Below are 107,451 nucleotides of genomic sequence, written 5' to 3' on the forward strand. Positions count from 1 at the left end.
GGCCGCGCCTCGCCGACGCCCCCATCGCCGGCAGGCGGCGCGCCGCCGCGCGGATCTGGCCCTGGCGGAGGGGGCGGCGCCGGACCCGTCCAAGGCGGGCCGGGATCGACGCCGCCGCGGGCCAGCCCGCGCGCCGGCGCCGAGGGCGGCGGCGGGCAGAGCGGCGACGCGCCCGCCGACCCGCCGTCCGCAGCTGCGCCCCTCGGACACGCCGCACGCTCCGCCGAGACCATCGCCCGGGAAAGCGAGGACGCCCGTCGTGACTTCCATCGCGCGGCGCAGGGCAGCGCAGCAACGGCGCGCACGCCGGCGCGCGGCGGACGCGGCGCGGCCCTGCAGGCCTTCTTCGTGGCCAACGCCGGCCGGGCGCTGCTGCCGGGCAACGAGACGTCGGGCGCGATCTCGCCGCAGCTCCGGGACGAGGAGACGTAAGTCATGCATCCGTTCTTCCGATCGAAGCGGGCGCTCTCGGCGACGCCGGTCGCTACGCCCTACCAGAAGGCGGGACAGGTCTGGGACGAGCGCATGGGCCTCAGCCTGGCGCATGCCCGAAACTGGCGGCGGATGGCCTTCGCCAACCTCGCTGTCGCGGGCTTCCTGGGCGCCGGCTGGTGGATGCAGTCGCAGCAGGCGGTCGTGCGGCCCTTCGTGGTCGAGGTGAGCCAATGGGGCCAGACCCAGCGCATCACCGCGCTCGACGGCCGCTACGAACCCACGCAGGCCCAGGTCGGCCATGCGCTGGCGTCCTGGATCCGCGCGGTCCGCGCCAAGTCGGTCGACCCGGTGGTGATCCGGCAGAACTGGCTCTCGGCCTACGATCTCGTCACCCCACGGGCCGCGGGCTTCCTGAACGCCTGGGCGCAGACCCACGACCCCTTTGCCGAGATCGGCCGCGAAGCCGTCAACGTGGAGATCCTCAACGTCGTGCGCCGAAGCCCGCGGACCTACGACCTGCAGTGGCGCGAGACCCGCTTCGTCAACGGCCAGCAGGCCGCCCAGACCCGCTGGCGGGCGCTGATCACCTTCAAGCTCGATCCGCCGAAGACGGAAGCCGAGCTGCTCAAGAACCCGCTCGGACTTCGCATCGAGGACGTGTCATGGACCCCCGACGCCTCCTAGCGATCGGCGCGATCGCCGTCGCCCTCGCCGGTTGCTCGCACCTTCAACGGCTGGGCCTGTCCAGACCGCCCGACGCCCTCGCGACCGCCGCGGCGCCGGCCCCGGCGCTGACGTCTCCCGTGTCCGCCGTCGGGACCCAGGCGCCCGACCGCGCGCCCGAGACGGACGCATCGGACGGCCGCGCCGCAGCGGCCCCCACGCGAACCTTCGCGACCATGGCCCCGATCCCCAATCCGGGCCGCCGGGCCCGGCCGGAAGGCCCGCGCAGGGCCTCGGCGGCGCCGGACGATCTGGCCGCCCCCGCCCCGCCGGCCCGCGGGCGGATGGCGATCGCGGCGGCGAACCTCTCGGCCCGCGAGATGTCCCGGCCACGCAGCTTCGTGGGCGGCGTCCAGGTGTTCGCCTACGACCCGGGCCGGATCTACGAGGTCTGGACCGCGCCGCTCCGGGTCACGACGCTCACCCTGTCCCGCGGCGAGTCGGTGGTCTCGAAGGCCGCGGGCGACACCGTGCGCTGGCAGATCGGCGAGACCCAGTCGGGCGAAGGCCCCGAGCAGCGGGCCCACGTCATGATCAAGCCGTTGGTCCGGGGGCTGGAGACCAACCTCGTGCTCGCCACCAATCGCCGCGTCTATCTCATCCAGCTCCGCAGCGGCGGCCCGGAGGCCTTCAACGCCGCGGTGACCTGGGACCTGCGCGGGCTCCTGGACGCCGCCGCGCCGCAGCCCGAGACGGCCCCGGCCGGCCCGCCGCCGATGGTGACGCCCCAGGGTCCGCTGGACGCCGGCTTCCGCATCAGGGCCAAGGGCCGCCGCCCGCCTTGGACGCCGTCGGCGGTGGCGACGGACGGGGTGCGCACCTTCCTGAGCTTTCCGCCCGGCGTGACGGTGGGCGAGGCGCCGGCGCTGTTCGCGCTGGGCGCCGACGGCGAGGTCCAGCTCGTCAACTACCGCCAGCAGGGCGGCCTCTGGGTCGTCGACCGCGTGCTGGGCGCCGCCGAGCTGCGGATGGGTGGCCGCCGCCCGCAGGTCGTGCGCATCCAGCGCATCGGAGCGGCGTCATGACCGAGACCGTGACCGGCGGGCCCCAGGCGCCGCCACCCAAGCAGCCCATGCCGCCCCTCGACGGCCGGGCGCCGCGGCCGTCCATCGTGCGACTGCGGCGCGGGGTGGTGGTGGGCGCGGTGATGGCCGGCGCCGGCCTCGTCGGCGGATCCCTGGCCTGGGCCTTCGTCGTCCAGCCGGAGCTGCGGACCCGCGCCCAGGAGGCCCGGCTGGAGGCGCGGCCGGCCGAGACGCGCGGCGCCGTGCGGCCGAGCGACCGGGTCACCGGCGGCCCCGCCACCTATGCCGACCTGGACCGGCTGCCGGAGCCCCGGGGCCTGGGCAAGGCGACGTCGACAGAGGCCGCCGCGCCGCCCCGGCGGGCGGCGGCGCAACCGGCGCCTCGCCCCGCGGGCCGCAGCCTGGCCGGCGAGGCGCGGGGGTCGGGTCTGTTCTTCGGCGGGGCGGCCTCCCGGACGTCGGCCGCGCCGGCCGGCGACCAGGCCGATCCCGACCGCGCCGACCTGGCGGCGGTCTACAATACCCACGCCCTGCTGGCCCCCATCAGCCCCTACGAGGTCAAGGCGGGCACGGTCATCGCCGCGGCGCTGCTGACCGGCATCGACACCACACGGGCCGGGCCGGTCACCGCGACGGTCACCGAGAACGTCTACGACACGGTGAGCGGCCGCTTCCTGCTCGTGCCCCAGGGCGCGCGCCTGATCGGCCGCCACGAGGGCGAGAGCCGTCACGGCGACAGGCGCGCCTTCGTGGTGTGGGACCGGCTCATCCTGCCCAACGGCAAGAGCCTGATCCTGCCGAAGGAGCCCGGCGTCGATGCGGCGGGCGCGATCGGCGTCCGCGGCCACGTCGACCGCCGCCTGGGCTCGCTGGCGATCGCCACCCTGTTCGCGGGCGCCATCACCACCCTGGGCCAGGCGGCGCGCGACCGCGACGACAGCTCCGGCGGCCTGTTCGGCGACGCGGGCGACGCCGCCGCCATCGAGGCGGCGCAGGTGGGCGGCAAGCTGATCGACCGCGAGCTGGAGGTCCGGCCGACGATCCGGCTTTCGACCGGGTCCCGGGTGCGGGTCTTCGTCACCCGCGACCTGGTGCTGGAGCCCTACCGCCCATGACGGTCCGGCGCCTCTCCCCCCCGCTCTTCGCGGCGGCTCTCGTCGCCGGCGCCAGCGGGGCATGTTCGCAGGCGCAGCCCGCGCCCTGGCTCGTCAACGAGACGCCCAGCGTCCCACGGGGGCTCTACCGCCTGACGCCGGCGCGCGCCGGGCCCGGCGACATCGTGGCCGTGCGGCCGCCCGCGGCCGCCCGCGCCTATCTTGCCGCCCTGGGCGCGCCCCCGGACGCGCGGCTGCTCAAGCGGGTGTCGGCGCAGGCTGGCGAGACGGTCTGCCGGCGCGGGCAGAGGCTGAGCTGGCCTGGAGGCGCCGCCATCGCACTGGCGAAGGACCGCGCCGGCCGCGTCCTCCCCCGCTGGAGCGGCTGCCGTCGGCTTGGACCCGACGGGCTGCTGGTGGTCGGCGACACCCCGCTGAGCTTCGACAGCCGCTACTTCGGGCCGGTCACGACCGCCCAAATCGACGGCGTCTACGCGGAGGTCTGGCGATGGTGAACTCCTGGATGGCGGCCACGGCGGCCATAGCCCTCTTGATGGGCGGCCCGGCGCAGGCCCAGCCGGACTGGCGCGCGGCGGGGGGCGCCATCTTCGCGACTGCCAAGCCCGAACCGGCCGAGGTCGACGCGGCCGGGCCGACGCTGCCGGCCGGTGTCCAACCCCTGGACGCCGCGGTCACCGAGGCCGCCCGTCGGCGCAACATCGACCCCAAGCTGCTTCACGCCTTGATCGCCGTGGAAAGCGCCTATCAGGCCCGGGCCGTCTCGCCGGCGGGCGCGGGCGGCCTCACCCAGCTGATGCCGGCGACCGCCAAGGCGCTCGGCGTCGCGGACCGCTTCGAGCCCTCGGCGAACCTGGCGGGCGGCGCCGACTATCTCGCCCGCCAGCTCCTGCGCTTCGGCGACGTCAGGCTCGCACTGGCGGCCTACAATTCTGGCCCTGACCGGGTAGCCCGCCTCGGCCGCGTTCCGAACATCCCAGAAACTCAGGCCTACGTTTCCGCCGTCGTCGAGTGCTACCTGGCGCTCACCGCCGGGCGCGAGATCCGCCATCGCGGCGATTGCCGGAGGGCCGGACCGTGAGCGGGTCCGGACCGGAGCCGATGGCCGTCGCCGAGCTGGACGAGGACCTGCTCACGCGCGCCGAGGCCTCCGACTACCTGGCCCGCTACAATGTCCGCATGAAGCCGGCCACCCTGGCCCGCATCTGGTCGGTCGGGCAGGACGGCCCGCCCTGCCGTCACATCAGGCGCAAGCCGTTCTATCCCCGCGGCGAGCTTCGCGCCTGGGCGCTGCGGCAGCGCACGGGCCTGCGGGCCTCGCGCGCGCCGTCCGTCCACGAAAGCGACCGGTGAGCGATGTCGCATTGGAAGGACTTCGTCGATCCTGACGCCCGCGCCAGCCGCTACCTCCCCTGGCGCGAGGTCGCCCGCACCACCGGTCTCAGCCGCACGACGGCGTGGCGGCTGCAGAAGCGCGACGACTTCCCCGCCCCCTACGCCATTTCGCCCGGCCGCGTCGGCTACCGCGAGGACGAGGTGGACGCCTGGTGCGTTTCGCGAGGCCACAGCCCGGCTCGGATCAAACCTGCGCGCGTCGCCGTCGCCGAGGCCGGCCCGGCGAGGACGGAGACGGACACCCTGACGCCGAGCCCACACCCGGCCGCGCGCGGCGCGGCGGCGATGACAGACCCGCCGGCCCGCTGCGAACCCGCGACGCCGCGGCCTCGGATCGCGCCACCGGCGTGCATCGAGACACCCTCGAAGCGGGCGAAACCTGGGCGCCGGAGGTCGGAGCACGCCCGGGCGATCGCCCAGCAGATGCTCTTCGACTTCTGACCCGCGGAAAGCCGCGAAACCCCAGCCGGCGGCCACGGGTCGGGCTCTCCGCGGCTTGGGGGCCGGCCGGAGCATGAAGAGGTCTGTCGTCTCCCGACAAGGCCCAGACGGGGCTAGGCGTGATATCCCACAGCGGGCGGCGCCACGTCCGCCACGCCGATCCCCTCGACGAGGGCGGCGACCTGGTCGCGCGCGGCCCGGAAGTTGCGCACCATGGCGTCGGCCGAGAGCGCGATGGCGTTGGGGTCGTCGATCCGCCACTCGATGCGGCGGATCCCATGGAAACGCGGCGGCGCCTTCAGGCCCGGTTCGACGAAGATGAGCTTGTCGACGTTCGACGCCACGATGGTCTCCAGCGCTGTCGCCTGGGCGCCAACGATGTCGATGCCCACCTCGTCCATGACCAGCACCGCCCAGGGGCTGAGGCGGGTAGGCGAGATGCCCGCGCTCCGGAAGATGAACTGAGTTGGATCGAGACGCCGCCGGGCGAGCCCCTCGGCCATCTGGCTGCGGGCGTCGTTACGGCGACCCACAAACACGATCCTCTGCGGACGGGTGCGTCGGATCATGGCCGTCGGTCCGCGCCAAGGCCGTGTCGGGTGACGGTTTCGGCGGGGGCCGCGAAGGCCGCCAGGAACAGGTCGACGCAGGCCGAGGCGCGATCACGAATCTCCTCGCGCTCCAGGCCGTCCGCGTGGCCGAGGATGGCGTGCAGCTGGTGGGGCGCCGTCAGGGCGTCGACGAAGAGCTCCGCCGCCCCCGCGGGATCGGCGATGCGGACGCGGCCTTGCCGGCGGGCCTCGACGAAGAAGCGGGCCACGCTCCGCTTCGCAGCGGGCATGGAGAGAATTTCGGTCAGCTGCCGCGGGTCGGTCTCGCGGTCCGCGCTGAGCGCCAGCAGTCGGGAAAGCTTGGCGCGTTCCGACCCGAGCACATGGGCCAGCAGCGCAAGGGCGTAGCTGGTCAGCGCCGCCTTGGTGGCGCCGTCGCTCAGATCGATCTCCGGTGGGGTGTCGGTCGCGCAGGACCGCGCCAGGAGCGCGGCGATCAGCTCGGACTTGCTGCGGTATTGGTTGTAGAGCGTCTGGCGCGAGACCCCGGCGCTCTGTGCGACCGCGCTGAGCGATGTCGTCGATCCGGATCGCGAGAAGAGGTCCAGCGCGGCGTTGAGGACCGCCTCTCGCTTCGCCACATTGACCCCGCCTCTTTGCCTTGCCACGTCCATCTCCAAAAGGCGGTCGCCCATACGGCCCTCAGGCCGCGTAGCCGCCGACGCGCTTGACGTTGCAGCGGGCCCAGAGCGCGTCGAGCGCCTCGACCAGTTCGTCCATCATCCCGTCGGTGTGACCGGGAGACGGCGTGAAGCGCAGACGCTCCGTGCCGCGTGGCACGGTGGGGTAGTTGATCGGCTGGACGTAGATCCCGTGCTCTTCGAGCAGGATGTCCGAGATCAGCTTGCAGTGGATGGCGTCGCCCACCAGCACCGGCACGATGTGGCTGACCGAAGGCATGACCGGCAGGCCCGCCTTCTTCATCCGCAGCTTCAGGGCGGCGGCGCGCTCCTGATGGGCCAGGCGCACTTCGTTGTGCTCTTTGAGATAGCGGATCGAGGCCACCGCCCCGGCCGCCAGGGCCGGCGGCAGCGAGGTGGTGAAGATGAAGCCGTCGGCATAGCTGCGGATCGCATCGCAGATCACCGCGTCGGCGGCGATGTAGCCGCCCATGACCCCGAAAGCCTTGCCCAGGGTGCCCTCGACGATGTCGATCTCGGCCATCACCCCGTCGCGCTCGGCCACGCCCGCGCCCCGGGGGCCGTACATGCCCACCGCATGCACCTCGTCGAGGTAGGTCAGGGCGCCGTACCGCTTGGCCAGCGCCACCGTGCCGCGAAGGTCGGCGATGTCGCCGTCCATGGAATAGACGCTCTCGAAGGCGATCAGCTTCGGCGCCGAAGGATCGGCTTCCTGCAGCAGCTGCTCCAGGTGCTCCAGGTCGTTGTGCCGGAACACCCGCCGCTGCTCGCGCTTGCCGGCCCGGATCCCCGAGATCATCGAGTTGTGGTTCAGCTCGTCCGAAAAGACGATCAGCCCCGGAAGGATCTTGTAGAGCGTCGACAGCGACGCCTCGTTCGAGACGTAGCCGGACGTGAACAGCAGCGCCGCTTCCTTCCGGTGAAGGTCCGCCAGCTCGTGCTCCAGCTCCACGTGATAGTGCGTCGTGCCCGAGATGTTGCGCGTGCCGCCCGATCCGGCCCCGGCCTCCTCGATGGCCTGATGCATCGCATCCAGCACCACCGGGTTCTGACCCTGCCCCAGATAGTCGTTGGAGCACCACACCGTCACCTCCGACACCGAGCCATCGCCCCGCGTCCAGGTCGCCCGCGGAAACTCACCCCGATGCCGCTTCAGATCCGCAAAGACCCGGTACCGTCCCTCGGCCTGGAGCCGATCGAGGGCGCTTCGCAGCATCAGGGTGTAGGGCATCGCGGACTCGCTTAGGCATCGTCGGAGGGCTTCGCCGCACGGGGAGAAGTCTCACGGAATGATGCATATAACATCAATGCGGATCATTGACATATCTATATGTAGTTCCTACATGTGATGCACCAGGTCGAGGGCATAGCCCCGCCGCTTCGGGGAGGAAGCGCCCCTGGTCAGGCCCGCTGCGATCTCAGCGCAGCGGGCCACCCCCGCTCACGCGCCACCTCAACGGCTCAGCAGGACGCCGGCGATCGCCGCCGCGACCGCGAAGAGCATCCCCACCACCCACCATCCCTGCGGCGTGAGCGGAACCGGCCGGAACCGGCGCCTTGAGCGCCGGCGAAACAGGCGCAGGCTCACGCCTCGGCCTTCGTCCCAGGGCGCGCAGCCCCGGCGTCAACCGCCGCCGCATCGATGAGCTGCGCCTCGAACGCGGCGAGGGTCGCCATGGTGACGATCCGCGAGACCGACTCCCCCAGCCGGCAGATCTGAACGGGGCGGGAGAGCCCGAGCAGGATCGGCCCGATCACGGCGACTTCGCCCAGGGCCTGCACGAGCTTGGTGGCGATCGCCGCGGAGTGGATCGCCGGCATGATCAGGACATTGGCCGGCTCGCTCAGCCGCTGGAACGGGTAGCTCTCCCAAAGCGCGGGGTCGAGCGCCACGTCGGGCGGCATCTCCCCCTCGTACTCGAAGTCCGTCTCCCGCTGGTCCATCAGCGCCACGGCGTCGCGCACCCGCTGGGGCTGTTCGCCCCTGGGATGGCCGAAGCTCGAATAGGACAGGAAGGCCAGGCGGGGCGTGTGCCCCAGCCGCCGGACGGCGGCGGCGGCTTCGCAGGCGATCTCCACCAGTTCGGTGGCGGTCGGGACCTCACTCACCGAGGTGTCGGCCACGAAGATCGTCCGGCCTCGCGCCAGGAGCACCGACAGGCCGAGAACCCGCCCCCCGGGGGTGGCCTCGACGACCCGGGCCACCTCGTCCAGGCACTGGTCGAACTTGCGGGTCACCCCCGTCACCATCGCGTCGGCGTCGCCGAGCGCGACCATGGCGGCGGCGAAGGTGTTGCGGTCGAGGTTGATCAGGCGCTGGACGTCGCGCCGGAGAAACCCCTCGCGCTGCAGCCGCGCGTAGAGGTGATCGACATAGGCGCCATTGCGCTGCGAGAGCCGTGCATTGACGACCTCGATGTCGAACTCGGTCAGGTCGAGGCCGGCCTCCGCCGCGTTGGCGAAGACCTGCTGTTCGCGGCCCACGAGCACGGGCGTCGCAAGGCCCTGGCTGGCCAGCGCGTGGGCCGCGCGGATCACGGCGGGCTCCTCGCCCTCGGCGAAGACGACCCGCCGTTTCGGACCCGAGCGGACGGCGTCGGTGATGTTCTGCAGGAAGCCGGCCGACCGGTCGAGGCGCCGCCGGAGCGAGGCCCGGTAGGCGTCCATGTCGGCGATGGGACGCCGGGCGACGCCGGTGCGCATCGCCGCCTCGGCCACGAACGGCGGCACGTACCAGATCAGCCGGGGGTCGAACGGAGAGGGGATGATGTAGTCGCGCCCGAACTTCAGCTGGCGGCCCTGGTTGGCCATCGCCACCTCGTCCGGCACGTCCTCGCGCGCCAGCATCGCCAGCGCCCGCGCGGCCGCGACCTTCATCTCGTGGTTGATCGAGCGGGCCTGGACGTCCAGCGCGCCGCGGAAGATGTAGGGGAAGCCCAGGATGTTGTTGACCTGGTTGGGATAGTCCGAGCGTCCGGTGGCGATGATGGCGTCCTGGCGCACAGCTAGGACCTCCTCGGGGGTGATCTCCGGATCGGGGTTCGCCATGGCGAAGATGATCGGATTCGGAGCCATCGAGGCGACCATGGCCTGGGTCAGGACGCCTTTCGCGGAGACGCCGATGAAGGCGTCGGCGCCGGCCAGCGCCTCGGCGAGGGTGCGGTGCGGGGTGTCGCTGGCGTGCGCGGCCTTCCACTGGTCCATGCCCACAGGGCGGCCGCGATAGACCACGCCGTCGATGTCGACGAGGGTGGTGTTCTCCGGCCGGACCCCGAGGGCCTTGATCAGGGTGATGGTGCCGAGGCCCGCGGCCCCGGCGCCGCAAAGCACCAGGCGGACGTCCTCGAGCCGGCGGCCGGTGACCTCGCAGGCGTTGATCAGGCCGGCCGAGCAGATGATCGCCGTGCCATGCTGGTCGTCGTGGAACACCGGCACGTCGAGCAGGTCCTGCAGTTCCGCTTCGATCCGGAAGCAGTCGGGACTGGAGATGTCCTCGAGATTGACCCCGCCGAAGGTCGCGCCGATGTGGCGGACGACCTGGATGAAGGCGTCGGCGTCGGCGGTGGCGACCTCGATGTCGAACGAATCCAGGTCCGCGAAGCGCTTGAACAGGATCGACTTGCCCTCCATGACCGGCTTGGAGGCGAGCGAGCCGAGGTTGCCCAGGCCGAGGATCGCGGTCCCGTTGGAGATGACCCCGACGAGGTTCCCCTTCGAGGTGTAGTCGTAGGCCGCGTCCGGATCGTCCGCGATCCTGAGCACCGGCGCCGCGACGCCAGGCGAATAGGCAAGGCTCAGGTCCCGCTGCGTCGCCATCGGCTTCGTCGCCGAGATCGCGATCTTTCCCGGGTGCGGCAATCGGTGGAAGTCCAGGGCTTCCTGGTCGGCGCGCGCGCGCCGGTCTTGAGCGGTCATGGCGGAAACCTCAGGCGGCAGGCGGCTTGCCGACCGCCCAGAGCACGCCGACCACCGAACCCTTGACGATCGGCAGGAGCACGAGGGTGGCGGCGCTCAGCATCGGCATCAGCAGGCTGAGGAGCAGCCAGGGCGGCCAGGATCGGATGATCGGGAACGCGAGCAGGGGCCCCACGAACAGGTGGCCCACGATCAGGATGGTGAAGTAGGGCGGAGCGTCGTCGCAGGGGTATTGCGCAAGGTCGTGGGCGCAGACCTCGCAGTGGGGACGGATCTTGAGGTAGGCCCGGAAGAGTCCGCCCTGGCCGCAGTTCGGGCAGCGTCCCCTCGCGCCCCGCCGCAGCCCGGTCGCGACGGTGCGGGTCGGCGCGGCAGCGCGCATCACGCGAACAACATCGGCGGGCGGTCCCCCGCAGTCGCGGTGGCGGTCACGAGCAGCCGATTGCCGCTGGCGAACCGATCGCTGAGAGCGACGGAATCGAGGCCCGCCATGTTGAGCGCGATCCGAACCTGCGGCCAGTCCGGCTCGAGATGGAGCCAGTCGGTCACGTTGACGAGCACCAGGCTCCCCGGCCGCAGCACACGCACCAGCTGCGCCCAGAACCCCGGCGACAGATAGGCGGGAGGCGTGATCGGCGAGTCCTGGAAGTCCACCAGCACGCCATCGAAGCTCGCGGGCCGCGCCTCGGCCACATAGGCCTCCGCCTCGCGGATCAACACCTTGAGGCACGGCGGGGCGCGGAAGAACAGGCGGGCGAGACCCACCGTGCGCGGATCGCGATCGACGGTGGTGACCTCAAGGCCCGCCCGGTGGAGCATGGACGAGGCGGCCCCGCCGCCATGCCCGAGGACCAGCACCTCGCGCACGTCGTCGCGGGACAGCACCTCGACCGCCGCGTCCAGGTGCGGCGCGAGGTTGCGGCCCTGCGCATCCATCAGGGTCTGCAACGTCCCGTCCTTGAAGTAGCCGACCGCGCCGTTCTCCTTGTGCAAGGCGATAGCGATCTCGCCGCTCTCGGTGCGGTTTGTGTGCAGGGTGATCACGAAGGCCTCCGATCGTCGCGGGGTCGCCCGCCTGATGTCTCCAGGATGCGCGCCAGGGCCTTGCGACCTCATCACCGCCCTCACGCCTGTCTCGCAGGGTGCGCAGGCGAAGGCTTAGCCCGAGGCCGCCCGACCCCGGTCTGTCCAGGGACGGTCGCCGACCTGAGACCGGACTTGTTCCTGCCCTAGGCTTCCGGCGAGCGCCGTCTTCAGCCGCCTTGCGATCAGCCGGACCCCGCGGCCCGCGCCCGCACTGGGGGCGCCGTCGGGGATCATCTCCACGCCCGCGACAGCGAGCGCCTCCAGCACCTTCTCCAGGCTGTCGACCACGGCGCGCACGGATCCCTCCGAGGTTTCCATTCGCTGGATGGTCGGTAGCGAAAGGCCCGAAAGCCTCGCCAGTTCGCGTTGATCCAGGCCGAGCAGGGCCCGCGCCGCCCGCATCTGCGCGCCCGCGATCATCGGGGCGACACCGCGGCAGGGCAGCCGATGGCGCCGGCGTTCGTGTGCGGGTCAGGTTCGCGGGTCATTGCGCGCCTCGGATGCCCGGTTGTGGAACTGCAGGGCGATCATCGTCGCCTTGAATGGACGCAGGGCGCCGAGGGTCATGATCGTGATCAACGGCAGCCAGATCGCCATTTCCAGCCAGACCGGCGGATGGAAAACCAGTTCGGTGAACAGCAGTCCGCCGCACCCGATCGCGCCGACGATCAGGAGGATGAAGACGACGGGGCCATCTCCGGAATCCGCGTTCGAAAGATCCTCGCCACAAGCGTCACAGGGGGAATGGACCTTCAGGTAGCCCGAAAACAGCGGCGCCTCGCCGCAGTTCGGACACCGGCAGCGCAGGCCGGCGAGAAACGGGTTCACCCTTGCCACGGGGCTGCGGGCCGGCCCGGAACCGATCACAACGCCACCACGACCGTGGAATCGACCGAACGGGCGGCGCGGTATCGGCTCTGCAGCGCACCGCGCAGCGCCGGCTTCGCGGCGACCAGCCGGATGAATCGCGAAAGCTTGAATGGATCGAGGGGCTTGGCCAGCCGGTAAGCGCCCGCCGGGAGCGAGGCCTCCGCCGCGTCCGCTTTCGGCGTGAAGATGATCTCCAGCCGCGGCGCCGCCGCTCGGGCCTGCTCTAAGAGTTCCCGGTCCGTCAGTCGCCCGACCGCCGGCTCGGTCACCAGCACCGCCGCCCGCGCGCCCTTGCGGAGGGACTCCAGCGCCGTCTCGGCCGCCTCGAACTCCACCACGGTCATCCCGTCGCGCCGCAAGCCGTCCGCCAACTGGGTCCGCAACCGCGCGTCGCGCTGGACGAGCCAGATGGCTGGTGAGGCGGTCTCGCGGGTCACAAGGAGTCCTCCAGGCGGGGGTGATCGGGGTTGAGTTGCCTTGTGACACCGCTAGGATGATGTGTCAACCATCAATATCACTGTACAAAAGATCATCAACGTGGTCTGAGGCTCCTTGCGAGATCGAGCGACGCCGGCCCGCGATCGCAATGGTCGCGCCCAAGCCCGGACCATCCAGAGGGCGCCAGGCCCATGAACCAGGGGAGGGACCGCTGCAGCCCACTTGCGATCTTCACGCGCTACGCGCCGCGGTGGCGCTCCTCCCAAGCGAAGTCGTATTCGAGACTTGGCCAGCCGAGCAGATGTTCGTCGCCGGGCGCTTGCCGGGACTGCTGGTGGCGACAAACTGGCGGGTCATCTTCATCCAGCCGGGCGGCAAGTTCGCCGCCTTTCCGACACCCAAGATCGAAGTTGCGCGCACAGTCGAATGCGCCGAGCTGATCCTGTCGGTCTGGTACGGTCGGCTCGTGCTTGCGTTCCACGACGGCGCCACGGCCAGCGGCGTCGAGACTCGTCTCCGGCAGGGGCTGATCCGCACGGATGCGTTGAGGACGCCGAAGCGCGCCTGCCCAGACCTGGGACGGTGTGCGGGCCCGCTCCCGAGCGGGGACGAGGGAAGGGCGCACGGGCCAGCAGAACATCGCTTGCTGATGCTCGAGGCATCATTATAGATAGGCGAATGATCACCGGTGCGCAGATGAAGGCGGCTCGAGCCCTTCTTGGAATCGACCAGAAGGAATTGGCGCGCCTGTCCGGCGTCTCCCTGCCGACCATCCAGCGGATGGAAGCCAGCGACGGGATCGTGCGTGCGGTTGTAGACAGCCTGGAAAAGGTGGTCAACGCGGTCAATGAAGCCGGGGTCGAGCTCATCGCCGCGGGCGCCCGCAGCGAGGGCGCCGGACGCGGAGTCCGCCTGATAGAGCGCAACCAATAGGCGGGCGCGTGACGTATTATCCATCATGCAAGCGATCTGTGATATCGACACTGACGCTCTGACGTGGTAGCGTCTGGGCATGACCCAGCTTGACGCCCGCGATCGCACGACCCCCGCTCGGCGTCTGCCCCTACGGCTTGGCGCGTGTGACCGCAGCGGGGTTCGCGACGCTTCCGAGCTCAGGCCCACGGCAGGACGCGGCCCCTTCAGCGATCAAGGCGCGGCGCTCATCCCATTCCCTATCGGCGGAAGACGCCCCAGGCCCAGTCAAGGTTCAGCGCCCCCGCCCGCGCCGACGTCGCTGCTCTTCGTTTGCCGCACGCATGCGGTCCTGAGCCCGATGGCCGAGGGCCTGGCCCGTTGCGCGTACGATCGCCTCAGCATCAGGGTGCAGAGCGCAGGACTGACGGTTGGACCGATCGACTTTCGCGCCGTCGCGGTCATGGCCGAAGTCGGGGTCGACATCGGCGAGACGCCCGTGACGTCGGTCCGTGACCTGGATCTCGCCGCGTTCGACATCGTGGTGTCCCTGGGGATCCACAAGCTGGGTCTCGATCGCCATCAGATGGCGATCGCCTGGGACGTTCCGGAATTCACCCGCGTGACGGAAGGGACCGCCGCGCCGAGATTGCGGGAGGTTCGCGACGCGCTGTCCGCGCGGGTTCGTGCGCTTGGGGCCATCCTGACGGCGGCCAACCGGGCCTGACTCGACCGCGGTGACAGCCGTTGACGGCCGCTCCGCGCCGGCTGAGCTGGGCGCGAGCGTACGGCCCGCGGCGACCAACAGGCGCACGCCTTCGTGCCCTCGGGGGTATCCCTTCCGACTCCTGCAGATCGGAACGTGCTCTAGCGTTTTCCGTCCACTCTTGCGCCCCGCCGCCCCGCAATCATCGAAAGCACCCGCCACTCCAGCTCATCGCGCACCCGTCTGAACCCACGCAGGGCGCTCTTGGGGGAGAGGCCGCTGCGGCAGGGATCGTCGACAGTCCAGGTGATCTGACGCACGGCGGCGAAGCGTGGGGGGAGGCGAATTCCAGTTTCCACCAGAACGAAGGTGTCAAGCGGCGCCACCACGGCTGCGTCCAAGGCCGAGGTGTGTTGGCCGCTGATGTCGACGCCGATCTCCGCCATGACGCGAACAGCCAGGGGGCATATGCGGGTGGGGGCGGTGCCTGCGCTCCCGACCCGCACGTTCAGCGGACCGAGAAGGACCTTGGCGAGCCCTTCGGCCATCTGGGATCGCGCGTTGTTCTGCACCCCAACAAATAAGAATCCTTGGGTTCGCCCAGCTGGCATTCGGCGGTCTCCAACACTTCAGATGACATCGACGTCCAGCGATGTCGTTCGATAGCTCCAGGCGGGAGACGGCCCTCGAGGGCGGACCCGTTGTTTAGCTGTTGCGCGCCCATAGGTTGCGCTCGATCGTCCCGCGTTCTCGGAGGGAAGCGCCCAGCCGGCGCGCCGACCTAGTCTCGGCCCGGTGTCGGCGCCAGGGTGTAGAGGTCCAATTCCGCGCGCCGTCGCTCGTAGACGGCAGGATCTTGCAGGGCCGAGGTCCTGGTATTGCGGCAGACGACGAGGGTGTTGCCGACGTCGCATTCCAGCACGGAGATCAGGGCTGGATTCAGACCCGCGAGCCGCAGGGCTTTCGCGATCCATCGCACCGCCCACGACTGCGGGTTGTCGGCGACATTCCACACGATCAACCCGCCGGGCCTGACGACCTTGGCCAGGAGCGATCCGATGTCACTCGTCAGGAAGGCGTCGGGGATCTCCAAACCATGAAAGACGTCAATTGCGACGGCAGACCATTCCCTCGGCGTGCTGCAAAGGAAGGCAAGGGCGTCGGCGTGGATGCACTCGACCTCGGCCGGAAGGTGAAACCAGCGTCGCGCGATCTCGAACGCCGTCGGCCAATTGTCCACCGCGGTCACGGCGACGCCCCGGCGGCTCAACTGGGTGGCCAAGGCGCCGCCCGCCGTGCCCAGCATCAATACGCTATCGGCGCCGCGCAGCACGCGCTCCATGGCGGTGATGTATTCAAGGAGGTTGTTACCTTCGGCATCGACATGAGTGTAGAGGGCGCCGCTGTCGAAATATTGTCGCGACCCGTCGTAGCGCTGTTCAACGACGCGAATTCGCCGCTCATCGTCGTCCCGCTCCACCAGAACCTTCATCCGAAAGGGCCTCCAGGCGGGCGGGGATCTTTTCGCGCCCCAAAGGCACGCCTCACGCCACATCGCACTCGCGCCCAACCCTAAGAGTTGGCAGGCCATGCATCAAGGATGATCACAGATGATCGATGATGTTCAGCCTATCACCACACAAGTGATGAACATCATGGATGGGCCCGAGCGGCAGGCGCCCGGCGCCGCCGACGCGAGTCTGGCGCCGCCGTTGCGACGGCGCGCTTGAGATGCAGACGGCGGTGAGAAAGGTGGCGGAATGTCCGTGCTGACCCGGTCGCTCAGCCTCTGTGTGGAGGAGTCGAAGTGACGTGAAAAACATCAATTGTGGTAGTTGAAACTCTGATTATGAGTTCCTAGATGCATGGCGCGAGCGACGTGATGATCCGCGCCGTTCCGTGGAAGCCGGGCGCGCGCCGAGTGGCTGAACGCGCGACGGCTCCCGCCCAGCATTGCGCGGCCGCAGGGTCGCGGCGGTGCGTTTAAGAGGGTTCGCGCACGCCCGCACTCGGCGACAGGCGACGCGCGGCCCGGTCCGGGAGACTGGCATGACCGGTCAATCTGCGTTCCTCGTGATGGTCGTCGTCGGCATGGTCTCGCTGCCGCTCACCTTGGCATGGGCTGTGTTCTACACCCGGTCGCGTGACGAGGGGGCGCGCAAGGCCACTGTCGCCGCGCGCGATGCCCACCACATGGATCCGCGGCGGCATCGAGGCTGATCGCCGCGCCGCGCGGGCGCTGACCGCCGGGCGCAGGGCGACATCGGCGGGGCCACCGATCGCATGCCTACCCTTCCGCAGGCCGACGAGCCTTGATGTCAGGGCCGTCAGGATACAGGCTCTGAGCGTCAACACCGAGGCTCGAGGGCCTCGTGGACAAAGGAGGCGCGGCGATGGCCCCGATGGTCCGCCGCCATAGCTCGCAGGACCCGTGGTCGTGGTCGATCCGCGCGGGCGACCTGGTGCTGATCGGCGGCGTCGTCAACCTCACCTACGCCGCCCTGGTCATCCACGCTCTGGCCCACGCCGACAGCCGCCTGACGTCTTGGGTGGACGGCTGGGTGCGGATGTCGCGCACGGCGCTCAGTCCGGCCTATCTGCTGGCCGGTCGCCCCGATTGCGGCGGGGCCGTGGCCTCTGCCTTCGTCGACCGGGCATGGACGTTCGACGTCCATCTCGTGACGATCAACCTTTTGGTGGTGGCTGCGCTGTTCGCGCTTTCGCGCGCCGCGTGGCCGGCCTGGGCGCGGCAGGTGCGAGCGGCCTCTCAGCCTGGCGATCCGCCGGACGGATCTCAGGCCGCCGACATCGAGGAGGGTTTCGGGACGGTCTTCTGGGGCGCCCTCGCGGCCGTTTGGTGGATGCTCCTGCAGAACGACCTGTTCTACACGGCCCCGCACTGCGCGGGCCTGCGACCCTGGCTGCTGTTCCGCGAGCCGCTCCTGGCGACCTGCGTCCACGGCCTGGCGAGCCTTGCCGCCGCCCTCAACCGGGCGCGCACGGTCTAACCAGGCCACCGGGCGACGCGACATCCTGTCCCTGACGCCGCCGCGAGCCCTCGAAAGTCTCCCATCAAGCGGTTTCGAGGCACATGGCGATCCCCATGCCGCCCCCGATGCAGAGCGTTGCGAGGCCTTTCCCGCCGCCTCGGCGCTGCAACTCATAGAGCAGTGTCGTCAGGATCCGGGCGCCCGACGCGCCCAAGGGGTGGCCGATGGCGATCGCGCCGCCGTTGACGTTGACCTTGGCGGAATCGAGTTCGAGTTCCTGGATGACGCAGAGCGCCTGCGCGGCGAAGGCCTCATTGGCTTCGACGACGTCGAGGTCGCCGACCGACCAGCCAGCGTTCTGCAGCGCCCTGCGGGTGGCCGGAATCGGTCCCGTGCCCATGAGTTCCGGTTCCACCCCGGCGTTGGCCCAGGCGGCGATGCGCGCCAGCGGTTGCAATCCCAGGCGGCGCGCCTCGGTCGCGTTCATCAAGACGACGGCCGCCGCGCCGTCGTTGATTCCCGAGGCGTTCCCCGCCGTGACCGAGCCGTCCCGCCGAAACGCTGCGCGCAGGCGGGCGAGGCCCTCGATCGTCGTGCCGGGCCGGATGTACTCGTCGGTCCGGATGACCTCCTCGGCCTTCCTGTGCTTGACGGATACCGGTGCGATCTCCGCGTCGAACTTGCAGGCGCGTTGCGCGGCCTCCGCCTTCCTCTGCGAGGCGAGGGCGAACGCGTCCTGGGCCTCGCGGGAAATCCCGTATCGGGTGGCGATGTTCTCGGCCGTGCTGCCCATGTGGTAGCCATGGAAGGCGTCCCAAAGCCCGTCCTTGATCACGGTGTCCACGAGCGGCAGGTCGCCCAGCTTCAGGCCGCGCCTGAGATGGGCCACGTGCGGCGCCGCGGTCATGCTCTCCTGCCCACCGGCGACCACGATCCGCGCGTCCCCCGACGCGATCTGCTGAAGCCCGAGCGCGACCGAGCGCAGACCCGACCCGCAGAGCTGGTTGACGGACCAGGCGGGGCTCTCGCAGGGAATCCCGGCCTTCATCGCCGCCTGCCGGGCCGGTCCCATCCCCGCGCCAGCCTGCAGCACCTGGCCCATGATCACCTCATCGATCTGACCCGGCTCGAGGCCAGCGCGCTCGACCGCGGCCTTGATGGCCACGCTTCCGAGCTCGTGGGCGGCCAGGCTTGCAAACGCGCCGTTGAAGGCGGCGACCGGGGTTCGGGCGGCCGAGACGATGACGATATCGGACATGAAGGATCGAGCTCCGGGCGCCCACTTGGGTGTGGTGGCGGAGGCTTTATCAGTGGAATGTGGAATATCACAAGCCATGTGTCCAACATCAGGACATCGCGACATCGCTTCGAGACGGCGGTGGCCGCGATGATCGGCGCAGGCCGCGCCGTCGGACCGCCGCCTCCGCATCGGGGCGAGAAATTCACGAAAATTGCCTTGATGCACTAGACATCATGATCGATGTAAATATGATCAAGGGTACACGCTCTGACGTCCGCCCCGCTTAGGCCCCTTAACCAGCGCTCCGTCGGCGGCGTCGGGTCGGCCTGCGCCGCGCGACCACGACAAAACCATGAGAGGAAGGGCCGCTCGGATGGGCGTCAGGAATTGCCAGCCAGGCGACGACAGACCGACCCGGCGCCGGTCTCCGGAGCCTTCGGCCGGAGCTGACATCCTATGAGCCTCAGCGCCCTCTCCGCGGCCATCTGGGCGATCGCCGCCCTGCTCGCGCTCGGGGGCGTTGCGGCGGCCGGCGCGCGGACCCGCGCGCCGGCGCTGATCGTGTACCCCCTTTGCGCGATGCTTGGCGCGGCCCTGGGCGGCCTGGCGCTTTGGAGCCTGCTGCACGGCCGGGTCGAAACCCTCGTCCTTCCCCTGGGGGTGCCGTGGATCGGATCGCATTTTCGCCTGGACGCCCTGGCCGCGCTCTTCCTGGCCATCGTGGGCTTTGGCGGCTGCGCCGCGAGCGTCTACGCCATCGGATATGGCCGCCATGAGGCGGCGCCGGAGCGCGTCTTGCCGTTCTATCCCGCGTTCCTGGCGGGCATGAGCCTCGTCGTGCTGGCCGGCGACGCCTTCACCTTCCTGGTCTCCTGGGAGTTCATGTCGGTGATGTCCTGGGCGCTGGTCATGGCGCACCACAAGGAGCCCGGGAACACCCACGCCGGCTACGTCTATCTCGTCATGGCGAGTTTCGGCACGCTGGCGCTGCTGCTCGCCTTCGGCCTGCTGGCGGGGCCGCAGGGCCACTATGACTTCGCCACGATGCGTGCGGCGGTCGGCGGCCACCCCCTGGCCGGCCTGGTCCTGATCCTCGCGCTCGTGGGGACCGGATCCAAGGCGGGCCTGGCGCCGCTGCACGTGTGGCTTCCGCTCGCCCACCCCGCGGCGCCCAGCCACGTCTCGGCGTTGATGAGCGGGGTCATGACCAAGGTCGCGATCTACGGCTTCATCCGCATCGCCTTCGACCTGCTGGGCCCGCCGCAATGGTGGTGGAGCGTCCCGCTGATCTCGGCGGGCGTGATCACCGCGGTCCTCGGGCTGCTCTACGCGATCCTGCAGGACGACCTGAAGCGTCTCCTGGCCTACAGCACGGTGGAGAACATCGGCATCGTCTTCCTGGGCCTCGGCCTGGCGCTGGCGTTCAAGTCGAATGGCCTCTCCGAGGCCGCAGCCCTGGCGATGACGGCGACCCTGCTGCACGCGGTCAACCATGCCGCGTTCAAGAGCCTGCTGTTCTTCGGCGCGGGGGCCGTCCTCACCGCCACCGGCCAGCGCGATCTCGGCGCCCTGGGCGGGCTGATCCACCGGATGCCGCTGACCGCCGCGCTGTTCCTGGTCGGGGCCGCGGCGATCTCGGCCTTGCCGCCGCTGAACGGGTTCGTCTCCGAGTGGCTGCTGTTCCAGGCCGTCCTGATCAGCCCGACACTGCCGCAGTGGGCCCTGAAATTCCTGGTCCCGGCCACGGGCGCGATGCTGGCCCTGGCCGCGGCCCTGGCGGCGGCCTGTTTCGTCCGAGCCTATGGCATCGCGTTCCTCGGGCGCCCGCGCTCGCCCGCCGCCGCCGAGGCCCGGGAGGTCGACGGCTTCCAGATTGGCGCGATGCTGGCGCTGGCGCTGGCGTGCCTGCTTGTCGGTATCCTGCCGGGGTACGTCATCGACGCCATCGGTCCAACGGTCGGCCTCGCCGTGGGCGACGGCGCCTTGCGGCCCCAGGCCACTCAGGACTGGCTCAGCCTCGTTCCGCTGTCGGCCGCCCGCAGTTCCTACAATGGCCTGATGGTCTTCCTGTTCGTCGGCTTCGCCGCCCTGGCCTCGGCGGGGCTCGTGCGCTTGTTCGCCTCCAGGGCCGTGCGCCGCGCCCCAGCCTGGGACTGCGGCTATCCGGACCCGCGCCCGGTCACCCAATACTCCCCGAGCAGCTTCGCCCAGCCCCTGCGGCGGGTGTTCGGCACGCTGGTGTTCCGCGCCCGCGAAACGGTCGAGATGCCGCCTCCGGGCAGCCTGGCGCCGGCCCGCTTCGCCCTCCAGGTTCGGGACCTCATCTGGGACGGGATCTACGCCCCCTTGGCCTGGGCCGTCGGCCGGACGGCGGATCGGCTCAACCGACTGCAGTTCCTGACCATCCGCCAGTACCTCTCCCTGGTGTTCGGGGCCCTGGTGCTGCTTCTGACCCTGCTGACGGTGTGGCGATGATCGGCGACGTCATCGTCCAGGCCGCGCAGATGCTTCTGGTGCTCGCGCTGGCGCCGCTGCTGACGGGGGTGGTTCGGAAGGTGAAGGCGCGGCTGCTGCGCCGGCGGGGCGCGTCGGTCCTGCAGCCGTACCGGGACCTGCTGCGCCTGATCCGCAAGGAGGCGGTGATCGCGGAGAACGCCTCGTGGCTGTTCCGCGCCGCGCCCTATCTGATCTTCGCCGCCACCTGGGTCGCCGCCGCGCTGGTCCCGACCTTCGCCTCGGGATTGCTGTTCAGTTGGTCCGCCGACCTGATCGCGATCGTGGCGCTCCTGGGCAGCGCGCGCTTCTTCCAGACCCTGGCGGGGATGGACGTCGGGACCAGCTTCGGCGGCATCGGCTCGAGCCGTGAGGTGATGATCGCGTCCCTCGCCGAGCCGGCCTTGCTCATGGTGGCCTTCACCTTGTCGCTCCTCGCCCACTCGACGCAGCTGTCGACGATCACCGAGGTCCTGCGCTTCCATGAGGTGGGGCTGCGCATATCGCTGGCCATGGTGCTGATCGCCCTGGTCCTCGTCGCCCTGGCGGAGAACGCCCGCATCCCGGTCGACAATCCCGCGACCCACCTCGAGCTCACCATGGTCCACGAGGCCATGATCCTGGAGTATTCCGGCCGTCACCTGGCGATGATCGAGTTCGGCTCGGCCCTGAAGCTGCTGCTCTACTTTTCCATCATCGGCGGCGTCTTCCTGCCGTTCGGCATGGCCCGGGCCGGCGACGGCCTGGCCGCCTATGGCGTCGGACTGGCGGCCTATCTGGCCAAGCTGGCCGTCGGCGCCGTCCTGTTGGCGGGGTTCGAGACCGCCATCGCCAAGATGCGGGTGTTCCGGGTCCCGGAGTTCCTGGGCTCGGCCTTGATGCTGGGCTTCCTCGCCACCCTGCTGCTGTTCGTGTCGCGGGGCCTCTGATGACCGCTCTGGATTTCGACGTCGCCCACCTGCTCTCCGGCCTGATGGTGCTGGTCTGCTTCCTGATGCTCTATCAGGATCGGCTCTACAGCCTGCTCAACACCTTCGCCCTGCACGCGGTGGTGCTGGCGATGGCCGTCGCCTGGCAGGCCTACATCCAGGGCGCGCCGCACCTCTATGTCACGGCGGCCATCGCGCTGATCTTCAAGGGCGGGGTCATTCCCGTCGCCCTGCACCGGCTGATCCGGCGCATGGGCATCCACCGGGAGGTCGAGACCGTCGGCGGGGTCGGCCTGACGATGCTGCTGGGGCTTGGCCTCGTAGCGTTGTCGATCTCGGTCATGCTGCCGGTGACCGCCGCGTCCGGCACGCTGGCGCGCGAGGACCTGGCCTTCGCGCTCTCCGTGGTGCTCCTCGGCCTGCTGATGATGATCACCCGGCGCAACGCGGTGAGCCAGGTGGTGGGGTTCATGTCGCTGGAGAACGGCCTGGTTCTCGCCGCCACCGGCGCCAAGGGGATGCCGCTGGTCGTGGAGATCAGCGTCGCGTTCTCCATCCTGATCGCCTTCATCGTGATCGGCATCTTCCTGTTCCGCATCCGGGAGCGCTTCGACACCGTCGACGTGGGCGCCCTCGACGAATTCCGTGGGGATCGCCGATGATTGCGCCCGGCGTCGCCGCCCTGGCGGGCGTTCTGTTGATCCCCCTGGTCTTCGCCGCGGTTCTGGCCCTGATCCCCGGCTACCGCCTAAGCGCGCGTCTCAATGTGCTGGCGTGCGGGGCCTCGTTTCTGTCCGCCCTGGTCCTGATCGCGAACCGGCCGGCGGTGAACGACTTCCTGTTCATCGACGATCTGAACATCGTCTTCCTGGTGCTGAACACCTTCATCGGCTTCACGACCAGCGTGTTCAGCGCCAGCTACATCCGCCACGAGCTGGAGACCGGACGCCTGACGCCGGTGTACCTGCGGTTCTACCACGCCATGTACCAGATCATGCTGTTCGGCATGAGCCTGGCGCTGGCCGCGCAGAACGTCGGGGTGATGTGGGTCGCCGTGGAGCTGGCCACCCTGACGACGGTCGTGATGGTCGGCATCTATCGAACCCACGCGGCGATCGAGGCGGCCTGGAAATACTTCATCCTGGGCAGCGTCGGCATCGCCTTGGCGCTCTTCGGCACCATCCTGATCTACCTCGCCGCACAGCCGGTCATCGGCGAAGGGCTGGACGCCATGTCGTGGCTGCTGCTGGTGGCGAATGCGCCCAGGTTCGATCCGGCCCTCCTGAACCTGGCCTTCGTGTTCCTGCTGCTGGGCTACGGGACGAAGGTGGGGCTGGCGCCCCTGCACGCCTGGCTGCCGGACGCCCACGCCGAAGGTCCCACGCCGATTTCGGCGGTGCTCTCCGGCCTGCTGCTGAACGTGGCGCTCTACGCCGTCCTGCGGTTCAAGGTGATCATGGCGGCCAACGCGGGGGCGATCGCGCCGGGGCCGCTCCTGATCACCATGGGCCTGACCTCGGTGGTGTTCGCGGCGTTCATGCTCTACCGCCGCCGCGACATCAAAAGGATGTTCGCCTACTCCTCGATCGAGCACATGGGCATCATCGCCTTCGCCTTCGGGATGGGCGGGCCGCTCGCCAACTTCGCGGGCCTGCTGCACATGACCATGCACAGCCTCACCAAGTCGGCGATCTTTTTCGCCGTGGGCCATATCGCCCAGGCCAAGGGCACCCAGAAGCTGGAGGACATGGGCGGGCTCACCGTGACCCACCCCGGGCTCGGCTGGGGGCTGGTCCTCGGCGTCGTCGCCATCCTCGGCGTGCCGCCGATGGGCGTCTTCATGAGCGAATTCCTCGTGGTGAGCTCCACGTTCGCCCGCCAGCCGCTGCTGGCGATCCCGCTGGTGTTCGGCCTGCTGGTCGCCTTCGGGGCGCTGATCCTGCGGATGCAGCAGGTCGTCTTCGGAGAACCGAAGGGCGAGAGCCACCCGGTCCAAGCCTCCTTCGTGCCCTTGGTGATCCATCTGGCCATCGTCTTCACGGCGGGGATCTATCTGCCGCCGGCGATCGTCGCCTGGTTCCAGAACGTGGCCAAGACACTGGGATGACGCCGTGACCGACCCCGTCTCCGTCCTCACCCAACTGGCCCGCACCGGCCAGTCCGTCGCGCACGGCGGGCGGTGGCCGCGGACCCGGCTCGGCCACCGGGCCTGGCTGCGGCTGTACGAGGCCATCCGCCTCGGAGAGTTGGATCTGGTCGCCCTGTGGGGCGAGCCGGACAGCGTCCATGTGGCCGTTCGCCAGGGCGCGGACGCCGCCATCTTCACGCACCCGTGCCCCGATGGAACCTATCCCTCGCTCGGCCAGCGGCACGCCCCGGCGATCCGGCTCGAGCGCGCGCTCAGCGACCTCGTGGGCCTGCGCCCCGAAGGCCTGCCGGACGCGCGGCCCTGGCTCGACCACGGCCGCTGGGACATCCGACACCCGATGGGCGGCGCGGCGCCCGCCGAGGTGGCCGCTCCTTACGCGTTCCTGCCCGTGGAAGGCGAGGGACTGCACGAGATCCCGGTGGGCCCGGTCCACGCCGGGATCATCGAGCCGGGCCATTTCCGGTTCACCGTGAACGGCGAGACGGTCGTGCGCCTGGAGCAGCGGTTCGGCTATGCGCACAAGGGCACGGCGGCGCTGATCGCCGGTGCGCCGCTCGACCACGCGGCGCGCCTCTGCGGACGGATCTCCGGCGACAGCACGGTGGCCTACGCCTACGCCTTCGCGCTCGCGGTGGAATCGGCGACCGGCGCCGAGGCGCCGATGCGGGCGCAATGGCTTCGCGGCCTGATGGCCGAACTCGAACGCCTGGCCAACCACCTGGGCGACATCGGCGCGATCTGCAACGACGCGGCCTTCGCCATCTTGCACGCGCACACCGGCGTGCTCCGCGAGCAGGTCCTGCGGGCGAGCGAGGCCGCCTTCGGCCATCGGCTGATGATGGATCGCATCGTCCCGGGGGGAGTCAGCTGCGACATCGCCCGCGGCGGTCGCGAGGCGATCGCGAGTGCGGTGGCGCACATCCGCAAGGTGTTCCCTGGCCTCGTCGAGGTCTATGACGAGACCAACTCCCTGCAGGACCGCGTCGTGGGCACGGGGACCGTGCGCGCCGAATGGGTCGACCGCTTCGCGACGGGGGGCTTCGTGGGGCGCGCGGCGGGGCGCGGGTTCGACGCGCGCCGCTGGGCGGGCTACGCGCCATATGACCGCCTGGCCTTCGACGTGCCGGTCCTTACCGAGGGTGACGTCAACGCGCGCGTCTGGGTGCGTATCCGCGAGGTCGAACAGAGCTTGGCCCTGATCGACCAACTGCTTGACGAGGCCCCGGGGAGCGCCTGGCGCAACGCGCCTGTCTCAAACGTTCCGTCCGCCGGCGCGGAGGGGGCGGCCCTGGTCGAGAGTTTCCGGGGCGACATCTTCCTCTGGGTCCGCCTCGATGCGGCGGGCGAGGTCGCGGCCTGTCATTTCCGCGACCCGTCCTGGTTCCAATGGCCGCTCCTGGAGGCGGCGGTGGAAGGCAACATCGTGGCCGACTTCCCGCTCTGCAATAAGTCCTTCAACTGCGCCTATTCCGGCCACGACGGGTAGCGACGATGGCGAACCTCCTGCTGCAGGGTCTCTTGCGCCCGCTCACAGAACCCGGCCCGGGGGCGGATCCCGAGGCCAGCGCGGCGCTGGCGCGGCTGGCCGCCGAGCTTGGCCAGGCCGCGCGCCGGCGCCTGGGCCGGAGCCTCTCCATCCGGGAGATCGACGCCGGCTCCTGCAACGCCTGCGAACTCGAGATCAACGCGCTCGGCAACAGCTACTATGACCTTGAGCGGTTCGGTCTGCGGTTCGTGGCCTCGCCCCGGCACGCCGACATTCTGCTGGTCACCGGCCCGGTGACGAAGAACATGCGCGAGGCGCTGGAGCGCACGTACGCGGCGACGCCCAACCCCAAATGGGTGGTGGCGGCCGGCGACTGCGCCGGCGGCTGCGGCGTTTTCGCGAAGAGCTACGCCTGTGTGGGCTCGGTCGCGCAGGTGATCCCGGTGGACCTCCACATCCCCGGCTGCCCGCCCAACCCGACGGCGCTGCTGCGGGGACTGCTGAGCCTTATCGACCAGGGTCGCCGCGGATAGGCGCCCGCGCGCCGGAAGGCCGCGGCGGGCTTCCTTCGCGGTCGGCCACGGCCCTCGGCGAACGCCATGCTGCGGAAGACCCCTCCAACGCCGAGACGCCTACGGTGGGGGCGTCAGACCTTCCTCCTGCTGTTCGCCTTCCTTGGCGAGTTCGGGATGCAGCGCGATCAGGCGCACACGATAGGTCGCCATCTCCTCCCAGTCCGCCGCCATCCGCAGCAAGGTCTCGCGCTGCGTGTCGGTCTTCATCCGGCGGGCCAGCACGCGGCAGTCTTCGGCGTGAGCGCGATATTCCGAGGCCTTCCTCAAAACCCTCGCCTCCTCTGCTCGCCCGACGGGCGGGTGGGGCACGCCTCGCACGCCCGCCCCAACTTTGTGACCGACGCCGCCTGGCGCGCAACCCTCTCCACGCCAGGGTGCGACTCAACCGAGGGCGGGCTGTTCATCCGGAGCCTGCCTGAAAGAGGTCCCCTTGCTGGAAGACCGCGGGCAGCCGCTTGGGCGCGACGATCCGCAGTTGCTTGTTCACGTTCATCTGTCCGAACACCACGGTGATGGCCGCCGGGGAGACCTCGAACTCCTTCGCGAGGAACCGCACCATGTGATCGGTGGCCCGTCCCAGGTGCGGAGCCGCCGTCACGCTGACCTTCAACTGGCTCCCCTTGGGCTTGCCGATGGCGTCGCGGCTGGCGCTGGGCTTGCCAAGGATGTTGACCACCAAGGTGTCCGCCTCCCACCAGAAGAAGGTCGCGTTGTCCTGGGCGCGAGGGCTCGCGCCGCCGCTGCGTTTCATCGAACCCACTCGCCGACCTCCTGCTACCGCCGCCTGGCGGTTCCCGAAGGCCGGGATCCGAGACCATCGTGCGGCCAGACCGCTGCCCGATGGAGGGTGGCCGGCTTGCTCGTGGGAAAGACGCGGTCTCGCAATCGGTCCAAGGCCATGGAACCGCCGGCGGCGTCGCTGGCCCGGAACCTCACGGTGAGGGCGACGCCGGACAGGGTCGCCTCATATCCAACCGCGGTCCATGTCACGCGATGGGAGCCCGCCTTCGGGGCTCTCACGGTCGCCCACCAGCGCGCCGCGCCCGCGACGGCGGGAAGTCGGCTCCCTATGATCCCTTCGATTTCGCGAAGCGAGAGCTGAACTTCCGAGGGAAAACGATCCTTCAAGTAGCGGTGAAGCGGGGCAAGCGTGTGCTCCAATTCTCGGCTCCAGGTTATCAAGCTGCCGGGCGCGAGCGTCCGAGGGCGGTTGATCGCCGCGAGGACGATGACGTCACACCGCCGGATTCTTCTACAGATATCTATGGTGACACATAATATATCATCAAAGATATCAAGGAATTGATTCAGGCGCGAGACAGTCTCGTTCAGCCCGACGAAGGCGCCCGCCAGTCGCGCCCGCCCAAGGGACGGGCGCGAATCGCGAGACTTGCCCCCGGCAGGCGCCTACAGCCGCTCGACGATCGTCACGTTCGCCAGGCCGCCGCCTTCGCACATGGTCTGCAGGCCATAACGCATGCCGCGCTGCTTCAGGGCGTGGATCAAGGTCGTCATCAGCTTCGCGCCGGAACAGCCCAGCGGGTGCCCCAGGGCGATCGCGCCGCCGTTGACATTGAGCCGCGCCGGATTGGCGCCGAGGGCCTGCAGCCAGGCCACCGGCACGGACGCGAAGGCCTCGTTCACCTCGTAGAGGTCGATGTCGTCCATCTGCATGCCGGCCCGCTTGAGGGCGCGTTCAGTGGCGGGGAGGGGCGCTTCGAGCATGATCACCGGGTCTCCACCGCCCACCGTCATCTGATGGATGCGCGCCAGCGGCTCGACCCCCAGCGCCTTCAATCCCCGCTCGTTGACCACCAGCAGGCCCGCGGCGCCGTCGCAGATCTGGCTCGACGTGGCCGCCGTGATCGCTCCGCCCTCCTGTAGCGCCTTCACGGCCTTCATCGCGTCCAAGGTCCCCTCGAAGCGGATGCCCTCGTCCGCCTCATGCGTCTCCGCTGCGCCGTCGGCCGTCGTGATCTCCAGCTTGACGATCTCGTCCCGGAACAGGCCGCCGCGGGTCGCGGCGATCGCCTTCTGGTGGCTGTTGAAGCCGAACTCGTCGAGCTGATCGCGCGTGAGCCCGTATTTCTTCGCCATCATCTCGGCGCCGAGAAACTGGCTGAACTGGATTCCAGGGTAGCGCGCTTCCATCCGCGGACTCTTCGGCACGCCGAAGCCGTTCTTGGCGGGCAGCACCGAGGACATGCCCATGGGCACGCGGGTCATGCTCTCCACGCCCGCGGCGATCACCACGTCCATGGCCCCTGACATCACCGCCTGGGCGGCGAAATGCAGGGCCTGCTGCGAGGACCCGCACTGGCGGTCGACGCTCGTGGCCGGAACAGACTCTGGCAGCTTGGACGCGAGCACGGCGTTCCTGGCGATGTTGCCCGCTTGCTCGCCGACCTGGCTCACGCAGCCCAGGATGACATCCTCAACCAGGGCGGGATCCGCGCCGGTTCGTTCGATGAGCGCATCGAGGATCTTGCTGGCGAGGTCGGCGGGGTGCCAGCCGGCGAGGCGTCCGGCCTTTCGGGCGCCGGCCGTGCGCGCCGCGGCGACGATATAGGCTTGGCTCATGGGTGGCTCCGGGAATGATGAAGGGCGGGTGGTGTCCGCCTCGGGTTCAGCCCGGGCGGATCGACCGCAGCATCAACCAGAGTGCCCCTGCGGCAATCAAGCACAATTCATAGATTGAGACACATCAATGATGTTGAAACAATCATCTATGATAACTGAAACTCAGGCGCGCAATCGCGGGTCCAGCTAGCCGCTCGCGCCAGGCGCGGTACCATTCGGCCGAACGCCCAGGCTCCGACCCTGCCTGGGTCGCGTGCCTCGGCGGCGCCTCTTGGAAGGGGAGTTCGATGGCCAAGTCGACGCGGGCGTCGCGCCACGACAGCAAGTCCGGTCAGGCGCCGCCCGCCGCGCTTGCGCGCCCGTCGAGCGCAGGGCGTCACGCGCGTTCGAGCTGCGGCGACGCCTCGGTGGATGCCGAAAGGCCTGACGACAAGACCTCCCCCGCCGACGCCGCAGCATGGCTCGCTGCGATCGTTCAGGGCTCGAATGACGCCATCATCGGAAAGGACATCGGCGGGCGCATCAGGACCTGGAACCCGGCGGCCGAGCGGATTTTCGGCTATCGCAGCGAGGAGGTCTTCGGCCACCTGGTCGCCTGCCTGGCGCCGATGGATCGTCATCACGAGGTCGCCGAGATCCTGTCACGGGCCGCGCACGGTGAGCGTGTCGAGCAGTACGAGACGCTCCGCCAGAGCCGGGATGGGGCCTTGATCCCGGTCTCTCTAACCGTCTCCCCGGTTCGAGATGCGACGGGGGAGATTGTGGGCGTCTCGAAGGTCGTTCGCGACATTTCCGAGCTTCGGCGTGGGCGTGAGACCCAGGCCTTGCTCGTCGCCGAGCTGAACCACCGGGTGAGGAACACCCTGGCCACGGTGCAGTCGATCGCGCGGCAGACGCTCCGAACCAGCGGCCGCCCCGATCTGTTCGGGCCGCTCTTCGAGGACCGGGTCCTGGCCCTTGCGCGGGCCCATTCGGCGCTCAGCGATCGTGCGTGGGAAAGCGTCTCCATCCGGGTCCTGATGGACGCGATGCTGGAACCCTTCCGAGGGAACGGCGCCGACGCCATCCGACAGCAGGGCGAGGATTTCCGACTGCCGGCGAACACGTTCCTCATGCTCGCGCTGACCGTGCACGAACTGGCGACCAACGCGGCGAAGCATGGCGCTCTGTCGCGGCCGGGCGGCGTCGTCGACATCGATTGGACAGCTGCGCCTTTGGGCGCGAACAAGGAGGTTCGCCTCCGGTGGCGCGAGCGAGGCGGTCCGCCGGCGCCGGAATCGCCCGCCCGCCGTGGGTTTGGCGTTCGCTTGCTTGAACGCGCGCTCGTTCGTGAGATCGACGGGGTTTCGCGCCTGACCTTTGAGCCGGAGGGTGTCTGCTGGGCGGCCAGGTTCGTGCTGGCGCCGGAGGCGAGTTCGTCGAGGGGCAATGAGGGGCGTTCCGCCCCGGGCCCGCTGGACCTGTCCGCTGGGTGATGCGGCTCCATCAAGGCGATCCAATCTCTACGGTTCGCGTAACGCCGATACCTCCGGGTGCAGCGACCTTCAGCCACTCATCGCCGCGACGACGCGAGACGCAGCGCGGTTGGCGACCTGTTTGATGGGGTCATCGCTCAGGTGGGCGTAGATCTCAGTGGTGCGCGACTGCTTGTGACCCAGCACCTTGCCGACCATGAACAGCGACGCGCCGTCGGCGATGGCGAAGCTCGCGAAACTGTGCCGCAGGTCGTGCAGCCGCACATTCGTCAGCGGCGGCACATCATCGGGATGATCGCCGGCTTCCAGGGCGCGCTTGCGCGAGACCTGGTTGGCCCGGACGCGGACCATTTCCCAGTGGTGGCCCAGGCCGACATAGCAGCCCTCGCCCTTCATCGCGGGCAGCACGAAGGGTGACCGACGCTTGGGCTCCGGCCGCTCGCCGGAGTTGTGACCGCGCATGTCGGGTTCGGAGCGGTTCGCCGCCCAGCGACGCTTCAGGATCGTGACGGCGGCGTCGGCGAGCGGAACCACCTTCGCGCCGGTCTTCGAATCCGGCAGGCGCAGGCAGCTCTTGGTCCAGTCGACCCAGGCCCATTCCAGGGTGAGGATCTCGCTCTTGCGGCAGCCGGTGAGCATCAGGAGCCGCACCGCGTCCGCCATCACCTCCATGCGCGGCTGTTCGCGCTCTATCTCGGCGATGGCTTCGCTGAAGCAGGCGACCTCCCTTTCCGAGAGATAGCGCTCGCGGCGCGTCGTCTTGAAGCCTTTGACGCCACGCGCCGGATTGTGGGCCACCCGGCCGGTCTCGATGCCCCACTGGTAGCAGGCGGCGAGCACCACGACGGCCATGGAGGCAATGCGCTTGCCGCCCTTCACGTTGGAGCGGCGTCGGTGGCCGGTCTTCTCGGACCTGGCGGTCTTCCCCTTCGAGATGTCGAGCTGCATCATCGCCACGTCGTTCTTCGTGACTTCGCGAGCCAGGATCCGGCCGATCAGCGGCTTGACGTGGTTCTTGAAGATGCCGCGATCGGTGTCCCAGCTGCTCTGCTTCTTCTCGGGCTTCAGCGCCGGCCCGTCCTCCAGGTAGGCGTCGGCGAGTTCGCAGACGCTGATCGCCCCGCGTTCCTCGGCCTTGGCGTCCTGGGGGTCGACGCCGCTGCGCAGGCCGTGCAGCAAGTCGCCGGCGCGGTCGCGGGCTTCCTTCACGCCGTAGTCCGCCCTCAACGGACCCATGGTGTGCTTCCGCTTCTTGCCGCCCCGCCGATAGACCAGGATGAAGCTCTTCGATCCCGTGGGCCGGACCCGCACGCCCAGGCCCGTGACGTCTGTGTCCCAAACGACGTACTCGGCGGCCTCGGAGGGCAGCGCGGCGACCAGTTTTTCAGTCAGTTTCGGCATCGCAGGAGGCCCTTTTCTGGGTACCGCATGGGTACCAGCAGGCAAAATTGGTACCCAGGTTTCACCCGTTCCCAGTTTTGCCCAAAACCTCCCTTTCTTCAACTCCCACAATGGTTTAGAAACGAAATGAGATCGCCTGAAACAGGCCGAAAATGGCCTCCGGGGCCCATGGCATTCAAGAGGTCAGGAGTTCGACTCTCCTTAGCTCCACCATGAAGGCCCGCCGGTAACCCCGGCGGGCCTTCTCCGTTTCGGGTTGCTTCTCGACGACGGGGGGTTGTGGCAATCAACGCCTTCTTCCTCGGAGGTCCCCGTGAAAGCCGCCCTGCCGCTCGCCGCGATCCCGCTGATAGCGCTCAGCGCTTGCGACAATCCGAAACCCCGGCCGGGCGCGGTGGCCGCAGCGGCTGCGGCCCATGCCAGCGCGCCGACCCTCGCGGCGCCGGCGTCGGGGGGCCTGCCCGCGCGTCCCGAGGCGGCCATGTTCTCGCTGGACCTGATCAATGAGGCCGCCGACCCGCGCAGCAAGGCGGGCGTGATCCGGGGCGGCGTCCCGGTGACCTTCGCGGGATGGGCCTACGATCCCGTCGGCAAGACCGCCGCCAAGGCCGTCGACATCGTGATCGACGGCGTCGCCCACGGCGCCAAGTATGGGCAGCCGCGGGGCGACGTCGCGAGCTACTTCAAGAACGAGAAGCTGGGCCAGACGGGCTTCGCGGCCACCCTGCCTAGCTCCGCCGTCGCGCGCGGAGCCCACACGGTGGTGATCCGCGTCGTGGCCGCGGACGGCGCAGGCTATTTCGATGGCGCGCCCATTGAGTTCCGCGTTCGCTGAGCGCAGGGCCCGCCCACCTCCGGACATTGATCGTGGCCGTATCGATCCCCACATAGGGAAGGTCCGGTCGACCGAGCCGATGCCGGGCGGTTCGACCGGAGAGTCGCTTCAAGCGAGGACTCTGAAGGATGAACCGTAGTCTGATCTTCGACAGCCCGTTCCTGCTGGGCTTCGAGCACACGCGAAGCCTGATCGAGCGGGCGGCAAAAGCCGCCGCCGAGAGCTATCCCCCCTACAACGTGGAGGATCGCGGCGAAGGCGCCTTGCGGATCACCCTGGCCGTCGCGGGCTTCTCGCCCGACCAGCTCCAGGTGACCGTCGAGGATCGCCAGCTGGTGGTCGCCGGAAAACGCGAAGGACAGGCCCCGGGCAAGTCCGAGGAGGCCTATATTCACCGTGGCATCGCGGCCCGAGGCTTCATCCGCAGCTTCGTGCTCGCCGACGGCATGGTGGTCGAGGGCGCGACCCTGGAGCATGGCCTGCTCCACATCGACCTGGCGCGGCCCGTACCGGAAAAAAGGGTGCAGTCGATCCCCATCCGTGCGGCCGGGTGAGCTTCGCCAAGACTAATCAAGGGGACCGCCGGATGAGCTGGGGTCCTGTTAAAAGAAAGGTGCGCTGAACCCGCGGCCTTTCGGAGCGTTGAGTTTCATGGAGGTGGTCATGATGACACCTGTTCTTACGATGGAAGCGTTCGCGGCGCTGGGCGCCCCGAATCTGGTCTATGTCCGCCCGATCAAGGCGGCGGAGATCATCGCCAGCACGCCCGCGGCGCAGATCCAGAGCTTCGAGCTCGATCCCGACCAGACCCTTTATGCGGTTCACCGCGCCGATGGTGAGCGCCTCGCCGTGCTGACCGACAAGGACTCGGCGATGGCCGCGGCCCTGGCGCACGAGCTCGCTCCGGTGTCGGTCCACTAGGTCCGACCGCCTCGCGATTTTCGGAAAGGCCGGCGACATCCGCCGGCCTTTTTCGTGGCGGCTAGGCCGCGGGCCGGGCCGAAGCGTCCTGAACCAGCAAGGCGTGGACCGCATCCGCCGAGCGCGCCTTACGGAGCTGCTCTCGCAGCTCGCCTTGGCGCAGCAGGCGCGAGACGCGGGCCAGCGCGCGCAGATGTTCGGCGCCGGCGTTCTTGGGCGCGAACAGCGCGAACAGCAGGTCAACCGGCTGGTCGTCCACCGATTCGAATTCCACCGGCTGATCCAGGCGCACGAAGATGCCGCGAATCCGCTGCAGGCCTTCCAGTCGCGCGTGCGGAACGGCCACGCCGTGACCCACCCCGGTCGAGCCGGCCGCCTCGCGTTCCACGAGAGCCTCCAGCACCTCGCCGGGTTCCAGGCCGAAATTGCGGGCCGCGATCTCGGCGATCACTGCCAGGGCCTTCTTCTTGTTGGCCGCGCTCACACGCGCGGAGATCGCGGTGCGATCCAGCAATTCACCGATGTTCATGGTCTTGAAGAACTAACCCCAATCCGCGCGGGCCGGCCGGGGAAGGCCGCCCGCGTGGTCGCCAGCAATTAGTGGGCCGAAGCGGCCTGATCCCCCTCCGCCCCGTTTCGGCCTTTCGTCCGCTCGGGATCGATCCAGCCGATATTCCCGTCGGGGCGGCGATATACCACCGAAAGTCCGCCGTGCGCGGCGTTTCGGAACACGATTGTTTGAGCTTCGGTCAGGTCCAATTCCATGACCGCCATAGAAACCGTCATCGAGCGGACCGGGCGTTCGGTCTCGGCGATAATCATGGGTTCCGCGAAAGCCTGCGGGCCGCCGTCGTCGACGTCCTCCTCCTCGTCGAGATCGGGCGAGGCGATGACGAAATAGGCTGCGCTCTCGGCCTGCTTCGCGAGGGCCTGGCCGTGGTGGCTCTTCAGGCGGTTCTTGTAGCGGCGAATGCGCTTGGACATCTTTTCGAGCGCCGCATCGAAGGCGAGGTGCGCGTCGCCGCCAATCCCCTGGGTGGTCAGTTGCTGGCCTGAGGCCAGGGTGACGGCGCAGTCGACCTTGAAGGCGCTTCCTTCCCTGCTGACGACCACGTCGGCGCCGCCGCCGTCGCGATCGAAATATTTCAAGATGCTGCTGGTGAGTTCGTCAGAGACTCGCGATCGCAGAGCCTCGCCGACATCGACATGTTTGCCGGTCACTTGGACTTGCATGTGATGATGAACGCGCCTCGGCGCGGATGGTGTCAAGCGGGTGCGACGACGGTCCAGACGTGGTGGAACATCCTGACGATAATGTGAGCCGCCAAAACGAGCACCGAGGCGCTGGTGACCGCCAGCGCATAACCGACGAGCGCGATCAGTCCGTCGCGCTGGATGAGGGCGAAGGACAGCGCCGACACCGCCATCGCGGGCAGGATGTTGCCGCCGGGAATGGGCAGGATCAGCACCAGGGCCAGCGCCGTGCAGACTACGCCCAGCACCCGCTCGCCCACCGAGCCGAACAGGATCACCATCCGTGGCTTGGAGATCGCCTCGACCTTCTGCAGCGTCGGGATCAGCTTCGGCAGGCCCTTGCGCAGGTCGGCGGTGGACAGCGTGCGGCGCTTGACCTGCTCGGGCAGCCAGGGCGCGCCAGCGCCGATCACCAGTTGGGGCGCCAGGAGCAGCAGCGGGAAGCCGAAGATGGTGGTCGCGCCCGGAGGCAGGGGCAGCATGCAGGCCAGGCCGAAGACGAACAGCAGGGCGCCGATCGCCCGGCCGCCGAACTTCTGCATCATCGCCTCGACCGAGATCCGCGGTTCGGCGTGATCGACGATCTCGAGCAGCACCCCCGACAGCGGAAGTCCCTCAGGTGGGTTGGCCGTCTCGGTGGCGTCAGACATGCAGGTTCCATCTGGCGCGTGCGGGTGACGGCGCCAAGTGGCCTAACGCGGAATTCGGCTAGGCCGGTTCCTTCAGCATCCTTCGACGGTCGACAGAGGAGGGGATCCGCATCGCCTCGCGATACTTGGCGACCGTGCGCCGGGCGATGTCGACGCCGGCGTCCTTGAGGATCTCGACGATCCGGTCGTCGGAGTGCACGTCGGCCTCCCTGGCCTCGGCGTCGATGAGCTGCTTGATCTTGTGGCGCACGCTCTCGGCCGAGTGGGCCTCGCCGCCCTCGGTCGAGGCGATGGCCGAGGTGAAGAAGAACTTCATCTCGAACAGGCCGCGCGGGGTGGCCATGTACTTGTTCGACGTCACCCGACTGACGGTGGACTCGTGCATGCCGATGGCGTCGGCGATGGTCTTCAGGTTCAGCGGGCGCAGGTGCTCGACGCCGTAGGCCAGGAAGGCGTCCTGCTGGCGCACGATCTCGGAGCTGACCTTCAGGATGGTCCGGGCGCGCTGGTCCAGGCTCTTCATCAGCCAGCTGGCCTGGGCCAGGCAGTCCGAGACGAAGGTCTTCTCCTGGTCGGTCTTGGACTGGCCCGACACGCGGGCGTGGTAGCGCTGGTCGACCAGCAGGCGCGGCAGGGTGTCGGTGTTCAGCTCCACGTGCCAGAGGCCGCCGGGGCCCTCGCGCACGAGCACGTCAGGCGCCACGGCCGAGGCCGCCTCGCCGCCGGGGAAGGCCGCGCCGGGCCGTGGCGTCAGGCCGCGGATCTCCGCGATCATGTCGCGCAGGTCCTCGTCGTCGACGCCGCAGACCTTCTTGAGCGCCGCCAGGTCGCGCCTGGCGAGCAGGGGCAGGTTGTCCAGCAGGGCGCCGATGGCCGGATCGTACCGGTTCTGGTCCTTGAGCTGGATCATCAGGCATTCGCGCACGTCGCGAGCGGCCACGCCGACGGGGTCGAAGCCCTGGACCACGCCCAGCACCTTCTCCACCAGCGACGGCGCGCAACCCAGGCGCTCGGCCACGTCCAGCACCTCGGCGCGCAGGTAGCCGCCCTCGTCAACCGCGTCGATCAGGACGCCGGCGACGACCGTCTCGGTGGGCGAGAGGCCCGAGGCCGAGAGCTGGTCCTGCAGGTGTTCCGTCAGGGTCTTCTCACGGGCGAGCACGCCCTCGAAGTCGCCTTCGTCGCGATCGAAGCTGCCGCCGGAGCCGGCCTTGGACCAGTCGATGGCGCCGCCCGCGTCGGCCACTTCCGGCGCGTCGCCCGTGGCGCGCTCGCCGGGCGAGGCCTCGTCGTGAGAGGTGTCCAGGTCGGCGCGAGCCTCGGCGTCGGCGGCGTGCTCGGCGACCCCCATGGCCTCGTCCTGCGGGCCGTCCGACGACTCGTTTTCGCTCTCGTCGCGCTGGAGCAGCGGATTGCGTTCGAGCTCGGCCTCGACGAAGGCTTCGAGCTCGAGATTCGACATCTGCAGCAGCTTGATCGCCTGCTGCAGCTGGGGCGTGATGACCAGCCCCTGCCCCTGCCGAATCTCAAGTCGTGCGCTGAGCGCCAACGAACCGCCCCCTGGCCTGTTTCTTGCTTCACAAGCTAGGGGGCGATCCCCACTGACTGGTTAACGCCGCCGCGATTAAGCGGCGATGGGCGCGTGGACGCTCGATTCCAGGTCCCATTCGAACTCGGGATAGAACCGCGCCATCAGCCGGTCGACATAGGCCACGAGGTTGCCGAAACCCTCGGCGCGACGGCGGATTTCCCCCGTGAAGTAAGGGGTCAGGATCCCCGCCAGCACCGCGAAGACGGTGGCGTCGGCGCCGCACGGACGAGCGCCGAACAGGTAGGGCTTGTCGCCCAGCAGGGCCGAGAGCGCGGCCAGGGACCGCACCGCCAGGGCGACCACTTCCAGGTCGGTGTGGCGTCCGATGCCGACCGCCCGGACATTTCTGCGCACCTCCTCCAGCACCATCTCGCGCACGCCCTCGGGCGCGCCGTCGAAGAAGTGGGCCGGGCCCTTGGCGAAATTCTCGGCGTCCAGCCAGCGCTCGGTCACCAGGGTCCAGCACAGGTGGTTCTCGACCATCCGCTCGATGGCCCAGGCCTGGGCGCGCTGCACGGGGTCCAGCCCCTCGTCGAAGTCGACGCCGCAGGTGCGCTCGACGTAGCCGCGGATGAAGGTGGAGTCGGCGATGCGGACGCCGTTCGCGTCGATGAACGGCACCTGGCCCTTCGGCGACTCGTCCGGCCGCGCGCGGACCTTCTCATAGGCCACGCCGGCCATCTTGAGCTGGACCTCGGTCTTGGTGACGTAGGGGCTGATCTCGGGAAGTCCGAAGCCCTCGCCGACGCCGTAAAGCGTGATCATCTGCTCTCTCCCTTATTGACAGGGACACTATGACGCGGCCTTGCTGACAGCATTCTGTCAGCAGAACGGTGGGTGAACATGCGCAGGGCCGATCGCCTGTTCCAGATCATCCAGATCCTGCGCCGAACCCAGCGCCCGATCACCGCCGACGCCATCGCCGAGGAGCTCGAGACCTCCAAGCGCACGGTCTATCGCGACATCGCCGACCTGATCGGCCAGCGCGCGCCGATCCGCGGCGAGGCGGGGGTGGGCTACGTCCTGGAGGACGGCTTCGACCTGCCGCCCCTGATGCTGACGCCCGAGGAGGTGGAGGCTGCGGTGCTGGGCGCCCAGATGGTGGCCGCCCGCGGCGACCCGGCCCTGCGCCGGGCCGCCGAGGACCTGATCGCCAAGATCGGCGCGGTGATCCCCGAGAACCTTCGCCCCCTGGTGGTCGAGCCCGCCACCCGCGCGGCGCCCAGCTGGAAGGCCATGCCCGACAACATCGACATGGCCGGCGTGCGACAGGCGATCCGGGCGGGCCGCAAGATCGTGCTCACCTATCGCGACGAGCAGGAGCGCGAGACGGGCCGCACGGTGTGGCCCTTCGCCGTCGGCTACTACGAGACCAGCCGGTTGATCGTGGCCTGGTGCGAGGTGCGCGCCGACTTCCGCAGCTTCCGCACCGACCGGGTGGTGGCCGCCGTCTTCACCGAGGACCGTTACCCCGACCGACCCGCCTCGCTGCGCGCCCGCTGGCGCCGCCGTCAGCAGGAGCAGTGGGCGGCAATGCACGCCCGCGAGGCGCAGGCGGCGGAATAGGCCCTTCCTCCCGTCCCCTGAGGCGCATGCGGCGCGAGTCGTTGCGGACGGCCGGCATGCGCGCGCCGACGCCACTTCCGCGCGCCCCTGGAACGCCTATGTTCGCGGCGATGCCGCCTCTCAATGTCCTCGCCTCCTCCCGCCTGCGTCACGCGGTCGTGCAGCAGGTCCGCAACCTCGTCGGGGGGACCGGTGACGACACCATCGAGCGGAGCCGAAGAGACACGGGTTTCTTCGGGCCCGAAAGCGCCTGCTGGAAGGTGCACGGCGATTTCACCAGCATGATGGTCGGCGGCATTGCGGCGCTCTACCTGCAGATGCTCCATCCCGGCGCCCTGGCCGGCGTCTGGGACCATTCCGACTTTCGGAAGGACATGCTGGGGCGGCTGCGTCGCACAGCCCGCTTCATCGCCGGCACGACCTACGGCGATCGCGCGGAGGCCCAGGCGCTGATCGACCATGTCCGCAGGATCCACGACCAGGTTTCCGGCGAGCTCCCTGAGGGCGTCCCCTACTCGGCGAATGACGCCGACCTCCTCACCTGGGTTCATGTCGCGGAGGTCAGTTGCTTTCTCGCCGCCTACCTTCGCTATGTAGACCCCGGCTTCCCGCCGGCGGAACAGGATCGCTACTATCGGGAGTACGCTGAGGTCGCACGCAGGCTGGGGGCGCCTCGCGTGCCCACCTCCCGCGCGGAAGTCGCCGCGTACCTCCGAGACATCCGTCCGAGGCTCCGGTACGACCACCGCACGCAGGCCGTCGCCGACGCTCTCGCCGCGCAGCCCGCGCCCAGCGCAGCCGCCGCCCCGGCCATGGCGGCTGCCTTCGACGCGGCGAAGGACCTCCTGCCGGACTGGGCGGCGACGCTGCACGGGTTCCGGCTCTCGCCGCCCCGGCGCGCGGCTTCACGCGGGGCGATCAGGGCGCTCGGCTACGCCATGCGCTGGGCCCTCACCAACAGCGCCGAAGCGCGGGCCCGCCGACGTGCGGCGGAACTCGCGTTGACGTCGCCCGCGCCTCTCTGACGGCCCGAGGTCCGCCCGCCCACGGCCCTGCCGTCGCCGTGCGTCGCAGGGACCGGCTAGGCCAGGGGGGCGAGGCGGGCGCGGCGACGGAGCATCGCCCCGGCGCCGCCGAAGCCGGCGATCATCAGGGCCCAGGTGGTCGGTTCCGGCACGGCGGCGTTGACGATGCGCTCCGTCACGAAAGTGGAGGCGTTGGCCTGGCCGGGAACTGCGCGCAGGAAGCCTTCCGAGCGCGTGCCGTCGCTGAAGTCGAAGAACACCTTCGCGCCGATCAGGCGCTGGCCGCTGATCGAGCCGCCGGCGTTGATGTCGACGTCGATGCGGTAGGAAAAGAACTCGCCCGGGTCGAAGTCGGAGAAGGCGATCGAGAACGCCTTGGCGTTGTCGGGGATGTAGGGCAGGGCGACGAGGCCGGTGGTGGTCGCCGTGGTCCCGACAGGCGTGAACGGCGTTGAGCCGCCGCCCTCGGTGTCGAACAGGAAGTTCGCGTCGGTCAGGGTGCTGAGGTCGAAGCCGAAGCCGACGATCTTCTCGCCGTCGTCGGAGGTGTTGGAGAAGGTGAACGGCGAGGTCAGGGTGTCGCCCACGATGAGGAATGTGACGCCAGTCTTCGCCTGGGCGATGGCCGGGGGGGACAATACGGCGGCCGTCGCCGCCAGAAGGCCGAAAATTCTCATGACGCTCATCTCGTACGTGGGAAAGCCCCTGGCTAAGCGCGGCGCGCTCGCCGGGGCAACGCGGGCGCGACCAAACCCGCCGAGTCCGAGATGAGGGTGTTCCGCCAGGCGTCGCCGACTGCGGCGTTGGCGGGCGGCGCTGAGGCTAGCTGAAGCGGTCGCCGAGGTAGACGCGGCGGACTTCGGGATCGTCGACGATCTCGTCGGGGCTGCCCTCGAACAGCACTTCGCCCGCGTGGATGATCGAGGCGCGATCGATGATGTCGAGCGTCTCGCGGACGTTGTGGTCGGTGATCAGAATGCCGATGCCGCGCTGCTTCAGGTAGGTGATCACCTGGCGGATGTCGGCGATGGCCAGGGGGTCGATGCCGGCGAAGGGCTCGTCCAGCAGCATGAAGGACGGGTCGGAGGCCAGGGCGCGGGCGATCTCGACGCGGCGGCGCTCACCGCCGGACAGCGAGACGGCCGGCGCGTTGCGCAGGTGCTCGATGTGCAGCTCCTCCAGGAGCTGGGTGACGGTCGCCTTCGCCTGGCGCGCATCGCGCTGGCGCAGTTCGACCACGGCCATGACGTTTTCCCAGACGCTCATGCCGCGGAAGATCGACGTCTCCTGCGGCAGGTAGCCCACGCCCATGCGGGCGCGCTGGTACATCGGCTGGGCAGTGATGTTCTCGCCGTCCAGGTAGATGGCGCCGTAGTCGGCCGGGATCAGGCCGGTGATCATGTAGAAGGTGGTGGTCTTGCCGGCGCCGTTGGGGCCGAGCAGACCGGCCACCTCGCCGCGGCAGAGGCGGAGGGAGACGCCCTTCACGACGGCGCGGCCGCGGAACGACTTGCCGATGTTGTCGACGACCAGGCCCTCGGTGGGGATGGCGCCCTTGGCCTGGATCCGCGTCTTGACCGCTTGCGGCGCGTTCACTTGGACGCGCTCTCTTGCTTCTTCGAGGGATAGAAGACGCCGCGCGGGCGCGACTTGGCGTTGGCGCCGGTGGCGTTGCCGACCATGCGGCCCTCGCCGGTGTTGGTGTTGAACACCATGCGGCTGCCGCGCAGCACGTTCTGGCCCTGCACGGCCACCACGTCGCCGGTCAGGGTGACCGTCTCGTTGGCGGCGTCGTACACGCCGTTGTCGCCGCGCACCCGCTGGTCCTTGCTGGTGACGTAGTAGACCGAGCCCTCGGCCTCGATGCGGATCAGGTCGCCGCAGGCGCCGGTGCTCGTACCCGAGCTCGTGCCCGGCTTGGTCTGGAAGAAGGCGCGGATAATGTCGGCGCGCAGGCGGGCCTGGCCCTGCAGGGCCTCGGCCTTGCCCTTCCACACCGAGACGCAGGCCTTGTTCTGCACCTCGAGCTCGTCGGCGGTGATGTCCATCGGGCCGTCCGAGCCGGGGCCCAGGCTCTGGGCGTGCGCGGCGTGGCCGAGCAGCAGGGCCGCGGCGAAGACGGAGCTTTTGACGAGAGACTTCATGTTGCCCTTGCGCTTCGTCCGCTACTTCTTCTTGGTTTCCAGGCGGGTGCGGACGCCGCCCTTGAAGACCATGCGCTCGCCTTTGCCGTAAACGCCATAGGACTCTGCGCGGATTTCTCCAAGGCCCCCCGCGCCCTGAATGGGGCCTGAACCGATCACCTCGCCGGTCTTGGTGTCGAACAGCGAGGCCGCCGTGTCGAAGGCGTTCTTGGCGTCGGCCATGTGGACGCCGTTGCTGAGTTCCAGCTTGCCGCTCTGCTCGTGGAAGATCCCGTCAGCGCCGTTGATGCGCATCTCGTCGGGGCCGTTCTCGTCCAGCACCAGGGCCGGCCGCTTGAGGATCACGCGCTGATAGTCGAGCCGGTCGCGGATCGCCGAGTCGGCGGTGAGCACGAACGAGCGGCCCTTGTCGTCGCGGCCGATGAAACGCGGGTTCATCAGGCGGATCGGCTCGTCGCCCACCTTGGCCGCGCGCGGCTGGGCGTTGAAGGTGGACCAGGCGACGCTGCCGATCAGGCCCGCGAAGATCAGGGCGATGAGCGACGGCAGCACGACCCGAAGGGCGCGGATCAGGCGCGAACGGCGGCGCCAACGCTCGAAGTCGGCGCGGCGGGGCTCGGCCAGGGTCTCGGGATGGGGCGCGTGGGCGGCCGTCATGGCGCTTATCTAGGTATGAGCGAAGATGTCGGCATCCTCCCAGCCGGCCACGTCCAGCAGGGCGCGGTGCGGGAGGAATTCGAAACAGGCGCGGGCGTGATGGTCGCGGCCCTCGCGGACCAGCATCTCGTCGAGGCGGGCGCGGAGTGCGTGCAGGTGCAGGACGTCGGAGGCTGCGTAGGCCACCTGGTCGTCGGACAGCTTGCCCGCGCCCCAGTCCGAGCTCTGCTGGGCCTTGGACATGTCAACGCCCAGCAGTTCGCGCGACACGTCCTTGAGGCCGTGGCGGTCGGTGTAGGTGCGGGCGAGCTTCGAGGCGATCTTGGTGCAGTAGACGGGCTTGGTCACCACCCCGAGGTGGAGCCAGAACATGGCGATATCGAAGCGGCCGAAGTGGAAGATCTTGGTCACCGCCGGATCGGTCAGCAGCCGCTTGAGGTTGGGCGCGTCGTAGGTGGAGCGGTCCAGCCGGACCACGTGGGCGTCGCCGTTGCCGTCAGAGAGCTGCACCACGCAGAGCGGGTCGCGACCCAGGCGCAGGCCCATGGTCTCCGAATCGACGGCCACGGCGGAGGCATTCGCCAGCGCGTCGGCCGGCAGGTCGCCTTCATGCACGAAAGTCGTCACTTCGCTCGAACTCCGACGTGGGACCCACGGTTTAACGTAGGGGTGGCGCCCAGGGAAGGACTACCCCCGTATGGGGGCCTGGGGCCGGTAGCGCCCCATCCACCGGATGGATCAATCCGGTGGTGCCCAGGAGAGGACTCGAACCTCCACGGCCGTTAAGCCACTGGCACCTGAAGCCAGCGCGTCTACCAATTCCGCCACCTGGGCCCCGTCCGTCGGATCGGGAGGCGGCTACATATGGCGCCGGCCCCACCGGGTCAACGGCCTTCGCAGCGGCGCATTGCGAGCCGCCGCCGCATCGCCTAAACCGCACCTCTTCCAAGGCTTCCAGGACCGACCACGGCGCCATGCAGAACCTCGTCACCGTCTTCGGCGGATCCGGCTTCGTCGGGACCCAGGCCGTCCGCTACCTGGCCAAGGCCGGTTGGCGCGTGCGGGTCGCGGTTCGCAACCCGAACCTGGCCTACAAGATGCGCCTGCTGGGCGACGTGGGGCAGATCGACGTTGTGCAGGCCAACCTGCGCAACATGCCGTCGCTGGAGCGCGCGCTGGACGGGGCGGCGGCCTCGCTGAACCTGGTGGGCGTTCTGCGCGAGACCGGCCGCCAGGGCTTCCAGGCGGTGCACGTGATGGGCGCCAAGAACGTGGCCGACGCCGCGCGCAGCCAAGGCGTGAGCCGGGTGGTGCAGGTCTCGGCTCTGGCCGCCGACGCCAATTCGACCTCGAAGTACCTGCGGACCAAAGCCGAGGGCGAGGCCGCGGTGCGGTCGGTCTATCCCGACGCGGTGGTCGTGCGGCCCTCGATCGTGTTCGGCAACGGGGACGGCTTCTTCAACCGGTTCGCCAAGATGGCGGCGATCAGCCCGGTCCTGCCGCTGATCGGAGGCGGCCATACCCGGTTCCAGCCGGTGTTCGTAGGCGACGTGGGCCAGGCGCTGGCCGCGGCCGTGACGCGGGACGAGGCGGCGGGCCAGACCTACGAGCTGGGCGGCCCGGCCACCTACAGCTTCAAGGAGCTGATGGAGATCCTGCTGGCCGAGATCGACCAGCGCCGCATCCTGTTGCCGCTGCCCTTCCCGGCGGCCGCGGCGCTGGGCAGCGTGTTCGACCTGGGCGCGGCGCTGATTCCGCCGCCGGTGACCGCCGACCAGGTGGAGGCCTTGCGCACCGACAACGTCGTCAGCGGTTCTTACCCGGGCCTAGCCGAACTGGGCCTGACGCCGGCTACGCTCGAGGCGGTGCTGCCGACCTACCTCTACACCTATCGCAAGGGCGGCCAGTACGCCGACCAGGACGCTCGCGAGCTGGAAGCCGGGCGCATCTAGCGTCGCGCGGCGAGATCGCCTTACCCGCCGAACCGATCGATGTGTCCGGTGCCCCAGGTCTTCACGGTCTGGACGACGGGCAGGAGCGAGCGACCGTAGTCGGTGAGAGCGTAGATCACCGGCGCCGGGACCGGCCCCGTCTCTTCGCGAACGACGATATCGTCGGCGATCAGCTCGCGGAGCTGCTCGGTGAGCACCTTCTGCGAGATCGAAGGCATCAGCTGGCGCAGGCCCGCGAAGTGCCGGGGCTCCTCAGCCAGCCAGTAGATGATGATCAGCTTCCACTTCGAACCCATGGCCGCCAGGGCCGCGGTGAGGGGACAGTCGCTGACGGGGTTGCGGCGACGGGGCGTGGGCATAGGTACCTGAAGGTGCCTTCTCGTGGCGGGGCCGGGGCGAAGCTAGCGTCGCCGCCGAACCATGGGGAGCCCGCATGATAGCCCACCTCCGTTGCCGGAAGATCAAGTCCGCCGTCGTGGCTCTCGTGGTGATGTTCGCGCCCGCCGCCGGGTTCGCGCAGCCCGGGGTGGCGCACGACGGGCGACACGACTTCGACTTCGAGTTCGGGACCTGGGACATGCATGTGAAGCGGCTGTTGAAGCCGCTCAGCGGTTCGAGCGAGTGGGCCGAATACGACGGGCCGTCGGTGGTCCACCCGATCTGGGGCGGCGCGGCCAATGTGGGCGAGATCGACATCACAGGCCCGGCCGGGCGCATCCAGGGCATGAGCGTGCGGGTCTACAGTCCGCAGTCGAACCAGTGGAGCGTGAGCTTCGCCAGCGCGCGCGGCGGCGCCCTGGGCACGGCGATGGTGGGCGGGTTCGCGGACGGGCGCGGCGAGTTCTACAATCAGGAGCTCTTCGACGGCCGCGCGGTCTTCGTGCGGTTCATCTTCTCGGACATCACCCCGAAGACGTTCCGGCTGGAGCAGGCGTTCTCGGCGGACGGCGGCAGGACCTGGGAGGCCAATTGGATCGCGACCTTCAGGAAGAAGCCGGGCTGACCATCTTCGGCCGGTTCCAGGCAAGGGCGGGATGCGAGGACGCCGTCGCCGCCGCGATCGCCGAGGTCGTCCCCGCGACGCGGGCCGAGCCGCTGTGCTTGGGGATCGACGGCTTCCGCGACCTGCGCGAGCCACGGCTGTTCTTCATTCACTCGCGCTGGCCGGACGAGGCGGCATTCGAGCTCCATGCCGCCCTGCCGCACACGGTGAGGTTCCTGGAGACCGTGCAGCCGCTGATCGACCATCCGCTGGATGTGCGGCGGGCGACGCGGCTCTAGCGGACGCTACTTGCCGCTGACGGCTGCGGTGTCGACGGCCGCCTTCAGGCCGGGCGAGAACTCGGCGCCGTAGATCACCTGCATGGACGAGCCCTTCAGCGCGTCGCCGAAGGCCTCGGCGCGGCCGCCCAGGCAGCGTTCGAGGAAATGCTCGGTGGCGGCGTTGAAGGCCAGGTTGTTCTCCGGTCGCGCGAAACCGTGGCCCTCATCGGGGAACAGGACGTAGGTGACGGGGATGCCCTTGGCCTTCATGGCCTCGACGATCTGCTCGCTTTCGGCCTTGTTGACGCGCGGGTCGTTGGCGCCCTGGCCGATCAGCAGCGGGCGCTTGATCTGGTCGGCCTTGGTGAGCGGCGAGCGCTCCTTCAGCAGGGCCTGGCCCTCGGCGGTATCGGGATCGCCCATGCTGCGCACGAACTGGACGCGGACCGCCTGCCAGTAGGGCGGAATGGTCTTGAGCAGCGTGTTGAGGTTCGACGGCCCGACGATATCGACGCCGCAGGCGAAGACCTCGGGCGTGAAGGCCAGGCCGGCCAGGGTGGCGTAGCCGCCGTAGGAGCCGCCCATGATGGCGACCTTGTCCTTGGTCGTGACGCCGCCCTTCACCGCCCAGTCGACGGCGTCGAGCAGGTCGTCGTGCATCTTGCGGCCCCACTCCTTGTCGCCGGCGTTGATCCACGCCTTGCCGAAGCCGGTGGAGGCCCGGAAGTTGGGCGACAGCACCGCATAGCCGCGGTTGGCCAGCCATTGGTGGTAGCTGTTGTAGCCGTAAACGTCGCGGCCCCACGGCCCCCCGTGGACGAACAGGACCAGGGGGACCGGCTTGTCGGGCTTGCCGTCGCCGTTGGCGTCCGAGCCCGGGGGCAGGGTCAGGTACGAGACTTCGGTGTGGCCGTCGCGGGTGTTGATCTCGACCGGGTGCATCGGCTGCAGCGGCGCGCCCTCGAGCTCCGGCCGTGAGGTGTAGAGCTTGGTGAGCGTCTTGGCCTTCCGGTCGTAGAGCCAGGCGGTGGTGGGCTCGGTCACCCGGTCTTCACCGACGACCCACAGGTTGTCGTCGTCGCTGCGCGAGGTGACACCGAACTGGCCCTTGAGCTTGCTCTTCAGGAAGTCGAGGTCGGCCTTGGTCTCGGGGGCCAGCGCCCGCCACTCGGTCTTCAGGTAGTTGACCGCATAGGCCTGGACCTTGCCGGTTTTCGGGTCGCCGAGCGCGCCCTGGACGTCGGCGCGCGGGTCTTCGCCCAGCACCGTGGTCTTGCCGGTCTTCACGTCCTGGGCGACCAGGACGGCGGTGTTCCGCCCGCGGCTGTCCAGCCAGTAGAGGGTCGATCCGTCGTAGGTGTAGGACGCCGGCGCCGTGGTCAGCGCGTCCTCGGGACCGATGACCTGCACCGGCTTCTCCGAGACGGTCTGGCCGTCGATGGCGTAGATTTCCTGGCCGCCGTCCGGCCGGGGCTTCACGCCCAGGCGGACCTTGAGCTGGTTGTCGGTGACGAAGCTGCCGAAGCCCTCGTTCTTGAACACCAAGGTGAGCTGGCCGGTCTTGAGGTCGAGGCTGTGCACGTCGTGCCAGCGCGGGTCGCGATTGTTGAGCCCGACCAGGATGCGGTCCTTGACCGTCCGGCTGACGCCGAGGATCTGGGCGCGGGTCTTGTCGAACGGCGTCAGCGCCTTTTGCTCGCCGGTCGTGACGTTGACGCCATAGACCTTGAAGTTCTCGTCACCGCCGTTGTCGTTGATAAACAGGATGGCGCTGGAGTCCGGCGCCCAGAAGTAGCCCTGGACGGGACGCTTCTTCTCGGCAGTCATCGGCCGCGCCTTGGCGGGGTCGCCGATCGGGGCCACCCAGACGTTGCGCACGCCGTCGCGCGGCGCGACCCAGGACAGCCACCTCCCGTCGGGGCTGATCTGGCCGGCCGCCTTGCTGGCGTTTCCGAACAGCTTGGTCCGCTCGATCAGCGGCGCGGCGGTCTGGCTGGCGGCGGGCGGCGCGGAAACGGCGGCCAGGGCGACGGCGACGGAGGCAAGCAGGTAGCGGCGCATGGCGATCTCCCCCTGAGGTTGCGAGGGAGCGTAGACCTTGGCCGCGCGAGCGCCTAGCCGGCGACCGGCGTTACCTTGGCCGCGGCCTCGCCGGCTCGCTCGCGGGCCTGATCCACGTCGGCGGCGCGGGCCAGGGCGACGCCCATGCGGCGGCGCTCGAAGCTCTCGGGCTTGCCGAATAGGCGGAGGTCGGCCCCCGGGACGCTCAGGGCCTCGGCGACGCCCTCGAAGGCGATGCCCTTGGCCTCCATGCCGCCGTAGATCACCGCGCTGGCCCCCGGCTCGCGCTGGGTGATGTCGACGGGCAGGCCCAGGATGGCGCGGGCGTGCAGTGCGAACTCGGACTGATACTGGGTGACCAGGGTGACCAGGCCGGTGTCATGCGGACGGGGGCTGACCTCCGAGAACCAGACCTCGTCGCCCTTTACGAACAGCTCGACGCCGAAGATGCCGAGGCCGCCCAGGGCGTCGGTGACCGCCTTGGCGATCTCGCGCGAGCGCGCCAGGGCGTTGTCGCTCATGGCCTGCGGCTGCCAGCTCTCGACGTAGTCGCCCTTCACCTGGCGGTGGCCGATAGGGGCGCAGAAGCTGGTCTCGATCCCGCCGCCCTTGCGGCTGCGCACCGTCAGTTGGGTGATCTCGAAGTCGAAGTCCACGCGGCCCTCGACGATCACCCGCGGCTGCTCCACCCGCCCGCCCTCCAGGGCGTACTTCCAGGCGGCGGCGATCTGGTCGGGGCTCTCGACGTAGGATTGGCCCTTGCCGGAGCTGCTCATCACCGGCTTCACGAAGCAGGGGAAGCCGGTGACCTTCTCGGCGGCCTCGGCCAGTTCCGCCTCGGTGGAGGCGAAGGCATAGGCGCTGGCGGGCAGGCCCAGCTCCTCGGCGGCCAGGCGGCGGATGCCCTCGCGGTTCATGGTGAGCTGGGCGGCGCGGGCCGTGGGGATCACCGTGGCCAGGCCGTCGGCCTCGATGGCGGCCAACTCGTCGGTGGCGATGGCCTCGATCTCGGGGACGATGAGGTGGGGCCGCTCCTTTTCCACCAGGGCGCGCAGCGCCTTGGCGTCGGTCATGGCGATGACGTGGGCGCGATGGGCCACCTGCTGGGCGGGCGCGTCGGCGTAGCGGTCGACGGCGATCACCTCGCAGCCGAGGCGCTGCAGCTCGATCACCACCTCCTTGCCCAGTTCGCCCGAGCCCAGGAGCATCACCCGGACGGCGGAGGGGGAAAGGGGGGTGCCGAGGCGCATGGTCGTCATCCTATCAGCTCGTCATGGCCGGGCTTGACCCGGCCATCCATATCCATAGCGCCCGCAAGCCTCGCACCCCCTTCGGAACCGCCTGTTGGATGGCCGGGTCGAGCCCGGCCATGACGAGCGGGAAGAGAGAGGAGGCGCCCTACAGCTTCGCCTTGGCCGCGGCCGCCACACCTTGAGGCGTGATGCCGAAGTGCTCGTAGAGCGCCTTGTCGGTGCCGCTGGCGCCGAAGCCGGTCATGCCCACGAAGGCGCCGTCGGTCCCGATGAAGCGGTCCCAGCCCTGCCGGACCCCGGCTTCGACGGCCACCCGGACGGGCGTCTCGCCGATCAGGGCGGCCTGGTAGTCGGCGGGCTGGGCCTCGAACAGCTCGAAACACGGCACGGAGACCACGCGGGCGCCGATACCCTCGGCCTCCAGCAGGTCGCGGGCCGCCAGTGCGACGGGGACTTCCGTGCCGGTGGCGAAGATCGTCACCTGGGCCGGTTGGCCGGCGCCCATGAGCTGGTAGGCGCCTCGGGCGCACTGGTTCTCGCCCGCGTCGCCACGGACGCCGGCGGTCTTCTGGCGGCTCAGCGCCAGGACCGAAGGCGTGGTCTTGGCTTCCAGCGCCAGCTTCCAGCACTCGGCGGTTTCCACCGCGTCGGCGGGACGGAAGACGTTGAGGTTGGGCATGGCGCGCAGGCTGGCCAGGTGCTCCACCGGCTGGTGGGTGGGGCCGTCCTCGCCCAGGCCGATCGAGTCGTGGGTGCCGACGAAGATGGTGCGCACGCCCATCAGGGCCGAGAGCCGGATCGCCGGGCGGGCGTAGTCCGAGAACACCAGGAACGTCCCGCCATAGGGGATCGCGCCGCCGTGCAGAGCCAGGCCGTTCATGGCCGCGCTCATGCCGAACTCTCGCACGCCGTAGTTCACATAGCGGCCGGCGTAGTCGGGGGCGTCGAAGATCTGGGTGTTCTTGACGAAGGTGTTGTTCGAGCCGGTGAGGTCGGCGGAGCCGCCGATCAGTTCGGGGATCGAGCCGAAGATCTGCTCCAGCACGGCGCCGGAATGCTGGCGCGTGGCGGCGGCCGGCTTGTCGGCGGCGGCCTTGGCGATGAAGGCGTCCAGGGCCTCGAAGGCGCCCTTGGGCAGGTCGCCGACCATGGCGCGCTCGAACTCGGCCTTCAGGGGCGAGGCGTCCAGGCGGGCCTGCCAGGCCTTGCGATCCTTGGCCCCGCGCTTGCCGGCCTTGCGCCAGGGCTTCAGCGCCTCGTCGGGAACGGTGAAGGCCTCGTGCGGCCAGCCGAGGGCCTCGCGGGTCTTGGCGACCTCGTCCTTGCCCAGGGCCTTGCCGTGGACGTCGTGGGTGCCCTGGAAGGTGGGCGAGCCCTTACCGATGACGGTCTTGCAGGCGATCAGCGAGGGCTTGTCCTGCTTCAGCGCCCAGGCGAGCGCCTTCCTGATGTCCTTCTCGTCGTGGCCGTCAATGCGCTTGGTGGCCCAGCCGGCGGCCTTGAAGCGGGCGATCTGGTCGGTGGCGTCCGAGATGCCGACGTGGCCGTCGATGGTGATGTCGTTGTCGTCCCAGAGGACGGTCAGCCGCGAGAGCTTCAGACGACCGGCCAGGCTGATCGCCTCGTGGCTGATGCCCTCCATCAGGCAGCCGTCGCCCGCCACGACCCAGGTGCGGTGATCGACGAGGTCCGCGCCGAAGCGGGCGGCCAGCTTGCGCTCGGCCATGGCCATGCCGACGGCGGTGGCCAGGCCCTGGCCCAGCGGCCCGGTGGTGGTCTCGACGCCGGGCGTGTGACCGTACTCCGGGTGTCCGGGCGTGTTGGAGCCCAGCTTGCGGAAGTCGCGCAGGCTCTGCATCGGAACGCCCTTCACGCCCGACAGGTGCAGCAGGCTGTAGAGCAGCATCGAGCCGTGGCCGGCCGAAAGCACGAAGCGGTCGCGGTCGGCCCAGTCGGTGGCGGCCGCGTCGTACTTCATGAATTTCGACCAGAGCACCGTCGCCACGTCGGCCATGCCCATCGGCATGCCGGGGTGCCCGGAGTTGGCCTGTTCGACCGCGTCCATCGAGAGGACGCGGATAGCGTCGGCCATGAGCTTGGTGGGCGCGGACATCGTGCTGCTTGAGTCTCTTCTGGCGAGGAATTGCGCGGCGGCCTCGCACGCGGGGGGCCGGGGGTCAAGAAATGGCCCCGGATTTCGCCAGACTCACTTGCAGTGGGTATAGAAGACCGGACGGCTTCGGAGGATCGCATGAGCGGCAGCGAGAGCGCCTTGGACCTGGCGGCGAAGCGCCTGGAGAACGCGCTCCACGTGCTGGAGCAGCGCCTGTCGAAGCGGCTGAAGGCGGCTAGCGCCGACGCGGGCGGGCTGTTCGACCAGGATCGCTCGAACTTGGCCGCCGAACTGGACGCCGCGCGCGCCCGCGAGCGCGAACTGGAGGAGGCGGGCGCCCAGGCCTCGGCCGCGCTCGGCCGCGCCATACAGGAAATCAAGGCCGCGCTGAACGGCCAGGCGACGGAGGCTTAAGCCCGATGGCCCAGATCAATGTCGACGTGAACGGCCGCCCCTATGCGGTGGGCTGCGAGGACGGGCAGGAGGCGCATCTGCACGAGCTGGTGAAGGTGTTCGACCAGCAGGTGCGGCAGGTGAGCCAGGACATGGGCCAGCTGGGCGACACGCGGCTGTTCCTGATGGGTGGGTTGTTGCTGGCCGACGAACTGCTGGATGCGCGCAACCGCCTGGCGGCGCTGCAGGTCGAGGTGGGCCGGCTCCAGGCCGACCGCTCGCGGATCGAGAGCAAGGCGGTGGCGGCGCTGGAAAACGCCGCCGGCAAGATCGAGAAGCTGGCGACCGAGGGAGCCTAGCGCCGGCGGCGCATCCGAGCCACCAACGCTCCCATCGCCGGGAACAGCTCGCGCTCCTCCGCGCGGCGGTAGTCGTGGTCGGCGGGCAGGGCCTCGACCAGCCGCCGGTGGGCGGTCCCGAGGTTGTGATAGGGCAGGCGCGGCATCAGGTGGTGCAGGGCGTGGTAGCGCAGGCCCACGGGCGCCCAGAGGAACGGCAGCAAGGCCGGCGGCGGCACGTTCACCGAATCCAGGAACTGGTCCAGCGGGGCCATGACCTCGCCGTCGTTGTCCCAACGGTGCGCCACGGCGGTGCGCAGCTGGTTGAGGAAGGTCATCAGGCTGAAGACCACGAAGGCGGTGGCGAGCACGCGCGCAGGCAGGACGCCGGCGATGGTCAGGCCGACGACGGCCCAGCACCACAGCCAGGCGCCGATCTCCTGGGCCAGCCAGGGCGCGGCGTTCGCGCGGTCGAAGTCCTCGCGGGAGAAGCCGGGGTTTATGACCATCCCCGAGGCCTTGGCGACCGTGAAGCGGCGGACGGCCGGGATCAGGAAGCCCAGCGGCGCGAGCACGCCGAAGCGCAGCAGGGTGCCGACCGGCGCCAGCAAGGCGATCCCTAGGAACACCGCCAGCTCGTGCAACGGCCGGCGGGCCAGCGGGTGGTATTCGGGGTCACGGGCGGTGCCGTAGCGGTCCTTGGCATGGTGCAGGATGTGGACACCCTCGTAGAGCAGCGAGGGGGTCAGCCACGGCACGCCGATCAGTATGTTCCAGGCGAAGTGGAAGCCTGGCACGTCGTCGCGGCGCAGGTGGGTCAGCTCGTGGATGAAGCTGATGCCGCGATAGAGCGCCAGGATACAGACGACGCCGGCGGCAAGGGTCCAGGCGACGGAAGCAGCGGTGGCGGCAATGGCGAAGCTCAGCCACGTGACGATGGCCGTCACGGTGAGGTCCAGCCAATAGACGCGGGGGTTCGCACGCGCCAGATCGCGGGCGAGGTCGTTGGCCTGGCGCGCCAGGCTCTGTCCGGCGATGTCGGCGTGAGCGTTCAAGACGCCCGATGTAAGGCGCGGAAGCCCTTCGCCCAAGCCCGAATGCGCAGGCATACGCCCGGCCGCGCTTGAGACCTGGCCCGCGAGCGCCTACCTTGGTCCCCGGCGGGTCCTGCTGCGGTCCTCGTCGAAGGCGACAATATTCCAGCGACCTTAATTCACTCATAGGGAGCTGTCCCTGCCCCGGACCGTGGTCTTGGGCACACGGCGCCCACCTGGTCTATCCAGGTCGAGGGAATGAAACAGTCCTTCACGGCTCTCGCGGCGCCGCCACCCTTTCCACGCTAAGAGGGCGTGTGACCGGCATCTCCGACGACATGGCGCCCGAGAAGGCGGCGCTGCGGGCGCAGCTTCGCAGCCTCAGGCGCCGGCTGGCCGACGTCACGCCCGATGCGGGCGAGCGGGCGGCGGCGAACTGGCCGGGACGCGCGGGCGCGGAGACCTTCGCGCTCTACCACCCCGCCGGGTCCGAGCTCGATCCTTCGCCGCTTCGCACGCGCCTGCCGCCGGGCGGGGTCGCCCTGCCGGTGGCGCAGGCGCGAGACGGCGCGCTGGTGTTCCGCCGACACCTGCCGGGCCAGGCCCTGGTCCCCGACGCCCTGGGCATCCCGGCGCCGGCGCTGGGCGCGGAAGCGGTGCTGCCCGATGTGGTCTTCGCGCCGCTGCTGGCATTCGACCGCAAGGGCGGGCGGCTGGGGCAGGGCGGTGGGCACTACGACCGCACGCTGGCCAGTCTGCGGCGCTTGAAGCCAGTTTTCATCGTGGGCCTTGCCTACGCGGGGCAGGAGTTGCCCGAAATCCCCATGGAGGCGCACGACCAGCGCCTGGACGCCATCCTGACCGAGACGGGCTATCAGGAATTCGGCTAAGGATGGCCGGATGAGATTTGCGTTCTTTGGAGACGTGGTCGGCCGTTCGGGCCGCGAGGGCCTGGCCGAACACCTGCCCGCCCTGCGCCGCCAGCTTCAGCTGGAATTCGTGATCGTCAACGCGGAGAACGCCGCCGCCGGCTTCGGCATCACCGAGAGCACGGCCAACGAGCTGTTCGATGCGGGCGCCGACTGCCTGACCCTCGGCAACCACTCGTGGGACCAGAAGGAGGCGCTGACCTACATCGTTCGCGAGCCGCGCCTGATCCGACCGTTGAACTATCCGGCGTTCGCCGCCGCGCCCGGCCGTGGCGCGCAGCTGTTCGACACCCAGGACGGCAAGCGGATCCTGGTGGTCAATCTGCTCGGGCGGGTGTTCATGGACGCCCTCGACGATCCCTTCGCCGCCGTCGACAAGGAACTGGAGGCCTGCCCCCTGGGCGCGGTGGCCGACGCCATCGTGGTCGATATCCACGCCGAGGCGACGTCCGAGAAGATGGCGATGGGCCACTTCTGCGACGGCCGCGCCAGCCTGGTGGTGGGCACCCACAGCCACGTGCCGACGGCCGACGCCCAGGTGCTGCCGGGCGGCACGGCCTACCAGACCGACGCGGGCGCCTGCGCGGACTACGACAGCGTCATCGGTAACCAGAAGGAAGAGCCGCTTCGCCGGTTCACCACGCGGATCTCCGGCGGTCGCTACAAGCCCGCCGAGGGGCCGGCCACGGTGTGCGGGGTGTTTGTCGAGACCGACCCCAAGACCGGCCTGGCGCGCCGGATCGAACCTATCCGCCTGGGTGGCCGCCTGAAGCAGACCGTGCCGAGCCTGGAGGCGGTGGAGGCGTAGAACCTCCTCTCCCCCGAGGCGCAGCCCGGGGGGAGAGGGTAGGGAGAGGGGCGGCGCCGACATCTCCGCGGGCACGCTGGTCCACCCATGATCCTCGCTCAACCGGGAGCGGAAGGTTAGAAGCCGAGCCGCCCCTCTCCCGACCCTCTCCCCTCCCACTTCGTGTGGGGGGAGAGGAGGCTATGCCGCCGCTTCAGAGTCCTTATCATGGGCCACCGGCCGCGCGGCCACCACCTCGGCGATCGCGGCGATCAGGGCGGCGGGCTGGACCGGCTTGTGCTGGAGGGCGTCGAAGCCCAGGGCCTTCAGGCGGTCCTCCTCGCCCGGCATGGCGTCGGCGGTCAGGGCCACGACGGGCGTGTCGGCGCGGCCGACTTGGCCGTCGCGCAGGCGGCCCACGGCCTCGATGCCGTCCATGTTGGGCATGTGGACGTCCATCAGCACGACGTCGAAAGCCTCGAGGCGCAGGCGCTCAAGCGCCTGAGCGCCGTCGGCCACGGTCTCGACGTTGGCTCCGGCGGCCTCGAGGATCGCGCGCGCCACCGCCTGGTTGATCGGGTTGTCGTCGGCGACCAGCACCCGCAGCGCCGGCAGGTCCTCTGGCTCGCCCGCCACTTCGGCAGCGCATTCGGCCTCGGGCAGCGGCAGCCAGACGCGGAAGGTGGAGCCGTGGCCGGCCTCGCTCTCGACGCGGATCTCGCCGCCCATCATCGCGCTCAGCTTGCGGCAGATCGCCAGACCCAGGCCCGTGCCGCCGAACTTGCGGGCGGTGGAGGCTTCGGCCTGTGCGTAGGGACGGAAGAGGCCCTGCTGCTGCTCCAGGCTCATTCCGATGCCGGTGTCGGACACCAGGATCTCGACGCCGCCGTCGCCGTCGGCCGCGGGCGCGGCGCGCAGGGTGAGGGTGACGCCGCCCGTCTCGGTGAACTTCAGCGCGTTGGAGATCAGGTTGAGCACGATCTGGCGCACCCGCATCTCGTCGCCCAGGACCAGGGCGGGCAGGTCGCGCTCGGCGTGGCAGGCCAGGGTCAGGCCCTTGGAGGCGGCGATCTCGGACCACAGCTCCACGGCCTGGTCGCCCAGCGCCTGCAGATCGAAGGCGCCGATGTCCAGGTCCATGCGCCCGGCCTCGATCTTCGACATATCGAGCACGTCGTTGAGGATCGCCATCAGGCCGTCGCCCGAGCGGAGGATGGTGTCGACATAGCCCTGCTGGCGGGGGTCGAGCTGGGTGCGCTGGAGGGCGCGGGCCATGCCCAGCACGCCGTTCATCGGCGTGCGCAGCTCATGGCTCATCATGGCGAGGAAGGCCGACTTGGCTTCGTTGGCGGCCTCCGCGGTCTGCTGGGCCTCGGCCAGTTCCTTGGCCGCGCGGAGGTTGGCCTGGGCGCTGGCGGCGACGTAGCAGAGCAGCATGGCCAGGCCGATGGTCAGGGTCAGCAGCGGCGCGCCGGAATAGCCGCCGAACCCGACGGGCAGAACGAACCACATGACGGCTGGCGCGACGCCGAGCGCGGCCAAAGCGGTGGGTGAGCGGAAGGAGAAGCCCTGGGCGTGGACCATCATCCCCGCCAGGATCGCCATGGCGGCGAGGCGGAACGGCTCCTGGCCGTCGCTCCAGTAAAGCGCGGCGAGGCTCGACCAGATCAGGCTGGAGGCGAACATCGAGGCCATGTAGGCGCCGCGCTGGCGGCGGCTCATCGCCGCGCCTCGCTCGACGGGTTGGGTCACCACCCGCGTGAACGCCTCGGCGGTCGCGAAGGCGGCGAACCAGCCGCCACCCCAGGCGGGCCCATAGGCGTAGGCCGTGAGGAGGGCGGCGCCGAGAGCCACGCCCACGCGGACGACGACCATGTGGCGCGCGGTGGCGGCCACCGCGTCCAAACGCACGTCCAGCAGGCTCCAGGCCTTGGCCATCAGCAGCACGGTCCCCAATTCGACAAGGCCGCCCCGCCCCCCGGTGTGGCAGCCTGTCGCACCACTCTGCCGGGCAAACGTGAACGGACCCTTGTTTCGGCGAAGCTTGTTATCCCAGACGCCACATTTTCGGCGCGGCCCGGGTCGAGCTAAGGTCAAGGTTACGGACTGCGGAGATGATCAAATGCTGGCCAAGTTCCTCGTGCGCGCGGTGTTCGCCGCCCTCGGCCTTTGGGTCGCGTCGAAGATCGTTCCGGGAGTCGACGTCGACAACACAGGCACCCTGATTGTGGCGGCTGTGTTGCTAGGCGTGGTGAATGCGCTGGTCAGGCCGGTGGTATTCATCCTGACACTGCCGCTGACGGTCGTGACGCTGGGCCTGTTCCTGCTGGTGGTGAACGCGATGATGATCGGCCTGGTGGCGCTGCTGCTGGGCGGGTTCAGCGTGCACGGCCTGATCCCGGGCGTCCTGGCGGCCATCGTGACCGGCGTGGCGAGCTGGATCGGCGGCATGGCCCTGCGCGACGACCGGCGGTAGGCGCGCGCCGCCGGCGCAACGGAAAAGGGCGGGACCTTTCGATCCCGCCCTTCAACTTGGTAGGTGCGTTGAGCGCCTGGACTAGAAGTCCATGTCGCCCATGCCGCCCATGCCGCCGCCGGGCATGCCGCCCGCCGCGCCGCCGCCCTTCTTGGGGGCTTCGACGATGGCCGCTTCCGTGGTGATCAGCAGGCCGGCCACCGAGGCGGCGTCCTGCAGAGCGGTGCGGACCACCTTGGCGGGGTCGATCACGCCGGCCTGGACCAGGTCGACGTATTCTTCGGTCTGGGCGTTGAAGCCGAAGGTGGCCGAGCCGTTCTCGAGCACCTTGCCGACCACGATCGAGCCTTCCACGCCGGCGTTCTCGGCGATCTGACGGATCGGGGCCTGGAGCGCGCGGCGCACGATGGCCACGCCGGCTTCCTGGTCGTCGTTGTCGCCCTTGAAGCCGTCCAGAACCTTGGAGGCCTTCAGCAGGGCGACGCCGCCGCCGGGGACGATGCCTTCTTCCACGGCCGCGCGGGTCGCGTTCAGGGCGTCGTCGACGCGGTCCTTCTTTTCCTTCACCTCGACTTCGGTCGCGCCGCCGACGCGGATCACCGCGACGCCGCCGGCCAGCTTGGCCAGGCGCTCTTGCAGCTTTTCCTTGTCGTAGTCGGACGTGGTGTCCTCGACCTGCTTCTTGATCTGGGAGATGCGGCCTTCGATGTCGGCCTTGTCGCCCGTGCCGTCGACGATGGTGGTGTCGTCCTTGGTGATCGTGACCTTCTTGGCCTTGCCCAGCATCTCGAGCGTGACGCTCTCGAGCTTGATGCCGAGGTCTTCCGAGATCAGCTGGCCGCCGGTCAGGATGGCGATGTCTTCCAGCATGGCCTTGCGGCGATCACCGAAGCCCGGAGCCTTGACGGCCGCGACCCGCAGGCCGCCCCGCAGCTTGTTGACCACCAGGGTGGCCAGGGCTTCGCCTTCGACGTCCTCGGCGATGATCAGGAGCGGGCGGCCCGACTGGACCACGGCTTCCAGGACCGGCAGCAGGGGCTGCAGGGTGGAGAGCTTCTTTTCGAAGAGCAGGATGAGCGGCTCTTCGAGGTCGGCCTCCATCTTCTCGGCGTTGGTGATGAAGTAGGGCGACAGGTAGCCGCGGTCGAACTGCATGCCTTCGACGACGTCGAGTTCGGTTTCGGCGGTCTTGGCTTCCTCGACGGTGATCACACCCTCGTTGCCGACCTTTTCCATGGCGCGGGCGATCATCTCGCCGACTTCGGTGTCGCCGTTGGCCGAGATGGTGCCGACCTGGGCGATTTCCGAGTTGGCCGAGACCTTCTTGGCGTTGGCCTTGATCTCTTCGATGACCTTGGCGACCGCCTTGTCGACGCCGCGCTTCAGGTCCATCGGGTTCATGCCGGCGGCGACCGACTTCAGGCCTTCGACCACGATGGCTTGCGCCAGGACCGTGGCGGTCGTGGTGCCGTCACCGGCCTTGTCGTTGGTCTTGGACGCGACTTCGCGGATCAGTTGGGCGCCCAGGTTCTCGAACTTGTCGGACAGTTCGATTTCCTTGGCGACCGACACGCCGTCCTTGGTCGAGCGCGGCGCGCCGAAGGACTTCTCGATGACCACGTTGCGGCCCTTGGGGCCCAGGGTGACCTTCACCGCGTTGGCGAGGGTGTTGACGCCGCGCAGCATGCGGTCGCGCGCGTCGGAGGCGAAATAGACGTCTTTGGCAGCCATGGCTGGTTCTCTTTCCTAGAATTTCGGTGGGGACGGCGGCAGCCGGGTCGTTACGAGACGACGCCCAGGATGTCGCTTTCCTTCATGATCAGGAGGTCCTGGCCGTCGAGCTTGACCTCGGTGCCGGACCACTTGCCGAAGAGGATGCGGTCGCCGGCCTTGACGTCCAGCGGCTGGACCTTGCCGGACTCGTCACGGGCGCCGGGGCCGGTGGCGATCACTTCGCCTTCCTGCGGCTTTTCCTTCGCGGTGTCGGGGATGATGATCCCGCCCTTGGTCTTTTCCTCTTCCTCGACGCGCTTGACGAGGACGCGATCTCCCAGGGGACGAAACGCCATGTGTGTTCTCTCTCTTCCGTACGGAACGGTTCAAAAATCGAGCGACGCGGCAGGGAGGGGTGTGGCTGTTAGCAGTCCCAACCCATGAGTGCCAACGTCGGTCGGGGAGTTAGGAACACCGCCCCGGCAAGTCAAGGCGAACGTGCAAAAACCGCGCGCGCCCTTGGCTTTCGCGCGCCGGCCCCTAGACTCCGTGCGCGTCAGTTGGGAGGTCCGGCATGGGACTGCAAGCCGTGTTGGAGAAGGTTGTCCGCGAGGGCGACCTCACGCTGAAGCTGCCGGGCGGCCGGACGCTGCGCCTGGGCGACGGCAGCGGACCGCCGCTGGTCGCGCGGATCACCAGCGCGGCCTGGGCGGCGCGGATCGCCGCCTATCCCGGCTTGGCCGTGGGCGAGGCCTATATGGACGGCGGCCTGGTGCTGGAGCAGGGCGAAATCGCCGAGTTCGTCGACCTGATCGGCGCCAATGCGAAGAACAAGCCGCGGAAGAAGCGCAACCGCCTGCAGCTGTGGCTGCGCGAGCGCAAGGTCGAGGCCAACGCCCGGCGGCAGGCGAAGGCGAACGTGGCCCACCATTACGACCTGTCGAACGACCTCTACCGGCGCTTCCTGGACGCCGACATGCAGTACAGCTGCGCCTATTTCGCCCGGCCGGACATGACGCTCGAGGAGGCCCAGCTCGCCAAGAAGCGTCACATCGCGGCCAAGCTGGCCATCGCGCCGGGGATGAAGGTGCTGGATATCGGCTGCGGCTGGGGCGGCATGGCCATGACCCTGGCCGAGGAGACCGGGGCCGAGGTGGACGGCGTGACGCTGTCTGTCGAGCAGCTTTCCGTGGCCAAGGCGCGGGCCGAGGCCAAGGGCCTGGCCAGTCGGGCGCGGTTCTCGCTCACGGACTATCGCGACGTGACCGAGACCTACGACCGGATCGTTTCGGTCGGTATGTTCGAACACGTGGGTCGACCGAACTACCAGGAGTATTTCGACGGCGTGGCGCGGCTGCTCAAGGACGACGGCGTGGCGCTGATCCACGCGATCGGGCGGCCGGAGATCGGGGTCACCAACGCCTGGGTCGCCAAGTACATCTTCCCGGGCGGCTACAGCCCGGCGCTCAGCGAGATCATGCCGGCGATCGAACGGGCGGGCCTGATGGTCACCGACCTGGAGATCCTGCGCCTGCACTACGCCGAGACGATCAAGCACTGGCGTCAGCGGTTCGCGGCCGTGCGGCCCGAGATCGCCGAGCTCTACGACGAGCGGTTCTGTCGGATGTGGGAGTTCTATCTCGGCATCGCCGAGCAGAGCTTCCGCGCGCGGCGGCAGTTCAATTGGCAGATCCAGCTCGCCAAGCGGGTCGACGCCCTGCCGATCACCCGGGACTACATGGGCGACGCGGAGCGGGCGCTGAACAGTCCGGCGAAGCGGGTGGCGTGACGCCGCCGAAATGTCTGGAGACCGCCCAAATCCGCGTCTAGGGTCCGCTCCGAACGCTTGTTTGGAGAGACTGCTCATGCGCCGCGCCTTCGCGCTTGCCGCCGCCCTGTCGCTGATCGCCGGGGCCGCCTCGGCCGAGAAGTGGACCAAGTACGTCGACGGCGCGAACGGCACCGCGTGGTCCTACGACGGCGACTATTCCTACAAGGACAAGGAGACGGGCCGCCTGGTGATCATGCAGGCCATCTCCAAGCCTTCGGCCAACCTGGGCCCGTCGGCGCCCGGCAAGCCCGACGGCGTCGGCAGCGTGATCGCCATCGACTGCGGCAAGAAGAACCTGATCCAGCTCGGCTCGTACAAGCCGTCGGCGCCGCTGGCGATCGCCGACGACTGGCGCAAGGCCACGCCCAAGAAGGCCGAGGGCTCCGACAACGAAGCGCTGATGGCGGCCGTGTGCCCGCACGTCGACCACGTGCCGGTGAAGTAAGGGCGATGGCCGGCGCGGTCCTCGACCACGTCAGCCTGAAGGTCGCGGACTATGGCCGCGCCGAAGCGTTCTACGACGCCGCACTGGCGCCGCTCGGGCTGAAGCGCCTCTTCGGCGACGGCCAGACCTATGCCGGCTACGGCTCGGATCGGCCGTTCTTCTGGATCGGTAGCGACGGCCGCAGCGGCTATGCTCACGTCGCGTTCGCGACGCCCAACCGGGCGGCGGTCGACGCCTTCCATGCGGTGGCTCTGGCAGCTGGCGCGCGGGACAATGGCGCGCCCGGACTGCGGGCGCACTACCACCCAACCTACTACGGGGCGTTCGTGCTCGACCCCGACGGGCACAACATCGAGGCGGTCTGCCACGCCGTGGCGTGAGCTTGACCTCGCAGGTAATCGACCCGCCGCGCGGGACGGGGGAGCCTCTGGGCGTCAACACGCTCAAGGAGCTTCCCAATGACCGCCGTCCGCTCGACCTTCCTGCGCACCGTCATCGCCGCCGACGCCGCCGCGTGTGGCGTGATGGGCGCCGCCTTCGCCTTCGACGCCGGCTGGCTCGAAGGCCCGCTCGGCCTGTCGCCCGCCCTGATGCAGCCGGTCGGCTGGTTCCTGCTGCCCTACGCCGCGTTGCTGGCCTGGATGGCGAGCCGCCCGGCCCTGCCCCGCAAGGCGGTTTGGACGCTGGTGGCGTTCAACACGCTCTGGGCGGTCGAGAGCATCGCGTTGCTGGCCCTGGGTTGGGCGCAGCCGACCTCGCTGGGCCTTGCGCTGGTGGTCGGCCAGGCGGCCGCGGCGCTGGGCGTCGCCGACCTGCAGTTCCTGGCCCTGCGAAAGGCGCGCCGCGAAGCCGTCGCCTGAGCCTCTCCGCGGCCAGTCCTCCCCCTGGCCCACCCGAAAGGCCTCCGCCTCACGGCGGAGGCCTTTCACATTACTTCGTTGATTGAAACAGTTGTTTGATTTTTGGTGAAAGTGGGTCAAAGGTAGCGTGAGACAATCGCGCAGGGAGTGACCCGATGAACATCGCCGCTGAACGGCCCCAATCCAGCTTCGGCCTGAACCCGCAGGACGAGCTGAACGACCTGCGCATGTCGGAGAAGGCGGTGCCGCTCCTCAACAAGGTGAAGGACTTCATCCGCGACGTCGTCGAGCCGATGAGCGAGGAGTTCCATCGGCTGGGCGAGGGCCGTCCCGACATCTGGCAGTATGCGCCGGGCCAGCTGGAAGTGCTGGACGCGGCGAAGGAGAAGGCCAAGGCCGCCGGCCTGTGGAACTTCTTCCTGCCGAACGCCGAGACGGGCGAGGGACTCTCGAACCTCGACTACGCCTACATCGCCGTGGAGCTGGGCAAGAACCGGCTTGCGTCGGAGACCATGAACTGCGCCGCGCCCGACACCGGCAACATGGAAGTGCTGGAACGCGTCGGCACGCCCGAGCAGAAGAAGCAATGGCTGGAGCCCCTGCTGGAGGGCAAGATCCGCTCGGCCTACTGCATGACCGAGCTGAACACCGCCAGCTCGGACGCCAAGAACATCGACACCCGCGCCGTGCGCGTCGGCGACGAGTACATCATCACCGGCGAGAAGCACTACATCTCGGGCGCCGGCGACCCGCGCTGCAAGGTGATGATCACCATGGTGCGCACCGGGGAAGAGAACGCCCCGCCTCATCTGCAGCAGTCGCAGATCCTGGTGCCGCTCGACACCCCCGGGGTGAAGGTGATCCAGGGCCAGCAGGTGTTCGGTGACCCCGACGCCCCGCATGGTCACATGCACATCGTGTTCGACAACGCCCGCGTGCCGGCCTCGAACATGCTGCTGGGCGAAGGCCGCGGCTTCGAGATCAGCCAGCTGCGCCTGGGCCCGGGCCGCATCCACCACTGCATGCGCGCCATCGGCTCGGCCGAGAAGGCGCTGGACCTGATGGTGACCCGCGGCATGACCCGCGTGGCCTTCGGCAAGCCGATCATCCAGCTGGGCGGCAACCTCGAGATCGTCAGCCGCGCGCGGATCGAGATCGAGGCCATGCGCCTGATGGTGCTGAAGGCCGCCAAGGCCATGGACGTGCTGGGCAACCGCGAAGCGCGCGTCTGGATCCACATGGTCAAGGCCATGGTGCCCGAGCGGGTCTGCAAGATCATCGACCAGGCGATCCAGATGTACGGCGCCCTGGGCGTGTCGCAGCACACCCCGCTGGCCCGCATGTACGCCAACACCCGGACCCTGCGTATCGCCGACGGCCCGGACGAGGTGCACCACATGGTGGTCGGCCGCAACGAGCTGACCCAATACCGCGAACAGCCCGCCGACGCCTCGATGGCGGCGGTGTTCCGGAACTAGGGTCGAACTGACCCTTCTTCCCCTGCGGGAGAAGGTGTCAGTGCAAGCTGACGGATGGGGGTCGCTCGGCATGTCCGGCGGCCCCTTCTTCGTATCTGGGCGAGGGGCGGCGCGACCCGTCATTCGGCCGCTTCGCGTTCACCTTCTCCGGCTGGGGGAGAAGGGCGCGTCGCTTTGCCCCGCGCGAAGCTTGGGTGTAATCGAACGGTGATCCTCATGGATACGCCATTCGATCCTTCCTGCCCGGCCGAGGCCGTGGCCTTCGGAGCGCTCGCCCTCGGGCTTGCAGCGCCCGCTCCGTCCCGCGCGCGACGCGCAGCTGACCCGCGACCGGAGGCGGCCTGTGCCCGCCTTCCGGGGTGGGTCGCAACTCCGGAGGACTACAATGACCTATCTCGCAGCCGCCTTCGTGGTCTGCATGGCCTTCGTGACGGCCACGCTCTCGGGCGTGTTCGGCATGGCCGGCGGCCTGGTGCTGATGGGGGCGTTGGCCTTCGTCCTGCCGGTGCAGGCCGCCTTCGTCACCCACGGCATACTCCAGCTCGTGGCCAACGGCTGGCGGAGCATCCTGCACCGTAAGTTCGTCCGCTGGGACATCGTCGGCTGGTACGCCCTGGCCTCGCTGGTCGCGGGCGTCATCGTCGCCTTCCTCAGCTTCACACCGTCCAAGCCGCTGCTGTTCCTGCTGCTGGGCCTGGTGCCCGGCCTCACCTGGCTGCCGCAGAAGTGGATTAACCTGGACGCCTCGCGGCCGCCCCAGGCGTTCCTGTCGGGCCTGTCGGTCACGGGCCTGAACCTGACGGCGGGCGTCGCCGGCCCCCTGCTCGACATCTTCTTCGTGCGGACCGAGCTGACGCGTCACGCCATCGTGGCTACCAAGGCGGCGACCCAGGTGTTCGCCCACCTAGCCAAGATCCTGGTCTACGGCGCGCCGCTGGTCTCGGGGACGTCGGTAGGGATGCCACCCCTGTGGGTGTTCGTGCTGGCCATCCCGCTGTCCATGGCGGGCACGGCGGTGGGCGGGCTGATCCTGAACCGGATGAGCGACGTGAACTTCAAGCGCTGGACCCGCTGGATCGTCACCGCGGTCGGGGTCACTTACCTGGTTCAGGCGGCGCAGTTGATGATGGGGTGAAGCGCATCAGGTCCTCACCCAGAGGGGGCGTCTCGCCAAAAAAAAGAGCCGGGCCAAATGGCCCGGCTTTGGAAGTCTTTAGGGAGGAAACGCCCAGGAATGGGCAAGCCTCAGGTATGTTGGCCCCTGCCGGTTGCAAGGGCCGACAACCAAGTTTTTTGACGAGCGGGCGGGAAACTTTCTTGGCGCCGGAAAATGGTCTGGCTTGTTGGGCCAAATTGGCCGTTTCCAGCCAGACCGATCGGCCGCAAACGGGTCACCCCTGATCGGCCGGAGGTCCCATGAAGCTCGAACACAAGCCGCTGGAGAACCGCTTCGTGCGGCTGGAGCCCCTGGCCGACCGCCACAAGGAAGAGCTTCGGGCCGCCTGCGCGGCCGACCCGGCGCTGTGGCGCGACCTCTACATCCTGTCGATGCTGGGCGAACATTTCGACTTCCACTGGGCGCGGATGCAGGCCGAGGCCGCCGCGGGCAGGACCTTCCCGAATGCGGTGATCGTCGACGGCGTCTGTCGCGGCATGAGCAACTACCTGGACGTGGACCAGCTCAATAACACCGTCGAGATCGGCTCCACCTATTACGACCCGACGATGCGCGGGCGCGAGGTGAATCCGTCGGCCAAGCGCCTGCTGCTCGCGCACGCGTTCGAGTGCGGGGCCGAGCGGGTGCAGTTCCGGGTGGACGCGATCAACGCCCGGTCGCGGGCGGCCGTGCTGAAGCTTGGCGCGGTGCAGGAAGGCATCCTGCGCCACGACAAGGTGACCTGGACCGGGCGGATCCGGGACACGGTGCATTTCTCGATCCTGGCCGAGGAATGGCCGGCGGTCCGGGATCGGTTGGACGCTCGTATCGAAGGCTTCGCCTAGGCGGGCGCCTTGGGCTGCACCATGCGGACTTCCGCCACGCGCCGCGATTCCGGAGTGGGGAAGAAGACCTTGTCGGCGTTCGCGGCCACCTCTTCCGCCGTATAGGGCCGGCCTGGCTGGAAGCCCTCGGTCTCGAGCATCTTGATCTCGCGCACGCCGCGCGAAGAGACGCCGAGGATCTTGCCCGAGTGGTCGGCGGCCAGGTCCGAGACCATGAACAGCACGCCGGGCGCTACGTTCTCGGGCAGGCTGAGCGGATCGGGCTCCTGGCCGATGCGGCCGGGCAGGTCGGAGGTCATGCGGGTGTAGGCGCCGGGGGCCAGGCCCATGACCCGGATGTTGTACTTGCGGCCTTCGATCGACATCACCCGGACCATGCCGTAGATGCCGGCCTTGGCGGCGCCGTAGTTGGTCTGGCCGAAGTTACCGTAGAGGCCAGACGTGGACGAGGTCAGCACCATCGAGCCGCCACCGTGGTCCTTCATGTGTTTCCAGACCGGCAGTGCGCAGCAGTAGGTCCCCTTGAGGTGGACCTTGATCACCTTGTCCCAGTCCTCTTCCGACGTATTGGCGAAGGTCTTGTCGCGCAGGATGCCGGCGTTGCAGACCAGGATGTCCACCTGGCCGAAGGCGTCCAGCGCCGTCTTGAGGATGTTCTCGCCCCCTTGAAGCGTGGAGACGTCGTCGCCGTTGGCCACGGCGCGGCCGCCCGCGGCTACGATCTCGTCCCCCACCTTCTGGGCGGCGGAGACCGAACCCGCACCGGAGCCGTCGCGGGGCCCGCCCAGGTCGTTCACGACGACCGCGGCGCCCTCTCTGGCGAACAGTTTCGCATAGGCCTCGCCCAGGCCGTTGCCGGCGCCGGTGATTATGGCGACCTTGCCGTCGAGCAATCCCATGGCCTTCCTCCCATACCGTTGTTTGGAAGGATCATCGGACTCCGGCGACGGGGCGCCAAGAGGCGATCAGGGCCGCTGGCGCTGCGACGCGCGCGTCTTCTCCGAGCGCGAGAGTTGCTGCAGCTGCATCCGCCACTGGCGCGCGGCCTCGGCCCAGTCCTTGCGGGCTTCACCCTGCGCCACGCGGGCGAGCTTTTCGCACTCGCGGGCCTCTTCTTTGCAATAGGCTTCCCAGGTCATGCCGGGAGATACGCAAGCCTCGGGCATGCGGTTTCGTTCAGATCGAAAATTCTTTGAAGTTAACCACTTCGCCCTCGGTAGCGTTAACGAAAAAAGTCAACGCAGGCGGCGATAGCGCCAGCTACGGGACGCCTCCTGGCCTTTCACGACGCCCTCGATCCGCGCGCACAGATCGTCGCCGCAGCGGCGGTAGATCACGCGTTGCGGGAAGTCGTGAGCCTTGTTCTCGAAGACGGCTTCCCCGTCCGGCCCAGGCCGCAGAACGAAGGCTGTCGGCGGCTCGCCGGGCAGGATGGCGGTGAAGGTCGGGCCGGCGGCCTCGACTGTGATCGTCATATGTTCCACCTGGGCGGGGCGGCCGGGTCGGCTGGTCTGGCCCACGCCGGCCATGGCCCCGTCCAAGGGCGGCAGCCAGGTCTCGCGCGTGACCACCCCGTCCGCTTCCTGGATCCAGGCGCCGGCCATCCAGCTCAACCTGGCAACCTCGTCGGCCGACGAGGCGTGGGCTGCGGAGGCGGTCAGCCATAGCAGGGCGATCGCGAAGCGCATGGGCGGTTCCTCCGAAACGGCAGGCTTAACCGCAGGCCGGCGCCGCGGCTTGTATGATCGCGTCAACCGGCGACAAGGTGAACGGCGAGGCCCCGGTTCGGCGGCCACGAATTCGCTGGGCGTGCAGCCGAGAAAGCGGCGGAAATCTCGCGACAACTGGGGATGGTCGAAATAGCCGGAGGCCTGGGCCGCGTCGGTCCAGCTCGTCACCTCCGGCGCCTTCAGCGCCTCGAACACGCGGCGGAAGCGGATGATCGAGGCCAGCGTCCGCGGCGGCACGCCGACGGCCTCCACGAACCGCCGCTGCAGCATGCGGGGCGACAGCTCGACCTTGGAGGCGAGTTCGTCCAGCGGAACGCGTCCCTCGTTGGCGCGCAGCAGGGCGGCGGCCTGGACGACACGGGGGTCGTGGAAGCGCGCGTCCACCCGGTCGGCGACATAGGCCGCGACGGCCTCCAGGCGGGCCGCTTCGTCGGGAAGGGTGGCGAGGTCGGGTGCGCCGCTCAGAGCGAGGCGGCGGTCGGTGAAAGGGTTGACCTGGCTCTGCAGGAAGGGCGCGGCGCCCGCGGTGCGGAACCGGACGCCGACCACGCCCGCCGGCTCCCGCGCCAGTATGTGGAGCGGGCGGGTGAGTTGGCCGGCGAACAGGGCGCGGGGCTGGGGCGTCCAGGCCTCGGCGGCGCGCTCGAGATAGGGCGCGCGCCAGTGCAGGATCAGCTCGCACCGGCCATCCGGCGCGATCCGCTGCGGCTCCCCGGCGTCCTGGCCCTCGAAGACCCAAAGGCAGTGGACATAGGGCGCGAGCGCCGCGGGTGGTGCGAACTCCTCGTATCTCACGCCTTGCGCCGCGCGCGGAAGAAGCCGCGCAGCAGGTCGCCGGCCTCCTGAGACAGCACCCCGCCCTCGACTTGGGGCCGCCAGTGGCAGGTGGGCTGTTCGAAGAAGCGGGGGCCGTTCACGACGGCGCCGCCCTTGGGGTCCTCGGCGCCGAATACGACACGGCCGATGCGGGCGTGGCTGATGGCTCCGGCGCACATGGCGCAGGGTTCGAGGGTCACATACAGGGTGAGGTCGGTGAGACGGTAATTGCCGAGCTTCTGCGCCGCCGCGCGAAGGGCGACGATCTCGGCGTGGGCGGTGGGATCATGCGCGCCGATGGGCCGGTTGGAGCCGACGGCGATCACCTCGCCGGACGCCGGATCGACGATCACGGCGCCCACCGGAGTCTCGCCCGCCAAGGCTGCGGCTTGCGCGGCTTCGAGCGCGATGCGCATTGTCCGATGATCATGGTCCACGATCCACTACGACCCCAGCCCGATGATCCGGGTCAAGCCCACGACTCCGATGGCGGCCCTGAAAGCGGCGAACGCGTCGCCAAGCTTCTGGCCCGCGCCGGCGTCGGCTCGCGCCGTGACGTCGAGCGCCTGATCGGCGAGGGCCGGGTGGCGATCAACGGCCGCACCCTCGACACGCCCGGCGTGAAGGTGGAGCCGGGCGACATCGTCACCGTCGACGGGGAGGTCGTGGGCGAGCCCGAGCCGGCGCGCCTCTTCCGCTACCACAAGCCCGTGGGGCTGGTGACGACGCACAAGGACCCGAATGGGCGGCCGACGGTGTTCAAGGCGCTGCCGGATGGCCTGCCGCGGCTGATCTCGGTGGGGCGCCTGGACATCAACTCCGAGGGCCTGTTGCTGCTCACCAACGATGGCGAGCTGGCCCGCGCCCTGGAAATGCCGACGACCGGGATCGTGCGCCGCTACCGCGCCCGCGCGCATGGCCGCACGACCCAGGAGAAGCTGGACACCCTGCAGCGGGGCGTGACCGTCGACGGCGTCCGCTACGGCCCCATCGAAGCCCGGTTGGATAAGGCCAAGGAAGGGCCTCAGGGCGCGAACCTCTGGCTGACGGTCACCCTGCACGAGGGCAAGAACCGCGAGGTCCGAAAGGTGCTGGAATCGATCGGCCTGAAGGTGAACCGGCTGATCCGACTGGCCTATGGGCCGCTGGCGCTTGGAACGCTGGGGGTCGGCGAGCTGGAGGAGGTCGGGCCGCGAGTCGTGCGCGAGCAGTTCGCCGAGCACATCGATCCGGCCAACCTGCCGACTGGCGAGCGGCCGCAATACCGGTCGCCGAGGAAGACCGCCACGCGTCGGGCGCAGGAGGAGGCCAAGGCCGCCGCCGACCTCGCCGCCCCGCCGGTGCGCGGGCCGAAGGAGAAGCCTGCCTACAAAGCCGGCTGGGCCCGGCCCAAGGCCAAGGTCAGTCCGCATCCCAAGCCGAAGCCAGGCGCCAAGCCGCGGCCGCCCACGGGTGCGAAGCCCGGCAAGCCGATCAAGGCGCCCACGCGGCCGGGCATCATCGACAAGGCTACAGCGACTGGATTGACGCGGGGGGCCGCCCCCGGCGCAGGCCCTCGCGGGCCGAGGCCGTCCGCATCACGGCCTGGAAGCTCCGGCGCTCGTCGGCCAGGCCCTCCCAGATCGGGCGGTCGAGGGCCGCGCGGGTGAGGCGCTTGGCGTAGGCGATCCCGTCCGCGCCGCGCGTTTCCCACTCGGCCGCGATCTCGAGCGCCCGGGCCAGCGGATCGTCGGCCAGTTCGTGGACCATGCCGATGGCGTGGGACTCGTCGCCCGTGAACGTCAGGCCGCGCAGGATGATCTCCAGCGCCTTTGCCTCGCCCACCACGCGCGGCAGCCGCTGGGTGCCGCCGCCGCCCGGGAAGATGCCGACGCGGGTCTCGGGCAGGCCGATGGCGGCGACGTTCGGCGAGGCGATCCGCAGGTCGCAAGCCAGGCTGAGCTCGAAGCCGCCGCCCATGCAGAGGCCATTGATCGCGGCCACCACCGGCTTCGGGGCTTCAAAGATTTCGTCGACCAGGGCTAGGAAGCCCTGCTTCGGCCGGCCTGCGGGCTCGGTGGGCGGCGCAGGCGGGGGCGCGTCGTAGGTGGCCTCGCTCATGTCGGAGAGCTCGCCCACATCGTAGTGGCGTATGAAGATGTCGGGGAGGCCGCCGGTGACGATCACGCTGCGCACGGCCGGGTCGGCGGCGAGTGGGCGGAAGGCCTCCAGCATCTCCTGCGACCCCGCGGCGGTCATCGTGCCCAGCGGCGGGTTCGCATAGGTCATCACCGCGGTCCCGCCGCGCCGTTCCACCTTCACCAGGCCCATCACGCTCTCCCTTGCATTGGCGTTCTCTTGCTTTCTTGGCGGAAAGCTTGGATCGGGAGGATCGGACCGACAAGGAGCGCCGGGCTTTGCGCATCGTCTCAGGGGAATTCCGCGGCAAGGCGCTGATCGCGCCCAAGGGCGAGGCCACGCGGCCGACCTCCGACCGCGCCCGGCAGGCGATCTTCAACATCCTGGAGCACGCCCCCTGGTCGGACGGCGTGCGGGACCGGCGGGTGATCGACCTGTTCGCGGGCTCGGGCGCCCTGGGGTTCGAGGCCCTGTCGCGGGGCGCGGCCTTCTGCCTGTTCGTGGAGACCGACGAGGCGGCGCGCGGCGCGATCCGCGAGAACGTGGACGCCATGGGATTGTTCGGACGCACGCGGGTGCACCGCCGGAGCGCGACGGATCTGGGCGTGCGACCGGGCGCGGACGGGCCGGCGTTCGACCTCGCCTTCCTGGACCCGCCCTACGCCAAGGGCCTGGGCGAGGAGGCGCTGGAGCGGTTGGCGGCTGGCGGCTGGCTGGTTCCCGGGGCGCTGGTTGTGTTCGAACGCGGCGTCGCCGAGCCGGCGCCCGAAACCCTGGGTTTTACATCGGTCGGCGTGCGCGATTACGGGGCGGCGAGAGTTCATTTCCTGAAACATCAATAGAACTTTGATCGTCATAAAATCTTCGCAAAAACTTCTCGGTTGAACACTGTATTTCCAACGCCTCGTTAGGGGTGATCGGCGATCAGTGGCGCCGGTTGTTTCCGGAGGCCGGCATGACGCTGCTGCTCGACATCGCGCCGCATATCCCGCCCGTGTCGCCGCACACGCCGGGCGCCGAGGTCTATCAGCGTTTCCAGGAAGAGCCGGACACCCTGGCCATCGCGGTGGTCGAAGAGGACGGCGCGCCGGTTGGGCTGGTCGAGCGGAACGCCTTCCTGGTGCTGATGGCCGCGCAGCACGGCTATGCGCTGTGGTCCAAGCGGCCCGCGTCCCACATGATGAAGCGCGACCCGGTGGTGGCCGACGGCGACGTGACGCTGGAAGAGTTTTTCGGCAGCGTGCTGGCCGAGCGGCCGTCCGAGCTGCTGCACGGGTTCATCGTCACCTGCGGCGGCAAGTACGCGGGCGTCGGCACCGCGCTGGCGCTGCTGCAGGCCTCGGCCGCCGCCGCCAGCACCCATGCCGAAACCATGAGCCGCCTGGCCTGGGAAGCCAACGAGGCCGCCGCCACCAAGGGCCGCTTCCTGGCCGTGATGAGCCACGAGATCCGCACGCCGCTGAACGGGGTGCTGGCGGTGGCCGAGATCGTGAAGCGCAAGTCGCGGCAGCCGGACCTGACGCCGTTCATCGACACCATCCTGGAATCCGGCGGCGCCCTGCTGCGGCTGCTGAACGACGCCCTGGACCTGTCGCGCGCCGAGGCGGCGGGCCTGGGCCTCGACGAGGCGCCGCTGCAGGCCTCACGGATCCTGGAGGACGTGGCCGGGCTGTGGAACGCCCAGGCCGAGCTGAAGGGGCTGGAGGTGCGGGCGGCCTATGAGGGGCCGGTCGATCTGTGGGTGCTGGCCGACGCCCTTCGGTTGCGCCAGGTCCTCAACAATCTTGTGGGCAATGCGCTGAAGTTCACTCAGGAAGGTCATGTCGACGTGCAGCTGACCGCCAGTGTCGATGGCGAGTACGCGCGCCTGTCGGGCGTGGTGACCGACACCGGCCCCGGCATTCCGGAGGATCGGCTGGAGGCCATCTTCGCGCCGTTCCAGCAGACCGAGGAGGGTGTGCGCCAAGGCGGCGCGGGCCTGGGCCTGGCCGTCTGCCGCCAGATCGTCGAGCGCATGAACGGGACCATCGCCGCGCGGCCGCGGGCGCTTGGCGCGGAACTGGCCTTCCAACTGCCGCTGCACCGGCTGCCGGCGCCGGAGGCCGAGGCGCCGGTTCCCGAGACGGTGGAGGCCGGCGAGGCGGTCCACGTCCTGATCGTCGACGACAACGCCACCAACCGGCTGGTCGCCCAGACCCTGTGCGAGATGTTCGGCTGCTCCAGCGAGGCGGTCGATAACGGCGAGGACGCGGTCGTCGCGGTGACCAGCGGCCGCTTCGACCTGGTGTTGATGGACATCAAGATGCCGGGGATCGACGGGGTCGAGGCCACGCGCCGGATCCGCTCGGGCGGCGGCCCCGCCTCGCAGGCGCCGATCCTGGCGCTGACGGCCAACGCCGACCCGTCGGATGCCGCCTTCTACCGCCTGTGCGGTATGAACGGCGTCGTCGAGAAGCCGATCAAGCCCGAGCGCCTGCTGGCCGCTATGAGCGCCGTGCTGCAGGTCGACCGCGGCGGCGCCGAGGCGGTAGCCGCCTAACCCCCGGCGGGAAGGCGGCTACTTAGGCATTTCGAAGCTGATCGTCACGCTGTCGGCCGAGCGGTCGGCGGCGCCGTGGAAGACGGCCTCGATGTTGTTGCCGTCGGGGTCCAGGAAGAAGCCGCCGTAGTAGCCGGGATGGTAGTCGCGCTCGCCGGGCGGGCCATTGTCCTTGCCGCCGGCGGCGATGGCGGCCTTGTAGGCCGCCTCGACCATGGCGCGGTCCTTGGCCTGGAAGGCCAGGTGCACGTGGGTGGGCTGGCCGCCCACGTCGATCCACAGCTCGTCAGCCTGGAAATGGGTATCGTCCGCCACGTAGGGGATGCCAAGGACGTCTAAGATGGCGCCGTAGAAGCGGCTGGTCGCCGAAAGGTCGCGGGTCCGCAGGTGCACGTGGTCGATCAGCCGGCCGGTGTGGAGTTCCATCGGTTTGCTCCGTCTCGCTTGGCAGCTTCATCTGGGGGGAGTTGACCCTAACGCGGCGTGAGACCTGACTGATCCGGCCATCGGCAGAGGGAATCGACGAACGGTGCGGGGCTATACGGTCAGCGAGGTGGCGAAGTTGTCGGGCGTGAGCGTCCGGACGCTGCACCACTACGACGAGATCGGGCTGCTCAAACCGGCCGACGTGGGCGTCAACGGCTATCGCTACTACGGCCAGGACGAGCTCCTGCGCCTGCAGCAGATCCTGTTCCATCGGGAGCTCGGCTTCCCACTGGAAGAGATCGGGCGGGTGCTGGACGCGCCAGACTTCGACCGGGTCGCGGCGCTGAAGGCGCAACGACAGCGGCTAGCAACCGAGGCGAAGCGCACGCGCCGCCTCGTGCGCACCATCGACGAGACCCTCGCCGCCCTCGAAGGAGCGAAGACGATGGACGAAAAGGCGATGTACCGGGGGTTCGACCCCGAGAAGCAGGCGAAGCAGGAGGCGTGGCTGGTCGACCGCTACGGGCCCGAGATCCGCAGGTCGATCGATGCGGTGAAGGACGTCCAGAAGGGCTGGAAGCAGGCCGACTTCGACGCCGCCCAGGCCGAGATCGCCGAGATCGAGGCCAGTTTCCTGAAGGCGCTGACCTCGGGGCTGCCGGCGGACGGCGAGGCGGTGCAGGCGCTGACCGCCCGACACCGCGACTGGATCGCTCGGCAGTGGCCTATGCCCGTGAGCCGCGTCGCCTACGAGAACCTCGCGACGCTGTATGGCGAGCATCCGGACTTCCGTGCGCGCTACGAGGCGCAGGCGGCGGGGATGACCGAATACCTGCAGGTGGCGATGCGGGCGTTCGCGATACGGGCTCTGTCCTGACGCCTGGCCTCAGTCCTCGCCGCGCACGACCCTGAGCCTTTCGCTCTGGGGGACGCGGATGGTGCAGACCAGACCGCCGGGGGCGAAGTCGAGCGTCACACGGCCGCCCAGCTCGCGAGCGACGCCTCGTTCCAGGAGGCGAGAGCCGAAGCCGCGGCGGGTCGGCGGGGTGACCGCTCCGCCGCCGGCTTCGCGCCAGACGATCGAGACCTCGCCCCCCTCCGCTTCGCGGAGGCTTAGGTCGACCCGCCCAGCGCCCCGCCAGGCGCCGTGCTTCAGGGCGTTGGTCGCCAGTTCGTGCAGCGCCATCCCCAGGCTGACAGCGAAATTTGGATCGAGCTGCAGATCCACCCCGGTGAGCGCGTAGGGACGGCCGTAAGGCTTGAGGGTCGTCTCCGCGAGTTCATGCAGGCAGGCGTTTTCCCAGGCCCGGCGGACCAGCAGGTTGTGCGTGGAGGACAGGGCCAGCAGACGCTCGATGAACAGCTCGCGCGCCTGCGCCATGTCGTCCTGGTCGCGCAGGGTCTGGACGGCCACGGATTGCACGGCCGCCAGAGTGTTCTTGACGCGATGGTTCAGCTCGTCGAGCAGCAGCTTCTGGCGCGTCTCGTGCTCTCGCATCTGCGCCATCGTCTCCAGCGTCCGCAACTCGCCGCGCTTGCGATCCGTGATGTCCACCAGCGCGCCGATCACGCGGCGCGGTTCCCCGGTCGCATCCAGAGTGATCTCAGCCACCGCGAAGACCCAGAGCTCCCGCCCATCGGCCCGGTCGATGCGGAACTCCGAACTGAACGAGGCGCCGCTCGCCAGCGCCGCGCCCCACTGCGCCTCCACCGCCTCGCGATCGGACGGATGGACGATCATCTCCAGGTGCGGCCAGAGAGTGTCGAAGGTGAGGTCGCCGTCGAGCAGGGCGTCGTCGGAACCGTGGTGGGTCAGGATGCGCCGTTCGAAGTCGAGCTCGTAGACGTGCATCCCGGCCAGCTTCAGCGCGAGCACCAGCCGCTGCTCGCCGTGCTTGATGGTCTCTTCGGCGGCCTTCTCGTCCGAAATGTCGATGGCCGCCCCGCGGACGCCGACGCAGACGTCGCCCTCGTATTCGGCTTCCCCGAAGACCCGGAGCCAGCCGCGCGTACCGTCATATCGCGTGAACGGCGCCTCGTAGCGGGTGCGTTCGCCCGGGCCACGAACCCTCGACATGAGCTCCGCCACGCGTGGCCGATCCTCGGGATCGTAGATCTCGAGCGCCTCCTGCATGGTTTGCACCGGGGGACCCCCGCACATCATGCGGACGCATTCCTCGGAGCGGGTCAGCAGGCCGGTTCGGAAATCGCCGTGCCAACCGCCGAGCCGGGCGACCTCATTTGCGGACCGCAAGATCGCCGCCTGCAGCTCGGCCTGCCGCTCGCGCTCTTCCGCCGAACGCCGCGCCGCCTCGAGGTCAGTGACGTCGCGAGACGTGACCATGAGCGCCACTGGCGCGCCGGTGTCGTCGCGAAGCGTTCCGATGACGTTGTCGAAGTAGCGAAGCGTGCCCTGGAAGGTGCGGGCCGGCGCCGTCACGCGCTGGGTGTCGCCCGCGGCGGCCAGCTGCAGGGCCGCGGCGATGGCGGGTCGTTCAGCCTCGCCCCACAGGGACAGCCATTCGACGCCCAGGAGGCTCGCGGAGTCTTCAGCCTCCATGAGCACGACGCCGTTGTGGTTCACGAACTGGATGTGGCCGGCCAGGTCCAGGATCTTGACGCAGTCGGGGCTGCTCTCGAGGGCGCTGCGGAAAAAGCCGTCGCCGGCGAAGCGCCCAGTTCCGAAGCTACCTCGGGGAAGGTTCATCTGCGCCCCCGACGCGGCCGGGATCCCTGTTGCGGGCCTTATAGTAAAGGCGCTGAGCGGCGCGACAATCCGCGCAAACGTCGCAAGGCGTCAGCGGCGGCCGAACAGCCGCTCGATGTCGGCGAGCTTGAGTTCCACGTAGGTGGGGCGGCCATGGTTGCACTGGCCGGAGTGGGGCGTGGCCTCCATCTGGCGCAGCAACGCGTTCATCTCGGGCGCCGTCAGCCGTCGGCCGGCGCGGACCGAGCCGTGGCAGGCCATGGTGGAGCAGACCTCCTCCAGGCGTTCCTTCAGCGCCAAGGCCTGGCCGTTCTCGGCCAGGTCGTCGGCGATGTCGCGGATCAGGCCGGCGGCGTCGGTCTCGCCCAGCAGGGCCGGAACTTCGCGGACGAGAATCGCGCCAGGGCCGAAGCTCTCGATCATCAGGCCGAGGGCGGCCAGCTCCTCGGCGCGGGCGGCGACGCGCTCGGCCTCGGCCGGGTCCAACTCGACCACCTCGGGCAGCAGCAGGGCCTGGCGGGCCACGCCGCCCTCCGCGAGCTCGCCCTTCATCCGCTCGTAAACCAGGCGCTCGTGGGCGGCGTGCTGGTCGACGATGACCACGCCGTCGCGGGTCTGGGCGACGATATAGGTCTCGTGCACCTGGGCCCGGGCGGCGCCCAGAGGATAGTCGACGGGATCGAAGACCGGGGCGGGCGCAGACGGCTCGGCGACCCCGTAGCCTTCCGGCGGGGCCTCGGCGCGGGCGGAGATTTCGGACAGCCCGGGGATCGACTGCACCGCCGCGACCCCGGCCTGCCAGCCGCCGGCGTTCCAAGCCGAGAAGCCTGCGCCCGAGGGCCGGGGCGGCGGGTAGGACTGGGGCCGGAAGCCACCCAGGGCCGCGGCGGCCACGGTGGTCGAGGCGCGGTGGCCGGCGGCGGCCAGCGAATGGCGCAGGCCGCTGACGATCAGCCCGCGCACCAGGGCGGGGTCGCGGAAGCGCACCTCGGCCTTGGCGGGGTGGACGTTGACGTCGACCAGGGTCGGGTCGAGCTCGATGTAGAGCGCGCAGGCGGGGTGGCGGTCGCGGGCCAGGAAGTCGGCGTAGGCGCCGCGCAGGGCGCCCTGCAGCAGGCGGTCGCGCACGGGGCGGCCGTTGACGAACAGGTACTGGTGCGCCGCGTTGCCCCGGTTGTAGGTGGGCAGGCCGGCGTAGCCAGAGAGGCGTACGCCCTCGCGCTCATGGTCGATGAGCAGGGCGTTGTCCGAGAATTCGCGGCCCATGACCGCGCCCAGGCGGGCGAGGCGGCCCTCGTCGCCGGGCGCCTCCGCCGGTAGGCGTAGCGCGCGGCGGCCGTCGATATCGAGGGCGAAGCCGACGGCCTCATGGGCCATGGCCTGGCGCTTCAGCTCCTCGGTGATCGCCTGGCTTTCCGAGCGCTCGGACTTCATGAACTTCAGGCGCGCGGGCGTGGCGTAGAAGAGGTCGCGGACTTCAACGCGGGCGCCGTGCGGGCCGGGGAAGCCGGCGGGGGCCACCGCGCCCACCGCGCCGCCCTCCACGAAGATCGCGTGGGCGTCGGCCAGCCCCTTCGCCCGGCTGGTGATCGACAGGCGCGCCACCGAGCCGATCGAAGGCAGGGCTTCGCCGCGGAAGCCCAAGGTGGCGATGCGCAGCAGGTCGTAGTCGCCGTCCTCGCCCGGTGCGAGCTTGGAGGTCGCGTGGCGCTCGACCGCCAGGGGCAACTGGTCGGGCGCCAAACCTTGGCCGTCATCGGCCACGAGGATGCGCGAGAGGCCCCCGCCGTCCGCCTGGACCTGGATCTCGGAGGCGCCGGCGTCCAGCGCGTTCTCGACCAGCTCCTTGACCGCGCTGGCGGGGCGCTCCACCACCTCGCCGGCGGCGATGCGGTTGATCAGTTCGGGCGGGAGACGGTGGATCGGCATGACGGCTGAGCCTTCCTACATAGTACGATTCCGAGGAGGGATCCGCCCGTGCTGAAACGCCTTGCTCCCCTGGCCGCGGTTTTCGGCCTCTGCCTCGCCTTGCCCGCGTCGGCGCAGGTTCCGCTCAATCCGGTGATCGACGACCCCGACGCCACGCTGGTCGAGGAACTGGTGGTCCACGGCCGCCTGCCCGGGCCGGCCTGGTGGCGCGTGTCGGACGCCGACACGACGGTCTACGTCCTGGGCGTGCCGTCCTTGGCCCCCAAGCGAATGGAGTGGGATCGCGCGATCTTCGAGAGGCGTCTTGAAGGCGCGAACGTCGTCATCCTGCCCTTCGTCAATGTGCGCGCCAAGGTCGGCGGCTCGATCGGCACGGCGTTCAACCTGATGCGCCTGAAGTCCGGCGGGCCCTTCGAGGAGCGGTTGGACGCCGGCACGCGGGCGCGGTTCGTGGCCGTGCGGACTCGGCTGGGTCGGGACGCCAAGCACTACAACACCTCGAATCCGTTGGCCGCGGGCGTGCAGCTGGCCATCGATTACCGCGACCGTTCCCAGCTCACCAACATGGACCCGGCCAAGCTGGTGCGCCTGCTGGCGCAGCGGAAGGGCGTGAATGTGATCGAGAAGAGCTACGACCTCGGGCCGCAGCTGGGCGGGATCATTCGCACGCCGGCGCAAACCGGGCGGGTCTGCTTCGACGAGGTGCTGGCCCAGGCCGAGGCCGGGCCGGGCGCCACCCTCGCGGCCGCGCGGGCCTGGGCGGCCGGCGATGTCGAGGGCGCGCTGCAGAATGAGCGGACCTACGAGCGCTGCCTGGCCGTGATCACCGGCGGACGGACCTACGACGAGCGGACCAAGGCCGACGAAGCGGCGGCGATCGCCAATGCGCTGAAGACGCCCGGGCACGCGATCGCGCTGGTGCCGCTCCGGCCCCTGCTTGCGCAGAACGGCGTGCTGGAGCGGCTGCGGGCCCAGGGGTTCACCGTGAAGACGCCGGGCGAAGAGTAGGAACCACGAAAGACACGAAAAACACGAAAAGCCCCCGGTTCTGGCAGGCCGCGAGGGACATGTCTCAAAGGCTTGCGGACAGCCGAAACGACTGAGCCCCCGCTTGCACGGAGGCTCGGAAGAAGGGCGCGGCCCTTTCGTGTCTTTCGTGGTTCAAGCCGCGGAGCGGCCTACAGCCCCGGAAGCTTGATCTTGGACTTGGCCTCGCGCTGGATGATGATCGGCTTGTTGCCGGTCAGCTTGGCGACGCGGTCCTGTTCGGCGGCCGGATCGATGGGCGCGTTGGAGCCGTCGAGGGCGGCGGTCTGGGCCGGGGCCGCGGGCTCGTCCTTCTTCCAGAACATCACCCGGTCGGCGAAGCTCTTTTCCTTGTGCGCGATGTCGCCGAACTCGTCGTCGACGACGTAGCGGACCAGCGGGTCGGCCTTTTCGGCGCCGGCCTTGGCCACCAACAGCTTCTCGCCGTCGGAACGCTGCTCGGCCTCGCGCTGGCCCAGCAGGGCGTTGCGGGCAGCGCTCTCGGGCTGCAGTTCCTGCGGGCGCGGCTCACCGGGCGCCGGCGGGCGCAGGGCGTAGTCGGGCGGAACGACCAGCGGGGCCTTGGTGACGATACGGAACTCGTCGGGGGTCACCTTGGACATGCCCAGGGCCTTCTGGGTCGACTGGCAGCCGGCGAGGCCCGCGGCCGCGACCAGGGCGGTCGCCACGATCACTCGGTTGAAGCTCATGTACCTAGAAGACTCCTTCGGCCCCCCGGCCGGAATGGTGAGGAGATACCCTAATCGCTTCCGCCAGCCAACGCTATGCGGCAGGGCGCTGCGGGCGGAGGCTGTCGAGCAGCAGCAGGATCACGCCGATGGTGATGCCGCTGTCGGCCACGTTGAAGATCCAGGGGAAGAAGCCCAGGCGCTGGACGTCGATGAAGTCGACCACGGCGCCGAAGCGCGCGCGGTCGATGGCGTTGCCGATGGCGCCGCCGATCACCAGACCCAGGCCCAGCGCCGGTAGCAGGCGTCCCTGGCTGCGCGCCCAGGCCGTCAGCAGGACGGCGACGCCCACCGAGAAGGCGACGAGCCCCCAGCGCACGATGTCGTGTTGCGCCTGGAACAGGCCGAAGCTGACCCCCTCGTTCCAGATGCGGGTGAACTGCAGCGGCCAGAGCACCTCGTGCGACTGCTGCTCGGGAAGCCGCAGGACGCCCAGGATCCAGTACTTGGAGAGCTGGTCGAGGATAACGACGGCCAGCGCGATCGCGTAGGCCGTCCACCCGTTCTTCGTCACCCTCATGCGCGGGCCGCGTCCCAGGCCGCCACGGCCTCGGCGTCGCGGAGCGACAGGTCGGGGTAGCGTGGGTCGGAGCCGACCTCGGGCAGGATCCGCCAGGACCGGGCGCATTTCCGGCCCTCGGCCTTGAGCGGCTCGACCGAGACGCCGGGGACTTCCGGCAGCTTGAAGCCTGGGCCTTCGCCGGCGACCAATGTCGCCTGGCTGGTGCGGAACACCTCAGCGGGGTCCAGGCCGTCGAAGGCGGCGAACAGCTCGGCGTCAGCCACGTGGACCTTCGGAGCGGCCTCCAGGGCCGCGCCCATGCGCTTCTCGCGGCGCTCCACCTCCAGTGCGCCCGTGACCACCGAGGTCACCAACTGCACCTTGGCCCAGCGGGCGGCTTCGGCGTCGTTGCGCCACTCCGCCGGCGTCTCCGGGATCACCCGCATGCTGTTGGAGTGAGCGTCGGGATACCGGGTCGCCCAGGCCTCCTCCATGGTGAAGGGGATCAGCGGCGACAGCCACGCGGTGAGGCGCTCGAACACCGCGTCCATCACCGTGCGCGCGGCGCGGCGGGTCGGCGACGAGGGCTGGTCGCAGTAGAGGCTGTCGCGTCGCACGTCGAAGAACAGCGACGAAAGCTCGTTCTGGCAGAAGTCCAGCACCGGGCGGATCACGTCCTGGAACAGATAGGCGTCGTAGGCGGCGCGAACCTCGCCATCCAGCTCGTGGAGGCGGTGCAGGATGAAGCGCTCCAGCGGCGGCATCTCGCCCAGCTCCACCGCCTCGTCGGGCGTGAAATCGGCCAGGGCGCCAAGCATGTAGCGCACCGTGTTGCGCAGCTTGCGATAGGCGTCGGACGTGGTCTGCAGGATCGTCTTCCCGATCCGGCTGTCGTCGGCGTAGTCGATCATGGCGGCCCACAGCCGGATGATCTCGGCGCCGCTCTCGCGGATCACCACCTCGGGATCGACGGTGTTGCCCTTGGACTTGGACATCTTCTCGCCGTTCTCATCCATGGTGAAGCCGTGGGTGAGAATGGCGTCGTAGGGCGCGCGACCGCGAGTGCCCGAACTTTCCAGCAGGGACGACTGGAACCAGCCTCGGTGCTGGTCCGAGCCTTCGAGGTAAAGGTCGGCGGGCCAGCGGGTGTGCGCGCGGTTCTCCAGCGTGAAGGCGTGGGTCGAGCCGCTATCGAACCAGACGTCGAGGATGTCCTCGATCTTCTCATAGCGGTCGGGATCGTGCTGACCCAGGAAGTCGGTGACCGGGCGGTTGAACCAGGCGTCGGCGCCCTCGGCGCGGATGGCGTCGACGATGCGCTTGTCGACCTCGGGATCGTGCAGCGGCTGGTTCGTCTCCTTGTCGACGAACATGGCCAGCGGCGCGCCCCAGGCCCGCTGGCGGCTGATCAGCCAGTCGGGGCGGCTCTCGACCATCGAGCGGATGCGGTTCTTGCCGCCGGCTGGGTGGAAGGTGGTGGCCTCGATGGCCTCCAGCGCCGCTTCGCGCAGAGTGCGCCCCCCCAGCTGCGGCGTCTTCACCGGCTCGTCCATGCGGATGAACCACTGCGGCGTGTTGCGGAAGATCACCGGCGCCTTGGAGCGCCACGAGTGCGGATAGCTGTGTTCCATCCGCCCGCGCGCCAGCAGGCGGCCGGCCTCGATCAGCTTCTCCATGACCGCGCCGTTGGCCGGGCCGAACTTGCCGGCCTTCTTGCCCTCGGTCTCCAGCACCTTGAGGCCGGCGAAGAGGGCCACGTGCGGGTAGTAAGCGCCGTCCGGGTCGACGGTCTCGGGGATCTCGCGGTGGCCGTGCGCCAGCCAGACCAGGTAGTCGTCGGCCCCGTGGCCCGGCGCGGTGTGGACGAAGCCCGTGCCGGCATCGTCGGTGACGTGGTCCCCCGCGAGCAGCGGCACCTGGAAGGCGTAGTGGGTGTCGAGCGCCGCCAGCGGGTGCTCGCAGACCATGCCCTGGCAATCGACCTTCTCGACGCGGCGGGCCTTGGCGATCTTGGCGGCCTTGAAGACGTCGCCGGACAGCTTTTCGGCGACGATCAGGCGGTCGCCCGGCCTGGCCCAGGGCTCGAACTCCAGGCCCTCTTCCATGGCCTCGACCTGATAGACGGCGTAGTCGATCGCGTCGCTGTAGCTGATCGCGCGGTTGGCCGGGATGGTCCAGGGCGTGGTGGTCCAGATCACCACCGAGGCGCCGCGCGCCGCGTCGCTGCCTTCCACCACCGGGAACTTCACCCAGATCGTGGGGCTGACATGGTCGTGGTACTCGACCTCCGCGTCGGCGAGCGCGGTGCGCTCGACCGGGCTCCACATCACCGGCTTCGAGCCGCGGTAAAGCTGGCCCGACGCCACGAACTTGTGGAACTCCGCCACGATGGCGGCCTCCGAGCCGTAGTCCATGGTGGCGTAGCGGTTCTCCCAGTCGCCCAGGACACCCAGGCGCTTGAAGCCCTCGCGCTGCACGTCGATCCAGTGGCTGGCGTACTCGCGGCAGCGGGTGCGGAACTCGGCCTTGGAAACCTCGTCCTTGCGGCGACCCTGGCCGCGAAGCTCCTCCTCGATCTTCCACTCGATCGGCAGGCCGTGGCAGTCCCAGCCGGGGACGTAGTCGACGTCGGCGCCCAGCAGGAAGCGCGAGCGGACCACGAAATCCTTCAGGGTCTTCTGCAGCGCGTGGCCGATGTGGATCGCGCCGTTGGCATAGGGCGGGCCGTCGTGAAGCACGAACAGCGGCGCGCCGGCGCGCTGACGTTCGGCGCGGATGGCATTGTAGAGGTCGAGCTCGGCCCACTTCGCCAGGATCTGCGGCTCCTTCTGCGGCAGGCCTGCGCGCATGGGGAAGGGCGTATCGGGAAGGAAGACGGTCTCGCGATAGTCGCGTGCGGGCTTTTCGGCGTCGTCGGCCATAAGACTTTCCAGGCTGGTCCGGGTTTTACGAGGTGCGGGGTTGGTACCCGGCGCGCGCTGGAACGGCTTCGTCCGGCGGCGTCACGCCGGGCGGGTAATTCGCAGGCTCGTCCGAACCGAAAACATGGCGGTGGCTCTAACAGACGCGGCGCCGGGCGTCATCCCCGCCGGGGCGCCCGGCGGTTCGCCGCAGGGCTTCCGGCGTGATTGGCCTCGCTATTTGTGTGACAATCTGATATCTTCCGCCCGTCGAATATCGATTTGGTTCGGTAGCTCTCCACGCTTCTTCTTCGGATCGAGCCCGGACTTCCAAAAATCAATTCCGATAGTTGATGCGGACCGTCGCGTGGCGGCCGCCACGATTTACCTACGAAAGCGATAGAACATGACCATCGGCACCGTGAAGTGGTTCAACCCCACCAAGGGCTTCGGCTTCATCCAACCCGACGACGGCGGCGCCGACGTCTTCGTGCACATCTCGGCCGTCGAGCGCGCCGGCCTGGGCTCGCTGAACGAAGGCCAGAAGGTCTCGTTCGAGCTCGAGCAAGACCGCCGCAGCGGCAAGATGTCCGCCGGCCAACTGCAAGCCGTCTAAGGAAAAAGGGGACCCGGCCGAGCTCAAGCTTGGCCGGGTCATCCGGCAAGATCATGACCACATCGACCATTGAACGCGCCTATGCGCTGGCCCGCTCGGGGCAGGCTCCGAGCTTCGCGAAGCTGAAAGAGCGGCTGAAGGCCGACGGCTGCCGGGCTGTGGACGCCCTCCTGGCCCCGCGCTCCATCCGCGGCCACCTGGAGGCGATCTGCGCGGCCACCTACCGGCCCATCGCCGAACTCACCACCGAAGAAGCCTGAGAAGACCCATGCCGAGCGGCGTCCAGTACAACCACGAGACCGTCACGCTCGATGGTGAGACCTTCTCCGACTGCGAATTCCGCGACTGCCGCCTGGTCTATTCGGGTGGCGGGACGCCCGTGTTCCAGAACTGCCAGTTCCATGGCTGCGACTGGAGACAGGACGACGCGGCGGCGCGGACCCTGGCCTATCTGAAGGCGGTCTGGAACGCTGGCGGCAAGCCCACCGTCCAGGCGCTGATCAAGGACATCACCGTCGCCCGCTAGAGGCCTGACGGGCGACTGAAATTTCCCGGAATATTGCGCGGTCTACAGGTGTACGGACTCACCTGTGGAGCCGCTGATGCGCGTTCGCCTATCCGCCCTGATTTCCCTCGCCATCGCGCTCTTGTCGGGGATGGCGCCGGCCGCCATCGCGGCGCCCAAGGTCAGCGGACCTGAGACGGGCACGCTGATCATCGCGGGCGGAGGCAAGCTGGGCCCCGAGATCGTGGGCCGGTTCATCGCGCTCGCGGGCGGTCCCAAGGCGAAGATCGTGGTGATCCCCACGGCCGGCGAGGACGCCGCCTACGGTCCCAACTGCGCCTGCCTGAAGATGTTCCAGGAGTTGGGCGCGACCAACCTCACCGTCCTGCACACGCGCGACAAGGCCCAGGCTGACACCGAGGCCTTCGCGGCGCCGCTCAAGACGGCGACCGCGGTCTGGTTCGTCGGCGGACGTCAGTGGCGGCTGGTGGATTCCTACGCGGGCAGCCGCACCGAGGCCGAGATTCGGAAGGTGCTGGCCCGTGGCGGGGTGATCGGCGGCACCTCGGCCGGCGCCTCGATCCAGGCGTCGTATCTCGTCCGTGGCGCGCGATCGGGAAACGAGATCATGATGGCGCCCGGCTACGAGCAGGGCTTCGGCCTGATGACCGGCGTCGCCATCGACCAGCATGTCACGGCCCGTGGGCGCGAGAGCGACCTCGACGCGGTGGTGGCGAAGCACCCCGACCTCCTGGGGATAGGCATCGACCAGTCGACGGCGATCGAGGTGACGCGCGACCGCTTCGGCGTGCTGGGCGTGGGCCATGTCTTCATCCACGACGGCAAGGAACAGCCGAACGGCGGACACTACTACCTGCTGAAGGCTGGCGACCGCTTCGACCTGGGGCGGCTGGCGCCAGCGACGAACGCTGACGGCCGCTAGGCCTCCAGAAGCCGCTTCGCCCGCTCGGCGTCCTTCATGACCTGCTCGGTCATGACCTCAAGGCTTTCGAACTTCTCCTCGGGGCGGAGGAAGGCGACCAGGTCGGTCTCGATGACCCGGTCGTAGATGTCCTCGTCGAAGTCAAACAGCCAGACCTCGAGCAAGGGGCGCGTCACGCCCTGGACCGTCGGGTTCACGCCGATGTTGGCCACGCCGGCGAACTCGCGGCCGTCAGACAGGCGCGTGCGCGTGGCGTAGACCCCGAACCTCGGCGTCACATAGTCCGCGAGATCCACATTGGCGGTGGGGAAGCCCAGCTTGCGCCCGAGCTGGCGGCCGCGCTGGACCGGCCCCTCGATGGCGAACGGGCGGCCCAGGATCTCCGCGGCCTCCTCGGGCCGGCCGTCGCGCAGGGCCGCGCGCACCGCGGTGGATGAGAACTTGTCGCCGTCCAGGTCGCCGACGGGCTCGGCGACGCTGACGCCGAAGCCCATTTCCCGGCCATAGGCCCGCATGGTGTCCGGCGTGCCCGTGCGGCCCTTGCCGAACGAGTTGTCGAAGCCGACGGCCACGTGCCGCGCGCCCAGGCCCTGGTGCAGCACCCGCGTGGCGAACTCGCGGTCGGTCATCTCCGCCAGCTCGGCCTCCAGCGGCAGGACGTACAGCATGTCGACGTTCAGCTTTTCGAGCGCGCGCGCCTGCTGGTCGGTCTTCATCAGCCGGAAGGCCGGTTCGTCGGGCCGGAAGTAGACGCGCGGATGCGGGTCGAAGGTGATCACGCCCAGGGGCGCGCCCAGGTCGTTCGCGGCGCGGGCGGCCAGTTCGATCACCTGCTGGTGGCCGAGATGGACGCCATCGAAACTGCCCATGGCCACGGCTGCGCCGCGGTCGCTCTCAGACAGATCCTTCCAACCGCGAATGACCCGGATGCGCTTCATGCATCCGTTTAAGTCATGCGGGGCGGCGCGGCGCAATCACTAGAGCTTCGCCGTCGACCACGGTCTTGCCGCTGACTTCGCAGGCGGTGTCGAGCGTCACATGGCCGCGCCCGCTGTCCAGGGTCTTCACGGTCACCTTGGCCACCACCAGGTCGCCGATCTTGACCGGCCGGCGGAAGCGCAGCGACTGCGACAGGTAAATGGCGCCGGGCCCCGGCAGCCGCGTGCCCAGCACCGCCGAGATGTAGGCCCCCGACAGCATGCCGTGGGCGATGCGCTCGCCGAAGGTCGTGGTCTTGGCGTAGGCCTCGTCCAGGTGGACGGGGTTGTTGTCGCCGGACACCTCGGCGAACGCCTCGATGTCGGCCGCGCCCACGACACGGCTCATCTCCGCCGTCTGACCGACGGTGAGGTCGTCAAAATAGAAGCCTTGCACGGCAGTTCCCCCCTGAGGCCGTTTTGCGGCGCACCCCCTCGCCCCGCCGACCCGTGCCGTCGGCGGTGCGACTCGCGCCGTTCACCATGCCATATCCGCAATGGCCCAGTTCGCCTGTAGGCCTTCTTGCCGCAGGAGATCGTCAACTACCTTGAGATTCAGGCCGTCCGGGCCGACCGTCTCGCCGCCATGTATCCCATTGGCGACAAAGAGAATATCGAGGTTTCGCGCGTTGGCTCCACGCACGTCGGTGGGCAGTCCGTCGCCGACGCAGAGCACCCGGGCCGCGTCGATCGGTCGCTGTAGCTCAGCTTGGGCCTCGCGCAGCGCCATTTCGTAGATCGGGGCATACGGCTTGCCGGCCATCACCGCCTTGCCGCCGAGGCTCTCGTAGAGCTGGGCGAGCGCGCCGCCGCAGTAGATCAGCTTGTCGCCGCGCTGCACGACGATGTCGGGGTTGGCGCAGATCAACTCCAGGCCGCGCTCGACGCAGACGATGAAGCGGTCCCGATAGTCGCCGGGCTCGTCGTTCTCGTCGTCGTAGGGACCGGTCACGGAAATGAAGTCCGCGTCCTCCGGCCCGCCCATGGCGAGGTCGAGGCCGCCGTACAGCACGCTCTGGTGCTCCGGGCCGATCGCCCACACCCGGCCCGGCGCGCGCTCGGCCAGCAGCGGGCGGGTGGCGTCGCCCGAGGTGACCAGCTTGGTCCAGGCCGCCCGCGGCACGCCCAGGCCGTCGAGCTGTTCGATGACGGGGCCGTGGGGTCTCGGCGCGTTGGAGATCAGGATCACCGGACCCACTTCGGCCCGGAACCGCGCCAGGGCGGCGCAGGCCTCGGGGAAGTGTTCGCGGCCGTTGTGGATCACGCCCCAGACGTCGCAGAGCAGCACGTCGTAGCGGCCGGCGAGCTCGGAGAGCCCGGAGATCGGTTTGGGGGAGGTCATGGCCGCGGGCGGTAGCACACTCCTCTCCCGCGAAGCGAGAGCGGAGGCGCTAGGCCGCGCGCGAGCGCATGCGTTCGACGTTGGGGGACGGGGCGCCGGCTTCGGCCAGGACGTCGTTCTTGATGGCCCGGGGCTCGCCGAACAGGTGGCCCTGGCCCAGCTGGATGTCGAGGTCGAGAATGTCGACCACCTGGCGCTCGTTCTCCACCTTCTCGGCGACCAGGTCGACGCCGTAGCGGCGGAGCAGCAGGGCGAAATCCTCGGCCGCGAGATCGGGCATCGAACGCAATACGAGGCGGTCATCGATCTCGGTGAGCTCGTCCAGCAGGGTCTGGGCCGTCACCTTCACGAACTTCACGTCGGCGCGGGTGAGATCCTGAAGGTCGAGGTCTAGGTTGGTCACCTTGTCGATGGAGAAGCGGAAGCCGAGGTCGGCCAGGCGGCCCATGTTCCGAGCCTGGACGTTGGTGCGGTTGTCGAACGCGGCCTGGCCCACCTCGAAGATCAGCGCGGGCGCCAGGTCGCGATTGGCGCGCAGCAGGTCGAGGAACTGGGCGAAGAACTCGTCGTCGCCCAGGCTGGCCATGGAGATGTTGCAGAACACGCCGACGCGGCGGTCGCGCGCGGCGAGACGGCGCACGATCTGCACACAGCGGAACAGCAGCAGGTTGTCGATGGCGGTGATCAGGCCGGTGGGCTCGGCGACCGACAGGTACTCCGCCGGCATGATCACCTGGCCCGAGGCGTCGCGCAGGCGCGAGAAGCTCTCGTAGAAGACGGTCTTGCGCTGGGGGAGGCCGACGACCGGCTGGAGGTAGAGGTCGACGCGGTTCTCGGTCAGGGCCTCGCGCACGACGTCCAGCAGGCTGACCGGCCGGCGCACGTCCTGGCCGCCGCGGGCGGCGAGGTGCGGCGTGGAGGTGGCGTAGGGCTGCTCCTCGAACCGGCGGGTCATCTTGTGGACCAGCTTCTCCAGCAGGTGCACCTCGCCGGTCAGTTCGTGCGAGCGGGACTTATCGCCCTCGACGACAGTGGCGATGTCGGTAACCCGGCCGTCGAGGCGGACCATCTGGTCCAGCAGGATGCGGTGGCCCTCGCGGACAGCTTCTACCTCGCCGCGGATCTCACGCATCTCGAGGAAGCGCATGACCATGCCGTGCGAGGCGAGGCACAGGCCGAAGCAGCCCATCATCGAAGAGATGGCCGCGCCAACGCCCATGCCGTTCCGCCACAGGCTGAGCGCGATGATCAGCGAGAGGCAGAGGTAGGTCGCGCAGAGCAGGGCGAGAGTGAGCCGACGCATGGATCCTGTTCCGAATCACCCGGAGTATCCGCTGCGGAGTCCAGGGTAGTCGAATTCATTAACCATGCCGCCGGTTCGGGATTGGTTAACGCCGAATCGGGAAGAGGCGCCGCAGTTGCGGGTCGCGCAGCCACAGGCCGCCCCAGGCGAACACGGCGAGGTAGGGGCCGAACAGCATGTGGCTGAAGAGCGGGTTGCCGTTCACGTAATGCACCGCGCAGGTTCCGCCCATGAGCGCCGAGATCAGCACCGCGCCGAGGACGGAGGTGGGCGGCGCCAGGTAGAGCGCCACGACGATCAGCTCCAGGACCCCGATGCCGAAGCCGCTGCCCGCAGGTAAGCCCAGGGTGGCTCCGGTCTGTTCGACGATCGGGAGCCGGATCAGCTTGATGCCGATGTCGAAGGCCATGAAGGCGGTGAAGAGGCCGGTGAGGGTCCAGCCGGCGATGGTCATGGCCCTGCCCTGTGGCGCGGCCGTGGCGGTGATGGCGGTCATGGTCGGATCCTGGATGAGGTTGCGTCCGCGGCCGGGGAGGTGGCCGCGGACGGCGGCGCGGCCTCAGTCGGCCTGGTCGAAGGCCCAGACGAAGCCGAACGGGTCGCGGACCTGGGCCCAGGTGTCGCCCCAGAACATCTTCTGTGGCGGGACAAGGCTCTCGCAGCCGGCGGCCACCGCCCGATCGAACCAGGCCTGGCAGTCATTGACGATGAGCTGCATCGTGAACCCCTGCGGCGCGACCTTGCCGTGCCCATGCTCCTCGTAGAAGTCGCCCATCATCACCGAGCTGCCGTTGATGTAGAGGTGGACGTGCATCGTGCGGCCCTGGTCGTCGACCGGGTGGGCGAAGGCGATCTGGGCGGCGAACGCCTTCTCGTAGAAGTGGGCCGCCTTCATCGCGCCGTCGACGGCGAGGTAGGCGATGGCGCCGCCCTTGGTTTCGACCTGCTGCGGGGTGAGCGTCTCGGACATCTGGCGTCTCCTGCGGGGTTGCTGCCCCTAGGACGAACCGTCCGGCGGCGATCCGACGGCCCCGCGGAATTATTTCGCGGGGGCGTGGTCGCGCATCAGGCTGTCGAGGTGCTGGCGGATGTGGGCCGCCTCGGCAGCGGTGTTGGCGAGCGCGATGGCGCGGTCGAAGGCGACCTGGGCTTCGCGGTGGCGGCCGAGCTCCAGGTTGAGGGCCCCGGTCAGCCCGTGGAAGTGGAAGTAGCCCGAGAGCTTGTCGGCCAAGGGCCCGATCATCTGCAGCGCGGCCTCGGGCCCGGCGACCTTGCTGACGGCCACGGCGCGGTTGAGGGTGATCACCGGCGAGGGCGTCAGCCGCTCCAGGCTGGCGTAGAGGCGTTCGATCTGGGCCCAGTCGGTGTCGGCCGGCGTGGCCGCCCGGGCGTGCAAGGCGGCGATGGCGGACTGCACCTGGTAGGGGCCTGGGCGGCGATGGCGCATCGCCTTGTCGATCAGGGCGAGCCCCTCGTTGATCATCGGCCGGTTCCAGAGGCCGCGGTCCTGGTCCTCTAGCAGCACGATCTGGCCCTCGGCGTCGAACCGGGCCGGAGTGCGGGCGTGCTGCAGCAGCATCAGCGCCAGGAGGCCCATGATCTCGGGCTCGGTCTGGTAGAGGCGAAGCAGCAGGCGCGTCAGTCGGATGGCCTCGCCGCAGAGCTGGGCGCGGGCCGGGTTGTCGCCTGCCGAATAACCCTCGTTGAAGACCAGGTAGAGCATGGCCGCCACGCCCGCGAGCCGCTCGGCGCGCTCGACCGGACCGGGCGTTTCGAATTGGGCGTCGCCCTCGGCCACGATCCGTTTGGCGCGCGTGATCCGCTGTTCCATGGCCGCTTCCGAGACCAGGAAGGCGCGGGCGATCTGCTTGACCGACAGGCCCGAGACGATGCGCAGGGCCAGGGCGATCTGCTGCGTCGCCGGCAGGTCCGGGTGGCAGCAGATGAACAGGAGGCGCAGGACGTCGTCGCGGTAGTCGGCCGCGTCGATGCGGTCGGCGGCGCGGTCCTCGGCGTCGTCCAGGTCGGACAGCACCTCCTCGGAGGGCAGTTCGGTCTGGCGCGAGCGTTTGCGCACCCCGTCCAGGGCGGCGTTGCGGCCCACCATGATCAGCCAGGCGGCGGGGTCGCGCGGTGGGCCGTTCTTGGGCCAGTTGTTCAGGGCCCGCAGGCACGCGTCCTGGAAGGCCTCCTCGGCCGTGTCGAGGTCGCGGAAGTAGCGGAGCAGGGCGCCCACGGCCTGGGGGCGCGCGGCCGAGATGGCCGCGTTGATCCAGGCCAGGTCGTTGCTCATCCTGCTTCGCTCCTGGCGGAGCTTCGCAGGACAAGTTCAGGGCCCGGCCCTGCGCCTTGGCGAAGCCGGGTCATGCCGCCACGACGCCCTTCGCGACGGCCTCGGGCGAGCCGCCGTTGTAGACGGCGAGCGGGCGGATCTCGTAAGCGCCGCCGGGGTTGGCGTCGCCCAGCTCCTTGGCCACGGCCAGGGCCTCGTCCAGGTCGGCGACGTCGATGATGTAAATGCCGAGCAGCTGTTCCTTGGTCTCGGCGAACGGGCCGTCGATAACCAGCGGCGGTTCGGACTTGCGGAAGGTGGTGGCCGCGGTGGTCGGCAGCAGACGCAGCGACGGGCCCAGCTTGCCGGACTTCTCCAGCCGGCCGCGCACGACAGACAGGCGCTCCATCACCTCGGCGTCCTGCTTCTTGTCCCAGGCCCAGACGACGTCCTCGTCGTTGTAGCAGAGCAGGGCGTAGAGCATGGGCTGGCCTCCTTGTGGTCCTAGGACGCGCAAGGATAGGTCGGGCCGACAGGGTGTTGGGAAAAAATCCCTAGCGCGTGGGGACGGGCTTGTCGCCGCGGTAGTCGTAGAAGCCACGGCCCGACTTGCGGCCCAGCCAGCCGGCCTCGACGTACTTCACCAGCAGGGGGCACGGACGGTACTTGCTGTCGGCCAGGCCTTCGTAGAGCACGTTCATGATCGACAGCACGGTGTCGAGGCCGATGAAGTCGCCCAGCTCCAGCGGGCCCATCGGATGGTTGGCGCCCAGGCGCAGCGCCGTGTCGATGGCGTCGACCGTGCCGACACCCTCGTACAGCGTGTAGATCGCCTCGTTGATCATCGGCACCAGCACGCGGTTCACGATGAAGGCCGGGAAGTCCTCGGCGTTGGAGGTGGTCTTGCCCAGGGACTGGGCGAAGCTGACGGCCAACTCGTAGGTGTCGGCGTCGGTGGCGATGCCGCGGATGATCTCGACCAGCTTCATGACCGGCGCGGGGTTCATGAAGTGCAGGCCGATGAACTTGCCGGGCCGGTCGGTGGCCGAGGCCAGGCGCGTGATCGAGATCGACGAGGTGTTGGACGCCAGCAACGTGGTGGGCGTCAGATGCGGCTGGAGCGCCTTGAAGATCGCCTTCTTGGTCTCTTCGTTCTCGGTCGCCGCCTCGATCGCCAGGCTGGTGGAGCCGATGGTCTGGAGTTCGGCGGCCGGCTTGATGCGGGCGATGGCCGTTTCCATGGCTTCCTGGGTGATGATGCCGCGCGAGACTTGCCGGACCATGTTCTTCTCGATCTGGGCGATGCCCTGATCGATCCGCTCGGCGCTCACATCGTGGAGCAGGACGTCATAGCCGCCGAGGGCGCAGACATGGGCGATGCCGGAGCCCATTTGACCGGCGCCGATGACGCCCACCGTCTTGATGTCAACCACAGGCCTGAACCCTCGAGAGCGGATGCTGCTTTTTGTGGCAGCTTTTTAACAGAGCCAGCTTTCTAACATCTGTATGGCGCACTGCGGCAAGCGGAATTGCTGCGTCGCAGCAGATCAGGCCGCGCGCGGGGACTCCGGAACACGCGAGGCGGCAGCCTCGGCCAACAACCATTCGCGGAGTGCGCCGATGCGTCGCAACTTGCGGCTGTCGGCGCGCCAGACGATCCAGAAGCCGAGTTCGGAGACCACGTGTTGGTCGAAGGGACGGACGAGCCGGCCGGTCCGAAGATCCTGCTCGATCAGCGCGCTGCGGGCCAGGGCTACGCCCATGCCCTGTGCGGCCGCCTCCAACAGCATGGTGGAGTCCTCGAAGACCATGCCGGAGGGGGCGGGCGCCTCCAGCCCGAACTCGCGGCACCATAGGCTCCAGGGCCGGTGGCCGTGGTGGAGCAGCGGCGCGGTCAGCAGGTCGGCGGGGTCGGCGAGCGGCTGTGTGGCAAGGAACGCGGGACTGCAGACCGGGCTCAGCGTCTCGCTGAACAGGTGGGCGGTCTCGACGCCGGGCCAGCGGCCCGCGCCATAGCGAACGGCCATGTCGACGCCGTCGGTGGTGAAGTTCGCCACCCGCTCCTCGACGCGGAGTTCCAGGGTTTCCGCGGCGAGGTCGGAGAGCATCCGGGGTAGTCGCGAGGTCAGCCACCGGGCCGAGAACTGGGCGTCGAGGCTGACCACCAGCGGGTCGCGCTCGGCCATGGCGGCGAAGTCGGCGACGGCGTTCTTCAGCACGTCCAGCCCGCGCGAGACCTCGGTGGCCAGCCGCTGGGCGTCGGTGGTGGGGATCATGGCGTTGCCGCGCCGCTCGAAGAGGCGCGCGCCCAATTCGGCTTCGAGCCGGCGGATCTGCTGGCTGATGGCGCCGTGGGTGACCGACAGCTCCTTCGCGGCGCCGGAATAGCTGCGATGGCGGGCCGCGGCCTCGAGGGCGCGAAGCGCGAAGAACGGCGGCAGGCGGACCATGGCCGAGGTTGTTAGCCCAGGTAACAACCCCTGGCAAAATCTATCGTTGGCGAGCCGGTGCACCGCTACCTACATCCCAAAGAAGCGGCGTTGCAAGTTTGGTGTGTTAAAACAAGGGATTATTAGGATGAGAACGCTTGCTCTCATGCTGTCGGCCGCGCTGCTCACGGCCAGCGGCGCGGCCCAGGCGGCCAATCGCGACGTCGACGCCTTCCTGGAGCGCGCCAGCGCGGCGGCCACCGCCGATCTCGCGGCGTCCGGCGTACAGACCGACCAGCCGCTGGTGGTGCGGGCGCGGGTCAGCAGCGATGGCCGGTTGGCCAACCCACGGGTGGTGACCTCCTCCGGCTCGGCCGAGGCGGACCGGCGCGCGGCCCTGGTCGTGCGGCGCCTGCGCCTAGCCGCGCCGCCCAACGTGCTGGTCGGCGCCGAAGTGAACATCGCTGTCGGTTCGGAGGCGGTCCGGCAGGCGCAGAATCCAGGGGCCCCCACCCCCTAGGAGATACCGCCGACGGGCTCCAACCACACGGCGGCCACTTGAGGGCGGCTCGCGAGGGCCGCCCTTCTCTTCGCGCACGAAAAAGGGCGGCCCGTCGCCGGACCGCCCTTCGTCGTCTTATCGAGCGTGGGAACTAGCCCAGCGCACTCATCAGTTCGGGCACGGCGGTCTTGTAGTCCGCCACCAGGCCGTAGTCGGCTACCTGGAAGATCGGCGCGTCGCCGTCCTTGTTGATCGCGACGATGACCTTCGAGTCCTTCATGCCGGCGAGGTGCTGGATGGCGCCCGAGATGCCGATGGCGATGTAGAGCTCCGGCGCCACCACCTTGCCGGTCTGGCCGACCTGGTAGTCGTTCGGCGCATAGCCCGCGTCGACGGCGGCGCGCGAGGCGCCCACGGCGGCGCCCAGCTTGTCGGCCAGGGGATCGATCACCCGCTGGAACTCCTCGGCGGAGCCCATGGCGCGACCGCCCGAGACCACGATCTTGGCGGCGCCCAGGTCAGGGCGGGCCGACTTGACGATCTGCTGGTCGACGAAGTGGCTCTTTGCCGGAGCGGCGGGCGCCGAGACACTCTCCACCTTGGCCGAGCCGCCTTCCGCCGCCGCCTTGAAGGCGGTCGGGCGGACCGTCAGCACCTTCTTGGCGTCGGACGACTGGACGGTCTCCAGCGCGTTGCCGGCGTAGATCGGGCGCACGAAGGTGTCGGCCGACACGACTTCGATCACGTCCGAGATCTGGGCCACGTCCAGCTTGGCGGCGACGCGCGGGCTGAAGTTCTTGCCCTGGGTGGTGGCGGGCGTGAGGATGGCGTCATAGCCGCCCGCGAGGCCCACGATCAGGTCCTGGAAGGCTTCGGCCAGGCCCTGACCCAGCTCGGCGCTGTCCGCGGTCAGCACCTTGCGGACGCCGGCGATCTTCGCGGCTTCCGCGGCGATCGCGGCGGTGTTGGAACCCGCGACCAGGATGTCGACGTCGCCGCCGATGGCCTGGGCGGCCGTGACCACCTTATGGGTGTTGTCCTTGAGGGTCGCGTTGTCGTGATCCGCGATGACGAGAACGGCCATTTTAGAGCACTCCCGCAGTCTTGAGCTTGGAAACCAGGTCGGCCGCGGTCTCCACCTTGATGCCGGCCGAACGCTTCGGCGGCTCGGTGACCTTGACGACTTTCAGCTTGGCGGCCGTGTCGACGCCGAGCGAGCCCAGCTCCTTCACGTCCAGCGGCTTCTTCTTCGCCTTCATGATGTTCGGCAGCGAGGCGTAGCGCGGCTCGTTGAGACGCAGGTCCGCGGTGACCACCGCCGGCAGGTCGACGTTCAGCGTCTGCAGGCCGCCGTCGACCTCGCGGGTCACCTTGGCCTTGCCGCCCTCGATCACGACTTCCGAGGCGAACGCCGCCTGCGGCCAGTCGAGCAGGGCGGCCAGCATCTGGCCGGTGGCGTTGTTGTCGCCGTCGATGGCCTGCTTGCCCATGAGCACCAGCTCGGGGCTCTCCTCGCCCACGATGGCCTTCAGCACCTTGGCCACGGCCAGCGGCTCGAGGTCCTGGTCGGTCTGTACGAGGATGGCGCGGTCAGCGCCCATGGCCAGGGCCGTGCGCAGGGTTTCCTGCGCCTGGGTCGGGCCGACGGACACGGCGACGATCTCGCTCGCCACGCCTTTTTCCTTGAGACGGACGGCCTCTTCGACTGCGATCTCGCAGAAGGGATTCATCGACATCTTGACGTTGGCGAGGTCGACGCCCGTCTGGTCGGCCTTCACGCGAGCCTTGACGTTATAATCGATCACCCGCTTGACCGGGACCAACACCTTCATGGGTTGCTAGCGCCTCAAATTGTTTTGCGGAAAGAAATGAGCCGGGGTGGGCAATAACGCTTCCGACGCGCATTGCAAGCGCGGGACGGAGACTTTCGCCGCAGCGCACACACCTAGCCAGACCGGGGTCTCCTTACGTAAAAGACCCGCATGAACGCCAATATCGAGCGCATGAAGCTCATCTTCATCGCCTTCCTCGCCGTCTTCGTCGTGAGCGCCATCGGCGTGGGCGTTTGGCAGGTCGGCTGGGTGATCCCTCGCAACAAGTGCGAGAAGGAGCAGCGCAAATGGTGGGATCCCGACCAGCGGGTCTGCGCCCAGCCGGTGCTCGTATCGGACATCACTGGCCGGGTGATCACCGACGACAAGGCCCTGGCCGAAGCGAAGAAGGCGATCGGACGCCCCGCGGCTCCGGCGCCCAAGAACTAGCGGGTCGCGCCCGACTTCCAGAACACCTCGGCGCGACCTTCGTCATTGGCCCAACGGGCGGCGACGAAGAGGAAGTCCGAGAGCCGGTTGAGGTAGCGCAACGAAGGGCCGCTGATCGGCTGGCCCGCCTCGATCAGGCGCACGGCCTCGCGCTCGGCGCGGCGGCAGACGGTGCGGGCCAGGTGTAGCGCGGCCGCGGCAGGCGTGCCGCCCGGCAGGATGAAGGAGGTAAGGGGCGGTAGGCGGTCGTTCAGGCTGTCGATCTCGCCCTCGATGCGGGCGATCTGGCTGTCCAGCACCCGCAGCACCGAGCCCTCGGCCTCGTCCGGCTTCGGCGGCTGGGCCAGATCGGCGCCCAGGTCGAACATCTCGTTCTGAATGCGCGCCAGCATGGCGTCGAGCTCGGGGTCGGCCGCCAGATGGACGCGGGCCAGGCCGACGCACGCATTGGCCTCGTCGACCGCGCCGTAGGTCTCGACCCGCAGGTCGGTCTTGCTGACCGGGGCGCCAGTCGCGAGGCGCGTCGTCCCGGCGTCGCCCGTGCGGGTGTAGATGCGGTTGAGGGTGACCATCAGCCGTGCGCGCTGCGCCACCAGACGGCCAGCATCAGCACCGCCACCGCGATGGCCTGCGTCAATACGCGCAGGCGCATGAGTTTATTCGACCAAGAGCGTCCGAAATCGCCCCCACGGAAGAGGGCGTAGATGCCGAACGCTAGCACCGTGCCCACGGCGGCGAGCGCGGCGAAGATGAGGTAGTCGAAGAGGTCCATGCCCCTAGATTAGGCGCGGGAACGGCGCTACGCCATGGGCAAGGCCCGAGTCCAATTTAAACTTGACTATAGCGGGTTTGATCATGTTCAACGAGCATCGGTTCCGGCAGAACGTCGAGATTCGGCGTGACGCCTGAGTCCTTATGCCATAAGGGCTTAATCTCCGATGTGAGCGGTCCCACAACGCCGCTCGGCGTTGGACGGTACGCGCGCTCTCCGGGTCGCGTAACGAGTTTGTTGAACGTGTTCACCGCCGGTGATACGCCTCGGCGCCGCCGGTTAATCCTCCCCACCTAGAGATCGCCGGGCTCCCCTCTAAACCGGCGAGATTCAAGAGAAGAATGAAGCACATCTCCCCCAACCAGGTCTCCGTCGATGCCCCGACGCGGGCCCCCACCCGCCGCGCCCTCGCCAAGCAGCAGACCCGTCTGAAGGTCCTTGCCGCCGCCCGCCGCCTCTTCAGCGAGCAGGGCTATGAAGGCGCCACGATCCGCGACATCGCGGCCGCCGCCGGCATGTCCACCGGAGCGGTGTTCGCCAATTTCACCGATAAATCAGACCTCTTCCGCGAGATCATGGCCGACGACATGGAAGCCCTGACCACCGCGATGCGCGACGCCGCCACGCGCGGACGGAACGTCGAGGACGGCCTGCTGAAGATCTTCATGGCAGGCTACACCTTCTACAAGACCCGCCTGCAGCTGGCCCGCGCCGCCTTCTCGGTGTCGTGGGACAAGGACGGCGGTCCGACGCTGCGCGGGATGTCGTCGTCGATGGCGTTCCAGGACCTGTTCACCGAGCAGCTGAACGCCGCGGTCGAGCGCGGCGAGTTGTCGCAGGAAGCCGAAGTCAAGCTCCGCAGCCAGATGCTGTTCGACACATATCTGTCGAACTTCCCGCAGGCGATCTTCGAAGGCTGGAGCCTGGACGCGCTGCAGGCCCGGGCTCGCGACCAGATCCGCATCCTGCTCGCAGGCGCCCGCCGCGGCTGATCTGCGATCCGGCATGAACGACGCTGAGGGCGGACCTCTCACGGGACATGTCCCCCCGCGGCAGTCGCAGAAGGAAGCGACGCGCCAGCGGGTTCTGACGGCCGCGCGAGAGCTGTTCGACACCCACGGATACGAAGGCACGACGATCCGCGAGATCGCTCGGCACGCCGGCGTATCCGTGGGCAGCGTCTTCACGACCTTCGCCTCCAAGGGGGAAATCCTCTCCGAGGTGATGCAGGGCCGGCTCGAGCCGCTGTACGCTGAGATCGACCGCGTGATGCCGCATGTCCGCGGGTCGACGGCCGACCGCTTGCGTACGCTGTTCGCCGTCCATTTCGAGTTCGAAGCCAAGCACGTGCGTCTGTTCCTGTCGCATGTCGCCGCCGCCTACGACTGGACCCTTCCGCCGGGGGCTCGGCCGTACGGGCGCACGCCCGGCCTGCAGCAGGCGATCCGCGAAGCCCTCGAGAAGGGCCAGGCCGAGGGTGACGTCCGAGGCGATGTGGACCTGCAGGAGATCGTCGACCTGCTGCTCAGCGCCTATGCCTGGACGTACCGCCTGGTGATCACCCGCGAGGCCGACGTCGCCATGCTGATCGGGGTGATGGACCGCCAGATCGGCCTGATCGCCGATGGGTTCCGGCCGCGGAACTGACGCCTGGATCCCCACCTTCGTGGGGGTGAGTCCGCGCTTCGCGCTCGCTCAGTTCGCGCCTTCCAGCAGACGCCGGGCGATGACCTGCGCCTGAATTTCGCCGGCGCCCTCGAAGATGTTGAGGATGCGTGCGTCGGCCAGTACGCGGCTGACCGGCTGCTCGACGGCAAACCCCGTCCCACCATGAATCTGCACGGCGTTGTCGGCGCAGGCCCAGGCGATGCGCGCGGCCGTGAGCTTGGCCATCCCGGCCTCCAGGTCGCAGCGGCGGCCCTCGTCCTTGGCGCGGGCGGCGAACCAGGCCAGGCGGCGCGCGCCCAGGATCTCGGCGGCCATCATGGCGAGCTTGTTGGCCACGCGCGGGAAGTCGGCGATCGGTCCGCCGAACTGCCGACGCTGCAGGGCGTAGTCCAAGGCCAGGTCCAGGGCGTTCTGCGCCACCCCGATGGCGCGGGCGGCGGTCTGGATGCGGGCGCTCTCGAAGGTGGCCATGAGCTGGACGAAGCCCTGGCCTTCCTGGCCGCCCAGCAGATGGGCGTGGGGGACCTCGAACCCGTCGAAGGCGATCTCGTATTCCTTCATGCCGCGATAGCCGATGACGCCGATCTCGCCGCCGCTCATGCCGGGCGCTGGGAAGGGATCCCCGTCGGTCCCGCGCGGCTTCTCCGCCAGGAACATCGACAGGCCCCGGTGGTCCTTGCTGTCCGGATTGGTGCGCACCAGCAGGGTCATCACGTCGGCGCGGGCCGCGTGCGTGATCCAGGTCTTCGCGCCCGAGACGCGCCAGACGTCGCCGTCGCGCACCGCCCTCGTGCGCAGGCTGCCCAGATCCGATCCGGCCTCCGGCTCGGTGAAGACGGCTGTGGGGATGGTCGTGCCCGCGGTGATGGCCGGCAGGAACTTCGCCTTCTGCTCGGGCGTGCCGTGGGCGAGGATCAGCTCGGCGGCGATCTCGGAGCGCGTGCCCAGCGAGCCGGTCCCGATCCAGCCACGCGACAGGGCTTCGGACACCACGCACATCGCCACCTTGCCAAGGCCCGAGCCGCCCCATTCCTCGGGCGCGGTCAGGCCGAAGACGCCCAGGTCGCCCAGCTCCTGCAGCAGCGACAGCGGGATCAGCTCGTCGCGCAGATGCCAGCCGTGGGCGTAGGGCGAGATCTTCTCCTCGGTGAAGGCGTGGAACTGGTCGCGGACGGCCTCCAGGGTCTCGTCCAGGCCGCTGGCTTCCAGCGAAGGGCGCCCGCGCGCCTGATCCAGCAACTCGACGATGCGCAGCTTCACGGCCTGGGACGCGCCCGGCCGCAGGCGGCCGAGGATGTGGCCGAGGCGCTCTGCTGGGGCGAAGACGTCGGCGGGGCGGAAGATCTCGCCCTGGTTCATCGGGATGCCGCCCTGGAGCTGACTCAGATACTCGTGCGCCAGGAGCTGGGCGGGCAGGGCTTCGGACTCGGTCAGCCGGCCTTCTTCGCTCAGGGCGCGCGCCCAGGCGGCCGTCTGCCGCAGCGTCTCGGCATAGGCGGCGGCCCAGGCCAGGCCGTGGGCGGCGTGCTGCTCGGCGTCGAGCGCCGCCCGGTCGAGCCGTCCGTCGCGGGTCACGAGCCTTCCTACGGCCGCTCCGATCGCTGCGGAAAGGGCGGCGGCCTCGCGGGCGGCTTCCTCGAGAAGGTCGGGCAGGTTCGGCAGGACCAGGGTCATGGGCGCCTTATGGCAGGCTTGCGTAGCGTCAGGTCAGACCGCTTAGCTCTACCGCGACAACCGAAAACAGGAAGCGCTTCATGCTCACCGTCCACCACCTCAACGACAGCCGCTCGCAGCGGATCCTCTGGCTGCTGGAGGAGCTGGGGACGCCGTACGAGATCAAGTTCTACCAGCGCGACGCCACCACGCGGCTGGCGCCGCCCGAGCTGGTGGCGGTGCATCCCCTGGGCAAGTCGCCGGTGATCACGGATGGAGGGCTGACCGTCCATGAGTCGGGCGCGATCATCGACTACATCGTGCGCAAGCACGGCGGCGGGCGGCTGGCCCCCGCCGCGGGCAGCGAAGCCTACGAAGCCTATAACCAGTGGATGCACTATGCCGAGGGCTCGGCGATGCTGCCGCTGATGCTCTTCATGTACGTGGGCCGCCTGGGCGAGGCGGGCGCGCCGCTACATCCGCGTATCGAGAGCGAGATGGCCAACCACCTGGGCTACGTGGAGCGATCCCTGGCCGGACGCGACTGGCTGCTGGGCGGCGGCCTTACCGCCGCCGACATCCAGATGAGCTTCGTGGGCGAGGTGACGGGCGCCTTCGGACGCTATGCGCAGTATCCGAACATCAAGGCCTGGGTGGACCGCTTCCAGGCTCGCCCCGCCTACCGCGCCGCGCTGGAGAAGGGCGGACCCTACAACATGGGGCCGCGCAGCTAGCGGCTCACTCGAACGGCGGGAAGTCATCGTCCAGCAGGCCGTCGATGAAGTCGAAGACGGTGGCCTTGAAGGCGGCGTGCGGGATCGCCGAGAAGTGGTCCACGCCGCGAAGGGTCACTGCCTTGCCCAGCGGGAAGACAGCCGCCAAGGGCTCCGGGTCGCCGGCCAGGTCGTCGAACTGGCCGGCCGCCACCAGCACCGGCATCGGCAGGCGGCTGAGGTCGGCGCGCTGGAGGCTAGGGCTGCGGGCGGCGGTGAAGGCGGCCAGGGCCTGGCGGTCCTCGCCCTGCTCGTCGGCGAACTGGCGGAAGCTCCGCAGCATCTCGTTCGAGATCGTGGCCGGATCGGCGGCGGACATGGCCTCGGCCATCGCTTCGACGCCGCCCGCCTTGGGCGGCTCCCACAGCTTCTCTCCCACACCGCCCAGCAGCAGGTTGGAGATCCGGTCGGGGGCGTCGATGGCCATCTGCATCGCCGTGCGGGTCCCCATCGAATAGCCCAGCACGTCGACACGGCCGACGCCCAAATAGTCCAGCAGCGCGAGTGCGTCGGCGGTCAGCGTCTCGCGGCCGTAGTCGGCGGGGTCGTGCGACTTCACGCTCTCGCCGTGACCGCGCTGGTCGAGGGCTATGGTACGGAAACCGCGCCTTTCCAGCGCGCCGTACCAGCCGGTCCGCCGCCAGCCTTCGGCGCGGTTCGAAGCGAACCCGTGCAGCAACAGGATAGTCCGCTGGACCGGTCCGGCCGGGCTGATGTCGTCGTAGGCGATGTCGACGCCTTTCAAGGTCACGCTGGGCATGGCGCGGACGTTAGGGTCAGGGAGGCTCGCCCGTCCACTCCCAGTGCCAAGGCTCGAAGGGGTAGTTCACGAAGCCGAAGCGGCCGGCGTTGGCCAGCAGCCAGCGGTAGGTAGGTGTCCGCGTCATGAACAAGCGGTTCGGATCGGCGGTGGAGTCGGGGCCGTAGCCAGGGGCCTGGCCCACGTAGATGTCAGCGGCGAGGCCCGTGCGGTGGGCCGAGCAGCGAGCGCGGACGATGCCGTCGCAATTGCCCTCGGCCTGGCAACGGACGGCGTCGGCGGAGGGACTGCGATAGCCGGAGAAGATCGTCAGGTTGCGAGGATCGGCGGCGATCTCCGGAACCTCGGCGCGAGCCGCGGCGGCCATCCGGCGATAGGCCTCCAGCGCCTTGGGCCGCATCCACACCTGCTTGCCGCTGTAGCCCTCGTCGATCCGCGCGGCGGTGATCAGGTTCGGCGTGTCCGGGCAACTCCCGAGCGACGTGAAGCGCACGAACTCGCGGCGGGTCTGCACGGCGTTCTTCAAGGCAATGAAGACGGGTTCGGCGACGACACCGTCCTTGCCCAGGTCGTGCTCTCCTTGCCACGTGGCCAGGGCCGCGGCGAAGCCTTCGCTGTCGGAGGGACAGGTGGTGCGGATCTCGGCCTGGATCAGCGGGACGTAGATCTCCCATCCCGTCTCCTGCCGGCCGAAGGGCGCCCAGGCCAGGCTGCGCAGCGAGCCGGAATTGGCCTGAGCCGCAGCGGTCCATCCCTCCGCGCGACAGTCGGCGCTGACGGGACCAGCGGGGGCGCTTGGCGCGCCCAGCGGGGCCTGGGCCGGTGGGTGGGCGGGCGAGCAGCTCGTCACGCGCAGGAACAGCAGGAGCAGCAGCACCAGCGCTGCGCCCGTGGCTCCCAGGAACCGCATGACCTCTCGGAGCTTCATCCACATTCCCGCCAGCAATGGGCGGGACAACGCAGAGGTCCAGCATGAAGTTCTCGCCCATTCTACTTTGCGGTGTGGCGGCCGTGGCCCTGAGCGCCTGCGACATCCATCCGCGCGAGACGGCGAGCGCGCCCCAGACCTCCGCGCCCCCCGCCGGGTCGATGCCGGCCGAGGCGCCGAAGGTGCTCGAGATCCCGCCTCCGCAGCCGTCGAGCGCGCCCGTCGCTAAGGCCGTCGACCGGGCGGTGTTCAGCGCCGAGGCAACGACCCCGCAGGCGCGGCGCGACATGCTGATCCGCGCCCAGGTCCTCCTGGATCGCGCGCATTTCTCGCCCGGCGTGATCGACGGCCAGGACGGGGAGAACGTGAAGAACGCCATCGCCGCTTACGAACGGGCGCACGACCTGCCTGCGGACGGCCTGCTGGACGCCGACGTCTGGGCCAAGCTGACGGCCGACACAGGACCGGTCCTCGTCGATTACACGATCACCGAGCAGGACGCCGCGGGCCCCTATACCCCCGAGATCCCGAAGAAATACGAGGATATGGCCAAGTTGGAGCGGCTGGGGTTCACGGGACCCCTGGAGGCCCTGGCGGAGCGCTTCCACATGGATGTGGCTCTGTTGCAGGCGCTGAATCCCGGCGCGGACTTCGGCGCCGCGGGCGCGAAGATCATCGTCGCCTGGCCCGCGCGCGAGGCTCTGCCGGCCAAGGTCGCGACGATCGAGGTGGACAAGGCGAAGAAGCAGGTTCGGGCCTACGACGCCGGCGGCAAGCTGCTGGCGGCCTATCCGGCGACGGTGGGCTCGTCCGACCTGCCGACGCCGTCCGGCGAGTGGGCCGTGCGCACGGTCGCGCCGGCGCCGACCTGGACCTACGATCCCAGCCGCCTGAACTTCGGCGACAAGAGCGCGGGCAAGCTGACGATCAAGGCTGGACCGAACAATCCAGTGGGCGCTGTCTGGATCGACCTGACCAAGGACACCTACGGCATCCACGGCGCGCCAGAGCCGCGTCTGGTCGGCAAGACGGCGAGCCATGGCTGCGTGCGCCTCACCAATTGGGATGCCGTGCAGCTCTCAAAGGCCGTGGAAAAGGGCGCCAAGGTTAAATTCCTGGGCGAGGAAGGCGGCATCGCAACCTAAGATCGTCTCGGATTCCCATCGCTTCCCAGGGGATTCCCATTGTTAAGCCTTCGGTGACACACCAGCGGTTACTCATTTTGGGTAGCGGCAAAAGGCCGCGCGCCCAAACGGGAAGAAACGACAATGTCCGCGCAGGGTCCGGCGCAGGTCGTCGCGCCGATGAGCAGGGTCGATCGGGTCGCCGGGCGCGGCCTGCGCGAGCGGGATCGCAAGCTGCGCGCCACCGAGCGCCGCCGGGCCACCCGGAGCGAGGCTGACGCCTACGAACAACTGATCGAGCGTTTGACCAAGGCGCATCAGGTCGAGTTCACGGCTGTCGATTGGGATGAGATCGAGGCCACCGGGCCGGTGGTGCCCAATGTTGCGCGCGACGCGGTCTCGGCGGTCGCCCGCCAGAAGCTGGCCAACTACCGCCCGAGCCTGGTCGACAGCCTGCTGGGCCGCGAACGCGAGAAGCGCCGGGAACTGACCAACAGGGTGGTCGAGTCCGCCAAGGCCGACGCCGAACTCTACGCCCGGGCCCAGGCCCAGGCGGCCGCCCACAACAAGATCCTGGCCCTGGCGTCCGACGTCCGCGCCGGCAAGGTCGAAGCCATCGCCGGCGTGCTGAAGGCCAACGGTGCGGCCGCGGCCTTGAAGGATGTCGTCGAAGGCTTCCGCCTGTTCGGCGAGGGTCGCAGTCGTCTCATCGGCCAGGTCGACTTCTGGGAGTACGACGCGCTGCCGGAGGAGGCCTGCACGGTGTCGGGGGGCGTGACGCGCACCGCCCTGATGGAGGCCGAGCGCTGCCAACTGCAGCTCACCAATGCCTGCGCCGTCGCGCTGCGGGCCGCCGTCGAGATCCTGCAGGTCACCCCGGCGGAGTCGGTCGAGATTGTCGGCCGGATCTGCCGGCCGGGCGGCCTGGTCGATACGGATATCGAGCCGGTGCTTTACCTGAACGTTCCGCGGCTGGTGCTCGCCAAGCTGCAGCTCACGAAGCTGGAAGCGACGCCAACGGCCTCGGCCCTGGGCGTACAGGTGGACTGGACGCCAGCCCGCGGCCTCGTCCCGATCCGCATCGACGACCCGGGAATCGTGCGCCTGACCACGGTGAAGGCGGCAGCTTAGAACCTGTCCGGTTCAGATGGATCCATCCGAACCGGACCGGCTCTAGCTCCGCCAGCGTAGCGTCGCGGGCTGGACCGGGTTCTCGAACGGCCGGCCTTCGCGACGGCTGGCGATCCATTCGCGCTTCAGCGCCTGGTACCACTTGGCCTGGCGGTCGGCGTCGTCGATCCAGAGCAGCGTGGGGTCGTGCTTCAGCCCCTGGTTCTGCAGCTGCACCATGTCGCCGTCCTGGCGCAGGAAGGTTCGCGCCATCTTCGCGATGGCCGGCTTCAGCAGGGTGAAGGCCGGGTGGTCGGACCAGGCGAGCTGGGTCACCTGGGTGCGCCCCTCGTCAAGCGGCGTCAGGCAGGTCAGCGACAGCACCTGGCGGCGGCCCACGGTCACATGCTCCCAGCGCAGGCCGGGCAGGCGGAAACTGATTTCGGTCTCGGGCCGGCCGCCCAAGATGGCGTAGGCGCGGCTATTGCTGGACGGCGCGTGGCGAACCATTGCGAAGCCCTGCTCGCGCGGCTCGAAGCGCTTTTCCTTGTCGTGTTCGCTGCCGGCGGTGCGCCACCACCACTGGCGGTGGACATAGGGTCCGTGCGCCGGGTCCATCAGGCCGATGACGGCGTGATCGATGTGGGCGTCGAAGACCATCCGGTCGACCAGTTTGGGGCCGCCGCCGACCACGCCGGGAAACACGGGCGGGCGGGCGTCGGGCTCGCCCAACGGCGTGGCGCCGACCCAGACGAAGACCATCCCCTGGCTCTCCGCCGCAGGGTAGCGCCGCACCCGCACCTTGGACACGTCCATGGCCTGGTCGGCGGTCAGCGAGGGGATCGCGGCGCAGGCGCCGTCCGCGCGGAAGCGCCAGCCGTGGTAGGGGCAGGCCACGGTCTCGACGCCGAGCTCGTCGCGGTGGAACCGGCCTGCCGAGAGGGGCGCGGCGCGGTGCGGACAGACGTCGCGAAGGGCGAAGATTTCCCCACCCCGCGAGCGGCCGAGCATCACCGGTTCGCCCAGCAGATCCAGGTGGACGAGCTTGCCGGGTTTCAGGTCGCCCGAGAGCGCCGCCAGGTACCAGCAGTCGGTCAGGAAGCCCTTGCCGAACCGAGCGTCGGTCCGCGCCGCGCGGGTGTCTCCGTCAGCCATCCGTTCGTTCTAGACGCCTAAACCAGCCGCAGGAAGCAGGCGGCGTAGGGCGACAGACCAATCGAGCCGCCGCGCAGGTCGGCCTCGCCGTTGCGGAGCGGCAGGAGTTCGACCCGCTCCAGCGACGGGTGGGCGAAGACCTGCGGCGTGTCGCTGAAGTTGAAGACGCAGACCACTTCCTGCCCCTCATGGTGGCGGACGAAGGCGACCAGCGGTTCGGCGGTTTCCACGAACGCGATGTCGCCGATGCTCAGCGCCGGCGTGGCCTTGCGCAGCGCGATCATCTCCCGCGAGAAACTGAGGGCCGAGTCCGGGTCCTCGCCCTGCTCCTGCACCGACAGGCCGCGGTGCTCGGCCGCCAGGGGCAGCCAGGGCTCGCCGTCGGTGAAGCCCATGTTCTCGCCCGCGGTCCAGGGCATGGGCGTGCGGCAGCCGTCGCGGCCGCCGTCGTAGGGCCAGTAGAGGTCGCCGACCGGATCGCGCAGCTGGTCGCGGGTCAGCGAGGCCTGCGGCAGGCCCAGCTCCTCGCCCTGGTAGATCAGGGTGGTGCCTTTCAGGCCGACGAGAAGGGCGAACAGCATCTTCGCCAGCTCGGGCGAGGCGTGCTCGCCGCCGAACCGGCTGACCGTGCGCGGCACGTCGTGGTTCGAGAAACTGATCGTCGGCCAGTGGTCGGGATAGTCGGCCAGGGTCTCGAAATGGCGGGTGACGAAGCCGGCCTCCAGCTTGCGGGCCAGCAGCATGACGAAGGTGTAGCCCGAATGCAGGCCGTCGGCGGGCGAGAGATAGGCGCCGCAGCGGGCCTCTTCCTCCGAGAACTCGCCGAACACGAAGCGATCCCCGTGCGCCTCCACCCGCCGGCGGATGACGTCGAGCGTCTCGACGTTCTCCTCGAGATTGGAGTCGAAGTAGTGGAATTGGAGATTGCCGGCGTGGGACCAGTTGTAGCCGCGCCGCTGGTCCATCGGCACGGGAGGGTTCGGCGTCAGCGCCGCGTCGTGCAGGAAGGTGCCGGCGACGTCGAGGCGGAAGCCGTCGACGCCCTTCGCCAGCCAGAAGTCCAGCACTGACAGCGCGGCCTCGCGGGCGTCCGGTGTGCGCCAGTTCAGCTTGGGCTGCTGGCGCAGGAACTTGTGGTGGTAGTGCTGCCGCCGCGCCGGCTGGTAGGCCCAGGCCGGGCCGCCGAAGACGCTGAGCCAGTTGTTGGGCGCCGTGCCGTCCTCCTGCGGGTCGGCCCAGACGTACCAGTCGGCCTTGGGGCCGTCCCTGCCGCCGGTCAGGCTTTCGACGAACCAGGGGTGGACGTCCGAGGTGTGGCTGAGCACCTCGTCGAGGACGACCTTCAGGCCGCGCGCGTGCGCCGCATCCAGCAGCCGCTGGAAATCCTCGGGCGTGCCGTAGTCGGCCTGCACCCCCTCGTAGTCGGCGATGTCGTAGCCCCAGTCACGGTTGGGCGAAGGGTGGATCGGAGACAGCCACAGGCCGTCGACGCCGAGCGACTGGATATAGTCTAGCTTGGCCTCGACGCCGGGCAGATCGCCATGCCCGTCGCCGTTCGAGTCGAAGAAGCTGCGGACGTAGACGTGGTAGAGGATCGCGCCCATCCACCACGGCTGCGCCATTCGATCAGACTTCCGACGCGTCGGTGACGATCTTGGACACGAGGCCGTACTCGACGGCCTGCTCGGCGCTCATCCAGAAGTTCCGCTGGGTGTCCT

Annotated in this window: 119 protein-coding genes, 1 tRNA gene and 3 pseudogenes (1 of these 123 only partly in view); 56 read left to right on the plus strand and 67 right to left on the minus strand. The window is 69.2% G+C overall.

What is annotated here, in order from left to right; all coding sequences use genetic code 11:
* The 8 genes and pseudogenes from ACODSY_RS15965 to ACODSY_RS16000 form a co-directional block, all read left to right on the plus strand.
* Window positions 1–432: pseudogene (locus ACODSY_RS15965) on the plus strand (P-type conjugative transfer protein TrbL); the annotation flags it as partial.
* Between the two features lie 3 nt (window positions 433–435).
* Window positions 436–1,119, plus strand: a complete 684-nt coding sequence (gene trbF, locus ACODSY_RS15970) for a conjugal transfer protein TrbF (protein WP_488952759.1) — start codon at window positions 436–438, stop codon at window positions 1,117–1,119.
* Complete coding sequence (locus ACODSY_RS15975) at window positions 1,098–2,183, plus strand: TrbG/VirB9 family P-type conjugative transfer protein (RefSeq protein WP_488952760.1); 1,086 nt, start codon at window positions 1,098–1,100, stop codon at window positions 2,181–2,183. Before trbF ends, ACODSY_RS15975 begins: the two co-directional genes overlap by 22 nt.
* The gene (locus tag ACODSY_RS15980; RefSeq protein ID WP_488952761.1) at window positions 2,180–3,298 is read left to right on the plus strand and encodes a TraB/TrbI/VirB10 family type IV secretion system protein; all 1,119 of its coding nucleotides are present in this window, start codon (window positions 2,180–2,182) and stop codon (window positions 3,296–3,298) included. Before ACODSY_RS15975 ends, ACODSY_RS15980 begins: the two co-directional genes overlap by 4 nt.
* Window positions 3,295–3,792, plus strand: coding sequence for a S26 family signal peptidase (locus ACODSY_RS15985; protein ID WP_488952762.1), 498 nt, complete (start codon window positions 3,295–3,297; stop codon window positions 3,790–3,792). The genes ACODSY_RS15980 and ACODSY_RS15985 overlap by 4 nt, the downstream gene beginning before the upstream one ends.
* Window positions 3,786–4,376 carry a lytic transglycosylase domain-containing protein gene (locus tag ACODSY_RS15990; protein WP_488952763.1) on the plus strand — a complete coding sequence of 197 codons (591 nt, stop codon included), beginning with the start codon at window positions 3,786–3,788 and terminating at the stop codon, window positions 4,374–4,376. Before ACODSY_RS15985 ends, ACODSY_RS15990 begins: the two co-directional genes overlap by 7 nt.
* Window positions 4,373–4,648 (plus strand): hypothetical protein, encoded by a 276-nt coding sequence (locus ACODSY_RS15995; protein WP_488952764.1) that lies wholly within the window; start codon window positions 4,373–4,375, stop codon window positions 4,646–4,648. Before ACODSY_RS15990 ends, ACODSY_RS15995 begins: the two co-directional genes overlap by 4 nt.
* 3 nt (window positions 4,649–4,651) lie before the next feature.
* The gene (locus ACODSY_RS16000) at window positions 4,652–5,131 is read left to right on the plus strand and encodes a helix-turn-helix transcriptional regulator (protein ID WP_488952765.1); all 480 of its coding nucleotides are present in this window, start codon (window positions 4,652–4,654) and stop codon (window positions 5,129–5,131) included.
* Window positions 5,132–5,244: 113 nt separating this feature from the next.
* Here the strand turns inward: ACODSY_RS16000 and ACODSY_RS16005 are convergent, their stop codons facing one another.
* The 10 genes from ACODSY_RS16005 to ACODSY_RS16050 form a co-directional block, all read right to left on the minus strand.
* On the minus strand, window positions 5,245–5,700 hold the full coding sequence (locus ACODSY_RS16005) for an arsenate reductase/protein-tyrosine-phosphatase family protein (RefSeq protein WP_488952766.1): 456 nt from the start codon (window positions 5,698–5,700) through the stop codon (window positions 5,245–5,247).
* Window positions 5,697–6,350 (minus strand): TetR/AcrR family transcriptional regulator, encoded by a 654-nt coding sequence (locus tag ACODSY_RS16010; protein ID WP_488952767.1) that lies wholly within the window; start codon window positions 6,348–6,350, stop codon window positions 5,697–5,699. Before ACODSY_RS16010 ends, ACODSY_RS16005 begins: the two co-directional genes overlap by 4 nt.
* A 34-nt stretch (window positions 6,351–6,384) precedes the next feature.
* Window positions 6,385–7,614 carry a 5-aminolevulinate synthase gene (gene hemA, locus ACODSY_RS16015; protein WP_488952768.1) on the minus strand — a complete coding sequence of 410 codons (1,230 nt, stop codon included), beginning with the start codon at window positions 7,612–7,614 and terminating at the stop codon, window positions 6,385–6,387.
* A gap of 222 nt (window positions 7,615–7,836) precedes the next feature.
* Window positions 7,837–7,971: a hypothetical protein gene (locus ACODSY_RS16020; protein ID WP_488952769.1), complete on the minus strand. Its 135-nt coding sequence runs from the start codon at window positions 7,969–7,971 to the stop codon at window positions 7,837–7,839.
* Complete coding sequence (locus ACODSY_RS16025; RefSeq protein ID WP_488952770.1) at window positions 7,968–10,298, minus strand: NADP-dependent malic enzyme; 2,331 nt, start codon at window positions 10,296–10,298, stop codon at window positions 7,968–7,970. Before ACODSY_RS16025 ends, ACODSY_RS16020 begins: the two co-directional genes overlap by 4 nt.
* A gap of 10 nt (window positions 10,299–10,308) precedes the next feature.
* Window positions 10,309–10,680: a DUF983 domain-containing protein gene (locus ACODSY_RS16030; RefSeq protein ID WP_488952963.1), complete on the minus strand. Its 372-nt coding sequence runs from the start codon at window positions 10,678–10,680 to the stop codon at window positions 10,309–10,311.
* Window positions 10,680–11,342: a methyltransferase domain-containing protein gene (locus ACODSY_RS16035; protein WP_488952771.1), complete on the minus strand. Its 663-nt coding sequence runs from the start codon at window positions 11,340–11,342 to the stop codon at window positions 10,680–10,682. The genes ACODSY_RS16030 and ACODSY_RS16035 overlap by 1 nt, the downstream gene beginning before the upstream one ends.
* Window positions 11,343–11,456: 114 nt before the next feature.
* Window positions 11,457–11,804: a helix-turn-helix domain-containing protein gene (locus tag ACODSY_RS16040; RefSeq protein ID WP_488952772.1), complete on the minus strand. Its 348-nt coding sequence runs from the start codon at window positions 11,802–11,804 to the stop codon at window positions 11,457–11,459.
* Window positions 11,805–11,855: 51 nt separating this feature from the next.
* Window positions 11,856–12,212 carry a DUF983 domain-containing protein gene (locus ACODSY_RS16045; RefSeq protein ID WP_488952773.1) on the minus strand — a complete coding sequence of 119 codons (357 nt, stop codon included), beginning with the start codon at window positions 12,210–12,212 and terminating at the stop codon, window positions 11,856–11,858.
* A gap of 35 nt (window positions 12,213–12,247) precedes the next feature.
* A complete protein-coding gene (locus ACODSY_RS16050; protein WP_488952774.1) occupies window positions 12,248–12,691 on the minus strand; it encodes a hypothetical protein in 444 nt (147 codons plus the stop codon).
* 302 nt (window positions 12,692–12,993) lie between these two features.
* Here ACODSY_RS16050 and ACODSY_RS16055 point away from each other — a divergent pair, with 302 nt between their 5' ends.
* From ACODSY_RS16055 to ACODSY_RS16065, 3 genes are all read left to right on the plus strand, one after another.
* Window positions 12,994–13,362, plus strand: a complete 369-nt coding sequence (locus ACODSY_RS16055) for a hypothetical protein (RefSeq protein WP_488952775.1) — start codon at window positions 12,994–12,996, stop codon at window positions 13,360–13,362.
* Window positions 13,363–13,370: 8 nt separating this feature from the next.
* Window positions 13,371–13,625 carry a helix-turn-helix domain-containing protein gene (locus ACODSY_RS16060; RefSeq protein ID WP_488952776.1) on the plus strand — a complete coding sequence of 85 codons (255 nt, stop codon included), beginning with the start codon at window positions 13,371–13,373 and terminating at the stop codon, window positions 13,623–13,625.
* Between the two features lie 79 nt (window positions 13,626–13,704).
* On the plus strand, window positions 13,705–14,331 hold the full coding sequence (locus tag ACODSY_RS16065) for an arsenate-mycothiol transferase ArsC (RefSeq protein ID WP_488952777.1): 627 nt from the start codon (window positions 13,705–13,707) through the stop codon (window positions 14,329–14,331).
* A gap of 140 nt (window positions 14,332–14,471) precedes the next feature.
* On the opposite strand, the gene ACODSY_RS16070 is transcribed toward ACODSY_RS16065, so the two are convergent.
* Both ACODSY_RS16070 and ACODSY_RS16075 read right to left on the minus strand, forming a co-directional pair.
* A complete protein-coding gene (locus tag ACODSY_RS16070; RefSeq protein WP_488952778.1) occupies window positions 14,472–14,921 on the minus strand; it encodes an arsenate reductase/protein-tyrosine-phosphatase family protein in 450 nt (149 codons plus the stop codon).
* A gap of 170 nt (window positions 14,922–15,091) precedes the next feature.
* Complete coding sequence (locus ACODSY_RS16075) at window positions 15,092–15,802, minus strand: polyamine aminopropyltransferase (protein ID WP_488952779.1); 711 nt, start codon at window positions 15,800–15,802, stop codon at window positions 15,092–15,094.
* 557 nt (window positions 15,803–16,359) lie between these two features.
* On the opposite strand from ACODSY_RS16075, the gene ACODSY_RS16080 reads away from it, so the two are divergent.
* Window positions 16,360–16,530, plus strand: a complete 171-nt coding sequence (locus ACODSY_RS16080; protein ID WP_488952780.1) for a hypothetical protein — start codon at window positions 16,360–16,362, stop codon at window positions 16,528–16,530.
* Window positions 16,531–16,703: 173 nt separating this feature from the next.
* A complete protein-coding gene (locus ACODSY_RS16085) occupies window positions 16,704–17,318 on the plus strand; it encodes a hypothetical protein (RefSeq protein ID WP_488952781.1) in 615 nt (204 codons plus the stop codon).
* 64 nt (window positions 17,319–17,382) lie between these two features.
* Here the strand turns inward: ACODSY_RS16085 and ACODSY_RS16090 are convergent, their stop codons facing one another.
* Entirely contained in the window at window positions 17,383–18,558 is a 1,176-nt protein-coding gene (locus ACODSY_RS16090) for an acetyl-CoA C-acetyltransferase (RefSeq protein WP_488952782.1), read from the minus strand.
* 438 nt (window positions 18,559–18,996) lie between these two features.
* On the opposite strand from ACODSY_RS16090, the gene hyfB reads away from it, so the two are divergent.
* The 6 genes from hyfB to ACODSY_RS16120 are packed head-to-tail and all read left to right on the plus strand — an operon-like array spanning window position 18,997 to window position 26,130.
* Window positions 18,997–21,015, plus strand: a complete 2,019-nt coding sequence (gene hyfB, locus ACODSY_RS16095; RefSeq protein ID WP_488952783.1) for a hydrogenase 4 subunit B — start codon at window positions 18,997–18,999, stop codon at window positions 21,013–21,015.
* Complete coding sequence (locus ACODSY_RS16100; RefSeq protein ID WP_488952784.1) at window positions 21,012–21,962, plus strand: respiratory chain complex I subunit 1 family protein; 951 nt, start codon at window positions 21,012–21,014, stop codon at window positions 21,960–21,962. The genes hyfB and ACODSY_RS16100 overlap by 4 nt, the downstream gene beginning before the upstream one ends.
* Window positions 21,962–22,624, plus strand: coding sequence for a hypothetical protein (locus ACODSY_RS16105; RefSeq protein ID WP_488952785.1), 663 nt, complete (start codon window positions 21,962–21,964; stop codon window positions 22,622–22,624). Before ACODSY_RS16100 ends, ACODSY_RS16105 begins: the two co-directional genes overlap by 1 nt.
* Window positions 22,621–24,069 carry a hydrogenase 4 subunit F gene (locus tag ACODSY_RS16110; protein WP_488952786.1) on the plus strand — a complete coding sequence of 483 codons (1,449 nt, stop codon included), beginning with the start codon at window positions 22,621–22,623 and terminating at the stop codon, window positions 24,067–24,069. The genes ACODSY_RS16105 and ACODSY_RS16110 overlap by 4 nt, the downstream gene beginning before the upstream one ends.
* A 4-nt stretch (window positions 24,070–24,073) precedes the next feature.
* On the plus strand, window positions 24,074–25,597 hold the full coding sequence (locus tag ACODSY_RS16115) for a hydrogenase large subunit (protein ID WP_488952787.1): 1,524 nt from the start codon (window positions 24,074–24,076) through the stop codon (window positions 25,595–25,597).
* A 5-nt stretch (window positions 25,598–25,602) separates the two neighbouring features.
* A complete protein-coding gene (locus ACODSY_RS16120; RefSeq protein WP_488952788.1) occupies window positions 25,603–26,130 on the plus strand; it encodes an NADH-quinone oxidoreductase subunit B family protein in 528 nt (175 codons plus the stop codon).
* Between the two features lie 99 nt (window positions 26,131–26,229).
* Here ACODSY_RS16120 and ACODSY_RS16125 read toward each other — a convergent pair whose 3' ends face one another.
* From ACODSY_RS16125 to ACODSY_RS16135, 3 genes are all read right to left on the minus strand, one after another.
* A complete protein-coding gene (locus ACODSY_RS16125; RefSeq protein WP_488952789.1) occupies window positions 26,230–26,439 on the minus strand; it encodes a hypothetical protein in 210 nt (69 codons plus the stop codon).
* 133 nt (window positions 26,440–26,572) lie between these two features.
* Window positions 26,573–26,923, minus strand: coding sequence for a DUF167 domain-containing protein (locus ACODSY_RS16130; protein WP_488952964.1), 351 nt, complete (start codon window positions 26,921–26,923; stop codon window positions 26,573–26,575).
* 656 nt (window positions 26,924–27,579) lie between these two features.
* Window positions 27,580–28,752, minus strand: a complete 1,173-nt coding sequence (locus ACODSY_RS16135; RefSeq protein WP_488952790.1) for an acetyl-CoA C-acetyltransferase — start codon at window positions 28,750–28,752, stop codon at window positions 27,580–27,582.
* Between the two features lie 287 nt (window positions 28,753–29,039).
* Between ACODSY_RS16135 and ACODSY_RS16140 the strand changes: the two genes are divergently transcribed.
* Window positions 29,040–30,227, plus strand: a complete 1,188-nt coding sequence (locus tag ACODSY_RS16140; protein WP_488952791.1) for a PAS domain S-box protein — start codon at window positions 29,040–29,042, stop codon at window positions 30,225–30,227.
* A 69-nt stretch (window positions 30,228–30,296) separates the two neighbouring features.
* On the opposite strand, the gene ACODSY_RS16145 is transcribed toward ACODSY_RS16140, so the two are convergent.
* Window positions 30,297–31,628 carry a tyrosine-type recombinase/integrase gene (locus ACODSY_RS16145; protein WP_488952792.1) on the minus strand — a complete coding sequence of 444 codons (1,332 nt, stop codon included), beginning with the start codon at window positions 31,626–31,628 and terminating at the stop codon, window positions 30,297–30,299.
* A 313-nt stretch (window positions 31,629–31,941) separates the two neighbouring features.
* Between ACODSY_RS16145 and ACODSY_RS16150 the strand changes: the two genes are divergently transcribed.
* The 3 genes from ACODSY_RS16150 (at window position 31,942) to ACODSY_RS16160 (ending at window position 33,384) form a co-directional block, all read left to right on the plus strand.
* Entirely contained in the window at window positions 31,942–32,463 is a 522-nt protein-coding gene (locus ACODSY_RS16150; protein ID WP_488952793.1) for a hypothetical protein, read from the plus strand.
* Window positions 32,464–32,591: 128 nt separating this feature from the next.
* The gene (locus ACODSY_RS16155; protein ID WP_488952794.1) at window positions 32,592–33,017 is read left to right on the plus strand and encodes an Hsp20 family protein; all 426 of its coding nucleotides are present in this window, start codon (window positions 32,592–32,594) and stop codon (window positions 33,015–33,017) included.
* A 97-nt stretch (window positions 33,018–33,114) separates the two neighbouring features.
* Window positions 33,115–33,384, plus strand: coding sequence for a DUF1150 family protein (locus ACODSY_RS16160; RefSeq protein ID WP_488952795.1), 270 nt, complete (start codon window positions 33,115–33,117; stop codon window positions 33,382–33,384).
* A 61-nt stretch (window positions 33,385–33,445) separates the two neighbouring features.
* Here the strand turns inward: ACODSY_RS16160 and ptsN are convergent, their stop codons facing one another.
* The 5 genes from ptsN to ACODSY_RS16185 form a co-directional block, all read right to left on the minus strand.
* On the minus strand, window positions 33,446–33,913 hold the full coding sequence (ptsN, locus tag ACODSY_RS16165; protein WP_488952796.1) for a PTS IIA-like nitrogen regulatory protein PtsN: 468 nt from the start codon (window positions 33,911–33,913) through the stop codon (window positions 33,446–33,448).
* Window positions 33,914–33,981: 68 nt separating this feature from the next.
* Window positions 33,982–34,617, minus strand: a complete 636-nt coding sequence (gene hpf / locus ACODSY_RS16170) for a ribosome hibernation-promoting factor, HPF/YfiA family (protein ID WP_488952965.1) — start codon at window positions 34,615–34,617, stop codon at window positions 33,982–33,984.
* Window positions 34,618–34,649: 32 nt separating this feature from the next.
* Entirely contained in the window at window positions 34,650–35,288 is a 639-nt protein-coding gene (locus ACODSY_RS16175; protein ID WP_488952797.1) for an exopolysaccharide biosynthesis protein, read from the minus strand.
* Window positions 35,289–35,346: 58 nt separating this feature from the next.
* The gene (gene rpoN / locus ACODSY_RS16180; RefSeq protein ID WP_488952798.1) at window positions 35,347–36,837 is read right to left on the minus strand and encodes an RNA polymerase factor sigma-54; all 1,491 of its coding nucleotides are present in this window, start codon (window positions 36,835–36,837) and stop codon (window positions 35,347–35,349) included.
* Between the two features lie 75 nt (window positions 36,838–36,912).
* Window positions 36,913–37,644 carry a glutathione S-transferase family protein gene (locus ACODSY_RS16185; RefSeq protein WP_488952799.1) on the minus strand — a complete coding sequence of 244 codons (732 nt, stop codon included), beginning with the start codon at window positions 37,642–37,644 and terminating at the stop codon, window positions 36,913–36,915.
* Between the two features lie 78 nt (window positions 37,645–37,722).
* Between ACODSY_RS16185 and ACODSY_RS16190 the strand changes: the two genes are divergently transcribed.
* Complete coding sequence (locus tag ACODSY_RS16190; protein WP_488952800.1) at window positions 37,723–38,445, plus strand: helix-turn-helix transcriptional regulator; 723 nt, start codon at window positions 37,723–37,725, stop codon at window positions 38,443–38,445.
* A gap of 110 nt (window positions 38,446–38,555) precedes the next feature.
* The gene (locus tag ACODSY_RS16195; protein ID WP_488952801.1) at window positions 38,556–39,470 is read left to right on the plus strand and encodes an oxygenase MpaB family protein; all 915 of its coding nucleotides are present in this window, start codon (window positions 38,556–38,558) and stop codon (window positions 39,468–39,470) included.
* Between the two features lie 56 nt (window positions 39,471–39,526).
* Here ACODSY_RS16195 and ACODSY_RS16200 read toward each other — a convergent pair.
* From ACODSY_RS16200 to ACODSY_RS16225, 6 genes and pseudogenes are all read right to left on the minus strand, one after another.
* Window positions 39,527–39,625 (minus strand): annotated as a pseudogene (locus ACODSY_RS16200) (PEPxxWA-CTERM sorting domain-containing protein); the annotation flags it as partial.
* Window positions 39,626–40,292: 667 nt separating this feature from the next.
* The gene (gene lptB, locus ACODSY_RS16205) at window positions 40,293–41,018 is read right to left on the minus strand and encodes an LPS export ABC transporter ATP-binding protein (RefSeq protein ID WP_488952966.1); all 726 of its coding nucleotides are present in this window, start codon (window positions 41,016–41,018) and stop codon (window positions 40,293–40,295) included.
* A gap of 44 nt (window positions 41,019–41,062) precedes the next feature.
* Window positions 41,063–41,614: an LptA/OstA family protein gene (locus ACODSY_RS16210; RefSeq protein ID WP_488952802.1), complete on the minus strand. Its 552-nt coding sequence runs from the start codon at window positions 41,612–41,614 to the stop codon at window positions 41,063–41,065.
* Window positions 41,615–41,635: 21 nt separating this feature from the next.
* On the minus strand, window positions 41,636–42,271 hold the full coding sequence (gene lptC, locus ACODSY_RS16215; protein ID WP_488952803.1) for an LPS export ABC transporter periplasmic protein LptC: 636 nt from the start codon (window positions 42,269–42,271) through the stop codon (window positions 41,636–41,638).
* 9 nt (window positions 42,272–42,280) lie between these two features.
* On the minus strand, window positions 42,281–42,898 hold the full coding sequence (locus ACODSY_RS16220) for a ribonuclease D (RefSeq protein WP_488952804.1): 618 nt from the start codon (window positions 42,896–42,898) through the stop codon (window positions 42,281–42,283).
* A 120-nt stretch (window positions 42,899–43,018) separates the two neighbouring features.
* Window positions 43,019–43,105: transfer RNA gene (locus tag ACODSY_RS16225), tRNA-Leu, on the minus strand.
* Between the two features lie 140 nt (window positions 43,106–43,245).
* On the opposite strand from ACODSY_RS16225, the gene ACODSY_RS16230 reads away from it, so the two are divergent.
* Complete coding sequence (locus ACODSY_RS16230) at window positions 43,246–44,223, plus strand: complex I NDUFA9 subunit family protein (protein WP_488952805.1); 978 nt, start codon at window positions 43,246–43,248, stop codon at window positions 44,221–44,223.
* 20 nt (window positions 44,224–44,243) lie between these two features.
* Here ACODSY_RS16230 and ACODSY_RS16235 read toward each other — a convergent pair whose 3' ends face one another.
* Window positions 44,244–44,582, minus strand: a complete 339-nt coding sequence (locus ACODSY_RS16235; RefSeq protein WP_488952806.1) for a winged helix-turn-helix transcriptional regulator — start codon at window positions 44,580–44,582, stop codon at window positions 44,244–44,246.
* A 74-nt stretch (window positions 44,583–44,656) separates the two neighbouring features.
* On the opposite strand from ACODSY_RS16235, the gene ACODSY_RS16240 reads away from it, so the two are divergent.
* The gene (locus ACODSY_RS16240; RefSeq protein WP_488952807.1) at window positions 44,657–45,226 is read left to right on the plus strand and encodes a hypothetical protein; all 570 of its coding nucleotides are present in this window, start codon (window positions 44,657–44,659) and stop codon (window positions 45,224–45,226) included.
* Window positions 45,193–45,504 (plus strand): putative quinol monooxygenase, encoded by a 312-nt coding sequence (locus ACODSY_RS16245; protein ID WP_488952808.1) that lies wholly within the window; start codon window positions 45,193–45,195, stop codon window positions 45,502–45,504. The genes ACODSY_RS16240 and ACODSY_RS16245 overlap by 34 nt, the downstream gene beginning before the upstream one ends.
* 6 nt (window positions 45,505–45,510) lie before the next feature.
* Here the strand turns inward: ACODSY_RS16245 and ACODSY_RS16250 are convergent, their stop codons facing one another.
* From ACODSY_RS16250 to tkt, 3 genes are all read right to left on the minus strand, one after another.
* Window positions 45,511–47,547, minus strand: a complete 2,037-nt coding sequence (locus ACODSY_RS16250; protein ID WP_488952809.1) for a S9 family peptidase — start codon at window positions 47,545–47,547, stop codon at window positions 45,511–45,513.
* 53 nt (window positions 47,548–47,600) lie between these two features.
* Entirely contained in the window at window positions 47,601–48,797 is a 1,197-nt protein-coding gene (gene purT / locus ACODSY_RS16255) for a formate-dependent phosphoribosylglycinamide formyltransferase (protein ID WP_488952810.1), read from the minus strand.
* Between the two features lie 148 nt (window positions 48,798–48,945).
* Window positions 48,946–50,913: a transketolase gene (tkt, locus tag ACODSY_RS16260; RefSeq protein WP_488952811.1), complete on the minus strand. Its 1,968-nt coding sequence runs from the start codon at window positions 50,911–50,913 to the stop codon at window positions 48,946–48,948.
* 138 nt (window positions 50,914–51,051) lie between these two features.
* Between tkt and ACODSY_RS16265 the strand changes: the two genes are divergently transcribed.
* Both ACODSY_RS16265 and ACODSY_RS16270 read left to right on the plus strand, forming a co-directional pair.
* Complete coding sequence (locus tag ACODSY_RS16265) at window positions 51,052–51,327, plus strand: DUF4164 family protein (protein ID WP_488952812.1); 276 nt, start codon at window positions 51,052–51,054, stop codon at window positions 51,325–51,327.
* A 5-nt stretch (window positions 51,328–51,332) separates the two neighbouring features.
* The gene (locus ACODSY_RS16270; protein ID WP_488952813.1) at window positions 51,333–51,665 is read left to right on the plus strand and encodes a cell division protein ZapA; all 333 of its coding nucleotides are present in this window, start codon (window positions 51,333–51,335) and stop codon (window positions 51,663–51,665) included.
* On the opposite strand, the gene ACODSY_RS16275 is transcribed toward ACODSY_RS16270, so the two are convergent.
* Entirely contained in the window at window positions 51,662–52,699 is a 1,038-nt protein-coding gene (locus ACODSY_RS16275) for a fatty acid desaturase family protein (protein ID WP_488952814.1), read from the minus strand. The two genes, ACODSY_RS16270 and ACODSY_RS16275, sit on opposite strands and share 4 nt — an antisense overlap.
* A 296-nt stretch (window positions 52,700–52,995) precedes the next feature.
* Here ACODSY_RS16275 and ACODSY_RS16280 point away from each other — a divergent pair, with 296 nt between their 5' ends.
* Together ACODSY_RS16280 and ACODSY_RS16285 are read left to right on the plus strand one after the other, a co-directional pair.
* Window positions 52,996–53,568, plus strand: a complete 573-nt coding sequence (locus ACODSY_RS16280; RefSeq protein WP_488952815.1) for a 5-formyltetrahydrofolate cyclo-ligase — start codon at window positions 52,996–52,998, stop codon at window positions 53,566–53,568.
* Window positions 53,569–53,578: 10 nt separating this feature from the next.
* The gene (locus tag ACODSY_RS16285; RefSeq protein ID WP_488952816.1) at window positions 53,579–54,415 is read left to right on the plus strand and encodes a TIGR00282 family metallophosphoesterase; all 837 of its coding nucleotides are present in this window, start codon (window positions 53,579–53,581) and stop codon (window positions 54,413–54,415) included.
* 180 nt (window positions 54,416–54,595) lie between these two features.
* Here ACODSY_RS16285 and ACODSY_RS16290 read toward each other — a convergent pair whose 3' ends face one another.
* Window positions 54,596–56,332: an ATP-binding protein gene (locus ACODSY_RS16290; RefSeq protein ID WP_488952817.1), complete on the minus strand. Its 1,737-nt coding sequence runs from the start codon at window positions 56,330–56,332 to the stop codon at window positions 54,596–54,598.
* Window positions 56,333–56,519: 187 nt separating this feature from the next.
* Here ACODSY_RS16290 and ACODSY_RS16295 point away from each other — a divergent pair, with 187 nt between their 5' ends.
* The gene (locus ACODSY_RS16295; RefSeq protein WP_488952967.1) at window positions 56,520–56,870 is read left to right on the plus strand and encodes a phage holin family protein; all 351 of its coding nucleotides are present in this window, start codon (window positions 56,520–56,522) and stop codon (window positions 56,868–56,870) included.
* 81 nt (window positions 56,871–56,951) lie between these two features.
* Here ACODSY_RS16295 and groL read toward each other — a convergent pair whose 3' ends face one another.
* Together groL and groES are read right to left on the minus strand one after the other, a co-directional pair.
* On the minus strand, window positions 56,952–58,601 hold the full coding sequence (gene groL, locus ACODSY_RS16300) for a chaperonin GroEL (protein WP_488952818.1): 1,650 nt from the start codon (window positions 58,599–58,601) through the stop codon (window positions 56,952–56,954).
* A gap of 50 nt (window positions 58,602–58,651) precedes the next feature.
* Window positions 58,652–58,939, minus strand: a complete 288-nt coding sequence (groES, locus tag ACODSY_RS16305; protein WP_488952819.1) for a co-chaperone GroES — start codon at window positions 58,937–58,939, stop codon at window positions 58,652–58,654.
* 218 nt (window positions 58,940–59,157) lie between these two features.
* Between groES and ACODSY_RS16310 the strand changes: the two genes are divergently transcribed.
* The 7 genes from ACODSY_RS16310 (at window position 59,158) to ACODSY_RS16340 (ending at window position 65,198) form a co-directional block, all read left to right on the plus strand.
* The gene (locus ACODSY_RS16310; protein ID WP_488952820.1) at window positions 59,158–60,372 is read left to right on the plus strand and encodes a class I SAM-dependent methyltransferase; all 1,215 of its coding nucleotides are present in this window, start codon (window positions 59,158–59,160) and stop codon (window positions 60,370–60,372) included.
* Window positions 60,373–60,448: 76 nt separating this feature from the next.
* Window positions 60,449–60,859: a hypothetical protein gene (locus ACODSY_RS16315; protein ID WP_488952821.1), complete on the plus strand. Its 411-nt coding sequence runs from the start codon at window positions 60,449–60,451 to the stop codon at window positions 60,857–60,859.
* 5 nt (window positions 60,860–60,864) lie between these two features.
* Window positions 60,865–61,239, plus strand: a complete 375-nt coding sequence (locus tag ACODSY_RS16320) for a VOC family protein (protein ID WP_488952822.1) — start codon at window positions 60,865–60,867, stop codon at window positions 61,237–61,239.
* Between the two features lie 78 nt (window positions 61,240–61,317).
* Entirely contained in the window at window positions 61,318–61,719 is a 402-nt protein-coding gene (locus ACODSY_RS16325) for a hypothetical protein (protein ID WP_488952823.1), read from the plus strand.
* Window positions 61,720–61,874: 155 nt separating this feature from the next.
* Window positions 61,875–63,197, plus strand: coding sequence for an acyl-CoA dehydrogenase family protein (locus ACODSY_RS16330; protein ID WP_488952824.1), 1,323 nt, complete (start codon window positions 61,875–61,877; stop codon window positions 63,195–63,197).
* Between the two features lie 385 nt (window positions 63,198–63,582).
* Window positions 63,583–64,332: a TSUP family transporter gene (locus tag ACODSY_RS16335; RefSeq protein ID WP_488952825.1), complete on the plus strand. Its 750-nt coding sequence runs from the start codon at window positions 63,583–63,585 to the stop codon at window positions 64,330–64,332.
* 281 nt (window positions 64,333–64,613) lie between these two features.
* Complete coding sequence (locus ACODSY_RS16340) at window positions 64,614–65,198, plus strand: GNAT family N-acetyltransferase (RefSeq protein WP_488952826.1); 585 nt, start codon at window positions 64,614–64,616, stop codon at window positions 65,196–65,198.
* Here the strand turns inward: ACODSY_RS16340 and ACODSY_RS16345 are convergent.
* The 4 genes from ACODSY_RS16345 to tadA form a co-directional block, all read right to left on the minus strand.
* Window positions 65,195–66,097 (minus strand): SDR family NAD(P)-dependent oxidoreductase, encoded by a 903-nt coding sequence (locus ACODSY_RS16345; RefSeq protein ID WP_488952827.1) that lies wholly within the window; start codon window positions 66,095–66,097, stop codon window positions 65,195–65,197. The genes ACODSY_RS16340 and ACODSY_RS16345 overlap by 4 nt on opposite strands.
* Before the next feature lie 66 nt (window positions 66,098–66,163).
* Entirely contained in the window at window positions 66,164–66,337 is a 174-nt protein-coding gene (locus tag ACODSY_RS16350; RefSeq protein WP_488952828.1) for a hypothetical protein, read from the minus strand.
* A gap of 96 nt (window positions 66,338–66,433) precedes the next feature.
* Window positions 66,434–67,723 carry a DUF6265 family protein gene (locus ACODSY_RS16355; RefSeq protein WP_488952829.1) on the minus strand — a complete coding sequence of 430 codons (1,290 nt, stop codon included), beginning with the start codon at window positions 67,721–67,723 and terminating at the stop codon, window positions 66,434–66,436.
* Complete coding sequence (gene tadA, locus ACODSY_RS16360; protein ID WP_488952830.1) at window positions 67,720–68,160, minus strand: tRNA adenosine(34) deaminase TadA; 441 nt, start codon at window positions 68,158–68,160, stop codon at window positions 67,720–67,722. Before tadA ends, ACODSY_RS16355 begins: the two co-directional genes overlap by 4 nt.
* Window positions 68,161–68,172: 12 nt before the next feature.
* Here tadA and ACODSY_RS16365 point away from each other — a divergent pair, with 12 nt between their 5' ends.
* Entirely contained in the window at window positions 68,173–69,393 is a 1,221-nt protein-coding gene (locus ACODSY_RS16365) for a pseudouridine synthase (RefSeq protein ID WP_488952831.1), read from the plus strand.
* Here ACODSY_RS16365 and ACODSY_RS16370 read toward each other — a convergent pair.
* Window positions 69,350–70,054: pseudogene (locus ACODSY_RS16370) on the minus strand (enoyl-CoA hydratase/isomerase family protein); the annotation flags it as partial. The gene ACODSY_RS16365 and the pseudogene ACODSY_RS16370 sit on opposite strands and share 44 nt — an antisense overlap.
* A 35-nt stretch (window positions 70,055–70,089) precedes the next feature.
* On the opposite strand from ACODSY_RS16370, the gene rsmD reads away from it, so the two are divergent.
* On the plus strand, window positions 70,090–70,704 hold the full coding sequence (gene rsmD, locus ACODSY_RS16375) for a 16S rRNA (guanine(966)-N(2))-methyltransferase RsmD (protein ID WP_488952832.1): 615 nt from the start codon (window positions 70,090–70,092) through the stop codon (window positions 70,702–70,704).
* Between the two features lie 113 nt (window positions 70,705–70,817).
* The gene (locus ACODSY_RS16380) at window positions 70,818–72,401 is read left to right on the plus strand and encodes an ATP-binding protein (RefSeq protein ID WP_488952833.1); all 1,584 of its coding nucleotides are present in this window, start codon (window positions 70,818–70,820) and stop codon (window positions 72,399–72,401) included.
* An 18-nt stretch (window positions 72,402–72,419) separates the two neighbouring features.
* Here the strand turns inward: ACODSY_RS16380 and ACODSY_RS16385 are convergent, their stop codons facing one another.
* A complete protein-coding gene (locus tag ACODSY_RS16385; protein ID WP_488952834.1) occupies window positions 72,420–72,827 on the minus strand; it encodes a VOC family protein in 408 nt (135 codons plus the stop codon).
* Between the two features lie 103 nt (window positions 72,828–72,930).
* Here ACODSY_RS16385 and ACODSY_RS16390 point away from each other — a divergent pair, with 103 nt between their 5' ends.
* Window positions 72,931–73,704, plus strand: a complete 774-nt coding sequence (locus tag ACODSY_RS16390) for a MerR family transcriptional regulator (protein ID WP_488952835.1) — start codon at window positions 72,931–72,933, stop codon at window positions 73,702–73,704.
* 9 nt (window positions 73,705–73,713) lie between these two features.
* On the opposite strand, the gene ACODSY_RS16395 is transcribed toward ACODSY_RS16390, so the two are convergent.
* A complete protein-coding gene (locus ACODSY_RS16395) occupies window positions 73,714–75,534 on the minus strand; it encodes a PAS domain-containing sensor histidine kinase (RefSeq protein ID WP_488952836.1) in 1,821 nt (606 codons plus the stop codon).
* Between the two features lie 90 nt (window positions 75,535–75,624).
* On the minus strand, window positions 75,625–77,463 hold the full coding sequence (gene mutL / locus ACODSY_RS16400) for a DNA mismatch repair endonuclease MutL (RefSeq protein ID WP_488952837.1): 1,839 nt from the start codon (window positions 77,461–77,463) through the stop codon (window positions 75,625–75,627).
* 48 nt (window positions 77,464–77,511) lie between these two features.
* Here mutL and ACODSY_RS16405 point away from each other — a divergent pair, with 48 nt between their 5' ends.
* A complete protein-coding gene (locus ACODSY_RS16405) occupies window positions 77,512–78,471 on the plus strand; it encodes a TraB/GumN family protein (RefSeq protein ID WP_488952838.1) in 960 nt (319 codons plus the stop codon).
* Between the two features lie 170 nt (window positions 78,472–78,641).
* On the opposite strand, the gene ACODSY_RS16410 is transcribed toward ACODSY_RS16405, so the two are convergent.
* The 3 genes from ACODSY_RS16410 to ileS all read right to left on the minus strand — a co-directional run bounded on the left by ACODSY_RS16410 (window position 78,642) and on the right by ileS (window position 82,661).
* Complete coding sequence (locus ACODSY_RS16410) at window positions 78,642–79,199, minus strand: DUF3035 domain-containing protein (protein WP_488952839.1); 558 nt, start codon at window positions 79,197–79,199, stop codon at window positions 78,642–78,644.
* A 73-nt stretch (window positions 79,200–79,272) separates the two neighbouring features.
* A complete protein-coding gene (lspA, locus tag ACODSY_RS16415; protein WP_488952840.1) occupies window positions 79,273–79,758 on the minus strand; it encodes a signal peptidase II in 486 nt (161 codons plus the stop codon).
* Window positions 79,755–82,661 carry an isoleucine--tRNA ligase gene (ileS, locus tag ACODSY_RS16420; RefSeq protein ID WP_488952841.1) on the minus strand — a complete coding sequence of 969 codons (2,907 nt, stop codon included), beginning with the start codon at window positions 82,659–82,661 and terminating at the stop codon, window positions 79,755–79,757. The genes lspA and ileS overlap by 4 nt, the downstream gene beginning before the upstream one ends.
* A gap of 385 nt (window positions 82,662–83,046) precedes the next feature.
* Here ileS and ACODSY_RS16425 point away from each other — a divergent pair, with 385 nt between their 5' ends.
* From ACODSY_RS16425 to ACODSY_RS16440, 4 genes are all read left to right on the plus strand, one after another.
* Window positions 83,047–83,256: a cold-shock protein gene (locus tag ACODSY_RS16425; protein WP_488952842.1), complete on the plus strand. Its 210-nt coding sequence runs from the start codon at window positions 83,047–83,049 to the stop codon at window positions 83,254–83,256.
* A gap of 53 nt (window positions 83,257–83,309) precedes the next feature.
* Complete coding sequence (locus ACODSY_RS16430) at window positions 83,310–83,516, plus strand: hypothetical protein (RefSeq protein ID WP_488952843.1); 207 nt, start codon at window positions 83,310–83,312, stop codon at window positions 83,514–83,516.
* An 8-nt stretch (window positions 83,517–83,524) separates the two neighbouring features.
* Window positions 83,525–83,782, plus strand: coding sequence for a hypothetical protein (locus ACODSY_RS16435; protein ID WP_488952844.1), 258 nt, complete (start codon window positions 83,525–83,527; stop codon window positions 83,780–83,782).
* 76 nt (window positions 83,783–83,858) lie between these two features.
* Entirely contained in the window at window positions 83,859–84,704 is an 846-nt protein-coding gene (locus ACODSY_RS16440) for a cyanophycinase (protein WP_488952845.1), read from the plus strand.
* Here ACODSY_RS16440 and ACODSY_RS16445 read toward each other — a convergent pair.
* The 10 genes from ACODSY_RS16445 to gcvA form a co-directional block, all read right to left on the minus strand.
* A complete protein-coding gene (locus tag ACODSY_RS16445) occupies window positions 84,701–85,642 on the minus strand; it encodes a bifunctional riboflavin kinase/FAD synthetase (RefSeq protein ID WP_488952846.1) in 942 nt (313 codons plus the stop codon). The genes ACODSY_RS16440 and ACODSY_RS16445 overlap by 4 nt on opposite strands.
* Window positions 85,643–85,655: 13 nt before the next feature.
* A complete protein-coding gene (locus ACODSY_RS16450) occupies window positions 85,656–86,078 on the minus strand; it encodes a MaoC family dehydratase (protein ID WP_488952847.1) in 423 nt (140 codons plus the stop codon).
* A gap of 81 nt (window positions 86,079–86,159) precedes the next feature.
* Window positions 86,160–87,023 (minus strand): TIGR01459 family HAD-type hydrolase, encoded by an 864-nt coding sequence (locus ACODSY_RS16455; RefSeq protein WP_488952848.1) that lies wholly within the window; start codon window positions 87,021–87,023, stop codon window positions 86,160–86,162.
* Between the two features lie 49 nt (window positions 87,024–87,072).
* On the minus strand, window positions 87,073–88,326 hold the full coding sequence (gene tipF / locus ACODSY_RS16460) for a flagella assembly cyclic-di-GMP phosphodiesterase TipF (RefSeq protein WP_488952849.1): 1,254 nt from the start codon (window positions 88,324–88,326) through the stop codon (window positions 87,073–87,075).
* 85 nt (window positions 88,327–88,411) lie between these two features.
* On the minus strand, window positions 88,412–88,822 hold the full coding sequence (locus tag ACODSY_RS16465) for a DoxX family protein (RefSeq protein WP_488952850.1): 411 nt from the start codon (window positions 88,820–88,822) through the stop codon (window positions 88,412–88,414).
* A 63-nt stretch (window positions 88,823–88,885) separates the two neighbouring features.
* Window positions 88,886–89,296 (minus strand): VOC family protein, encoded by a 411-nt coding sequence (locus tag ACODSY_RS16470; protein ID WP_488952851.1) that lies wholly within the window; start codon window positions 89,294–89,296, stop codon window positions 88,886–88,888.
* A 69-nt stretch (window positions 89,297–89,365) separates the two neighbouring features.
* A complete protein-coding gene (locus ACODSY_RS16475; RefSeq protein WP_488952852.1) occupies window positions 89,366–90,619 on the minus strand; it encodes an RNA polymerase sigma factor in 1,254 nt (417 codons plus the stop codon).
* Between the two features lie 70 nt (window positions 90,620–90,689).
* Window positions 90,690–91,082, minus strand: coding sequence for a YciI family protein (locus ACODSY_RS16480; protein ID WP_488952853.1), 393 nt, complete (start codon window positions 91,080–91,082; stop codon window positions 90,690–90,692).
* 70 nt (window positions 91,083–91,152) lie between these two features.
* Window positions 91,153–92,031, minus strand: coding sequence for a 3-hydroxybutyryl-CoA dehydrogenase (locus ACODSY_RS16485; RefSeq protein ID WP_488952854.1), 879 nt, complete (start codon window positions 92,029–92,031; stop codon window positions 91,153–91,155).
* A gap of 114 nt (window positions 92,032–92,145) precedes the next feature.
* Complete coding sequence (gene gcvA / locus ACODSY_RS16490; RefSeq protein WP_488952855.1) at window positions 92,146–93,048, minus strand: transcriptional regulator GcvA; 903 nt, start codon at window positions 93,046–93,048, stop codon at window positions 92,146–92,148.
* 127 nt (window positions 93,049–93,175) lie between these two features.
* Between gcvA and ACODSY_RS16495 the strand changes: the two genes are divergently transcribed.
* Entirely contained in the window at window positions 93,176–93,547 is a 372-nt protein-coding gene (locus ACODSY_RS16495) for a TonB family protein (RefSeq protein WP_488952856.1), read from the plus strand.
* Window positions 93,548–93,680: 133 nt separating this feature from the next.
* Here the strand turns inward: ACODSY_RS16495 and ACODSY_RS16500 are convergent, their stop codons facing one another.
* The gene (locus ACODSY_RS16500; RefSeq protein WP_488952857.1) at window positions 93,681–94,613 is read right to left on the minus strand and encodes an electron transfer flavoprotein subunit alpha/FixB family protein; all 933 of its coding nucleotides are present in this window, start codon (window positions 94,611–94,613) and stop codon (window positions 93,681–93,683) included.
* Between the two features lies 1 nt (window position 94,614).
* Entirely contained in the window at window positions 94,615–95,361 is a 747-nt protein-coding gene (locus ACODSY_RS16505) for an electron transfer flavoprotein subunit beta/FixA family protein (protein WP_488952858.1), read from the minus strand.
* A 150-nt stretch (window positions 95,362–95,511) separates the two neighbouring features.
* Between ACODSY_RS16505 and ACODSY_RS16510 the strand changes: the two genes are divergently transcribed.
* Window positions 95,512–95,790, plus strand: coding sequence for a hypothetical protein (locus tag ACODSY_RS16510; protein WP_488952859.1), 279 nt, complete (start codon window positions 95,512–95,514; stop codon window positions 95,788–95,790).
* Here the strand turns inward: ACODSY_RS16510 and ACODSY_RS16515 are convergent.
* Window positions 95,787–96,362 (minus strand): cob(I)yrinic acid a,c-diamide adenosyltransferase, encoded by a 576-nt coding sequence (locus ACODSY_RS16515; protein WP_488952969.1) that lies wholly within the window; start codon window positions 96,360–96,362, stop codon window positions 95,787–95,789. The two genes, ACODSY_RS16510 and ACODSY_RS16515, sit on opposite strands and share 4 nt — an antisense overlap.
* On the minus strand, window positions 96,362–96,562 hold the full coding sequence (locus tag ACODSY_RS16520; protein ID WP_488952860.1) for a twin transmembrane helix small protein: 201 nt from the start codon (window positions 96,560–96,562) through the stop codon (window positions 96,362–96,364). Before ACODSY_RS16520 ends, ACODSY_RS16515 begins: the two co-directional genes overlap by 1 nt.
* Before the next feature lie 341 nt (window positions 96,563–96,903).
* Here ACODSY_RS16520 and ACODSY_RS16525 point away from each other — a divergent pair, with 341 nt between their 5' ends.
* The gene (locus ACODSY_RS16525; RefSeq protein ID WP_488952861.1) at window positions 96,904–97,554 is read left to right on the plus strand and encodes a TetR/AcrR family transcriptional regulator; all 651 of its coding nucleotides are present in this window, start codon (window positions 96,904–96,906) and stop codon (window positions 97,552–97,554) included.
* Between the two features lie 13 nt (window positions 97,555–97,567).
* Window positions 97,568–98,209, plus strand: coding sequence for a TetR/AcrR family transcriptional regulator (locus tag ACODSY_RS16530; RefSeq protein ID WP_488952862.1), 642 nt, complete (start codon window positions 97,568–97,570; stop codon window positions 98,207–98,209).
* A 48-nt stretch (window positions 98,210–98,257) separates the two neighbouring features.
* Here ACODSY_RS16530 and ACODSY_RS16535 read toward each other — a convergent pair whose 3' ends face one another.
* Window positions 98,258–99,904, minus strand: coding sequence for an acyl-CoA dehydrogenase family protein (locus ACODSY_RS16535; protein WP_488952863.1), 1,647 nt, complete (start codon window positions 99,902–99,904; stop codon window positions 98,258–98,260).
* A gap of 80 nt (window positions 99,905–99,984) precedes the next feature.
* On the opposite strand from ACODSY_RS16535, the gene ACODSY_RS16540 reads away from it, so the two are divergent.
* Window positions 99,985–100,617 carry a glutathione S-transferase family protein gene (locus ACODSY_RS16540; protein ID WP_488952864.1) on the plus strand — a complete coding sequence of 211 codons (633 nt, stop codon included), beginning with the start codon at window positions 99,985–99,987 and terminating at the stop codon, window positions 100,615–100,617.
* Between the two features lie 4 nt (window positions 100,618–100,621).
* Here the strand turns inward: ACODSY_RS16540 and ACODSY_RS16545 are convergent, their stop codons facing one another.
* Both ACODSY_RS16545 and ACODSY_RS16550 read right to left on the minus strand, forming a co-directional pair.
* Complete coding sequence (locus ACODSY_RS16545) at window positions 100,622–101,416, minus strand: alpha/beta fold hydrolase (protein ID WP_488952865.1); 795 nt, start codon at window positions 101,414–101,416, stop codon at window positions 100,622–100,624.
* Between the two features lie 16 nt (window positions 101,417–101,432).
* Window positions 101,433–102,344, minus strand: coding sequence for a M15 family metallopeptidase (locus tag ACODSY_RS16550; RefSeq protein WP_488952866.1), 912 nt, complete (start codon window positions 102,342–102,344; stop codon window positions 101,433–101,435).
* A 44-nt stretch (window positions 102,345–102,388) separates the two neighbouring features.
* Between ACODSY_RS16550 and ACODSY_RS16555 the strand changes: the two genes are divergently transcribed.
* Both ACODSY_RS16555 and ACODSY_RS16560 read left to right on the plus strand, forming a co-directional pair.
* A complete protein-coding gene (locus ACODSY_RS16555) occupies window positions 102,389–103,489 on the plus strand; it encodes a L,D-transpeptidase family protein (protein ID WP_488952867.1) in 1,101 nt (366 codons plus the stop codon).
* Between the two features lie 123 nt (window positions 103,490–103,612).
* Window positions 103,613–104,599 carry a hypothetical protein gene (locus ACODSY_RS16560; RefSeq protein WP_488952868.1) on the plus strand — a complete coding sequence of 329 codons (987 nt, stop codon included), beginning with the start codon at window positions 103,613–103,615 and terminating at the stop codon, window positions 104,597–104,599.
* 42 nt (window positions 104,600–104,641) lie between these two features.
* On the opposite strand, the gene ACODSY_RS16565 is transcribed toward ACODSY_RS16560, so the two are convergent.
* The 3 genes in view from ACODSY_RS16565 to ACODSY_RS16575 are tightly spaced (at most 17 nt apart) and all read right to left on the minus strand, a layout consistent with a single transcriptional unit that may run on beyond the window.
* A complete protein-coding gene (locus ACODSY_RS16565; RefSeq protein ID WP_488952869.1) occupies window positions 104,642–105,733 on the minus strand; it encodes a Rieske 2Fe-2S domain-containing protein in 1,092 nt (363 codons plus the stop codon).
* Between the two features lie 17 nt (window positions 105,734–105,750).
* Window positions 105,751–107,355 carry an alpha-glucosidase gene (locus tag ACODSY_RS16570; protein WP_488952870.1) on the minus strand — a complete coding sequence of 535 codons (1,605 nt, stop codon included), beginning with the start codon at window positions 107,353–107,355 and terminating at the stop codon, window positions 105,751–105,753.
* Window positions 107,356–107,359: 4 nt separating this feature from the next.
* A protein-coding gene (locus ACODSY_RS16575; protein ID WP_488952871.1) for an ATP-dependent Clp protease proteolytic subunit crosses the window boundary here: on the minus strand, window positions 107,360–107,451 show its end. Its footprint extends 529 nt past the window's final position; the window shows 92 of its 621 coding nt (coding positions 530–621); its start codon lies off the right edge, out of view; its stop codon occupies window positions 107,360–107,362.

This window comes from Phenylobacterium sp. FG114, from assembly GCF_057809855.1.

Coding starts and splice junctions, on each gene's coding strand:
- ACODSY_RS16455 (WP_488952848.1), bottom strand. CDS start 87,023: ATGACCTCCCCCAAACCGATCTCCGGGCTCTCCGAGCTCGCCGGCCGC.
- ACODSY_RS16475 (WP_488952852.1), bottom strand. CDS start 90,619: ATGAGCAACGACCTGGCCTGGATCAACGCGGCCATCTCGGCCGCGCGC.
- ACODSY_RS16365 (WP_488952831.1), top strand. CDS start 68,173: ATGGTCCACGATCCACTACGACCCCAGCCCGATGATCCGGGTCAAGCC.
- ACODSY_RS16310 (WP_488952820.1), top strand. CDS start 59,158: ATGGGACTGCAAGCCGTGTTGGAGAAGGTTGTCCGCGAGGGCGACCTC.
- ACODSY_RS16235 (WP_488952806.1), bottom strand. CDS start 44,582: ATGCCCACGCCCCGTCGCCGCAACCCCGTCAGCGACTGTCCCCTCACC.
- ACODSY_RS15980 (WP_488952761.1), top strand. CDS start 2,180: ATGACCGAGACCGTGACCGGCGGGCCCCAGGCGCCGCCACCCAAGCAG.
- ACODSY_RS16135 (WP_488952790.1), bottom strand. CDS start 28,752: ATGAGCCAAGCCTATATCGTCGCCGCGGCGCGCACGGCCGGCGCCCGA.
- ACODSY_RS16040 (WP_488952772.1), bottom strand. CDS start 11,804: ATGATCGCGGGCGCGCAGATGCGGGCGGCGCGGGCCCTGCTCGGCCTG.
- ACODSY_RS16265 (WP_488952812.1), top strand. CDS start 51,052: ATGAGCGGCAGCGAGAGCGCCTTGGACCTGGCGGCGAAGCGCCTGGAG.
- ACODSY_RS16025 (WP_488952770.1), bottom strand. CDS start 10,298: ATGACCGCTCAAGACCGGCGCGCGCGCGCCGACCAGGAAGCCCTGGAC.
- ACODSY_RS16515 (WP_488952969.1), bottom strand. CDS start 96,362: ATGGTCACCCTCAACCGCATCTACACCCGCACGGGCGACGCCGGGACG.
- ACODSY_RS16230 (WP_488952805.1), top strand. CDS start 43,246: ATGCAGAACCTCGTCACCGTCTTCGGCGGATCCGGCTTCGTCGGGACC.
- ACODSY_RS16160 (WP_488952795.1), top strand. CDS start 33,115: ATGGAGGTGGTCATGATGACACCTGTTCTTACGATGGAAGCGTTCGCG.
- ACODSY_RS16030 (WP_488952963.1), bottom strand. CDS start 10,680: ATGCGCGCTGCCGCGCCGACCCGCACCGTCGCGACCGGGCTGCGGCGG.
- ACODSY_RS15990 (WP_488952763.1), top strand. CDS start 3,786: ATGGTGAACTCCTGGATGGCGGCCACGGCGGCCATAGCCCTCTTGATG.
- ACODSY_RS16055 (WP_488952775.1), top strand. CDS start 12,994: ATGTTCGTCGCCGGGCGCTTGCCGGGACTGCTGGTGGCGACAAACTGG.
- ACODSY_RS16285 (WP_488952816.1), top strand. CDS start 53,579: ATGAGATTTGCGTTCTTTGGAGACGTGGTCGGCCGTTCGGGCCGCGAG.
- tipF (WP_488952849.1), bottom strand. CDS start 88,326: ATGCGTCGGCTCACTCTCGCCCTGCTCTGCGCGACCTACCTCTGCCTC.
- ileS (WP_488952841.1), bottom strand. CDS start 82,661: ATGGCCGACGACGCCGAAAAGCCCGCACGCGACTATCGCGAGACCGTC.
- ACODSY_RS16330 (WP_488952824.1), top strand. CDS start 61,875: ATGAACATCGCCGCTGAACGGCCCCAATCCAGCTTCGGCCTGAACCCG.
- ACODSY_RS16190 (WP_488952800.1), top strand. CDS start 37,723: ATGCGCAGGGCCGATCGCCTGTTCCAGATCATCCAGATCCTGCGCCGA.
- ACODSY_RS16470 (WP_488952851.1), bottom strand. CDS start 89,296: ATGTCCGAGACGCTCACCCCGCAGCAGGTCGAAACCAAGGGCGGCGCC.
- ACODSY_RS16530 (WP_488952862.1), top strand. CDS start 97,568: ATGAACGACGCTGAGGGCGGACCTCTCACGGGACATGTCCCCCCGCGG.
- ACODSY_RS16395 (WP_488952836.1), bottom strand. CDS start 75,534: ATGAACCTTCCCCGAGGTAGCTTCGGAACTGGGCGCTTCGCCGGCGAC.
- ACODSY_RS16565 (WP_488952869.1), bottom strand. CDS start 105,733: ATGGCTGACGGAGACACCCGCGCGGCGCGGACCGACGCTCGGTTCGGC.
- lptC (WP_488952803.1), bottom strand. CDS start 42,271: ATGACGGCCGCCCACGCGCCCCATCCCGAGACCCTGGCCGAGCCCCGC.
- ACODSY_RS16555 (WP_488952867.1), top strand. CDS start 102,389: ATGAAGTTCTCGCCCATTCTACTTTGCGGTGTGGCGGCCGTGGCCCTG.
- ACODSY_RS16005 (WP_488952766.1), bottom strand. CDS start 5,700: ATGATCCGACGCACCCGTCCGCAGAGGATCGTGTTTGTGGGTCGCCGT.
- ACODSY_RS16410 (WP_488952839.1), bottom strand. CDS start 79,199: ATGAGCTTCAACCGAGTGATCGTGGCGACCGCCCTGGTCGCGGCCGCG.
- hemA (WP_488952768.1), bottom strand. CDS start 7,614: ATGCCCTACACCCTGATGCTGCGAAGCGCCCTCGATCGGCTCCAGGCC.
- ACODSY_RS16545 (WP_488952865.1), bottom strand. CDS start 101,416: ATGCCCAGCGTGACCTTGAAAGGCGTCGACATCGCCTACGACGACATC.
- ptsN (WP_488952796.1), bottom strand. CDS start 33,913: ATGAACATCGGTGAATTGCTGGATCGCACCGCGATCTCCGCGCGTGTG.
- ACODSY_RS16105 (WP_488952785.1), top strand. CDS start 21,962: ATGACCGCTCTGGATTTCGACGTCGCCCACCTGCTCTCCGGCCTGATG.
- ACODSY_RS16145 (WP_488952792.1), bottom strand. CDS start 31,628: ATGCCGAAACTGACTGAAAAACTGGTCGCCGCGCTGCCCTCCGAGGCC.
- ACODSY_RS16540 (WP_488952864.1), top strand. CDS start 99,985: ATGCTCACCGTCCACCACCTCAACGACAGCCGCTCGCAGCGGATCCTC.
- ACODSY_RS16315 (WP_488952821.1), top strand. CDS start 60,449: ATGCGCCGCGCCTTCGCGCTTGCCGCCGCCCTGTCGCTGATCGCCGGG.
- ACODSY_RS16090 (WP_488952782.1), bottom strand. CDS start 18,558: ATGTCCGATATCGTCATCGTCTCGGCCGCCCGAACCCCGGTCGCCGCC.
- ACODSY_RS16325 (WP_488952823.1), top strand. CDS start 61,318: ATGACCGCCGTCCGCTCGACCTTCCTGCGCACCGTCATCGCCGCCGAC.
- ACODSY_RS16185 (WP_488952799.1), bottom strand. CDS start 37,644: ATGATCACGCTTTACGGCGTCGGCGAGGGCTTCGGACTTCCCGAGATC.
- ACODSY_RS16240 (WP_488952807.1), top strand. CDS start 44,657: ATGATAGCCCACCTCCGTTGCCGGAAGATCAAGTCCGCCGTCGTGGCT.
- ACODSY_RS16520 (WP_488952860.1), bottom strand. CDS start 96,562: ATGGACCTCTTCGACTACCTCATCTTCGCCGCGCTCGCCGCCGTGGGC.
- ACODSY_RS16110 (WP_488952786.1), top strand. CDS start 22,621: ATGATTGCGCCCGGCGTCGCCGCCCTGGCGGGCGTTCTGTTGATCCCC.
- ACODSY_RS16340 (WP_488952826.1), top strand. CDS start 64,614: ATGAAGCTCGAACACAAGCCGCTGGAGAACCGCTTCGTGCGGCTGGAG.
- ACODSY_RS16100 (WP_488952784.1), top strand. CDS start 21,012: ATGATCGGCGACGTCATCGTCCAGGCCGCGCAGATGCTTCTGGTGCTC.
- ACODSY_RS16155 (WP_488952794.1), top strand. CDS start 32,592: ATGAACCGTAGTCTGATCTTCGACAGCCCGTTCCTGCTGGGCTTCGAG.
- ACODSY_RS16140 (WP_488952791.1), top strand. CDS start 29,040: ATGGCCAAGTCGACGCGGGCGTCGCGCCACGACAGCAAGTCCGGTCAG.
- ACODSY_RS16335 (WP_488952825.1), top strand. CDS start 63,583: ATGACCTATCTCGCAGCCGCCTTCGTGGTCTGCATGGCCTTCGTGACG.
- ACODSY_RS16525 (WP_488952861.1), top strand. CDS start 96,904: ATGAAGCACATCTCCCCCAACCAGGTCTCCGTCGATGCCCCGACGCGG.
- groL (WP_488952818.1), bottom strand. CDS start 58,601: ATGGCTGCCAAAGACGTCTATTTCGCCTCCGACGCGCGCGACCGCATG.
- hpf (WP_488952965.1), bottom strand. CDS start 34,617: ATGCAAGTCCAAGTGACCGGCAAACATGTCGATGTCGGCGAGGCTCTG.
- gcvA (WP_488952855.1), bottom strand. CDS start 93,048: ATGGTCCGCCTGCCGCCGTTCTTCGCGCTTCGCGCCCTCGAGGCCGCG.
- ACODSY_RS16000 (WP_488952765.1), top strand. CDS start 4,652: ATGTCGCATTGGAAGGACTTCGTCGATCCTGACGCCCGCGCCAGCCGC.
- ACODSY_RS16570 (WP_488952870.1), bottom strand. CDS start 107,355: ATGGCGCAGCCGTGGTGGATGGGCGCGATCCTCTACCACGTCTACGTC.
- ACODSY_RS16320 (WP_488952822.1), top strand. CDS start 60,865: ATGGCCGGCGCGGTCCTCGACCACGTCAGCCTGAAGGTCGCGGACTAT.
- ACODSY_RS16480 (WP_488952853.1), bottom strand. CDS start 91,082: ATGCTCTACGCCCTGCTCTGCTACAACGACGAGGACGTCGTCTGGGCC.
- ACODSY_RS15985 (WP_488952762.1), top strand. CDS start 3,295: ATGACGGTCCGGCGCCTCTCCCCCCCGCTCTTCGCGGCGGCTCTCGTC.
- ACODSY_RS16560 (WP_488952868.1), top strand. CDS start 103,613: ATGTCCGCGCAGGGTCCGGCGCAGGTCGTCGCGCCGATGAGCAGGGTC.
- ACODSY_RS16085 (WP_488952781.1), top strand. CDS start 16,704: ATGGCCCCGATGGTCCGCCGCCATAGCTCGCAGGACCCGTGGTCGTGG.
- ACODSY_RS16535 (WP_488952863.1), bottom strand. CDS start 99,904: ATGACCCTGGTCCTGCCGAACCTGCCCGACCTTCTCGAGGAAGCCGCC.
- ACODSY_RS16250 (WP_488952809.1), bottom strand. CDS start 47,547: ATGCGCCGCTACCTGCTTGCCTCCGTCGCCGTCGCCCTGGCCGCCGTT.
- ACODSY_RS16505 (WP_488952858.1), bottom strand. CDS start 95,361: ATGAAGGTGTTGGTCCCGGTCAAGCGGGTGATCGATTATAACGTCAAG.
- ACODSY_RS16345 (WP_488952827.1), bottom strand. CDS start 66,097: ATGGGATTGCTCGACGGCAAGGTCGCCATAATCACCGGCGCCGGCAAC.
- ACODSY_RS15975 (WP_488952760.1), top strand. CDS start 1,098: ATGGACCCCCGACGCCTCCTAGCGATCGGCGCGATCGCCGTCGCCCTC.
- ACODSY_RS16060 (WP_488952776.1), top strand. CDS start 13,371: ATGATCACCGGTGCGCAGATGAAGGCGGCTCGAGCCCTTCTTGGAATC.
- ACODSY_RS16075 (WP_488952779.1), bottom strand. CDS start 15,802: ATGAAGGTTCTGGTGGAGCGGGACGACGATGAGCGGCGAATTCGCGTC.
- hyfB (WP_488952783.1), top strand. CDS start 18,997: ATGAGCCTCAGCGCCCTCTCCGCGGCCATCTGGGCGATCGCCGCCCTG.
- ACODSY_RS16130 (WP_488952964.1), bottom strand. CDS start 26,923: ATGAAACGCAGCGGCGGCGCGAGCCCTCGCGCCCAGGACAACGCGACC.
- ACODSY_RS16210 (WP_488952802.1), bottom strand. CDS start 41,614: ATGAAGTCTCTCGTCAAAAGCTCCGTCTTCGCCGCGGCCCTGCTGCTC.
- ACODSY_RS16065 (WP_488952777.1), top strand. CDS start 13,705: ATGACCCAGCTTGACGCCCGCGATCGCACGACCCCCGCTCGGCGTCTG.
- trbF (WP_488952759.1), top strand. CDS start 436: ATGCATCCGTTCTTCCGATCGAAGCGGGCGCTCTCGGCGACGCCGGTC.
- lspA (WP_488952840.1), bottom strand. CDS start 79,758: ATGAGGGTGACGAAGAACGGGTGGACGGCCTACGCGATCGCGCTGGCC.
- ACODSY_RS16430 (WP_488952843.1), top strand. CDS start 83,310: ATGACCACATCGACCATTGAACGCGCCTATGCGCTGGCCCGCTCGGGG.
- ACODSY_RS16510 (WP_488952859.1), top strand. CDS start 95,512: ATGAACGCCAATATCGAGCGCATGAAGCTCATCTTCATCGCCTTCCTC.
- ACODSY_RS16195 (WP_488952801.1), top strand. CDS start 38,556: ATGCCGCCTCTCAATGTCCTCGCCTCCTCCCGCCTGCGTCACGCGGTC.
- ACODSY_RS16120 (WP_488952788.1), top strand. CDS start 25,603: ATGGCGAACCTCCTGCTGCAGGGTCTCTTGCGCCCGCTCACAGAACCC.
- ACODSY_RS16495 (WP_488952856.1), top strand. CDS start 93,176: ATGAGAACGCTTGCTCTCATGCTGTCGGCCGCGCTGCTCACGGCCAGC.
- mutL (WP_488952837.1), bottom strand. CDS start 77,463: ATGCCGATCCACCGTCTCCCGCCCGAACTGATCAACCGCATCGCCGCC.
- purT (WP_488952810.1), bottom strand. CDS start 48,797: ATGCGCCTCGGCACCCCCCTTTCCCCCTCCGCCGTCCGGGTGATGCTC.
- groES (WP_488952819.1), bottom strand. CDS start 58,939: ATGGCGTTTCGTCCCCTGGGAGATCGCGTCCTCGTCAAGCGCGTCGAG.
- ACODSY_RS16175 (WP_488952797.1), bottom strand. CDS start 35,288: ATGTCTGACGCCACCGAGACGGCCAACCCACCTGAGGGACTTCCGCTG.
- ACODSY_RS16550 (WP_488952866.1), bottom strand. CDS start 102,344: ATGAAGCTCCGAGAGGTCATGCGGTTCCTGGGAGCCACGGGCGCAGCG.
- ACODSY_RS16080 (WP_488952780.1), top strand. CDS start 16,360: ATGACCGGTCAATCTGCGTTCCTCGTGATGGTCGTCGTCGGCATGGTC.
- ACODSY_RS16070 (WP_488952778.1), bottom strand. CDS start 14,921: ATGCCAGCTGGGCGAACCCAAGGATTCTTATTTGTTGGGGTGCAGAAC.
- ACODSY_RS16500 (WP_488952857.1), bottom strand. CDS start 94,613: ATGGCCGTTCTCGTCATCGCGGATCACGACAACGCGACCCTCAAGGAC.
- tkt (WP_488952811.1), bottom strand. CDS start 50,913: ATGTCCGCGCCCACCAAGCTCATGGCCGACGCTATCCGCGTCCTCTCG.
- ACODSY_RS16380 (WP_488952833.1), top strand. CDS start 70,818: ATGACGCTGCTGCTCGACATCGCGCCGCATATCCCGCCCGTGTCGCCG.
- ACODSY_RS16465 (WP_488952850.1), bottom strand. CDS start 88,822: ATGACCGCCATCACCGCCACGGCCGCGCCACAGGGCAGGGCCATGACC.
- ACODSY_RS16385 (WP_488952834.1), bottom strand. CDS start 72,827: ATGGAACTCCACACCGGCCGGCTGATCGACCACGTGCACCTGCGGACC.
- ACODSY_RS16440 (WP_488952845.1), top strand. CDS start 83,859: ATGCGCGTTCGCCTATCCGCCCTGATTTCCCTCGCCATCGCGCTCTTG.
- ACODSY_RS16270 (WP_488952813.1), top strand. CDS start 51,333: ATGGCCCAGATCAATGTCGACGTGAACGGCCGCCCCTATGCGGTGGGC.
- tadA (WP_488952830.1), bottom strand. CDS start 68,160: ATGCGCATCGCGCTCGAAGCCGCGCAAGCCGCAGCCTTGGCGGGCGAG.
- ACODSY_RS16350 (WP_488952828.1), bottom strand. CDS start 66,337: ATGACCTGGGAAGCCTATTGCAAAGAAGAGGCCCGCGAGTGCGAAAAG.
- ACODSY_RS16425 (WP_488952842.1), top strand. CDS start 83,047: ATGACCATCGGCACCGTGAAGTGGTTCAACCCCACCAAGGGCTTCGGC.
- ACODSY_RS16435 (WP_488952844.1), top strand. CDS start 83,525: ATGCCGAGCGGCGTCCAGTACAACCACGAGACCGTCACGCTCGATGGT.
- ACODSY_RS16445 (WP_488952846.1), bottom strand. CDS start 85,642: ATGAAGCGCATCCGGGTCATTCGCGGTTGGAAGGATCTGTCTGAGAGC.
- ACODSY_RS16290 (WP_488952817.1), bottom strand. CDS start 56,332: ATGGCCAAGGCCTGGAGCCTGCTGGACGTGCGTTTGGACGCGGTGGCC.